A 114,186-nucleotide genomic window follows, 5' to 3' on the forward strand; every position below is an offset into this window, starting at 1 on the left:
ATCACATTCGCCTTGCGCGACGTCGTCGCCGACGCGGACCTGGCAGCCGCCCCGCAGCCCGGCATCGGTGCCGCAATCTGGTTGCACGCCAACGACGTACAAGAAATCCACGACGCCCTCGTCGCCGACGGCCACGTGATCGTCTCACCGCCGGTCGACGGCCCCTTCGGCCGCACCTTCAGCTTCGCCGACCCCGACGGCTACCACATCACCCTCCACGACCGCACCGAATAGCCCGACCGACCGACGCCAAGGGGCAGCAGGTCGCCGATCGACGTGCGCCCCCGGCAACGCCCTTTCAACGATTCGGAGGACATAGCTCATGCCCACGCTCATCTTCGGCGCGACCGGAGCCCTCGGCGGCCGCGTCCTGGACGCCCTGGTCGCGCGCGGTGTCGCCGAACGCGACGTCACTGCCGCCGGACGCAACACCGAGACGCTCGCGAACTACGGCGGCCGCGGTTTCGGCACCGCCCACGTCGACGTGTCCGACCCATCACAGGTGTCCAGGGCGGTGAAAGGGCATGATGCCGTCGTGCTCATATCCGGCACTGAGCCCGACCGGGTCGCACAACACACCAGGGTGATCGAGGCCGCGCAGAAGGCGGGGGTCGCAGAGTTTTACTACACCAGTGGGGTCCGCGCTGATGATCCCCGTTCCCGCCCAGTCGGGGCAGACCACGCGGCGACCGAGGACATTCTCCGTGGCGCGGGGTGCGCCACACGATCCCGCGCAACGGGTGGTACATCGAGAACTACGTGCCGCATTTGCGCGGCGCCGAGCACACCGGCACCTTCCCCGCCGCGGTCGGTGACGCGGTCGTGGCACCGGGATCGCGTCGCGACTTCGCCGAGGCCCTCGCGGTCGTCATCACCACCGAGGGACACAAACGAAGACCTACAGTTTCACTAGCGATTTCGACTACTCCTACAACGACATCGCCGCTGCGATGGGCGAGGTGCTGGGCCGCCCTGTGCAGTACACCCCGGTCACGCCGGATGCACTCCACACAATCCTGACCGGCACCGGGGTGGACTCCCCGAACGCAGACTTCTTGGTGGCACTCGACCGGTCAATCGCCACCGGCGTGCTGTCCAAGGTCTGAGACGACCTGCGCCAGCTGACTGGTCGCCCCTCCACCAGCCTGGTCGACGCACTACGCGCCACGGACTAGTCGACGCACTACGCGCCACGGACTAAAGGGCGACGACGAACCGCCTCGCACTGGTCGTGGGCGACGAGCGTGCAAGCAGCCAGGCAGCACGCCTGCTCGATGCCCGCATGCCGTTGTCGTCGATGGGAAGGCAGTCGAGATCGCGTCGATGATCGACGAACACCCGCGATTCTCTGTTGCGAGACGGCATTGTCCGCCGCCGGCCGTACTCCGATGATGTAGCGGATGGACAAGGGCGCGGAGTTGATGTCTCAAGCGCTGCAACGGTTTATGGGGCAAGGGTCGGGATGCGCCACATCCCGACGGGTACCTCGTGGAACAACGGCTACATTGAACGACCAGATTCGGGAGGAGTGCCTCAACCGCGACCACCAGTCTCGTTTCGTGATTGTGATGCAGTTCCACGGCATCCCGCCCGCAAGGCACTAGACCGCCCCAAAGTATCTGTACTGCAGTAGTTCTTGGAGATGCCGTCCTATGCGCCGCCCCAGGGTCTGAAGCCATCAGTGGATGCGTCGCACGCGTTAACCCCGTTCGCGGTAGCCAGGCCCCCACAGCGTCCAAATACTGCCGCTCTTGACGCACTCAGGCACCGTGCCATCGATGCCCGCCCGGCGCGCGATCTCGATGAGCTGGGCATCGGTGGGAACGTCGCGCCTGTCTCGCTGAGCTGTTGGGCATATAGAGCGCCGTGGAAGCGGCGGAACGCCGGCTTGCCGGAAGTGGCGTCCGCGTCGGCCACGCAGTGAGAACCCCCTTCCAGCCGCACTGAGAACCACGGCCACACCGCTCCGGCCCCCGCAGCGCCTCGCCGCTGCCTTGGTCTCCTGCAGGCCGCACCCGCTCACTCGGCGGCTTCGGCATTCTGCAAGGTCTAGCGTGGGCGCAATGGGTTTGTTCAGCCATGAGGAGTTCCGCGACCCGGACGAGGGCGTTGCTGGCGGCGCTAGTGGTGGGGCCGTTGAGAGGGCTCGCCGTGCTGTTGTTGACGAATTCGGATCAGATCATCCGGTGGTCGTTGGTCCGGGGTTACCGCCCGAGGATGGTTCTTGCGGTCAGTTCGCCGTGCAGTTTCACGTGTCGACGTCAATGCTGGTCGGGTTGAAACGTATTGCTGATATGCGCGGGGTCAGCGTGACGGAGGTGTGCCGGCAGGTTATCGGTGTGTTTGTCGCCCAGCAGGAAGGCGAATTGGGTGCGTTGCTCGCTGCCGAGGCCGAGGCGGCGGACTACCGGCCGAGTTTGGGTGAGGCATAGGCGCACCCTGCTTGGGGTGGGTCACTCGGACAGTGTCGTCGGCCGCCACTCAGATCGGCGTCGGTCCGAAACGCCCGGCAGGCAGCTTCCGCGGGAGTGGTCCATCCCCGGGCGCTGATCAGCGGCCGGCCACCAGTGCTACCGCTGGCTCGATGGGCGGAATCTCATTCAGATAGCCAATTGGACATCAGATGGACATTTCATTTGAGAACTGGAAATCAAACCTGAGAAGTTTACGGAGACCCTAGCGCGCCATGTCCACGAACCGCGACAGGTGCAGCTGATGCGCCACGGTGACCGTCTTCGTCGGTCCCGCACGGTGTTTCGCAATGATGAGGTCCGCCTCACCGCCGCGCGGATCGTCGCGCTCGAACGCGTCCGGGCGATGGAGAAGGATGACCATGTCCGCATCCTGCTCGATCGATCCCGACTCGCGAAGGTCAGACAGCATGGGCTTCTTGTCGGTGCGCTGTTCCGGACCACGGTTCAGCTGGCTCATCGCCACCACCGGGACCTCGAGTTCCTTGGCCAATAGCTTGATCTGCCTGGAGAACTCGGAGACTTCCTGCTGCCGGGACTCGACCTTCTTGCCGGAGGTCATCAGCTGTAGGTAGTCGACCACGATGAGGCGGAGGTCCGCCTTCTGGTGCAGCCGACGCGCCTTGGCGCGAATCTCCATCATCGTCAGATTGGGCGAGTCGTCGATGTAGAGCGGCGCCTCGCTGATCTCACTCATCCGCCGCGCGAGCCGCGTCCAGTCGTCGTCGCTCATGCGCCCGGATCGCATATCGGCGAGCTTGATCTTCGCCTCCGCCGACAGCAGGCGCATGACGATCTCGGACTTGCTCATTTCCAGGGAGAAGATGACGCTCGAGTGCCGGTGCTTGATGGAGCAGGATCGCAGAAAATCTAGACCCAACGTCGAGTTGTGCGTGGGAACCATCGACCGGCTGGCCAGGTACATGTGGGTCGAGTTGCCGACCTCCACACAACGCACCGGAACGCTCTCCACGCGACGGGCCTCGACGATGAATCTGGACCCGGAGCGCGCCAGGTTGACTGGGGCGCGACGCTCCTTGTGTAGCACCGACTTTCGGTGCAGCCCAAAGACGTCGTCCTCGGTGGCAAAGGTGAGGGTGTATGCCACCGACGATGCTTCGCTCCTCCCCCTCACCCTCTTGGTCGACGTCTGGCAGCGATACCCCAGGCTGACGACGAGCTCGGCGACATCCGCTGCAAGCCGGGGATCGGTCACCGAGAACTGCACGGACCCGCCGTGCGTGACCGTTCCGTCGGTGTCGAGCAGACCGGCCAACAGCGCACGGCGTTGCGTCTCCGCGGCGCGGAGATACTCGACGGGAATGTGCTTGTTGCCAAGCACTCCGAGCGTGCGCAGCCTGGCCTGCAGCGTGCCTACCGCGTTGCGGCACGACTGGCACATCCGCAGTCCGATCGACGAACCGCCACAGCGCTCACAACGTGGGGCCGGGACGGCGTCCGACATGAACCGTGCGCGTCCGCCGCAGCTGCGTCCGCACGTCCTGACCTGGCTGGTCTGCGGCAGGAACTCCTTGCCGCACACCACACATCTGCGGACGGGAGTGGCCGGCGCTTCGGGGAGGAGCAATTGGTATCGGTAGATGGCAGACGGAGACTTGCGGGCTACCAGCCCCTCCGACTCGATGCGCATGATGATCTCCGGATCAGCGCTCGTGATCTGTGCCGCGGCCGTCGTGCCATCACCGAGCCACGCACCCAACGTGTAAGGCGGAACGAGTAATTCGCGCTCCTCGCCTCGAATCGGCGACGTATTCGTGACCGAGTGGTTCAGTCGCTGGTCGACCGTCGGGCAGCGCACCGATTCCGCAATTTCGCGGGTAGTCCGCACAGCGGCGAACGTGCGTTGGTTCCTGTATCGGTTGTAGCCGACCGCTGCCGCCTGAGCCGACTTGCGGGATGCGCGGGTATCGGTCAACCACTGGTGTTCCTCGTCCGCCACGATCACCGTGCCGTCGGAGAACTCGACCTCGTAGCAGGGCCGTCCCGTCATCACCTCGGTCGCCGCCACCACGCGCGTCGGCTCGCCATCGGGTCCGATCAACTCGTCGCCGACCGTGACGTCACCCATGGTGGTCCAGCCGCTAGGCGTGGGCAGCGGCGTGTCCAACGCCAGCGCCTTGCCCACACCGGGACGAGCCGCCACCACGATCATCTGCCCGGCATGCAGACCGTTGGTCACCTCGTCGAGTTCTGTGAAACCGGTCGGCACGCCACGCGCCACGCCACCCTGGGAGGCGATCGCGTCGATCTCGTCCATCGTCGGCTGCAGCAGGTGCTCGAGGACCACGAAGTCCTCCGTCGTGCGCCGTTCGGTGACCTCGTAGATCTCGGCCTGGGCGCGGTCCACGACGTCGGCCACATCCGCACCGTCGGCGCCGGCGTAGCCGTACTGCACCACCCGCGTTCCGGCCTCCACGAGGCGCCGCAGGAGCGACTTCTCCGCCACGATGCCCGCGTAGTACCCGGCGTTGGCCGCAGTCGGCACGGTGGAGATCAGGGTGTGCAGATACGGCGCCCCGCCGATGCGCTTCAGCAGCCCGCGGCGGTCCAGCTCGGCCGAGACGGTGATGGCGTCGGCCGGCTCGCCGCGCCCGTACAGGTCGAGGATCGCGTCGTACACGCTCTGGTGCGCGGGGCGGTAGAAGTCACCCGGGCGCAGCCGCTCCAACACGTCGGCGATGGCGTCCTTCGACAACAGCATCCCGCCGAGCACCGACTGCTCGGCGGCCATGTCCTGCGGAGGCTGGCGGCCGTACTCCTCGGCTGGCGGTCCGTCCTGCTCGGGGCGACCTCCAGAGCCGCCCGGCCGGCCCAGATCATCGACGACAGCCACGAAGCGTCCACCTCCCCCTTCACGTCACATCGGCTTCGAACACGTATTCGACCTACTCCCCCGCGAGAGTAAACGCCGACACCGACGGCTCACCGTAGAGACGTTGCTGGAATGGGCGCAAACGGCAGCTGTGGACAGACCTGTGGACGCCGTGTGCATAGATGAGGTGGGCCATGTTGAGCCCTTGGGGACAACCTGTGCACAACCGACGAGTTTTAGGCCATCGCCGCAGCTGAGGGCCCTAGCAGCCATGTGCGCGCTTGTGGATTGGATTTGCCTCGGCGTGTCGTCCGTGGTTTCCGTCTCGGGCGTGTTGTGTTGCGCTTTCGGGCCCGAGAGGTTAACAGCCGGTTAGATTCGCCGGTTCGCAACCGGCCGATTAAGTTCGCCAGCGCGCACAGCAACGCCCGGGCGAAGATCGATCAACCCTTCACCCGGGCGTTTGATGCTGTTGCAGTTACTCGGCGACGACGTTCACGGAAACGCCGACGTTGACCTCGGGGTGCAGACGCACCGCGACGGCGTACGTTCCGGTGGCCTTGATGTGGGCCTTGGGCAGGTTGACGGTGCGCCGGTCGAGGTTCGGGCCGCCCGCCTTCTTGATGGCGCCGACGATGTCTCCGGTGGTCACGGAGCCGAACAGCTTGCCTGCACCGGCGGTGCGCACCGGCAACGAGACCGGGCCAAGCGCTTCGAGCTCGGCCTTGAGCTCCTGGGCGTGGTCCAGGTCGCGGACGGTCTTGGTCTCGCGGGCCCGGCGGATTTCCTCGGCCTGGCGCTCGGCGCCACGCGACGCCACGATCGCCATGCCGCGGGGCAGCAGGTAGTTACGGCCGTAGCCGTCCTTGACCTCGACGGCGTCGCCGGCCGAACCCAGGTGGTCGACCTCAGCGGTCAGAATCAGTTTCATGTCAGTTCTCTTCGTTCGGCTTAGCGCGACGTCGCGCTGAACGGCAGCAGGGCTACCTCGCGGGCGTTCTTGACTGCGATCGCAATGTCGCGCTGATGCTGCACGCAGTTACCGGTGACCCGACGGGCGCGGATCTTTCCGCGCTCGCTGATGTAGGTCCGCAGCAACGCGGTGTCCTTGTAATCGATGATCTGGTTCTTGCCCTTCTTCGAGCAGAACGAGCACTTCCGGGCCTTGACCGGCTTTTCGGGAGCCGGGCGCCTCTTCGTGGAGGAGGACTTCGCCATGTCTATCTCTTTCTCAGTACTTGGAAATCAGTTGATCAGAAGGGGGGTTCTTCGTCGGCGCCGTTGAACGAACCGGACGCGGGAGCACTGCCCCACGGGTCGTCTCTCGGGCCATCGTTGGAACCGCTGCTGGCCGCGGGGCGTGAACCGCCACCACCGCCTCCGCCGAAGCCACCTCCGCCACCGCCGCTGCGGCTGGCCTTGTTGACCTTGGCCGTCGCGTACCTCAGGGACGGACCGATCTCGTCGACCTCGAGCTCCACGACGGTGCGCTTCTCACCCTCACGAGTCTCGTACGAGCGCTGCTTGAGGCGACCGGTCACGATCACCCGCGAACCACGGGTGAGGCTCTCGGCCACGTTCTCGGCAGCCTCGCGCCAGATGCTGCACCGCATGAAGAGCGGGTCGCCGTCTTTCCATTCGTTGGTCTGACGGTCCATCATCCGAGGCGTGGACGCCACCGTGAAGTTGGCGACGGCGGCCCCGGACGGCGTGAACCGCAGCTCGGGATCGGCGGTCAGGTTTCCGACGATGGTGAGGTTGGTGTCACCAGCAGCCACGAGGTTCCTCCTGAGATTCGGTGATGATTCGCTTTGGAGCGCAGCCTACGGTCGCGCCCCGACGTGCACGGGCTTTGAGGCCTAGTGCTTGTCGGTCCGCATCACCTTGGTCCGCAGGACGGACTCGTTGAGGCTGAGCTGGCGATCCAGCTCGGACACCGTGGCCGGCTCGGCCTTGACGTCGATGACGGCGTAGATGCCCTCGGGGTGCTTGAGGATCTCGTACGCCATGCGGCGCCGGCCCCAGATGTCGATCTTCTCGACCGATCCACCGTCCTTGCGGATGACGTTGAGGAACGTCTCCAGCGACGGGGCTACGGTTCGCTCGTCGAGCGTGGGGTCGAGGATGACCATGATTTCGTATGGACGCATGTGGAACCCATCACCTCCTATGGTCGTGTGCGGCCACGGCTTGTCCGTGACAGGAGGGTCGCCTGCGTCGGCAACTCGTCGAGGTTACAGCAGGATGGCCTGAGCTGCGAAATCGTGCTTCGCTCAGCCGCCCTCGGCAGTGCGCTTGATCGCCGCGAGGGTCACGGGGATGCCCGCCTTGGCGGCCTTGGTGCGAATGTCCACCTGCTCGTCGGCCTTCTCGCCGAAGCGTCCACGGAAGCCTTCGATGCCCGCGGGCTGGAAGGCCCACGATTCGGTGAGGCGCGTTCCGCCGTCGGCCGGCTCCAGGGTGAATCCCCACCGCACCCAACCGTCGTTGACCACCCACGCGAACTCGCGGCCGGGGTCGGCGGCCACCACGCGGCTGCGGGTCTCCCAGGTGCGCTTGCCATCGTCGTTGCGCCCGGTGAAGTACGAGCCGACGGTCGGACCGCCGCCCTCGTCCCACCAGCAGGCGCGGCACTGCGGGCTCCACTCGCCGATCCGGGTGACGTCGGACACCATCGCGTACAGGGTGTCGGCGTCGGCGTTCACCACCACCGAATCGCTGAATTCGAGATCGCTCATGCCAGCGTCAACTCCTTCTCGGGTTCAACCGTCGGGGCGGGCGGCCTCGGCCGCAGCCGCGAGGGCAACCAGGTGGGCGGGGCGTCCGCCGCGTGTTCGAACAGACCGCCCGACGGGTCGTCGACGCCGTGGCGCCGGACCACGTCGAGCTCCGGACGGTATATCTGACGAATCACCAAGGCGCACAACGCGGTCACGGCGACATCGCGCAACAGCACGGTGGTGGTGAACCACTCCTGCGGCAGGCCCATCTTCGCCTCGCCGAACAGATACAGCATCCGCGGGACCCACACAAGTGCGTCAATCGTCATCCACGCCAACAGGATTCGGCGCTGCGGCAGAGCGAGCACCGCCAGCGGCACCAGCCACAGCGAGTATTGCGGACTCCACACCTTGTTGGTCAGCAGGAAGGCCGCCACGACCAAGAAGGCCAGCTGCGCCAACCGGGGACGACGCTGAGCCGTCAGCCCTACGTAGCCGATGCCGCACAGGCACGCGGCGAACAGCACCGCCGTCACCGCGTTGGTCACCGACGGCGGCTCCCAGAACCCCAGGTTCGGGTCGAAGCCGCGCCACCCCGTGAAGGACTTCACGACGTTGTAGATCGAATCCATGTCGTCACCGCGACGGGTGTTGAGCCGGAAGAACTCCGACCACCCGCGGGGGAACATCACCATGATCGGCAGGTTGACCAGCAGCCACGTCACCACGGCGACGCCCGCGGTCTTGCCCACCTCACGCATGCGCCCCGTGCGCAGCCCGAGGATCACCAACGGCACGATCAACAGCAGCGGATAGAGCTTCAGCGCCACGCCGATCCCGATCAGGGCGCCGGCGACGGCTGGTCGGCGGCGCGACCACGCCAACATCGCGCCCGCCGCGCACGCCGTCGCCAAGGCGTCGAAGTTGGTGAAGATCTGGAAGATCACCAGCGGTGACGCCGCGACCAGCGCCGCGTCCCAGATCCGGCGCCCCGCCAACTTCGTCGTCGCCCAGACCGTCGCCAGCCACGCCAGCGCCAGACCGAATGCCGAGATGTTGAAGAACATCACCACCTCGGCGACCACCGGGATCNACACCAGCTTCGTCAGCGCCGTGTAGGTCTTCGCCAACGCCATCGACACGTACTGGTACACCCCGGTCAGGACGGGATACTCCATGTACCGCACCGCGGGCGTGCCGTCGTACTGCGTCTGCTGCGCGCCGGTGGAATCCTTCTCCGTCCACGACGACTTGTACGGAAACTTGCCTTGGCTCAACAACTCTGCGGTGTACAGCGGCACGGTGTCGGAATAGCAGAGCTCGTAGTACGCCCGTTGGTTCTCCCAGATGGCCACCCGCTGATCGGCGGTGCCGGTGCGCGTCGACTGCAGGCAAGCCGCCTTCGTCGAGTAGCCGAACGCCAGGAACAGCAGCGCGATGATCAGCATGACCCGCAGCGGGGTCATGAAGCGGGCCCGGCCGATCAGCGCGTGCTTGCCAACCGGGCCGCCGATGGCGCCCGCCAGCGCCGCACCGACGGTGTCGGTGCGGCTGGGCAGGTCGCGGTCTTCGTCGCTGCGCAAGTCGTCCGCGAGCGGAGCTGGCGAGGTGACCGACCGGTCGGGGTCGCGGCCCGTCACGGCGGAGGCGGCGGCGCGGTGACCGTGGGGGTGGCGGCCGCGGGATCACCGGGAGGCGGCGGTGCCCCTGGTGGCGGCAACGGGATCGTCGTCGGCGGACCGAACGGGATCGTGATGCCGGGTCCCAGCTCGATCGTCGGCTGAATGACCGTCTCCGACGGTGGTGGCGGAGCTGGCGGCGGAGGCGGCGGCGCGGCGGGCACGCCGGCGTACCCACCGATCTCGGTCGGCTTCGGGAACGACTCGTTGTCGGTGCCCTCCAGGGCGCCGTCCATCGTGGCCTTCCAGATGTCCGACGGCAGGCCCGAACCGTAGACCGAGCCGCCGGACTTGTTCTCCAGTGGCTTGGTGCCCTCGGTGGTGCCCACCCAGACCGCCGTCGACAGGGACGGCGTGTAGCCGACCATCCAGGCGTCGCGGTTGGCGTCGGTGTCACCCAGCTGATTGGTACCGGTCTTGGCTGCCGAGGGCCGGCCACCGGCCAGGTTGTGGCCCCTGGAGTAGCCCGCGATCGGCTGCATCGCCGAGGTGACGTTGTCGGCGACCGCCTTGTCGATCTTCTGCTCGCCGGGGTCGTCCTGCGCGGCGGCGTCGAACAACACCTGACCGTCGGATCGGACGACCTTCTGGATGAAGTGCGGCCGGTGGTAGACCCCCGAGTTCGCGAGGGTGGCGTACGCGGACGCCATGTCGATCACGCGGGACTGGTACTGGCCAAGCACGACGCCGTTGTTCGGCGGTCCGCCCTTGCCGTCCTCGGACAGCGTGTGTTCGACACCGGGGAAGCTCTCGGCGACGCCCGCCGCGTGCGCCGCGTCGGCGACGTCCTGCGGGCCGTTCTTGAGCTTGAGCATCAGACGGTAGTAGCTGGTGTTGAGGGACATCTTCAGGGCCTGGGCGATGTTGCAAGTGCCGCAACCCTCGCCCTCGACGTTGCTGATCTTGATGCCGTTGACCTCGACCGGCGAGCTGTCCACCTGGTAGCCGAGCCCGATGCCCTGCTGCAGTGCGGCGACGAGCGCGAAGACCTTGAACGACGAGCCCGTCGGCAACCCGGCCTGGGCGAAGTCGAAACCGTTGGCGTCCGAACCGCCGTAGTACGCCTTCACCCCGCCGGTGCGCGGGTCGACCGACACGACGGCCGTACGCATGTCCGGGTCCTGACCGTCCATGTACTCGGCGACCGCGTCCTCGGCCGACTTCTGCGCCTTGGGGTCGATCGTGGTGGTGACCTGCAGGCCCTCGGTGTTCAACGTCTGCTCGTCGATGTTGAACAGATCCATCAGTTCCTTGGTGACCTGACGTTCGATCAAGCCGTTCGGACCGGTGGTCTGATTCTGGGCGCCCGCCTGCTCCGGCGAGACCGTCGGCGGGAACACCTGGGTGGCGCGCTCCTGGGGGGACAGCGCGCCGACGGTGACCATGCCGTCGAGCACCCAGTTCCACCGCTCGGCGGAGCCCTCCGGGTCGACGGCCGGGTCGAGTCCCGACGGCTGCTGGATCAGCGCCGCGAGCAGGGCGCCCTCGGCCACGTTCAGCTGCTCGACGGGCTTGCCGAAGTACGCCTGCGACGCCGCGCCGATGCCGTACGCGCCGCGGCCGAAGTAGATCATGTTGAGGTAGCTCTCGAGCACCTGGTCCTTGGACCACTCGCCCGACATCTTGGTCGAGATGACGAGCTCCTTGGCCTTGCGCACCACGCCACCGATCCCGGAGCGGGCGTCGCCGACGAGGGCGTTCTTGACGTACTGCTGGGTGATCGTCGACCCGCCCTGCAGGTCGCCGCCGAAGATGTTGTTCTTGAACGCCCGGAGGAACCCCGTGAAGGAGAAGCCGGGGTTGCTGTAGAAGTCCCGGTCCTCGGCCGCCATCACCGCGTTGCGCACCTGCACGGGAATCTGGTTGATGTCGACGTCGACCCGGTTGCCCTCCGGCGGCACGATCTTGGCGAGTTCGCTGCCGTCGCTGGCCAGGATCGTCGACACCTGATTGGTCCGGATGTCGCCTGGCTTGGGGATGTCGACGATCATGTACGCCATCGCGAAGGTGACGATCGGCAGCAGGATGCACACCGCCAACGCGACCAGCGACCCGCGGCGAACCCACTTCCAGTTGACGTTGAACTGGCGTCCACCGGGACCCTTGCCCCCGGGCGGTCCACCACCGCCGGGCGGACCTGGCGGTGGCTGCTTGGGCGGCGGAGTGCCGTCCAACGCGGCCTTCACCACGTCGATGGGGTCGCGATACTGCGCCGGCCGGGCGTCACGCACCGGCGGGATGATCATCGTCTGGCGGTCGTCGGGCCGCTGCGGACCGGGCTGGCGGTCGTCGGGCCGCTGCGGACCGCGGTGGTGGGGGAACGCCCGCGTCGGACCGTCCGACGGAGACGGTGCGGAGTGCCGGGGTGGTGCGACGCCACCGTCGGCCGAGGCTCCCTTGGGGGCGTCGTCGGCCGAGCGGTCTTGTCGCCCTTCGCTATTCACTGGCCGTGCGCGCGCCCGAGCGCGCCGTCCGGGTGCCGCGCGCCTTCGGAGGACGGGGCGCGCCCAACACGTACGACTTGACCAAATGATTCCAGCTGCAAGTTCTACATACCTCCACCACGTGCACCGCGAATTCGTCGAACTTGGCTGCCAGCATCACCAGCTCCTCGGTGGAGCGGGCGGATCCGGACACGGCCCCGAGATGATCGCCGAACACCCACGACACCAGCGTGAGCTGTTCCTTGCGACAAATCGGACACATCACCTGACTGGACTTGCCGTGGAACTTCGCGGCGCGCAGCAGATACGGATTGGCGTCACACACCTCGGAGACGCCGGTGCGGCCCGAGTACACCTCGGCCAGCAGGGACCGCCGCTTGAGCGCGTAGTCCACCACCTGTCGCTGCAATCGCACGGTGACCAGAGTACGTCGGCCCCCCTTTGGCGCAGCCTCGGCTCCGCCCCCTTGACCCCCGTTTCGTGATCTGGTCTGCGGCGATGGCGCGTGAACTTCTACGATCCGTCCATGGCGACGCGGCAGACGGCAGGGACACGAGCCAAGGACAGCGACCGCAACAACACCTGCCAGGTACTCGACAGCGCGCTCAGCGACGGCCAGTTGTCCATGGAGGAACACCGCACCCGAGTCGCGGCCGCCACCACCGCGACGACCCTCGGCGACCTGCAGCAACTCGTCGACGACCTGCAGAACGACAACGCACCGGTGCAGATGCCCGACCTGAAGCAGCCGTCGCCGGTGGCCAGCCGCGGTGGGGCCGGCTGGGGCATCCGCGTCGCCGTGGCGGGCGTCCTGGTGGTCCTCGGCATCGCAATCGGCTGGGGGCTCTACGGCAACACCCCCTCACCGCTGAGCTTCACCTCCGACCCCGGCGCCAAGTCCGACGGCATCCCGGCCAAGGTGTTGACTCCGCCACGGCAGTTGATGTCGCTCGGCGGTCTCAACGGGTTGTTCGAGCAGATGCGGCAGAAGTTCGGCGACACGAAGGGTTTCGACCTGACGATCTTCGACGACTACGCGTCGTTGGAGCGTCAGGATCCCGCCGAGCCGAGACGGGTGTTGCGCTACTCCTACCGCGGTGGCTGGGCCGACCCCTCCGAGACCAACGTGACCTCGGACGCCCGCGTCGTCGACCTCGGGGCCATCGACGTACCGACGATCGTCGGGCTGATCCGGGGCGCACCCGAGACCCTGGGCATCAACCCCAACGAGGTCAAGGACACGCACGTGTCGATCTCGCACGACGATGACTCCGACGCCGCGCCAGAAGCACTCTCCATCGAGATCTTCGTGTCGCCCAACTTCGGCAACAGCGGGTATTTCGAGGTCGACGGCGCCGGAAACATCAAGGCCGTGCGCCAACCGGCACGCTGAACTGGCGAACTTTCCAAAGTGTTGTGTATGTTCGGTTCACGTGCCGTCGTATATCGGCGCGATATAGTTCTACGACGTGTCGCCGCGTCGTAGCGGCCAGGCAAGGGAGGTGATTCGGTGTTGGAGCTCGCCATCCTGGGACTGCTCATCGAGTCGCCGATGCACGGCTACGAGCTGCGCAAGCGGCTGACCGGCCTACTCGGCGCCTTCCGGGCGTTCTCCTACGGGTCGCTGTACCCGGCCCTGCGCCGCATGCAGACCGACGGGCTCATCGACGAGGAGTCGGCACCCGTGGGCGCCGTCAAGGTACGTCGGGCCCGCCGGGTCTACGTCCTCACCGACGCCGGCAAGGCGCGCTTCACCGAGCTCGTCGCCGACACCGGACCGCAGAACTACACCGACGACGGATTCGGCGTTCACCTGGCCTTCTTCAACCGCACGCCGGCCGAGGCCAGGATGCGCATCCTGGAGGGCCGCCGCCGCCAGGTGGAGGAACGCCGCGAAGGCCTGCGTGAAGCCATCGCGCGCGCCAGTAATTCACTCGACCGCTACACCCGCCAGCTTCACCAACTCGGGCTCGAGTCCAGCGAGCGCGAAGTCAAGTGGCTCAACGACCTGATCGCGGCCGAACGCGTCGCCGCCCCGGGACGCCCCGAGACCACTCCCGAACAACAGCCCTAACCACACCCGCACCGCAGTCGTCGGTATTAGAAGGAGATCGCCATGTCCGAGTCGAATGAAATCCGGGTCGCCATCGTCGGCGTCGGCAACTGCGCCTCGTCGCTGGTGCAGGGCGTGCAGTACTACCTCGACGCCGACGAGAACTCGACCGTCCCCGGTCTGATGCACGTCAAGCTCGGCAAGTACCACGTCCGCGACGTGCAGTTCGTCGCCGCGTTCGACGTCGACGCCAAGAAGGTCGGCTTCGACCTCTCCGAGGCCATCTTCGCCTCCGAGAACAACACCATCAAGATCGCCGACGTGCCGCCCACCAACGTGACGGTGCAGCGCGGCCCGACGCTCGACGGCATCGGCAAGTACTACTCCGAGACCATCGAGGTGTCCGACACCGAAGCGGTCGACGTCGTCAAGGCCCTCAAGGACGCCCGCGTCGACGTGATGGTTTCCTACCTGCCGGTCGGATCCGAAGAGGCCGACAAGTTCTACGCCCAGTGCGCCATCGACGCCGGCGTGGCGTTCGTCAACGCGCTGCCCGTCTTCATCGCCAGTGACCCCGTGTGGGCCGAGAAGTTCCGCGCCGCAGGCGTTCCCATCGTCGGCGACGACATCAAGAGCCAGGTCGGCGCCACGATCACCCACCGCGTGATGGCCAAGCTGTTCGAGGACCGCGGCGTGCAGCTCGACCGCACCATGCAGCTCAACGTCGGCGGCAACATGGACTTCCTCAACATGCTCGAGCGGTCGCGTCTGGAGTCGAAGAAGATCTCCAAGACCCAGGCCGTGACGTCGAACCTGCAGCGCGAGTTCAACGCCAAGGACGTCCACATTGGCCCGTCCGACCACGTCGGCTGGCTCGACGACCGCAAGTGGGCCTACGTCCGCCTCGAGGGCCGCGCCTTCGGCGACGTGCCGCTGAACCTGGAGTACAAGCTCGAGGTGTGGGACTCGCCCAACTCCGCGGGCGTCATCATCGACGCGGTCCGCGCGGCGAAGATCGCCCTGGACCGTGGCATCGGCGGACCGGTCGAGGCCGCGTCGGCATACCTGATGAAGAGCCCGCCCAAGCAGCTGGCCGACGACATCGCCCGCGCGCAGCTGGAAGCGTTCATCGAGGGCTAGGTCCTTTCGCGCGATTTGTGTGCGTCGGGGAGCGGTGAGCGCTCCTGAACGCACACAAATCGCGTTGGTGGGGTTGGTTAGAAGCCGAAGCCGAGCTGGGCGGGCACGTCGGACGCGAACGCGGCGTCCAGCGTGGAAATGACGCGAGAGTCCTTGCCGCGCAACCGGTTCGCGGCAGCGAACGTCGAGGCGCGGTGCTCACCTAGATAGAGGCTGCCGAGCACCGACAGGCTCAGCCACGCGTCGGGTTCGGCGTCGCTCGGCACGCAGCGCGCCCGACCGTCGCGAATCTCCACGGCGAACCGGCCGCCGCCACCGAGGGCCCCGTCCGTGACGTCGAGCACCAGGCTGGCGTCGGTCGCGTAGGTCCTGGCCGCCAGCACCGTCGGCACGTCGAGGATCCGCAGCCACAGCCCGTCCTCGCGACCGGTGACCCGCACCCCGCGCGCGTCGGTCAGCAGGTACGGCAACAGCTCACCGGGCGGCGCCCCGATCGTCACGGTGTCCATCAGATCCATGCCGAGCAGCGTCCGCCACAACGCGACGTAGGCGTCGGCGGTGACGGCGGCCAGCTTGAGGATCGCGACCGACTTTCGCTCACTGTCGCCGTGGACGCGATAGAGGGCGAAGCCGTCGGCGTGCAACAGCACCATCAAGGGGCTGCCACCGCGTCGCGACACCTCATGGTCGACGAACACCTCGTCCCACATCCGTGGTGGCGTGACCAATCCGCCGGGCGTCCGCAGCCGCCAGCGTTCGTAGATCTCCTCGATGCGGTCCCGCTGCTCGGCCGGCCTGACGATTCGCACCCCGCCCGGATCCGGGACCTCGGCGAGGAAGCCGGCACCCCGACGGTCGACGCTCAGCGTCTCGACGACACTGGCCGGGCCGTAGCCGAACCGGCCGTAGATACCGCCCTCCGACGCCTCGAGCCCGGCCACTGGATATGACGACATCCGGCCGTGCAGCTCGCCGAACATCTCCCGCAGCACGCCCCGCCTGCGGTGCGTCGGCGCCACGCACACCCAGGAGACCCCGGCCATCGGCAGCACGGCACCCCCCGGCACGGTCAGCCGAAGATCGAGGTAGAAGGCCATCCCGACCACGTCATCGCCGTCGCAGGCGACCACGGCACCGTCGGACGGAATCAGCGTCCGCCACATGTCGGTGGCCTCGCGCGGCCGGAACGACCCGAACGAGCTGGCCGCCAGCAGTGCCATGGCCGGCCAGTCGGCGTCCTCGGCGGTACGGATGAGCACTCCAGTCGGTGACGGCATGAATCAGACGGTGGCACAACGGCACCGCAGTCGCACGCGTTTATCGCCCGGTTTAGTGTCGAGCGATGGCGGACATCACCGACGACGACCTGCTGGGCCTCGACGAATTCGCGCTGCTGCCGGAGAACGCCGAGCAGATCGGTGCCACCGGTCCCCTGCCCCCCGTCGAGCGGGTGGAGTCCGGCCCCGTCAGCGCGCTGAGGTGGGGTACGGCCGATCCCGAGGTCGTCTTCCTGCACGGCGGCGGGCAGAACGCGCACACCTGGGACACCGTCATCCTCGGCCTCGGCGTGCCTGCCCTGGCGGTCGACCTGCCCGGCCACGGCCGCTCCGCGTGGCGCGAGGACGGTGACTACGGACCCAAGCTCAACGCCGAGACCCTGGCGCCGGTGCTGCGCGAATGGGCGCCCGCGCCACGCCTGATCGTCGGCATGTCCCTCGGCGGGCTGACCGCGCTACGCCTGGCCGCGACCCAGCCCGCGCTGGTTCCAGAGCTGGTGCTCGTCGACGTCACCCCGTCCGCGCCCGAACGGCACGAGCAGATGACCAAGGCGCAGATGGGCACCGTCGCGCTGGTGCGTGGTGACCGCACCTTCCCCACCTTTACCGCGATGCTCGATGCAACCGTGGCGTTGGCACCCAACCGGGACCGAAAGTCGTTGCGGCGCGGCGTCTTCCACAACGCCAAGCGGCTCGACGACGGCACCTGGACGTGGCGCTACGACTCGTTCCGCAAGGGCGAGGGCTTCGAGGGTCTCTGGGACGACGTCCCGTCGATCACGATGCCGACCACCCTGGTGCGGGGCGCCAACTCGCACTTCGTCGACGACGAGGACGCCGAGGCGTTCGCCACCGCCGCCCCGGGCTTTCTGCGCACGCACGTCGTCGCGGACTCCGGACATTCCGTGCAAGGCGACCAGCCGGCGGCGCTGGTGCAGATCCTCCGCGGGGTCCTCGAACGCTGAAGCCACCTCGCGAGTGGCCAGTTACGACACGCTTCCGGCTCGGTGGCGTGTGACAAGTGGCCACTCGCGGGGTGATCGCGTAAGACTCCGTTCACCCAATGCTTCACAGCTGATCAACAGCAACCCGTAAGTTTCCGACGAACTGGCCACAGCCCGGCCGGTGGAATCGTCGGAAGGCCTCCCTTCGCATGTCGCTGGTCCCGTTGAACTTCTTCGTCCAACACGACGGCCGCTCGGCGCGCCAGCACGTGACCTGCCGGTACAAGTGCGGCGACGCGTGCTCACGACCCGTGCCCAACGACAGCACCAACGAGTACTTCGGCGACGTCGTCCAGCGGGTCTCGCGGCGAACTCTGCTGCGCACCACCGGCGTCACCGTGCTGGCCGTCGGTGCCGGCACGGCGCTGGCCGCGTGCAGCACCGACGCACCTCCGACGTCGAGTCCCGAGCCCGAACCCGTAACGCCCTCGGCGGGAATGAACTTCGCCTCGGTGGCGCCCAACAGCGAGGACGCCGTCGTCATCCCCGACGGCTACCGGCAAGCCGTGGTCATCAGCTGGGGCGACCCCGTCGTGCCCGGAGCCCCGGCGTTCGACGTGACCAAGCAGACCGCCGCCGCGCAACGCGGGCAGTTCGGGTTCAACAACGACTTCGCAGGCCTACTCCCGATCCCCGGCAGCGCCGATCGATTCCTGCTGGTGACCAACCACGAGTACACCACCGAGCAGTTCATGCACCCCGGGTACGACGCCGAGCGACCGCTGCCGACCCCACCGGACGCACCGTCCTGGGCACCTTCGCCAACTGTGCGGGCGGCGTGACCCCCTGGGGCACGGTGCTCTCGGGCGAGGAGAACTTCCACGGCTACTTCGGCGCTCCTGAGGGAGCGTCGGTCAGCCCGGTGCGTTCCGACCAGTTCAAACGCTACGGCGTCAAACCCGAAGCGACCGAACGCAAGTGGGAGACCTTCGATCCACGCTTCGACGTCATCGCGACGCCCAACGAGGTCAACCGCTTCGGCTACGTCGTCGAGGTCAACCCGTGGGACGTGGCGTCCCAGCCGGTCAAGCACACCGCGATGGGGCGCCTCAAGCACGAGGGCGCCACCGTCTACGTCACCGCCGACGGCACCGTCGTCTCCTACACCGGAGACGACGAACGCTTCGACTACATGTACAAGTTCGTCTCCAGCAAGAAGATCCAGCCGGGCACCTCGCCGGAGGCCATGGCGCACAACATGACCATCCTCGACGAGGGCACGCTGTACGTCGCGAAGCTCTCCAGCGACATCCCGGCCGATCAGATCGACGGCTCCGGCGCCCTGCCCGCGAAGGGTTCCTTCAGCGGCACCGGCACATGGCTGCCGCTGCTGCGCTCCGGTGCGAACGGCCAGGCCGAGTCGCTGGTCGGCGGGGTCAGCGCGCAAGAGGCGGCGGTGTTCACCCGCATGGCCGCCGACAAGGCGGGGGCCACCAAGATGGACCGGCCCGAGGACTTCGAGGCCAACCCCAAGACCGGCAAGGTGTACGTCGCCCTGACCAACAACGACGAACGCGGTACGCCCGGCGAGGCCGCGCCCGACGCCGCCAATCCCCGCAACGACAACAAGAGCGGGCAGATCCTCGAGATCACCGACGACCACGCCGGCACCACCTTCACTTGGGAGCTGCTGCTGGTGTGCGGCGACCCGGCCGCCGCCGACACCTACTTCGGCGGTTTCGACAAGAGCCGCGTCAGCCCCATCTCGTGCCCGGACAACCTGGCCTTCGACAGCCACGGCAACCTGTGGATCTCCACCGACGGCAACGCGCTCGACTCCAACGACGGCCTGTTCGCCGTCGCCCTCGACGGACCGAATCGCGGTGAGACCAAACAGTTCCTGACCGTTCCCCTCGGCGCCGAGACGTGCGGGCCCGTCGTCACCGACGAGCTGGTGACCGTCTGCGTGCAGCACCCCGGCGAGAGCGACGACAACAGCGTCGACGATCCCCTGTCCCGCTGGCCCGAGGGCGGCAACGGCACCGCCCGCCCGTCGGTGGTCGTCGTCTGGCGGGACGCCGGGAACATCGGCGTGTAGATCCCCCTGGGAGAACTCGCGCAAGAAGGGGTAAGCAGTGTTCATGAGCTTCCCCACCCGCATCGGTGTCCAACTCCAGCCCCAGCATTCCCCAAACTACGGCCATCTCCGCGACGCGGTCCGACGCTGCGAGGACATGGGCGTCGACGTCGCCTTCAACTGGGATCACTTCTACCCGCTCTACGGTGACCCCGACGGTGCCCACTACGAATGTTGGACGATGCTCGGCGCGTGGGCCGAGCAGACCTCGCGCATCGAGATCGGCGCGCTGGTGACCTGCAACTCCTACCGCAATCCCGAGCTGCTGGCCGACATGGCGCGCACCGTCGACCACATCAGCGACGGCCGGCTGATCCTCGGCATCGGCTCAGGCTGGAAGCAGAAGGACTACGACGAATACGGCTACGACTTCGGCACCGTGGGCAGTCGACTCGACGACCTCGCCGAGGCCATGCCGCGCATCACCTCACGGCTCGGCAAGCTCAATCCCGCACCGGTGCGTGACATTCCGATCCTCATCGGCGGTCAAGGCGAGAAGAAGACGCTGCGCCTGGTGGCGCAGTACGCACACCTGTGGCACGGCTTCACCACCACCGAGACCTATCCCGACAAGGCCGCCGTGCTCGACCGGCACTGCGCCGACGTCGGCCGCGACCCGTCGACCATCGAACGGTCGGCCGGCGTGGAGACCGGTAAGGGCGAAGACGCGCTGCTGGCCGACGCCGAGGCACTCGTCGGGTTGGGTGTGAGCCTGTTGACCATCGGCGTCAACGGCCCTGACTACGACCTCACTGCCGCCGAGGCGCTGTGCCGTTGGCGCGACAACCGCTGACCCGGACTACTTGACGTAGGGCGTCAGCAGGGTGCTCCACGCCCGGTCGAGTTTGCGATATTCGTCCTCGCAGAGGTCGGCACGCGCCGCGGGCAGCAGGCCCGCGGCCACGACGTCACCGGTGTCGTCCGGATCGGCGCCGTACGCCCAGCAGACCATGTTGAACATTCGGGCCCGGTCCGGTGAGTGCACGTCGGCCAGCTGGTCGTCGTCGATCTCACCGCCGGCGCCCGAACTCATCGCGCCGAACCAGCGGCCCGAATCCATGATGGCCTGCACGCTTTCGGGGTCGAAGCGGCCGTCGTCGTCGCGCTGCAGCAGCAGATACGCCGACGCCTGGTCGGCCGCATCCTCTTCGCGTCCGGTGGCGGGCAGCTCGTAGAGGTCGATCACCATGTGACCGGTCTCGTGATAGAACGACGCCAACGCCTCGTGGAACGCGCTGGCCTCGGGGTCCTCGTCACCGAGCTTGGTGAACAGGTCCAGGCTGTTGGCGACGTCCTCGTAACAGAGGGTCATCTCCTTGTCGGCCGGGCTCCAGAAGTCGTTCGGCTCGTCGCACTGCGAGCCCTTCAATGGAATGTCGTAGGGCAGCTTCAAGGAGCCGGTGATGTCCTCGGCCAGCTGCGGCAGCAGCTTGGTGTCCTCCATGAACCTGCGGCCGCGGACGGCGTCCGGCGTGGTGGCGTCCTCGTAGACCACGGTCATCTTGCCCGGCCAGTCCTCGTCGGACGGGTCGGCGTCGGGTACGCCGTTGCGGTTGACGTCGGTCTGGGTGGGCGTCGGCGCGGCGACCCCCGCCGTCTTGCCACTCGCCGGCGACGTCGCCGCCGGGTGCTGCTCCCCACAACCGCTCACCACGGCCACGAGCGCAGCGACGACCATCCCGGTACGAAAGCCGATCTCCACGTGTTGATCCCCCAAGTCACCACCGAACCCTCCGCCGGGCACCCGCACTTTAACGGGATTGGGTTGCGCACGCGTCAATTTCTGCGCTGGTGTCCGCCGAATGGAACTCGTCACGAGTACAAGGCGTGCCGCGGGCCGCTTCCCAAGTACCTTGCTAGAGGTGAACCACCACTCGGGCCACCGCCGACTCCGGGTTGCCGCGCTGCTCGCCATCGTGATGATGATGATCGGCCTGGCCCCGCCGGCTGCCGCAGACTCAGACCAGTGCGCACCACCGGGAGTCGAGAGCGCCAGCGCACTGCCGACCAACCTCGCGTCGGCGGCGAAGGGCCCCGAGACCGACAAGTACTCGACCCCCAGCGTCGAGCCACTCCCGGTGAACGTGAACGCCCTCGGTCTCGGAACCCCCGGCACGTTGACCGTCGGCACGCTGTCGGACGCACCCCCGAGCATCTGCATCGACTCGAAGGGCCAGTTCACCGGATTCGACAACGAACTGCTGCGCGCCGTCGCCGACAAGCTGGGGCTGAAGGTCAACTTCGTCGGCACCGACTTCTCCGGGCTGCTGGCCCAAGTGGCGGCGCGACGCTTCGACGTCGGCTCGTCGTCGATCACCACCACCGATGCGCGGCGTCAGACCGTCGGCTTCACCAACGGCTACGACTTCGGCTACTTCTCGTTGGTGGTGCCGCCGGGATCGCCGATCAAGGGCTTCTCGCAATTGGCTGCCGGACAACGCATCGGCGTGGTCCAGGGCACCGTGCAGGAGGCCTACGTCGTCGACACCCTCGGGCTGGATCCGGTGAAGTTCCCCGACTACAACACCGTGTACGCCAGCCTCAAGACCCGCCAGATCGACGCGTGGGTCGCGCCGTCCCAACAGGCGGTGGGCACGGTGCAGGCGGGAGACCCCGCCCAGATCGTCGAGAACACGTTCAGCCTCGACAACTTCGTCGCCTACGCGGTGGCCAAGGAGAACAAGCCGCTGATCGACGCCCTCAACGCCGGGCTGGACGCGGTGATCGCCGACGGCACGTGGTCGAAGTTGTACGCCGACTGGGTGCCCCGCGCCCTGCCCCCGGGGTGGAAACCCGGCTCCAAGGCGGCGCCCACGCCTCAGCTCCCCGACTTCAACGCCATCGCCGCCAAGCAGACGCCGGCCGCCGACAACTCCGGCGTCGCACCGAAATCGGTTGTGCAGCAGCTGAAGGACTCCTTCCTCGACTGGGAACTGTACAAACGGGCGATCCCCGACCTGTTCAAGACGGGCCTGCCCAACACGCTGATCCTGACGGTCAGCGCCAGCATCATCGGCCTGGTTCTCGGCATGGGGCTCGCCGTCGCCGGCATCTCCAAGACACGGTGGTTGAGATGGCCCGCGCGGATCTACACCGACGTGTTCCGCGGCCTGCCCGAAGTGGTGATCATCCTGATCATCGGCTTGGGCGTCGGCCCCATCGTGGGCGAGCTGACCGGCAACAACCCCTACCCGCTGGGCATCGCCGCCCTCGGGTTGATGGCCGCGGCCTACGTCGGCGAGATCCTCCGCTCGGGCATCCAGAGCGTGGAGGCCGGACAGCTGGAAGCCTCACGGGCGCTTGGCTTCAGCTACTCGTCGTCGATGCGGCTGGTCATCGTGCCCCAGGGCGTTCGACGGGTGCTGCCCGCCCTGGTAAACCAGTTCATCTCGCTGCTGAAGGCCTCGTCGCTGGTGTACTTCCTCGGCCTGATCGCCAGCCAGCGCGAGCTGTTCCAGGTGGGCCGCGATCTCAACGCCCAAACGGGCAACCTGTCCCCCCTGGTCGCGGCCGGCATCTTCTACCTCGCGTTGACGATTCCGTTGACCCACCTGGTCAACTACATCGACGCCCGGTTGCGACGCGGCAAGCTCGTCGCCGACTCCGAAGACCCGGCCAGTCCCGGCAACCCCGCCTCGACCCAGGAGATGGTGTGAGCGCCACCGTGAAGTTTGAACCAGTATCGCTGGAAGCCAAGGACATTCACCTGTCCTTCGGCGCCAACGCCGTCCTGCGCGGCGTCGACGTCGACGTGCCGGCCGGCACCACGACCGCGGTGATCGGGCCCTCGGGCTCGGGCAAGTCGACTCTCCTGCGCGCGTTGAACCGGCTGCACGAACCCGACCGCGGCGACATCTTGCTCGACGGCCGCTCGGTGCTCAAGGACAATCCCGACGAGCTGCGCCAGCGCATCGGCATGGTGTTCCAGCAGTTCAACCTGTTCCCCCACCGCACCGTGCTCGACAACGTGACCCTCGCGCCCCGACGTCTCAAGCGGCTCGACGCCGACGCCGCCCGCGAGCTCGGGCTGGCCCAGCTGGAGCGAGTCGGGTTGCGGCACAAGGCCGAAGTGCGACCCGCCACCCTCTCGGGTGGACAGCAGCAACGCGTCGCCATCGCCCGCGCCCTGGCCATGGCGCCCCAGGTGATGTTCTTCGACGAGGCGACGTCGGCGTTGGATCCCGAGTTGGTCAAGGGCGTCCTCGCGCTGATCGCCGAGCTCGGCGAGGACGGCATGACGATGGTCGTCGTCACCCACGAGATGGGGTTCGCCCGGTCCGCTGCCGACGCGGTGCTCTTCATGGATCACGGCAAGGTGGTCGAGACCGGCACGCCCGAGCAGATCTTCTCCGACGCCGCGACCGATCGACTGCGTCAATTCCTGTCACAGGTGCTGTAGCCCCTTCTACGGGGACCAATCGACGCATGTCGAGCTTCTGATGGGCGCGACAGGTTAGACTAGCGAATTATGGTAGAGACCGAACCGCAGGTCACTGAGCTGGCCGGAGAGCTGCAGCAGGTGCTCTCCAAGCTCTTCTCCGTCCTGCGCCGGGGCGACTCCAATCGAAACATGCCCGAGGGTGGTGCCGACCTCACCCTGGCGCAGCTGTCGATCCTGCTGACCCTGCTCGATCTGGGCCCGATCCGCATGACCGAGCTCGCGGCGCACGAGCGCGTACGCACGCCGACGACCACGGTTGCCATCCGCCGGCTGGAGAAGCTCGGGCTGGTCAAGCGCTCCCGCGACCCGTCCGATCTGCGGGCCGTCCTGGTCGACGTCACCCCGCGCGGTCTGGTTCAGCACCGCGAGGCGTTAGCGACGCGTCGCGCCCAGATCGCCGCCATGCTGACCCGGCTGAGCGTCGAGGAACGTGAGACCCTCACCAAAGCCCTTGCGCCCCTTGCTCGATTGGCGGAGCAGAGCGACTAGCCGGCCCTCGTCACCCGAGCCAGTCCAGAACCGCCGCTGCGGTCCACGACTGTTGCATGCTGCCCAGTGGCTCGCCGGTGAACGGCTCGTAGTACTCGGCGAACGTACCGTCGCTGGCCTGCCGCAGTCCCTCGCGCCGCAAGTTCGCCGAGCGCTCGGCCCAACCTCGACGGGCGAAGCACCAGGAGAACAACCACGTCAGGACCGGCCAGACCGGGCCACGCCAGTACTCGCGCGCTCGGAAGTCCCGCGACACCGGCGACGTCGACGGGATCAGGGCGTACTTCAGGTCCGGATGCCCGCAGAAGCGTGGTCCCTCGAACCGCTTCAGCAGGGCACGCTCGCGCTCGTGGGAGAGACCGCCGCACAGCAGCGGTGAGAACTGCGCCACCGTCTCGGTGGCGATCCACTTCTCCGACCGGAGGTCGTAATCCCTTGCCGCACCGGTCCGTTCGTCGGCCGAGTCGACGACGCCGCGGCGGAAGCGCTCGGCCCAGGCGTACAGGTCGCGCACGTCGGAGTGCGGGCGCTTGTAGTCCTCGCCGATCTCGGCGAGCACCGTGCACGCGACCGACAGGATCGCCGAGACGAAGACGTCCTCGACGGCGAAGCTCATCACCTTGGGCAACAGCAGGTCGTCGTAGTTGACCGACTTCATCTGCTCCACCAACCACATGTAGCGGTCGTACTCGAGGTCCGACGGTCGCTGCGTCGCGTCGGTCACGATCGCGTTGTCCTCACGCTTGTACGGCGGCATCGGACCGGGAGTCACGTTGGCGTACGCCGCATCCCACCGCGGCGAGTTGTCCATCCCCGACTCCCACCCGTGATACACCGTCACCCGGCCCCTGGCCTCCGGATCGCGGGCCTCGGCCAGCCACCGGTGCCACTGCACCAGATCGCTCCACCGGCGGTCGAGGAAGGCCTCCGCGACGGCGCGCGTGGAACGGCCGCGGGTCTTGGCGTTGTCGAGGATGCGCTGCACGGCGATCGCGTGCACCGGCGGCTGCGTGATGCCCGAGGTGAGCCGGCCCACGGGCGCGTTGGCCGACAGGGTCGACGTGGCCCACCGCGCCGGGCCCGGGAAGTAGCCGTCGACCCCGTTGGCGAACACGATGTGCGGGATCATGCCGTTCTTCCACTGCGCCGACAGCAACGTGTCCAGCTCGACGACGGCGCGCTCGACGCTCAGCGGGGCCAGGCCGATCGACACGAACGCCGCGTCCCAGCTCCACATGTGCGGGTACAGCAGCGGCGCGGCGGTGGTCATCACGCCGAGGTCATTGCCACGCAGCAGATAGGCGGCGCGGGCCGCGAGCTGGGTGGGCGCAAAGGTCGAGTCCGGTGGCATCGGGTCAATCATGCGACGCCGACGTCGCGAGCGCAGGTCGGTAGGGTTGCCGCCGTGGTTACCACTGACGGCTCAGACCAGCCCAAGACCAGGTCTGCCCTGATCACGGGCGCAGCGGGCGGGTTGGGCACGGCCATCGCCGACGCGTTGGCCCCCACCCACACGCTGCTCCTGGCGGGCCGCCCGTCCGACCGCCTCGACGCACTCGCCGCGCGGCTCGGCGCGCCGACCTGGCCACTGGACCTCGCCGACCCCGACTCCATAGAGTCCGCCGCCGAGGTCCTGACCGACCTCGACGTGCTGATCCACAACGCCGGGGTCGCCTACCCCGGCCGGGTGGCCGAATCCAGCGCCGAGGAGTGGCGGGCGACCTTCGAGGTCAACGTCGTCGGTGCCGTCGCGCTGACGCTCGCGCTGCTACCCGCTCTGCGCAGCGCGCGCGGGCAGGTGGTCTTCGTCAACTCGGGCGCCGGGATCAAGGCCTCGGCCGGGTTGGCGTCGTACTCGGCGAGCAAGTTCGCGCTGCGGTCGTTCGCGGATTCACTGCGGGCCGACGAGCCGGATCTTCGCGTCACCTCGGTGCACCCCGGCCGGATCGACACCGAGATGCAGCGCGACCTCATCGCCTACGAGGAACGGGACTACGTGCCCGAGCAGTTCCTCTCGCCCGCGACGGTGGCCGCGATGGTCGCCAACGCGGTCAACGCACCGGCCGACGCCCACGTCCACGAGATCGTGGTCCGCCCACGATGACCGGGCCGTTCGAGGTTCACGAGGCCTCCATCGCCGAGCTGCGCGCCGCCATGGACGACGGCCGGGTGACGGCGGTCGGGCTGCTCGACGCCTACCTGGCCCGCCTCGCGGCGTTCGACGGTGAGCTCAACGCCGTCGTCGTGCGCAACCCGCAGGCCCGCGCCGAGGCGCAGGCGTCCGACGCCAGGCGGCGCGACGGCCGCACCTACGGTCCGCTGGACGGCATCCCGTACACGGTCAAGGACAGCTACCAGGCCCACGGCTTGACCGTGGCGGCGGGCAGCCCGGCGTTCGCGGAGTTGGTCGCCCAGCGCGACTCGTTCGTCGTCGAGCGCCTGCGCGGAGCGGGCGCCGTACTCATCGGGCTGACCAACATGCCGCCGATGGCCAACGGCGGCATGCAGCGTGGGTTGTACGGGCGGGCCGAAAGCCCGTACAACGCCGACTATCTCACCGCCCCCTTCGCCTCCGGTTCGTCCAACGGCTCGGGCACCGCGACCGCGGCGTCGTTGTGCGCCTTCGGCATTGGCGAGGAGACCTGGTCCTCGGGACGCGGGCCGGCCTCGAACAACGCGCTGTGCGCCTACACCCCGTCGCGCGGCGTGATCTCGACCCGCGGTGGCTGGCCGCTGGTGCCGACCATGGACGTCGTGGTGCCCCACACCCGGTCGATGGCCGACCTGCTCGAGGTGCTCGACGTGCTCGTCGCCGAGGATCCCGACGCGCGCGGCGACTTCTGGCGCTTGCAGCCGTGGGTGACGCTGCCACGGGTCGACGAGGTGCGGCCGCCCTCCTACCGGTCGCTGCTCGGCGTCTCGAACGCGTTGGCGGGCAAGCGCTTCGGTGTACCGCGGACGTACGTCAACGCCGACCCGGACGCCGGCGTCGGCGCCACCGGCATCGGCGGGCCCACCGGTCGGCGCGTCGACGCCCGGCCGTCGGTGCTCGAACTGTTCGACGCGATCAGAGGCGACCTGCTGGCCGCCGGCGCCGACGTCGTCGACGTGGACTTCCCGGTCGTCACCAACTACGAGGGTGACCGGGCCGGCGCCCCCACCATCGCCACCCGCGGCTTCGTCGACCCCGAGTACCTGCGCCGCGAGATCGTCGACCTGTCGGCCTGGGCGTGGGACGACTTCCTGGCCGCCAACGGCGATCCAGCGCTCAACCGGCTCGCAGACGTGGACGGCAGCCGAATCTTCCCGGCCCCGCCGGGCGCCCTGCCCGACCGGTACGACGGCTTCGACGACGACATCGCCGAATATCCGGCCTTCCTACGCGACAACCCGGTTGCCTCGTTCCTCGGCATTCCGACCATCCCCGAGGGCGTGCACGCGTTGGAACGCACCCGCCGCGTCGACCTCGAGGAGTGGATGGACGGCCTGGGTCTGGACGCGGTGATCTTCCCCGCCGTCGCCGACGTCGGGCCCGCCGACATGGACGTCAACCCGGCGTCGGCCGACCTCGGCTGGCGCAATGGCGTCTGGGTGGCCAACGGCAACTTGGCAATTCGACATCTCGGCATCCCGACGGTGACCGTGCCGATGGGCACGATGGCCGACATTGGCATGCCGGTGGGCCTTACGCTCGCGGGCCGGGCCCATGACGACGTCGCGCTGCTCCGGTACGCCGCGGCGGTGGAGGCGACGGGCGCCCGCCGCACCCCGCCGCCGCGCACTCCCCCGATTTCGGCGTGATCGGTAGCGGTGAGCGCGACGGATCACGCCCAAATCGCCGCTAGATGACGACGTTGACCAGCTTGCCCGCCACCACGATGACCTTCTTCGGCGTGGCGCCTGCCATGAAGGCGACGACCTTCTCGTCGGCCAGTGCGGCCGTCTCCACGGCGTCGGCGGCGGCGTCCGCGGCCACCGTGATGCGCCCGCGGACCTTCCCGTTGACCTGCACCGGGTATTCGACGGTGTCCTCCACAAGGTAGGCCGGGTCGGCCTGCGGGAAGGGACCGTGAGCCAGCGACGAATCGTGCCCCAGTCGGCGCCATAGCTCCTCGGCCAGGTGCGGCGCCAGGGGCGCGACCATCAGCACCAGGGGTTCGACCGCGGCGCGGGCCGTGACGTCCTCCTTGGTGAGGTGGTTGGTGTACTCGATGAGCTTGGCCGCGGCGGTGTTGTTACGAAGGGCCGCATAGTCTTCGGCGACCCCGGCGATGGTCTTGTTCAGCAGGCGCAGCGTCGGCTCGGCCAGCTTCTCGTGGTCGGCGACGCGCTCGGCGCCGGTGGTCTCGTCGACCACTACCCGCCACACCCTCTGCAGGAACCGGTAGGCGCCGACGACGTCCTTGGTCGCCCAGGGGCGCGACGCCTCCAGCGGTCCCATCGACATCTCGTACACGCGCAGGGTGTCGGCCCCGTACTCCTCGCAGATCTCGTCGGGCGAGACAGAGTTCTTCAGGCTCTTGCCAATCTTGCCGAACTCGCGGTTGACCTCGATCTCACCGTCCGGGCCGGGCCACCAGAACGTGCCGTCGCGCTCCACCACCTCGGCGGCGGGCACGTAGGACCCACGCGAGTCGGTGTAGGCAAACGCCTGGATGTAGCCCTGGTTGACGAGCCGGCGGTAGGGCTCGCGGGAGCTGACGTGGCCGAGGTCGTAGAGCACCTTGTGCCAGAACCGGGAGTACAGCAGGTGCAGCACCGCGTGCTCCACGCCGCCCACGTAGAGGTCGACGCCACCGGGGTCCCTCGGGCCGTGCTCGGCCGGTCGCGGACCCATCCAGTAGGCCTCGTTCCCCTTGGCGCAGAACGTTTCCGAGTTGTGCGGGTCGGCGTAGCGAAGCTCGTACCACGAGCTGCCCGCCCACTGCGGCATGACGTTGGTGTCGCGGGTGTACGGCTGCAGCCCGTCACCGAGGTCCAGGTCGACGTGCACCCACTCGGTGGCCTTGCCCAGAGGTGGCGACGGTTCGCTGTCGGCGTCGTCCGGGTCGAATTGCACCGGCGCGTAGTTCGGGATGTCGGGCAGTTCGACCGGCAGGGCCGATTCCGGCAGCCCGTGGGCGCGACCGTCGGCGTCGTACACGACGGGAAACGGTTCGCCCCAATACCGTTGGCGGGCGAACAGCCAGTCCCTCAGCTTGTATTCGGTGCGGGCCAGACCGCGGCCGTCGGCCTCGAGGCGTGCCAGCACCGCCTCCTTGGCCGACGTGACGCTCAGCCCGTCGAGGTAGTCGGAGTTCACCAGCACGCCGTCACCGTTGTATGCGGCCTGGCTGACGTCACCGCCGTCGATGACCTCCTTCACCGGGAGGCCGAACGCGGTCGCGAACTCCCAGTCTCGCTGATCGTGGCCGGGCACCGCCATGATCGCTCCGGTACCGTAGCCGGCCAGCACGTAGTCGGCGATGAAGATCGGAACTCGTTGTCCGTCCACCGGATTGGTGGCGTAGGACCCGGTGAACACACCGGTCTTGGACTTGTTCTCCTGGCGCTCCAGGTCGGACTTCGCGGCCACGGTCGCCCGGTAGGAGGCCACCGCCTCGGCGGGTGACGGCGCCCCGAACGTCCAGCGGTCGTCGGTGCCCTCGGGCCAGGCGTCGGGTACGAGCGCGTCGACCAACGCATGCTCGGGCGCCAACACCATGTAGGTCGCCCCGAACAACGTGTCGGGTCGGGTGGTGAACACCTCGATGTCACCGGCGTCGGTCGCGAAGCGCACCTCCGCACCGGTGGACCGGCCAATCCAGTTGCGCTGCATGGCCTTGACCTTGTCCGGCCAGTCGAGGTCGTCGAGGTCGTCGAGCAGCCGGTCCGAATAGGCGGTGATGCGCATCATCCACTGGCGCAACCGCTTTCGGAACACTGGGAAGTTGCCGCGGTCGCTGCGCCCGTCGGAGGTGACCTCTTCGTTGGCCAGCACGGTGCCCAGCCCCGGGCACCAGTTCACCACCGAGTCGGCCCGGTAGACCAACCGGTGCGCGTCGACCAGATCGGCGCGGTCCGCGCTGGACATCGTCGACCACTCCCCGCCGTCGGGGGTACGGGCGCCCGATTCGAACTCGGCGATCAGTTCGCTGATCGGTCGGGCCTTGTTGGCCTCCGTGTCGAACCAGGAGTTGAAGATCTGCAGGAAGATCCACTGCGTCCACTTGTAGAAGTCGGTGTCGGTGGTGGAGAAGCTCCGTCGCGCGTCGTGACCGAGTCCGAGCCGACCCAGCTGACGTCGGAAGTTGACGATGTTGGCCTCGGTGCGGGTCCGCGGATGGGTTCCCGTCTGGACGGCGTACTGCTCGGCAGGCAACCCGAACGCGTCGAAACCCAACGCGTGCAACACGTTACGACCGGTCATCCGAAAGTATCGGGCGTAGACGTCGGTGGCGATGTAGCCCAGCGGGTGCCCGACGTGCAGGCCCTCCCCCGACGGGTACGGGAACATGTCCTGGACGAACATCTTGTCCGCGGGCACGGGCGACCCGTCGGCGGGCGCGAGGGACCCCACCGGGTTGGGGACGTGGAACGTACCCAGCCGAGCCCAGGTCTCCTGCCACGTACATTCGATGTTCCCGGCCAGCGTCGCGTCGTAGCGGTGCTGCGGGGTGCTCGAGGCGTCCAAGCCGCCTTCCCCTTCATTCACGTGAACAGGGTAGTCAACGGCGTGCTCGGAGCCCCAATCACCGGTCTTGGCCGCCGCGTCTAGGTATCGGTTCCGTTGCAGAGGGGTCTTCGCATGGTTGCAGGTCCGTCCCAGCCCTGGTGACCGACGTCGGGGCGTGGATACAGTCGGCGCCTGGCCGGGGCTCACCTGGTCGGGAAGCTCGTGTGATCCGGAAGGACCGACGTTAGATGTTCGAAAATGCCCGTCGTTGGGGACTTCTGGTAGGCGGCTTCGCCGCCGGCACGGCATGCGTCCTCGGGCTCGCCGGTCCCGTCGCCTCGGCCGAGCCCACCCTTCCACTGCCCGCGGTGCCCGCACCCGCGACCGTCACGCAGACCGTCACCGTCCAGGCCGGCGCTCCCGCCGCTGCCGTCGCCGGTTCCAACCAACTGATCGGCTCACCGGTCGCACCCGCAGCTCCCGTCGCCCCGGCCGTGCCTGCCGTCGTCCCCGCCACCTCGGGAACCCTCGCCGACTTCTTCAAGGAGAAGAACGTCGCGATGGAGCCGCAGAAGGCCACCGACTTCAAGGCGCTCACCATCGTGCTGCCGATGCCGACCGGTTGGAGCCAGGTGCCCGACCCCAACGTCCCCGACGCCTTCGCCGTGATCGCCGACCGCGTCGGCGGGGACGGGCTGTACACGTCCAACGCCGCGGTACAGGTCTACAAGTTGGTCGGCGACTTCGATCCGCGGGAGGCCATCAGCCACGGCCTCGTCGACACCCAGCAGCTCCCGGCCTTCCGTGCCACCAACGGCTCGCTCGCGGAGTTCGGCGGGATGCCGTCGGCCCTCATCGAGGGCACGTACCGGCAGAACAACCTGACGCTGAACACCTCGCGACGCCACGTCATCGCGACCTCGGGTCCCGACAAGTACCTGGTGTCGCTCTCGGTGACCACCAGCGCCCAGGTCTCGGTCGCGGCCGGATCGGCCACCGACGCCATCGTCAACGGCTACCGGGTCGGTTCGCCGGACACGCCACCGCCAGCTCCGGCCGCGCCAGTCGCCGCTCCCGCGGCCCCCGCGGCGCCGGCAGTGGTCCCCGCCGCCGCCCAACCGCTCGGGCTGCCGCGCTAGCGGTTGGCTCTCCGGCTGCCAGGCCTCGTATTGTGGGGCCCATGCTGATCGCCGCCGTGCTGTGCCTCTGCGCCGCCGTGGCGACCGCGGCCATGGGCCTATGGTCGGCGGCCCGGCCCTACGCCACCGACCAGGTCGCCCAAGTCCTGCGGGCCGTGGTGCCCACCCAGTTCGCCGCCGCCGTGATGCTGGGCGCCGGTGGCGTCGTCGCCCTGGCGGCCCCGCCCCACGCCGGCTTGCTGGCACTGGTGGTCTGCGTAATCGGTGCGGTGGGCACCGTCGCGGCGGGCTGCTACCAGAGCGCCAAGGCGGTGGCGCTGCGGGAGGCCCTGCAGAAGAGCGCCGCCGACGAGGCCAGCTGTGCGGGCGCCTGCGCGTCGTGCACCCTGTCGTGCCGCTGACCGGTCAGTTGCGGCTGACGTCGATCGGGTGCGTCGCCAGCAGCGACAACGGCATCGGCTGACGCCGCAGGACCCGCGACCACAGGTCGACCCTCGGCTCGACGAGCACGTCGGACGGCAAGGCCGACAGCACGATCCAGTCGTCGCGTTCGATCTCGCCTTCGAGTTGGCCGATCGTCCAGCCCGAGTAGCCGGCGTAGATCCGCACGCCTTCGACCGCGGGGGCGATGGTGTCGGGGTCGGCGTCGAGGTCGACCATCACGATGCGACCCTGCACGTGCCGCAGACCCGGGACGTCATTGGGTTGCAGGCCCGCGCGCAACGTCGCCAGACACAGCGCGGCGTCGCGCTTGACCGGGCCGCCGACGAACATCGTCTTCGGCTTGGCGGCCAGCTTGGTCCACTGCGGCAGCACGTTGAACACGGCCGTCTCGCTGGGCCGGTTGAGCACCACACCGAGCGTGCCGCCGTCGTTGTGCTCGACGACGTAGATCACGCTGCGACGGAACGTCGGCTCCATGAGATCGGTGTTCGCGATCAGCAGCGTTCCCGCACGGACCCGGTGCGTCGCCGGAGCGAAGTGGTCCTCCGGGTCCTCTGACTGCGCCACCCGACCATCATGTCACCAGCGTGCGCTCCCGGTGGCGATCGGGCGCGGCCATGCCGGGTTGTTTCGCGAATCTTTGTAGGGTGGTTTGGTCGCCACTCGGCACACCGAACATCCCACCGACATCGGACGGCAATTGACCACGCCCCACGACCGCTTCGCCCTGTGGCGGGCGGTGCGGAAGCTGCCCGAGTTCCGCAGGCTGCTGGAACTGCGGGCGGTCAGCTCGTTCGGCGACGGGCTGTTCCAGGGCGGCCTGGTGGGCGCGCTGCTGTTCGACCCCGAGCGGGCGGCCAATCCGTGGCAGATCGCGGGCTCCTTCGCGGCCCTGTTCCTGCCCTATTCGCTACTCGGCCCGTTCGCCGGCGCCCTGCTCGACCGGTGGGACCGCCGCAGCGTGCTGATCGGCGCGAACCTCGCGCGAGTGCTGTTCATCCTGGCGGTGGCATTCCTGCTGGCCTTCCACGCCGGCGCGCCGTGGATCCTGCTGGGCGCCCTGGTCGTCAACGGGTTCACCCGGTTCGTCACCTCCGGGCTGTCCGCCGCCCTGCCGCACGTGGTCCCGCGGGACCAGGTGCTCACCATGAACTCGATCGCCACCGCGGTCAGCGCGGCGACGTTGTTCTTCGGCGCGATCTTCATGTTGGTGCCGCGGTGGCTGTTCGGCGTGGGTGACGGCGGTTCCTCGGCCGCGCTGTTCATGGCCTCGGTGCCCGTCGCCCTGGCGTGGGTCCTGTCGGTGCGGTTCGCCCCCCACGTGCTCGGACCCGACGACTCGGCTCGCGCGGTGCACGGTTCGGTGGCCTACGCGGTGGCCACCGGGTGGGGTTACGGCCTGCGGACGGCGTTCACCGTGCCCAGCGTGGCGGGCACGCTGTCCGGGGTGGTCGCGCACCGGATGGTGTTCGGCGTCAACACGCTGCTGGTGTTGGTCACCGTGAGGCACACCGGCTCCGCGAACGTGGCGGGCCTCGGCGTCGCCGTGCTGTTCGCGGCCACCACCGGGCTGGGGTCGTTCCTCGCGAACTTCCTCACCCCCGTGGTCGTGCGCCGCTGGAGCAGGTACCGGACCGTCAACCTGGCGCTGCTGGCGGCGGCGGCGATCCAGCTCGCGGCGGTCGGCCTGGACCTGCCGGTCATGATGGCGTGCGGCTTCCTGCTCGGTGCGGCCGGTCAGGTGGTCAAGCTGTGCGCCGACTCGGCGATGCAACTCGACGTCGACGACGCCCTGCGCGGTCACGTCTTCACCGTGCAGGACGCGCTGTTCTGGGTCGCCTTCGTCGCCTCCATCACGCTCTCGGCCGCAGTGATCCCCGCCGACGGGCACTCCCCCGCCCTGGTGGTCGCCGGCACGGTGCTCTACCTGCTCGGGTTGACCGCGCACGCCGTGATCCGCAGAGGCCCGACCCCGTCCGGCTAGGCTGACGCCATGGCTGGGGCCGAGGGCGTGGTGGCGGACCTTCGAGCCGAGAGCGACGCGCTCGACGAGCTGGTCGCCGTCCTCGACGACGAGGGTTGGCACCTGGCCACCCCCGCGCCGGGATGGACCATCGCCCACCAGATTGCCCACCTGTGGTGGACCGACCGCGTGTCGCTGATCGCCGTCACCGACGAAGCGGCCTTCGCCGACGTCCTCGCCGACGCCGCGACCAATCCGACCGGTTTCGTCGACGCGGGTGCCGAGCAGCTGGCGACCACCCCGCCCGCCGAGATGCTCGCCGACTGGCGCCACACCCGGACCCGCCTGCACGACGAACTGGGCCGGGTGGTCGACGGCAGGAAGCTGCCGTGGTTCGGTCCGCCGATGAGTGCGGCGTCGATGGCCACGGCCCGGTTGATGGAGACCTGGGCGCACGGCCTCGACGTCGCCGACGCACTCGGCGTGACGCGGCCTCCGACCTCCCGGCTGCGGTCCATCGCCCACATCGGGGTGCGGACCAGGGACTTCGCCTTCTCCGTGCACCGCTTGCCCGTCCCGGCCGAGCCATTCCTGGTCGAACTGGCCGCACCCGACGGGTCGACGTGGTCGTGGGGCCCGGCCGACGCCGCGCAGCGCGTGACAGGGTCGGCCGAGGACTTCTGCCTGCTGGTGACGCAACGCCGCCCCCGCGGGGACCTCGACGTGGTCGCGACCGGCGAGGACGCGGCCACCTGGCTGACGATTGCGCAGGCGTTCGCGGGGCCGCCGGGGCCCGGGCGATGAACGAAGAGAAGAGCCCCATCCAACCCGGGCGAGGTTGAATCCCGCGAGTGGGAATCCGACGACGCGTCACCCACGTGTCCCGCCGCGAGATTCACACTCGGGCGACGGCTACAGCTGGCTGGCCGCGTCGGCGGCGCCGTCGGAGTCCGAATCGGTCAGCTTGACGTCCCACCGCCCGTCCGCGTCGACGTCGACGTACGCCTCGTCGCCAACCAGCACCCGATCGGCCAAACCGTCGCGGTCCGCGTCGACCACCCGGTCGTCGACCTGGCCGTCACCGTCGAAGTCCACCAGCGGGCCGCCCGTCAGCTCGACGCCGTCGAGCCCCAACCAGCGGATCTGCGCACCGGCGGCCCAGGTGCCGGTCCCGTCGTCGGTGAACGACGCCTCCGGCTGACCGTCGTCGTCGAGATCCAACAGCAGGTGGTCGGCGGTGCCGTCCCCGTCGGAATCGGTCAGCGCGTCGTCGAAGCGGCCGTCGCCGTCGAAGTCGAGGCCGATCGCGTCGAACACCCCGTCGTCGTCGGCGTCGACGTTCAGCTCGGCCGACCACATCGTCGCCGACCCGTCACCATCCCCCAGGCAGTAGTCCACAACCATTCAGACGCGGGCCTACCCCTGCGCGTTCCACCACTTCTGAAGTTCGTCGACCGCCTCGTCGTGCTCGAGCGGCCCGCGGTCGAGCCGCAGCTCCTTGAGGTACTGCCACGCCTTGCCCACCTGCGGCCCGGCCGGGATGTCGAGGATGCGCATGATTTCGTTGCCGTCGAGATCGGGCCGGACCCGCTGCAGGTCCTCCTTCGCCGCCAGCTCGGTGATGCGGTGCTCCAGGTCGTCGTAGCTGGCCCGCAGCCGCGCGGCGCGGCGCTTGTTGCGGGTGGTGCAATCGGCGCGCACCAGCTTGTGCAGCCGTTCGAGCAGGGGCCCGGCGTCGGTCACGTAGCGGCGCACCGCGGAGTCGGTCCACTTCCCGTCGCCGTATCCGTGGAATCGCAGGTGCAGGTACACCAGCTGCGACACGTCGTCGACCATCTGCTTGGAGTACTTCAGTGCCCGCATGCGCTTGCGGGTCATCTTCGCGCCGACCACCTCGTGGTGGTGGAAGCTGACGCCGCCGTCGCTCTCGTGCTTTCGGGTGGCCGGCTTGCCGACGTCGTGCAGCAGCGCCGCCCACCGCAGCACCAGGTCCCGCTCTCCGGCACCCTCCAAGTCGATGGCCTGCTGCAGCACCGTCAGCGAATGTTGGTAGACGTCCTTGTGCTGGTGGTGCTCGTCGATGGCCATCCGCATACCGCCCACCTCGGGCAGCACCACCTCGCCGAGCCCGGTCTGCACCATCAGGTCCACCCCGGCCACCGGGTCCGCGCCCAGCATCATCTTGTCCAGCTCGGCCGCCACCCGTTCGACGGTGATGCGTCCCAGCTCGTCGGCCATCCGCGTCATCGCCTCGCGCACCCGCGGCGCCACGCCAAACCCGAGTTGAGAGACGAAGCGCGCCGCCCGCAACATCCGCAACGGGTCGTCGCCGAAGGACACCTCCGGCGTGGACGGCGTGTCGAGCACTCGATCGCGAATGGCGGCCAATCCGCCTAGCGGGTCGTGGAATTCGCCAAGCCCGGCCGGGGTGATGCGCACCGCCATCGCGTTGACGGTGAAGTCGCGGCGCACCAGGTCGTCGTCGAGACTGTCACCGAACTGGACCTCCGGGTTGCGCGTCACCCGGTCGTAGGCGTCGGCGCGGAACGTGGTGATCTCGAGGCGCTCGGTGCCCTTGCCGACGCCCACGGTGCCGAACTCGATGCCGGTGTCCCACAGACCGTCGGCCCAGCGCTTCACCACCTGCTGGACGCGGTCGGGGCGGGCGTCGGTGGTGAAGTCGAGGTCGGTCAGCGGACGCTCCAGGAGCGCGTCCCGCACGCTGCCGCCGACGAGGTACAGCTCGTGGCCGGCGTCAGCGAACAACTGACCCAGCTCTCGGAGCACCGGTGTGTGCCGCTGCAGCGCCTTGGCCGCGGTCAACAATTCGTCGGTCGGGGAGGGATCGTTCGGCACGTTCGATGAGCCTAGTGGTCGTGACGGGCGCATAACGACCCGGCGACAAGCCGACCACGACGGCGAGTGATAGGGGACGGAAACCAAGTGGCAGCTACTATCGCTTGGGTGTCGGAGGGCGAACGAGCCAAACCACGACGGCGCCGAGGACGGCGCCGCGGCCGACGCTCTGCAAGCCCGTCGGAGACCGCCAATTCCGACCCCGCGAACCCGTCGTCCGCACCGCTGCCCGGCCCCGTCCCCGGCCACCAGGTCGACGCAGGAGCGAAGACTTCCCCGAGCAGATCCGGCCGACGCACCCCCGAGCGCCTGCGCACCGTGCACGAGACCTCGGCGGGCGGACTCGTCATCGACGGCATCGACGGTCCCGCCGACGGCCAGGTCGCCGCTCTCATCGGTCGGGTCGACCGGCGCGGACGCATGCTGTGGTCGTTGCCCAAGGGGCACATCGAGCAGGGCGAGACCGCAGAACAAACCGCCATCCGCGAGGTCGCCGAGGAGACCGGCATCCAGGGCAGCGTGCTGGCCGCACTGGGCAGCATCGACTACTGGTTCGTGACCGAGGGCAGGCGCGTCCACAAGACCGTGCACCATTACCTCATGCGATTCCTCGACGGCGAGCTCTCCGACGAGGACGTCGAAGTGACCGAAGTCGCGTGGGTGCCCCTGACGGACCTGCCGTCGAGACTGGCCTACGCCGACGAACGCAAACTCGCCGAGGTCGCCGGCCAGCTGATCGCCAAGCTGCAGGCCGACGGCCCCGGCTCCCTGCCCCCCTTGCCCCCCAGCTCGCCGCGCCGTCGCCCGCAGACGCACTCCCACACCCGACGTCGGCCCGACGACTCCCCGCAACCGCAACCCGGCCGGCGGGCGAACGGCTGCGGCCAAGGCCCATGACGCGCGCGGCGGCTTGGATCGCCGGGTCGCGCTTGCTGACCGTCGTCGCCCTGGTGACGTTGATCGTCGTACCCGCCGGGGTGCCACGTGCCGCAGCAGGCGAGCCCGGAGATCGGCCCTTCCTCCAGTTGCACATCGACACCATCACCCCGGACTCGGTGACCACCACCAGCGACCCGGTCGTCACCGTGACCGGCACCGTGACCAACGTCGGTGACCGACCCGTGCGCGACATCATGGTGCGCCTCGAACACGCGGCCGCCGTCACGTCGTCGGACGCCCTGCGCACCGACCTGACCGGAGGCGTCGACCAGTACCAGGCGGTAGCCGACTTCGTCACCGTCGCACCGGAACTCGCGCAGGGTCAGCACGTGCCGTTCACGCTCTCCTATCCGGTCCGCTCCGCCGAACTGCCCTCCCTGCAGATCGACCAGCCCGGCGTCTACCCCGCCCTGGTCAACGTGAACGGAACGCCGGATTACGGCGCACCCGCCCGCCTCGACGACGCCCGGTTCCTTCTGCCCGTGCTCGGTGTGCCCGCCGACCCGTCACAGCAGGACGAATCCCCGTCGGCCGTCGTCCCCCCGGACACCTCGCGACCGGTGCGCGTCACGATGCTGTGGCCACTGGCCGACAGGCCCCGGCTGGCCGCGGGCGTACCGGGTGGCAGCACGCCGGTCCGGCTGGTCGACGACGAGCTCGCGACGTCGCTGGCCGCGGGGGGTCGCCTCGACACCCTGCTGTCCGCCGCCGACTTCGCCACCAGCCCACCCGTCGACCCGGGCGGGCAGACCCGCAGCGCCCTGTGCCTCGCCGTGGACCCCGACCTATTGGTCACCGTCAACGCGATGACCCTGGGCTACGTCGTCAACGACGACCCGGTCGGCGGCGTCAACTCGCCGACGCATCCCGGCACCGGCCAGGAGGCGGCGATGAACTGGCTCGGCAGGCTGCGGGCGCTGGCCCAACGGTCGTGCGTGACCCCGACGGTGTACGCGCAAGCCGACCTCGACGCGCTGGCCCGCGTGGGCAACCCCGAACTGTCCACAATCGCCGTGAAGGGCGCCGGCGACATCGTCGACCAGATCCTCGGCGTGGTCTCGACCCGCGGGGCGACCCTCGTCGGCGACGGTCCGCTGACCGGAGCGGCCGTCCGCATGCTGTCCGCGCAGGGGCCGACCGTTGCCATCGCGGCCGGCGACGCCGCCCCGCGCCGATATGACGCGAACGTGGTGGCGGCGCCCGTCGACGCCGCCGTCGGCGCCGCTCTCGCCGGAGCGGGCACCATGCCGGTGACACCCTCCTACCTGGACCCCGCGCTCGGGGTGCCGCTGGCGCACGACTCCCCCGTCGCCCGCCGTGAGGACGCCATCGCCGCCGTGCTGTGGCGCGCGCTGCGACCGCAGAGCGAGCCCCGCACCGAGATCCTCGTCCCGCCGATGGCGTGGAACCTGCCCCCCGAGGAAGCGCAGTCGATCCTCACCACGCTCGCCTCGTCGATCCGGTCCGGGTTGGCCGTCCCGCGGTCGCTGGCCACCGTCGTCGCCGAGACCAACGTCCTGCCGCCATCCGACGCCGCACCGCTGCCGCCGGACGTCCTCGGCAATCCGCGGGCCCGCATCGACTCCGGCGTCACGGACGGCATCGCCACCACGGCGTTGCGGCTCGGCGGACTCACCGCCGCCCTGACCGTCGACCCACGGACCGGGCTGACCGGTCCGCAGTACACCGCACCGCTGCGCGAGGACCTGCTGCGCGCGCTCAGTCAGTCCGTGCCTCCGGATTCGCGCAACGGGCTCGCCTCCCAACGCGTCGGCGTGGTCGACGACACCGTCGGGGACCTGCTGCGTGCCGTCACCATCGTCAACCCCGGCGGCTCCTACACTCTTGCGACCGAACGCAGCCCGCTGCCCCTGGCCCTGCGCAACGACCTGCCCGTCCCGATCAGGGTCCGGCTCGAGGTCGACGCCCCGCCGGGGATGACGGTCGACGACATGGGGGAAATCGAATTGCCGCCGGGCTTCCTGCCGCTGCGCGTACCCATCGAGGTGCACTTCACCCAGCGCGTCGCCGTCGACGTCTCCCTGCAGACGGCCGACGGCCTGCCGCTGGGCGAACCGGTGCGACTCTCGGTGCATTCCAACGCCTACGGCAAGGTGCTGTTCTTCATCACCCTGTCCGCAGGGGCGATCCTGGTCCTGCTGGCCGGCCGACGCCTCTGGCACCGGTTCCGGGGGCAGCCCGACCGGGCCGACCTCGACCGCCCCAAGCGTCGCGACGGCGAGGGCAAGCCGGATCCGCTCGACGTGGCGTTGGCGCACGCCCCGGACGAAGACCACCGATGACTCCGACCAGGCCGCCGGGGCCCGCACCGCGACCACCGCAGGCGCCCCGGCGCATCCCCCAGGGACCGGCCCCGCGCCGACGCGCCGGCAGGCCCGAGCTGACCGACGCCGCCGTCGTCTCGCGGTCGTGGGGCATGGCACTGGCCACGCTGATCAGCCGCATCACCGGCTTCATCCGCATCCAGTTGCTGGCCCTGCTGTTGGGCGGGGCCATCCTGAGCGCCTTCTCGGTGTCCAACCAGCTGCCCAACTTGATTGCCGCGCTGGTGCTCGAGGCGACGTTCACCGCGATCTTCGTCCCGGTGCTGGCGCGCGCCGAGCGTGACGACCCCGACGGCGGCACGGCGTTCGTCCGGCGCCTCCTGACGCTGGCGACCACCTTGCTGTTGGTGGCCACGCTGGTCTCGGTGGTGGCCGCCCCGCTGCTGGTCCGGCTGATGCTCGGCGGCGACCCCAAGGTGGACCGCCCGCTGACCACCGCGTTGGCCTACCTGCTGCTGCCGCAGATCATCTTCTACGGTCTGTCTTCGGTGTTCATGGCAATCCTGAACACCCGCAACGTCTTCGGGCCGCCGGCGTGGGCGCCGGTGTTGAACAACGTGGTGGCGATCGGCACGCTGGGCGTGTTCGTCGTGGTGCCCGGCGAGCTGTCGTTCGACCCCGTCGCGATGGGCACCGCCAAGCTTCTGGTGTTGGGCATCGGCACCACCCTCGGCGTCGTCTCGCAGACCGCGGTGCTGTTCGTCGCGATCCGTCGGGAACGGGTCAGCCTGCGACCGCTGTGGGGTCTCGACGACCGGCTCAAGAAGTTCGGCGGCATGGCCGCCGCCATGGTCCTCTACGTGCTGATCAGTCAGGCCGGCCTGGTCGTGGGCAACCAGATTGCCAGCACCGCAGCGGCTTCCGGGCCCGCCGTCTACAACTACGCGTGGCTCGTCCTGCAACTCCCGTTCGGCATGATCGGCGTGACGGTGCTGACCGTCGTGATGCCGCGGCTGTCCCGCAACGCCGCCGCCGACAATCAGCCGGCCGTGCTGGCCGACATCAACTTCGCGACGCGCCTCACCATGCTGACGCTCATCCCCGTCGTCACCTTCATGACGGTGGCCGGTCCCGCCATCGGCAGCGCGTTGTTCGCCTACGGCAGGTTCACCGACGCCGACGCCGGCAGCATGGGCCATGCCATCGCGCTGTCGGCGTTCACCCTGCTCCCCTACGCGATGCTGCTGCTGCAGACGCGCGTCTTCTACGCCAGGGAACAGCCGTGGACCCCGATCGTGCTGATCGTCGTGATCACCGCGGTCAAGATCATCGCCTCGCTGGCGGCACCGCATCTCACCGACGACCCCGAGCTGGTCGCCGGCTACCTCGGGTTCGCGAACGGCCTGGGCTTCCTCGCGGGCGCCGTCGTCGGCCACGTCATGTTGCGGGCGAACCTCAAGCCGCCGGGCGGCAGGATGATCAGCCTCGACGTGGTACGGACCGTCCTGGTCACCCTGGCGGGGTCCCTGCTGGCCGGTCTGATCGGTCACCTCGTCGACCGCCTGTTCGGTCTCGGGTCGCTCACCGAGGACCACGGCGGCGGCGGCTCGATCGTGCGGCTGCTCATCCTCTCCGTGATCATGCTGCCGATCATCGTCACGGTGTTGCTGACGGCCAAGGTTCCCGACGCGCAGGCCGCGGCCAACGCGGTCCGACGGCGGTTCGGTCGGGGTACGTCCACGACTCCGGCGACACCGTCCACGAGGGTTCCCGTCCCACCGCGTCCGGGTACGCCCCTCCCGTACGCTAATCAGAGCAGTTCACCTCCGTTGCGGTCGCGTCAATATGGTCCGACGGGGAGGTGGGTCGGCGAACCTCCGGCAGGCGTTGTCGGAGACGGGCTTCGGAGAGGACCAGCGGTGAGCGACGATCCGGCGGGCAGTTCGCCGCCCGACGCAGGCGCGACCACCCGCATCCCCCGGCCGAGTGCCGACGACTTCCAACCGGACGTCCCGTCGGAGTCGCATCTGCCGCCCTCGGGCCGCCCGCCCGCCGATTACGGCGGCGACCCGACCAGAGAGCCGGTGTCGGCAGGCATGCCGAACGAGCCGGCCATCGAGGCCGCCACCGCCGACGACGACGTCCACCTCATCCCTGGCGCCACGATCGCCGGGGGGCGCTACCGCCTGCTGGTGTTCCACGGCGGCCCGCCGCATCTGCAGTTCTGGCACGCCATGGACACCGTCCTGGACCGCCAGGTGGCGTTGACGTTCGTCGACCCCGACGCCGTCCTGCCCGACGACGAGCTCTCGGAGATCCTGTCCCGCACGATGAAACTCGGTGCGATCAACGTTCCCGGCATCGCCCGCGTCCTCGACGTCACCAGGACCGGATCCGGCGGACTGGTCGTCTCGGAGTGGATTCGCGGTGGGTCGCTCGCCGAGGTCGCCGAGACCGCCCCGTCCGCGATCGGCGGGGCCCGCGCCGTCCAGTCCCTGGCCGCGGCCGCCGAGGCTGCGCACCGGGCCGGCGTCGCCCTGTCGATCGACCACCCCGGCCGGGTCCGGGTCAGCATCGACGGCGACGTGGCCCTGGCCTTCCCCGCCACGCTGCCGTCGGCGACGCCCGAGGACGACATCCGCGGCATCGGCGCCGCGCTGTACGCGCTGCTGGTCAACCGGTGGCCGCTGCCCGACGCCGGGACGCGCGGAGGCATGGAGCCCGCCGACCTCGACCCCGCAGGCGAGCCGGTCGAACCCACGACGGTGGACCGCGCCATCCCGTTCCAAATTTCCGCCGCGGCCGTGCGCGCCGTGCAGGAGAACGGCGGCATTCGCTCTGCACCGACGTTGCTCAACCTGTTGCAGCAGGCCACCGCTGTCGCCGACCGCACCGAGTTGATCGCGCCGATCGACGAACCGGAAGCCCCCGGCACCCGGTATCGCGAGAGCGTCTCCGACGATCCCGACGCCAAGGCCCGCCGCAAGAAGGGCGTGTTGATCGGCGCCGCCGTGGCGGGCTCGATCCTGGTGGTGGCCCTCATCGTGCTGGCGACCGTGTTGCGCGGCGTGTTCAGCGACGTCGGCGGTTCGTTGGACAAGGACGAACTCGGGCTCAACGCCCCGTCGAGCAGCACCACCAGCCAGCCGAGCTCCGGAACCGTGAAACCCGTTCGGGCGACGGTGTTCTCGCCCGGCGGCGAGGCCGACAATCCGGCCGATGCCGGCAATGCGATCGACGGCAGCACCACCACGGCATGGCAGACCGACACCTACAGCGACGCGGTGCCGTTCCCCAACTTCAAGAGCGGCGTCGGGCTGATCCTGCAGCTGCCGCAGCCCACCGCGATCGCGTCGGTGTCGATCGACCTGAACAGCACCGGCACGTCGATTCAGATCCGGTCCGCCCAGTCGGCCACGCCCGCGTCGCTCGACGAGACCACCGAGCTGACCCCGCCGACGCCGATGAAGGCCGGGTCCAACACCATCACCATCAACAATCCTCAGCCCGTGTCGAATGTGCTGGTGTGGATCACCACGCTCGGCACGGTGAACGGCAAGAGCGAGTCCGCGCTGTCGAACATCACGCTCAAATCCGCCTCCTGAGGAGTTGTCCCCAGGTCGAGCCGGCGGGAGCCGATCCCCGTTGTTGCAGTTGAGAGGGCTGACGTCCGCCCGCTGGTGCGTCCCGCCAGAAGAGGTGCGGGGACGGGCGTCCGGCGTTGATTAGTGTTCGCATGTGGGGAGATTCGGGGACATCACCGGCGGCGCGCGGACGGACGCGGAGTTGCTCGTCGCGCACGTCGGCGGCGACCGGTATGCCTTCGAGGAGCTCTTCCACCGCCACCACCGACAGCTCTACCGGTTGGCTCTCATCACCAGCCGCAACCACGAAGACGCCGCCGATGCGCTACAGGACGCCATGCTCAAGGCCCACCGGAAGGCACCGACGTTCCGCCACGATGCCTCGGTGAGCAGCTGGCTGTACCGCATCGTGGTCAACGCCTGTCTCGATCGCTTGCGCCGCAACAAGATTCATCCGGCCACCGCGCTCGACGACGACGTCTGTCACCTGGGCGATCCGACCTCCCGCGTCGACACGATGCTCGTCGTGGAACGAGCACTGCTGCGGCTGCCGCTCGAGCAGCGGGCCGTCGTCGTCGCGGTCGACATGCAGGGGTACTCGGTGGCCGAGACCGCCCGGCTGCTGGGCGTGCCGGAGGGCACCGTCAAGAGCCGCTGTTCACGGGCCAGAGCCAAGCTCGCCAAGACGCTGGAGTACTTCGAAGATCCCGCGCCCGTCGTCCGCCCGTAGCGGCTACCGCGATTGGCGAACCCTGGTGTCGGGTTGCGGAACCGCTACGAACTGCGGCCCGTTGACCGCCTGCGACAGGCAGCCGGGGATGTTGCGGCACGCGATGATCGCGCCCGCCCCCGGCGCCTGGCCCGGTGCGGTCGGAATCTGGTTCGGGATGCCACAGGTCTGGTGGTACGGGTCGTACGGGACGATGTTCATGTCGCAGGCCAGCGGGTCCGACGGCGGCGTGGTGGCCACGCCGACGGCGATCAGCCCCGATGCCGCCACCAGTCCGAAGACTCCGGTCGCCAGTAGTCGACGGAGATTGCCCATGTCGCCTCTTCATGCTGTCGTGCCGCCAGATCCTGGCCGCACTTCCCAGCATCCTCTTGTCCACAGAGTAGCGAAAGGACGCTCCCAGCCACCGACGTCGCAGGCCGGTGCGACACTGGTCCCGTGCACGGCGAAGCTGACGATCGCGGCGAGCGCCCCGTCACGGTCGACCTCCTCGCCGACCTGCAGGCCGGGTTGCTCGACGACTCGACGGCGGCGCGGCTGCGCCGGCGGGCGCGCACCGAACCCGACGTCAAGGCCACGCTCGCCGCGCTGGAACGCGCGCGACGGGACGTGTCCGCCCTCGGCGTCGACCCGGCCTCGGCGCCCGAGGTGCCAGCCCACGTGACGGCGTCGATCGACGCAGCGTTGCGCACGGCCTCCCGGTCCACCCGCAGGCGATGGCCTTGGCGTCGGCGCAAGTCACGCCCGGACTGACGCGTCCCGGAGTCGCGACTGGAACATGCGGGCTTACGCTGGTGTTATAGGCGTACGCAGAAAGGCGGAAATGACTTCCTCGAACACCGTTCACGACGTGATCATCATCGGCTCGGGCCCTGCTGGTTACACAGCGGCCGTCTACGCCGCGCGTGCGCAGCTGCATCCCCTGGTCTTCGAAGGCGTGCAGTTCGGCGGCGCCTTGATGACCACCACCGAGGTGGAGAACTACCCCGGCTTCCGCGAGGGCATCACCGGCCCGGCGTTGATGGAGGAGATGCGCGAGCAGGCGCTGCGGTTCGGCGCCGACCTGCGCATGGAGGACGTCGACGACGTCGACCTGGACGGCCCCGTGAAGACCGTCACCGTGGGCGACGAGACCTTCCAGGCGAAGTCGGTCATCCTCGCGATGGGTGCAGCGGCCCGCCAGCTGGGCGTACCCGGTGAGATGGAACGCATCGGCACCGGTGTCAGCACCTGCGCGACGTGTGACGGCTTCTTCTTCCGCGACCAGGACATCGCCGTGGTCGGCGGTGGTGACTCGGCGATGGAGGAGGCGATCTTCCTCACCAAGTTCGCCAACCACGTCACGCTGATCCACCGCCGCGACGAATTCCGCGCGTCGAAGATCATGCTCGACCGCGCCAAGGCCAACCCGAAGATCACGTTCATGACCAATACCGCGGTCACCCAGGTCGAGGGCGAGCCCAAGGTGACGGGTCTTCGCCTGGCCGACACCAAGACCGGCGAAGAGTCGAAGCTGGCCGTGACGGGCGTCTTCGTCGCGGTGGGCCACGATCCCCGCTCGGGTCTGGTCAGCGGCAAGGTCGACCTTGACGACGAGGGTTACGTCAAGGTCGAGGGACGCTCCACCAGCACCTCCGTCGACGGCGTGTTCGCCTGCGGCGACCTGGTCGACCACACCTACCGTCAGGCCATCACCGCCGCCGGCAGCGGCTGTTCGGCGGCGATCGACGTCGAGCGGTGGCTCACCGGCCACCAAATCGCCGACAACTGGTGACGTTCCACCCCTCCGCCCACCCCTCTTCGACAGGAGCACCACATGAGTGACAAGACCAGCGCAACCGTTGCCGTGACCGACGACTCGTTCTCCGACGACGTCCTCTCCAGCAGCACCCCGGTCCTGGTGGACTTCTGGGCGTCCTGGTGCGGCCCGTGCAAGATGATTGCACCGGTACTGGAGGAGATCGCCACCGAAAAGGCCGGCGCGCTGACCATCGCCAAGCTCGACGTCGACGCCAATCCCGGCACCGCGCGCGACTTCCAGGTGGTCTCGATCCCCACGTTGATCCTGTTCAAGGACGGCGAGCCGGTGAAGCGCATCGTGGGTAGCAAGGGCAAGGCGGCGCTGCTCCGCGAGCTGTCTGACGTGGTCTGATCGGGGTCCGGCGCACCCGGCCGGATTGGACACACCCGGCTTCCGACTGGCCTGGAGGTTTCAGCATTAGCGCTTCAGTCTGCGACAATTCTGGTCATGTCTAGTCTGCGCCGCGGCGATCGGGGAGCCCCGGTGGTCGAGATTCGGTCGGCGCTGGCGGCGTTGGGGCTGATCGACGGCCCAGATGACGACCTCGTGACGGGCAAACACGTCGCGTTCGACGTCTTCGACGAGGACCTCGACCACTCCGTCCGCGCCTTCCAGCAGCACCGTGGGCTGCTCGTCGACGGCGTCGTGGGCGAGGCCACCTATCGGGCGTTGAAGGAGGCGTCGTACCGCCTGGGCGCCAGGACACTGGCTCATCAGTTCGGTGCCCCGATGTACGGTGACGACGTCGCGACGCTGCAGGCCCGGTTGCAAGACCTCGGTTTCTACACCGACCTGGTCGACGGGCACTTCGGGCTGCAGACACACAACGGTCTGATGTCCTATCAACGGGAGTACGGTCTGTACCCCGACGGCATCTGTGGGCCAGAGACGTTGCGCTCCTTGTACTTTCTGGGTTCCCGGGTCACCGGCGGCTCGTTGCACGCGATTCGCGAGGAGGAGCTGGTCCGCCGCTCCGGCCCGCGGTTGTCCGGCAAGCGCATCATCATCGATCCGGGCCGTGGCGGCGACGACCACGGACCCATCATGAACGGCCCGGACGGACCGATCAGCGAAGCAGACATCCTGTGGGACTTGGCAAGTCGGCTCGAAGGCCGGATGGCGGCCATCGGCATGGAGACGTTCCTGTCCCGGCCGGTGGGTCGCAGCCTCTCCGATGCCGAGCGCGCCGCGACTGCCAACACGGTCGGTGCCGACCTGATGATCAGCCTGCGCTGCGCGTCGCTCCCCAACTCCCCCGCCAACGGCGTGGCGTCGTTCCACTTCGGCAACTCCCACGGGTCGGTGTCGACGATTGGGCGCAACCTTGCCGACTTCGTGCAGCGGGAACTGGTGGCGCGCACGGGTTTACGCGATTGCCGCACGCATGGGCGCACGTGGGACCTGCTTCGCCTGACCCGGATGCCCACCGTGCAGATCGACGTCGGCTACATCACCAATCCGCACGACCGCGAGCTGCTGGTGTCGTCGCAGGCCAGGGATTCCCTGTCCGAGGGCATCCTCGCCGCCGTCAAGCGTCTCTACCTACTCGGCAAGGACGACCGTCCGACGGGCACGTTCACCTTCGCCGAACTGCTGGCGCACGAACGGTCGGTCGAACAGTCCGCCGGCCGCGCCGCCCAAGCCTGAGGTTCTCTCACAGGCAGGGGCTGGCGCCAGCCCCCACCGGCTGCTGCATCTGGGCACTCACCAGCAGTCGTTCCAGCGCGGCCTCCACGTCGGCCTTCCAACCGAGACCTTGCTCGAGCTCGAGTCGCATCCGCGGGAAGTAAGGATGCGGGGCGACGATCTCGAAGCCGACGTCACCGAGGAAGTCCGCGTCGATGATGCACTGCTCGGCCGAGCAGTCGCCGAGTGACTGAATCGCCGAGCGTAGGTTTGGCGCCATCAGGTGCGGCTCGGTGAGTTCGGCCGCTGCGGCCGTCCGGCCGAACGCCTCCAAGGCTCGTACCCCTCGGCGCACCAAGTCTCCGACGACGGCGGCCATCAACGCGCGCGTGAGGCCGTCCCCCTCGTCGCCCGCTTCCACGCCGACCGTCGTCAGCAATACGGCGTCGGCACTGACGGGTCCGGTCGGGAAGAGCGCGGCGCGCGGCACGGCACGCGGTGGCGCGTAGAACGCAAATCCCAGACAGGGCTCGTCACCGCTTGAGGACGGCGCGACGAAGTCCGCTTGGTCCGGTCCGCACGCCACGGCCATCTGCCCGCACGACCCCCACTCCAGCATGACCATGGAGAGCCAGGCTTCCTTCTCGAACTCGGGGTCGGCGAGGTGATCCTCGACCGGCAGTGTCGTCGGGTCGACCTCCCAGAAGACACAGCGTCGCGCGTGCTTGGGCAATTGCTCGAACGCTTCGAGCCGCAGCGGCGTTATTCGTGCTGACACTAGACACCCCGCGTTTCAGATCGGCCAGCCGGACGTGACTGCCACTCCAGGATAGAAGGGCGCGGCGAGTGCGGCCCGGGGTAATTCCGAAACGGGACGTCCGGGACGGTTGCGAGACGAATCATGTTGCTGCGCAAGGAATTTGCTCCTTCAGGCCACGACGAGCCTCGTCTTGATTCGCCGCTTTGTCACAGTGACGTAATTACCGCTTGTGGTGGGTCACGGCTTCGCCGCGTTCATAAGGTCAACTATGCGTTGTAGATCGTCGACCGACCCGAACTCGACCACGATCTTGCCCTTGCGTTTGCCAAGGCTCACCGAGACCCGTGTGTCGAAGGCAGATGACAGCCTTTCCGCAACGTCTTGCAGTCCCGGCATCTGAATCGGCTTGCGGCGCTGGGGTGGGGTGGAGTCTGGCACCCCGTCCCGGTTGGCCAGGGTGACGGCCTCTTCGGTGGCGCGCACGGAGAGGCCCTCCGCGACGATGCGAGCGGCCAATTCCTCCTGCTTCTCCGCACCACTCTCCAGCGCCAGCAGTGCCCGAGCGTGGCCCGCCGACAGCACGCCCGCCGCGACCCTCCGCTGCACCGCGACCGGCAAGCGCATCAACCGAATCATGTTGGTGATCACCGGACGCGAGCGACCGATCCGCACGGCGAGTTCCTCGTGGGTGACGCCGAACTCCTCCAGCAGTTGTTGGTATGCCGCGGCCTCTTCCAACGGGTTCAACTGCGCGCGGTGGATGTTCTCCAGCAGCGCGTCGCGGAGCATGCTGTCGTCCGCGGTCTCCCGGACGATCGCGGGAATCGCGGTCATCCCCGCCTCCTGGGCAGCCCGCCACCGCCGCTCCCCCATGACCAACTGGTAGCGAGGACTCCCCTCCACCGGGGTCAGCGCCCGCACCACGATGGGCTGCATCAGACCGAATTCACGGATCGAGTGGACCAGCTCGGCGAGCGCCTCACCGTCGAAGACCTGCCGCGGCTGCTTGGGGTTCGGCTCGATGGACGCCGGATCGATCTCGCGATACACCGCTCCGACGTCACCCACCGGCTCGACCGACGGCGCGGTCGCAGTGGGCGCTCCCCCGTACATCACGTCAGCCGCCGCGGCGCCCATAGCCGGCCCCATGCTGCCCTTCTCGTCACTCGGGCCGGTCGGGATCAAGGATGCGAGGCCGCGACCGAGTCCGGTTCGCTTGGGTGGCGGGGTCATGCTCTTCTCCTCTTCGTACGGGCGATCACTGGCCAGCCTGGGGACTCGCCGAACCGTGCGCGCGTTCCGCGATCTCGCGGCTGGCGTCGAGGTAACTCATCGCGCCCCGCGAACCGGGATCGTATTCCAGGATGGTCATGCCGTATCCGGGAGCCTCGGACACCTTCACGCTGCGCGGGATGACGGTGCGGAGCACCTTTGCGCCGAAGTGCGCCCGGACGTCGTCGGCGACTTGGTCTGCCAGCTTCGTGCGGCCGTCGTACATCGTGAGGACAACGGTCGTGACGTCCAGCAGAGGATTCAAGTGCGCCTTCACCATCTCGATGTTGCGCAGCAGCTGACCCACGCCCTCCAGGGCGTAGTACTCGCACTGGATCGGAATTAGCACCTCCGGTGCGGCCACGAGCGCGTTGATCGTCAGCAGGCCCAGCGACGGAGGGCAGTCGATGAACACGTAGTCGAAGTCGTACTCCTGCAGCGTCGCGAGCGCGTTCCGCAGGCGGCCTTCACGCGCCACCATGCTGACGAGTTCGATCTCGGCGCCGGCGAGATCGATCGTCGCCGGCACGCAGTACAGCCGCTCGTTGTACGGGCTCTGCTGCAGCGCCGACTCGAGGGTGATCTCGCCGATCAGCACCTCATAGGACGACGGCGTGCCCGGGCGATGTTCGATGCCCAGCGCGGTACTGGCGTTGCCCTGCGGATCGAGGTCGATGACGAGTGTCTTCAAGCCCTGCAGCGCGAGCGCGGCGGCGACGTTGACAGCGGTGGTCGTCTTTCCGACGCCGCCCTTCTGGTTGGCGATGGTGAACACTCGCTGCCGTGGGGGGCGCCTCAGCTGCTGCCCCTTGGCGTTGTGCAGGATGCGCACTGCGCGCTCCGCCTCGGCGCCGATCGGGGTGTCGGCGGTAGTCGGTTCCTTCCACGCCTCCTCTGCCGGAGGTAGCCATGTTTCACGTGAAACATTGCGCGTGGGGGTCGCCGCCACCGCCTCGGGAACGTTTGCGTCGCGGGTCTGCCGTGGCTTCACTTGCTTCTCCTCGTCGGCCCGTCCGGCCGTGCTGTTCGTCGATCCTGGGCTCTTGCTGGCTTCCGCTGCGGGCCGCCGCTGCGGCCGCCCGTTCCCACTGGTCGACTCGCCTTCACCGCCACGACCACGGTTACGGGCGGAGTCAAGTAGGTCACGCCACATTCCATCACCCTTACGTCGACGGCACCCAACGAACTCATGGCCCGCCGGTGTTCGTTAATCTCGTCGGCGGCCCGTTCGCCCTTCATGGCCAGCATGCGCCCGTCCGTCCTCAGAAGCGGCAGACACCATCGCGTCAGCTTGTCGAGCGCCGCAACGGCGCGCGACGTGACGACGTCGATCTCCCCCGCCGCCTCTCGCACGGACCTCTCCTCCGCCCGTCCCCGGATGACGGTAACGGGAAGGCCAAGCAGTTCCACGGCCTCCGAGAGAAAGTCCGCGCGGCGCAACAGCGGCTCGACGAGAACCACTTCGGTGTCCGGCCGCGCCAGAGCAAGGGGAATCCCCGGCAGGCCGGCTCCGCTGCCGACGTCGGCGATCCGATCGCCGGCGCTCATGAGCTCCCCAATGGCAGCGCTATTCAGAATGTGGCGATCCCACAATCGGTCGACCTCGCCGGGTCCGATCAGACCGCGCTCGATACCGGCGCCCGCGAGGATGGCCGCGTATTCGACGGCGACGCTCAACCGCTCGCCAAAGACTGCAGCCGCCGCATCCGGCGCCGGCGGCGCTTCACCATGTTTCACGTGAAACATCCTCCGCTCCCGCCGCCACGGCATCGCGACCGAACTACATGGGTGTAACTCGGAGGGTCAGGCAGGAAGGACGACGACGCGACGCGACGGCTCCGCGCCTTCGCTCTCGCTCCGCACACCGTCGACCGCCGAGACTGCATCGTGAACGATCTTCCGCTCGAAGGGAGTCATCGGCGCCAGCTCCTCGCGCTCGCCACTTGCCAGCACACGCTTGGCGACCTTGTCCCCCAGCGCCGCCAACTCGTCACGGCGACCACGACGCCAGTGCGCCACGTCCAGCATGAGACGGCTGCGCTCACCGGTCTTCTGGTGCACCGCCAACCGCGTCAGCTCCTGGAGAGCGTCGAGCACCTCACCCTTGCGCCCCACCAGCTTGGCGAGATCGCCGCCGCCGTCGATGCTGACGATCGCGCGATCGCCTTCCACGTCGAGGTCGATGTCACCGTCGAAGTCGAGCAGGTCGAGAAGTTCCTCGAGGTAGTCGCCGGCGATCTCGCCTTCGTTGACCAAGCGGTCTTCCAGATTCTCCGACTTGGGCGCCTCGTCTGCGACGTCGGTGCGTTCGGTTGTATCAGCGTCGGTCATGTTCGTCCTTACCTCCGTGCGTAGACATCCATCAGCGGCCACGACGGGCCGGACTGATTCGGGTACTTGTCAGGGCCTGCGCTTCTTGGGCCGATTGTTGGTGCGCTTCGGCGCACGATTGGCCGCGTTGCCAGCCTTGGGAGCGACGGGCTTGCCGTTGGACGCGGCCGTCGAACCGGCCGGTCGCGTATTCGCGCCGTCCTCGACCAAGTCGATCTCGTCGGCGGTGGAGTCCGTGAGTTCGCGCTCGGCGGCGGCCTTCGCGGCGTTGTCGGCGGCGGCCGTCTGCGGACGCTTGCGCTTGACCTTCGGCTTGGAACCTGGTACGGGAGCATTCGACGCTCGTCGCGCCAGATCCTCTTCCTTCTTGAGCTCTTCTTCCTTCTCGATCTTGCCGAACACGTAGTGCTGCTGACCGTAGGTCCAGATGTTGTTGGCCACCCAGTAGAGGATCACTGCGAGCGGAAGGAACGGACCACCGACGACGACGCCGAGCGGGAACACGTACAGCGCGAGCTTGTTCATCATCGCGGTCTGCGGATTGGCGGCAGCCTCGATGCTCTGTCGGGCCACCGACGCACGGCTGTTGAAGTGGGTGGCGACGCCAGCCAAGATCATCAGCGGAACGCCGACCGCGATGACGGCCGCGCGGTTGAAGTCGTCGAAGGCGCCAAGCCCGACGGTCTGAATCATCGACGCACCCAACGGGGCGCCGAACAGGTTGGCGTCCAGGAAGTGCCCGACGTCGGTGGCACTGAAGATGTAGTTGCCCAGTTCGCGGTTCTGCTCGACCGACAGGCCCAGTCTGCCGAAGCCCGTCTGCGTCCGGTTGAACGAGTTCAGCACGTGGTACAGCCCGATGAACACCGGAATCTGGGCGAGCATCGGCAGACAGCCGAGGATCGGATTGAACCCGTGTTCCTTCTGCAGCTTCTGCATCTCCAGCGCCATCCGCTGGCGGTCCTTGCCGTACTTCTTCTGCAGCGCCTTGATCTGCGGCTGCAGTTCCTGCATCTGACGCGTGGTGCGGATCTGCCGAACGAACGGCTTGTAGAGGATCGCGCGCAGCGTGAAGACGAGGAACATCACGGCCAGCGCCCACGCGAAGAAGTTGTCCGGCCCCAGGATGAAGGCGAACGCCTTGTACCAGACCCACATGATCGCGGAGACCGGGTAGTAGATGACGTCGAGACTGAACCAATTAAACAAACGAATCGCTCCTCAGCGTCGTGGCATCGGATGCCACCTCACGTCGCTCCGGGATCGGATCCCATCCACCTGGGTGCCACGGGCCGCACTTGGCCAGCCGGACCAGAGACAACCAACTCCCCCGCATGAAGCCGTACTCGCGGAGGGCGTCGACGGCGTACTGACTGCACGTCGGGGTGAACCGGCACGAAGGCGGCCGGTAGGGGGAAATCATATTGCGGTAGAGCTCGACGACGGCGATCGCGGCGCGCGCGATTGGGGCGCGGCTCACCGTCGCCCTCCAGCCGAGCCGTTCAATCGGCGCAAGGCGGCTCGCAGCTGTTCTTCGAGCCGGACCGACTTCGCCCGACTGCTACTGGGTAGAGCGCGGATCACCACTTTGTCACCTGGACCCAACTCGTCGAGGACGCCGCGAGCCACGTGCCGCAACATCCGCGAGACCCGATGACGCTGAACCGCCGACCCAACGGACTTCGAGACGACCAGCCCGACCTTGGGAGTGTCGGCCAGCTCGTCGGACGCCTTCAGCGCGTGCACGACGATGTCGGGCTGCGCTGCTCGTACGCCACGACGGACCGTCATGCCAAAGTCAGTCGATCTCGTCATCCGGTACTGGGCCGGAAGCACCTGTCTACACCCTGCTACGGATTAGAGCAGGATCACGCAGTGAGTGAGCGACGGCCCTTGCTACGCCGGCCCGACACGATGGCGCGACCAGCGCGCGTGCGCATGCGCAACCGGAAACCATGCACCTTGGCACGGCGCCGGTTGTTCGGCTGAAACGTCCGCTTGCCCTTGGCCACGGCTATATCTCCTCTATGTGTGCGACAACTCGCCTCGCGCACATGCGAACATGTCCGTCTGGAAGCAGTCGCGGTACGTACGCTTCGTTGGTCCCGCTTGCTAGCTCCGGCGCGTTAACCCGACGATCCGAGTCGCAGCCGTATCGCCACGTTCGGGCGACTGTTCGAGGGTACTGACGAGATTTCCCTAGGTCAAACCTGCTTCTCCTGGTGCGACCGACACCCCGATTTCGTCACAGCGTTCACACCTGTCACCATTCAATACACTGCCCACCAGACGGTCCCCGCAATGTTGCAGAACTGTTGGCACCCGGCAATAAACCTGTTAGCTTCTGCCAAGGCCATCTCAGACCGAGACGGCGCTGGACGAAGAAGTTAGGACGGCCGCCCACCCGCGAGCCCATGGTGTACTCGAGCACCGTGACGAGCCCCGGCAACGCAGCCTCCGAGCAAGAAAGCAACGACACAACGACCGGTGTTGGTTATCCACAAACTGTGGATAACCATGTGGACACTCGGTCATTGTCTATTCGGCCAACCCTGTCTGGCCACGAGGGGGAACTTCTCCGTTGACAGCAGACCCCGACCCCCCGTTCGTCGCAATTTGGAACGACGTCGTGGCGGAACTCAACGGTGACGTGCCCTCCGACACCACGGCGGGTTTCACTTCGCCGAACCTGACTGCCCAGCAACGAGCCTGGCTCAAGCTGGTCAAACCCCTCGTCATCGCCGAAGGGTTTGCTCTGTTGTCGGTGCCGACTCCGTTCGTGCAGAACGAGATCGAACGTCACCTCCGCGAACCGATCATCGCCAGCCTGAGCCGGCATCTGGGCGGGCAGCGCATCGAGCTCGGCGTCCGGGTGGAAACCCCGGAACCCGATTCCGACCGCGACGACGAGATTCGCGCCGACGCCCTTCCCGACGCCGACGAAGTGGACGAGGACGAAGAAGCACTGGCCAGCGCCGAGGCCAGCTGGCCGGCCTACTTCACCAACCGGGCGCAGAACGCCTCGACCAACGACGTGAGTCTCAACCGTCGCTACACGTTCGACACGTTCGTCATAGGTTCGTCGAACCGCTTCGCCCATGCCGCCACCCTGGCGATCGCCGAAGCCCCGGCCCGCGCCTACAACCCCCTCTTCATCTGGGGTGAGTCCGGCCTCGGCAAGACCCATCTCCTTCATGCCGCCGGCAACTACGCGCAGCGCCTCTTTCCCGGCATGCGGGTGAAGTACGTCTCGACCGAAGAGTTCACCAACGACTTCATCAACTCCCTGCGCGACGACCGCAAGGCGTCGTTCAAGCGCAGCTACCGCGACATCGACGTGCTGCTGGTCGACGACATTCAGTTCATCGAGGGCAAGGAAGGAATCCAGGAGGAGTTCTTCCACACGTTCAACACCCTGCACAACGCGAACAAGCAGATCGTCATCTCCTCGGACCGCCCGCCCAAGCAGCTCGCGACCCTGGAAGACCGGTTGCGCACGCGGTTCGAATGGGGCCTGATCACCGACGTCCAGCCCCCGGAACTCGAGACCCGCATCGCCATCCTGCGCAAGAAGGCGCAGATGGACCGGCTCGACGTCCCGGACGACGTCTTGGAACTCATCGCCAGCAGCATCGAGCGCAACATCCGCGAGCTCGAGGGCGCGCTCATCCGCGTCACCGCCTTCGCCTCGCTCAACAAGGCGGCGATCGACAAGACGCTCGCCGAGATCGTGCTTCGCGACCTCATCTCCGACGCGAACTCGATGCAGATCAGCATCGCCACGATCATGGCCGCCACCGCGGAGTACTTCGAGATCACCATCGAGGAGCTTCGTGGGCCGGGCAAGACCCGGGCGCTGGCGCAGTCGCGTCAGATCGCGATGTACCTGTGCCGCGAGCTGACCGACCTGTCTCTTCCGAAGATCGGTCATTCGTTCGGCCGGGACCACACCACCGTCATGTACGCCGAGCGCAAGATCCGCGGCGAGATGGCACAAAAGCGCGAGATCTTCGACCACGTCAAGGAACTCACGACGCGCATCCGTCAGCGCTCCAAGCGCTGACCGGTACTCAGCGCCGCGTAATTCACTCCCGTCGACCGACTCTTCGTGCCGTCATGCGCCCACGTCGTCTCGTCGTGCGCTTATGTTTCGAGAATCTTCTGACCCAATTGCACCACGAGTCACATGAATTCCTCGTGGACTACTCGTGCACAGGCCGTGGACGAATACGGGGGCACCGCCCACGTCGTCCACACCTCGACGCGGGAGTCCACAGCACGCCGAATTTCACGAGTTGGTAGTCCACGAGTGGCCCACGAGCGCGCACCGCGTCCGACCTGCCAACCAAGCCGTCGATCCACAGCTTGCACAGCACCTATTACTGTTACTCATCTATCAATCAATGTTCTTCTCTAAAAGAAGCACCTGGGGAACGCACCCTGTGAAGCGTCCGAACGCGGCCCCTCCCGGGGCATTTGTCACTCCGATGGATTAGCTTTCAACTTGAGGCCGGAGGCTCTACGGTGGGTCTTCGACAACCGGAACGGTCGTCGAACCGCAGCGTGGTGAAATGTCCGTAAGACACCCGTAGATCCGCTGCTCGTGCAAGTGGTGGGTTTTACCGAAGGGGACGCTATGGACGCGGCGACGACGACAATTGGCACCGATCTGAAGTTCAGGCTGGTTCGTGAGGACTTCGCGGACGCCGTGGCCTGGGTGGCGCGCATACTTCCGACGCGACCCACCGTGCCGGTGCTCTCCGGTGTGCTGCTGACCGGCTCCGAGGACGGTTTGACCATCTCCGGCTACGACTACGAGGTGTCGGCCGAGGTGCGCGTTGCGGCCGAGATTGCTTCTCCGGGAAGCGTTCTGGTGTCTGGCCGGCTGTTGTCCGACATCACCAAGTCGCTGCCGGCCAAGCCGGTCGACGTCACCGTCGAGGGCACCAGGGTTTCGCTGAGTTGCGGTAGCGCACGGTTCTCGCTTCCCACGATGGCCGTCGAGGACTACCCGACGCTGCCGTCGCTGCCCGAGGACACCGGCGTGGTGCCGTCCGATCTGTTCGCCCAAGCCATCAGCCAGGTCGCCGTCGCGGCCGGACGCGACGACACGCTGCCGATGCTGACCGGCATTCGGGTGGAGATCTCCGGTGAGAAGGTCGTGCTGGCCGCCACGGACCGGTTCCGTCTCGCCGTGCGCGAGCTCACGTGGACGACGAACGCCGCCGACATCGAAGCCGCGGTTCTGGTGCCGGCGAAGACCCTCGCCGAGGCGGCCAGGGCCGGCAGCGACGGCGCCGACGTCCACCTGTCGCTCGGCGCGGGCGCCGCGGTCGGCAAGGAGGGCCTGCTGGGCATTCGCAGCAACGGCAAGCGCACCACCAGCCGACTGCTCGACGCCGAATTCCCCAAGTTCCGCCAGCTTCTGCCCGCCGAACACACCGCCGTCGCGACGGTCGGGGTCGCCGAGTTGACCGAGGCCATCAAGCGCGTCGCGCTGGTCGCCGACCGTGGAGCTCAGGTGCGGATGGAGTTCACCGAGGATTCGTTGCGGCTGTCCGCCGGCGGCGAGGACGCCGTGGGTCGGGCCGAGGAAGACCTGCCGGTGGAATTCTCTGGCGAGCCGTTGACCATTGCGTTCAACCCGACATACCTCACCGACGGACTCGGGTCGTTGCACACTCCGAAGGTGACGTTCGGCTTCACGACATCTAGTCGTCCCGCGGTGTTGCGGCCGGCGGGAGAAGATGATGATTCGTACGTCGGTGCGACCGGTCCTTTCCCGGCCGCCCAGACCGACTACGTGTATCTGTTGATGCCGGTACGTCTTCCAGGCTGACCGGCCCTAGCGCCACGAAAGAGGAGCACATGCAACTCGGCCTGGTCGGTCTCGGCAAAATGGGCTTCAACATGCGTGAACGCCTGCGCAAGGGCGATCACGAGGTGATCGGTTACGACCCGCGTCCCGAGGTCACCGACGTCCCCGATCTCGCCGGACTCGCAGCCGCGCTGACGGCGCCGCGGGTGGTGTGGGTGATGGTTCCCTCCGGTGACGTCACCAGCGGAACCATTTCCGGACTCGCGGACGTGCTCAGCCCCGGCGACTTGGTCATCGACGGCGGCAACTCGCGCTACACCGAAGACGGTCCGCACGCGGCATTGTTGGCGGAGAAGGGAATCGGCTTCATCGACGCCGGCGTCTCCGGCGGAATTTGGGGTCTCAGCGAGGGTTACGGTCTGATGGTCGGCGGCAGTGACGCCGACGTGGAGAAGGTCATGCCGATCTTCGACACGCTGCGCCCGCCGGGACCGCGCGAAGACGGCTTCGTGCACGCCGGACCCGTCGGCGCCGGCCACTTCGCCAAGATGGTGCACAACGGCGTCGAGTACGCCATGATGACCGCCTACGGCGAGGGTTACGAAATGCTCGCCGCCGAAGACCTGATCAAGAGTCCCCAGGCGGTGTACCAGGCCTGGTCCAACGGCACGGTGGTCAGGTCCTGGCTGCAGCAGCTGCTCGCGAAGGCGCTCAAGGAAGATCCGCATCTGGCCGAGATCCGGGGTTACACCGACGACTCGGGTGAGGGTCGTTGGACTGTCGAGGAGGCCATTCGGTTGCGTGTTCCGGTCCCGGCCATCGCTGCGTCTCTGTTCGCGAGATTCCTTTCGCGTCAGGATGATTCGCCGACCATGAAGGCCGTCGCGGCGTTGCGCAACCAGTTCGGCGGGCATGCGGTCCAGCGGATTCACGAGTCGGGCTGATTCCGGGTTCGACGATGAAGTGGTGCGAGGCGGCTAGGTGTACGTACGTCAACTGGGTTTGACCGACTTCCGGTCGTGGTCACGACTCGAGTTGCAGCTGGAGCCGGGTCGCACGGTGTTCGTGGGTCCCAACGGCTTCGGAAAGACGAACATCGTTGAGGCGCTGTGGTATTCGTCCACCTTGGGCTCGCATCGCGTCGGCGCCGACGCGCCGCTGATCCGGGCCGGCGCCGAGCGCGCCATCGTGTCGTCGATCATCGTCAACGAAGGACGGGAGCTGGCGGTCGACCTCGAGATCACCGCCGGCCGGGCGAACAAGGCACGGCTGAACCGCTCCCCCGTGCGCAGTGCCCGGGAGATTCTCGGGGCGATTCGCGCGGTGCTCTTCGCCCCGGAGGACTTGGCGTTGGTCCGTGGCGACCCAGGTGAACGCCGCCGGTACCTCGACGAGCTGGCCACCACCAGACGTCCGTCGGTGGCGGGTCTGCGGGCGGATTACGACAAGGTGCTCAAGCAGCGGACAGCGCTTCTGAAATCAGCTGCGGGAGCACGCTTTCGGGGTGACTCCAGTGCGCTCGAGACCCTCGACGTCTGGGACGGCCATCTTGCGGCGACCGGTGCGAAGCTCATCGCGGCGCGGGTGGCGTTGGTCGACCTCCTGGCCCCCGAGGTGGAGAAGGCCTATCAACTCCTCGCGCCCGCGTCGCGGCCGGCGTCGATCCGATACCGCAGTTCGGTGGAGGCCGTCGAGGCCGAGGCGGCCTCCGGGGCCGCCAGCGTCGAGGTGTTCGAGGTCGGGTTGCTGGACGAACTGGCGCGCAAGAGGTCCGCGGAGTTGGAGCGCGGGGTGTGCCTGGTGGGTCCTCATCGAGACGACCTGGAGCTGCGTCTGGGTGATCAGCCCGCCAAGGGTTTCGCCAGCCACGGTGAGTCGTGGTCGACCGCGCTGTCGTTGAGATTGGCGGCCTATGAACTCTTGCGCTCCGAGGGATCCGATCCGGTGCTGTTGCTCGACGACGTGTTCGCCGAACTCGACAACGCGCGCCGGCGGGCGCTCGTCGAAGTGGCGTCCTCTGCCGAGCAGGTCTTGGTGACCGCCGCGGTCGCCGAGGACATTCCCCAGGACTGGGATGCCCGCCGCGTCGTGGTCGGCATGAGGGACGACGACTCGGGTCGGCTGTCGGAGGTGGTCGAATGACCGACGACACGGACGACGAACCCCAGGGTCCGCCGCCGGAGCTCGCGCACATCCGGGGGATGGACCTGGTGCGGCGCACGCTCGAGGAAGCTCGGGGTGCGGCCCGCAGTCAAGGAAAGGACGTCGGTCACGGTCGCACGTCGGCCCCGAAGCGGATTCCGAATCGGGGTGGGCGCAAGCGGTGGTCGGGGCCCGGCCCGGACTCCCGGGATCCGCAGACCCTCGGAGCGTTGACCTCTCAGCTCGCCAAGAGCCGGGGGTGGACCCCCAAGGTCGCCGAGGGCTCGGTGTTCGGCCAGTGGGCGACCGTCGTCGGAGAGCAGATTGCCGAGCATGCCACCCCCACCACGTTGCGCGACGGCATCCTGACCGTCGAGGCCGAGTCGACGGCGTGGGCGACGCAGCTGCGGATGGTTCAGCCGCAACTGCTGGCCAAGATTGCGGCGGCCGTCGGCGACGGGGTCGTCACCAGCCTGAAGATCGTCGGTCCCGCCGCCCCGACGTGGCGCAAGGGCAAGTTCAACGTGCCGGGCCGAGGTCCGCGCGACACCTACGGCTGAGCTGTTTCGGCGCGCTACCTGAGAGCGCCGACAACGCGCGCAATCGGGCCTTCGGCCGTCGGGACGCGACGTTGGCCGAGAAATTCCGTGCACGGGTCTTTTAGGTACACAGAAACGCAGCCTCAGAGTCAGTGCTGACGGTAGGTAAAGGTAGACTGGACGCAGACTCGCGAGGAGCGCTTCGCTCTTCCGCTCGTGCACAATCCCAAGGAGACGCGCTCACTGTGGCTGCCCCGAAGAACAATGCCCCAACCGCCTACGGCGCGGAGTCGATCAAGGTTCTCGAGGGCCTGGAGGCGGTGCGCAAGCGTCCAGGCATGTACATCGGGTCCACCGGTGAGCGGGGCCTGCACCACCTGGTGTGGGAAGTCGTCGACAACGCGGTGGACGAGGCGATGGCCGGCTTCGCCACCAAGGTCGACGTCCGCATCCTCGAAGACGGTGGCGTCGAGGTCACCGACGACGGCCGCGGCATCCCGGTGGCGATGCACAGCACCGGCATCCCCACCGTCGACGTCGTCATGACGGTCCTCCATGCCGGCGGCAAGTTCGAAGAAGGCGCCTACCAGGTGTCCGGTGGTCTGCACGGCGTCGGTGTCTCGGTGGTGAACGCGCTGTCCACGCGGCTCGAGGCCGACATCCGCACGGATGGCTACGAGTGGTTCCAGACCTACGAGAACTCGGTGCCCGGCACGCTGCGGCAGGGCGAGAAGACCACCAAGAAGGGCACGACGATCCGCTTTTGGGCGGATCCCAACATCTTCGAGACCACCAACTACGACTTCGAGACGATCGCCCGTCGCCTGCAGGAGATGGCGTTCCTGAACAAGGGACTGACGATCGACCTGGTCGACGAGCGGGTCACCGCCGACGAGGTGGTCGACGAGGTGGTCAGCGACACCGCGGACGCCCCCAAGACGGCTGACGAGAAGGAAGCAGAGGCCAAGGCGCCGCACAAGGTCAAGCACCGTAGCTACCACTACCCCGGCGGTTTGGTCGACTTCGTCAAGCACATCAACCGGACGAAGACCCCCATCCAGCAGAGCATCATCGACTTCGAGGGCAAGGGCCCCGGCCACGAGGTCGAAATCGCAATGCAGTGGAACGCAGGCTATTCCGAGTCCGTGCACACCTTCGCCAACACCATCAACACCCACGAGGGCGGCACGCACGAAGAGGGCTTCCGCAGCGCGCTGACCACGGTCGTCAACAAGTGGGCCAGGGACAAGAAGCTTCTCAAGGAGAAGGACCCCAACCTCACCGGTGACGACATTCGTGAGGGTCTGGCCGCCGTCATCTCGGTCAAGGTCAGCGATCCGCAGTTCGAGGGTCAAACCAAGACCAAGCTCGGCAACACCGAGGTGAAGTCGTTCGTGCAGAAGATCTGCAACGAGCAGCTCAGCCACTGGTTCGAGTCCAACCCGGCCGAGGCGAAGACGGTGCTCAACAAGGCCGTTCAGTCCGCGCAGGCGCGCATGGCCGCGCGCAAGGCGCGAGAATTGGTGCGCCGCAAGAGTGCCACCGACATCGGCGGCCTGCCGGGCAAGCTCGCCGACTGCCGCTCCACCGACCCGCGGTTGTCGGAAGTGTATGTGGTGGAGGGCGATTCGGCCGGCGGCTCGGCCAAGAGTGGTCGCGACTCGATGTATCAGGCGATCCTTCCGTTGCGCGGCAAGATCATCAACGTCGAGAAGGCCCGCATCGACCGGGTGCTGAAGAACACCGAAGTCCAGGCCATCATCACCGCCCTGGGCACCGGCATCCACGACGAGTTCGACATCGCCAAGCTGCGCTATCACAAGATCGTGCTGATGGCCGACGCCGACGTCGACGGTCAGCACATCTCTACCCTGCTGCTCACCCTGTTGTTCCGATTCATGAAGCCGCTCATCGAGAACGGGCACGTCTTCCTCGCGCAGCCGCCGCTGTACAAGCTGAAGTGGCAGCGCAGCGAGCCCGAGTTCGCCTACTCCGACCGTGAGCGCGACGGACTCCTCGAAGCGGGTCGGGCGGCCGGCCGAAAGATCAACGCCGAGGACGGAATTCAGCGGTACAAGGGTCTCGGCGAGATGGACGCCAAGGAACTGTGGGAGACCACGATGGATCCGAGTGCCCGGGTGCTGCGTCGAATCACGTTGGACGACGCGGCCGCCGCCGACGAACTGTTCTCGATCCTGATGGGCGAGGACGTCGAGGCCCGGCGCAGCTTCATCACGCGCAATGCCAGAGACGTTCGCTTCCTTGACGTTTAACGCCGTTCTCCAAAGACGAAGGCTGACACACGATGACTGATACCACCCTGCCCCCGGGCGACGACGGCCCCACCACCGACCGCATCGAGCCGGTGGACATTCAGCAGGAGATGCAGCGCAGCTACATCGACTACGCGATGAGCGTCATCGTCGGTCGCGCTCTTCCCGAGGTGCGAGACGGCCTCAAGCCCGTGCACCGTCGCGTGCTGTACGCGATGTACGACTCGGGCTTCCGGCCGGACCGCGGGCATGCGAAATCCGCACGGTCGGTTGCCGAGACGATGGGCAACTACCATCCGCACGGCGACTCGTCGATCTACGACACCCTGGTCCGGATGGCCCAGCCGTGGTCGTTGCGCTATCCCCTCGTCGACGGGCAGGGCAACTTCGGTTCGCCGGGCAACGACCCGCCAGCCGCCATGCGGTACACGGAGGCGCGTCTCACGCCGCTGGCGATGGAGATGCTGCGTGAAATCGACGAGGAGACAGTCGATTTCATTCCGAACTACGACGGCCGGGTGCAAGAGCCCACCGTCCTGCCCAGCCGTTTCCCCAACCTGTTGGCCAACGGCTCGGGCGGCATCGCGGTCGGCATGGCCACCAACATGCCGCCACACAACCTGCGTGAGCTCGCCGAAGCCGTGTTCTGGTGCCTGGACAACTTCGAGGCCGACGAAGAGGCGACGCTCGCCGCGGTGACCGAACGCGTCAAGGGTCCGGACTTCCCCACCTACGGGCTGATCGTCGGCTCGCAGGGCATCCACGACGCGTACACGACCGGCCGCGGTTCCATACGCATGCGCGGCGTGGTCGAGGTGGAGGAGGATTCGCGGGGCCGCACCTTGCTGGTCATCACCGAGCTGCCGTATCAGGTCAACCACGACAACTTCATCACCTCGATCGCCGATCAGGTGCGCGACGGCAAGCTCGCCGGTATCTCCAACATCGAGGACCAGAGCAGCGACCGCGTGGGTCTGCGCATCGTCGTCGAGGTCAAGCGTGACGCCGTGGCGAAGGTGGTGCTGAACAACCTCTACAAGCACACCCAGCTGCAGACCAGCTTCGGCGCGAACATGCTGTCGATCGTCGACGGCGTGCCCCGCACCCTGCGGATCGACCAGCTGATCCGGCTGTACGTGGCCCATCAGCTCGAGGTCATCATCCGGCGCACCCGTTATCGCCTGCGCAAGGCCAACGAGCGCGCTCACATCTTGCGCGGCTTGGTCAAGGCGCTCGACGCCCTCGACGAGGTAATCGCCCTGATCCGGGCGTCGGCGAACGTCGACGTCGCGCGGGCCGGCCTGATCGAGCTGCTCGACGTCGACGAGATCCAGGCCCAGGCCATCCTCGACATGCAGTTGCGGCGTCTCGCCGCCCTGGAACGTCAACGCATCGTCGACGACCTGGCCAAGATCGAGGCGGAGATCGCCGACCTCGAGGACATCCTGGCCAAGCCGGAACGTCAGCGGGCGATCGTGCACGACGAGCTCGCGGAATTGACCGAGAAGTACGGCGACGACCGGCGCACGCGGATCATCCCGGCCGACGGCGACGTCGCCGACGAGGACCTCATCGCACGCGAAGAGGTGGTCGTCACGATCACCGAGACGGGCTACGCCAAGAGGACGAAGTCCGACCTCTATCGCAGCCAGAAGCGCGGCGGCAAGGGCGTGCAGGGTGCCGGCCTCAAGCAGGACGACATCGTGCGGCACTTCTTCGTCGGCTCCACCCACGACTGGATCCTGTTCTTCACCACGCAGGGGCGGGTGTATCGAGCCAAGGCGTACGAACTGCCGGAGGCGTCCCGGACGGCCCGCGGTCAGCACGTCGCGAACCTGCTGGCTTTCCAGCCGGAGGAGCGCATCGCGCAGGTCATCCAGATCAAGTCCTACGAGGACGCGCCGTACCTGGTACTTGCCACCAAGAACGGCCTGGTGAAGAAGTCCAAGTTGACCGACTTCGACTCGAACCGCTCCGGCGGCATCGTCGCGGTCAACCTCCGGGAAGGCGACGAACTCGTCGGTGCCGTGCTGTGCTCGGCCGAAGAGGATCTGCTGCTGGTGTCGGCGAAGGGTCAGTCGATCCGCTTCTCGGCGACCGACGAGGCGCTACGCCCGATGGGCCGTGCCACGTCCGGTGTGCAGGGCATGCGGTTCAACGAGGAAGACCAGCTGCTCTCGCTCAACGTCGTCCGCGACAACACGTATCTGCTGGTGGCGACGTCGGGCGGGTACGCCAAGCGCACGGCCATCGACGAATACACCCCGCAGGGTCGTGGCGGCAAGGGGATCCTGACGATCCAGTACGACCGCAGGCGTGGCACTCTGGTCGGAGCGTTGATCGTCGACGACGACACCGAGCTGTACGCCATCACCTCGGGTGGGGGCGTCATCCGGACCGTGGCACGTCAAGTGCGCAAGGCCGGGCGGCAAACCAAGGGCGTGCGCTTGATGAACCTCGGTGAGGGCGACACACTGATTGCCGTCGCCCGCAACGCGGACGAGGACGCCAGCGACGGCGAGACCGACACCGTGGCTGACGTCGACGTCGAGTCTGACGCCGGCGACACCGAGACTGACCCGAGCTAAGGAGCCGTAGGTGGGTTCACCGAACGAACCTGGACCACCGCGCACCGGCGATGGGACGGGAACAGCGAACGGCTCGAACGGCGGTCGCGACGCGGGTCAAGGCAACGGGGCCGCGTCCAGCGGCGACGTGCCGCCGTGGCAGCGCGGCGCCGCCACCCGGCCCCGGCAGCCCGAGGGACCGCGCGCAGGCGCGGCCGCCGGGCACTCGGCGGGCAACTCCCCCAATGCCGACGCTCGGCTCAACCGGTTCATCTCCGGTGGGCCGGTGTCGGGTCCTCCCTCACGTGACACGGCACCGCCACGGGAAGCCCCACCGGCGCGCGAGTCGGCTCCCCCACGGGACTCGGCTCCGACGCGTGACGTGACGCCGACCCGTGAGTTGACTCCGACACGGGAGCGGGAGGCCGACGCCGCCCCGCCCAGCCGGTCCGAGCGTGGTGAGTCGGCCCGTTCCGAGACCGCCTACGCCAGCGAGCTCCCCGACCTGTCCGGTGCCGCTCCCCGCGGACCGCGCAAGCCGGCGGCCGAGCGCACCTCGGGCGAACCGTCGTCCCGTCCGTCGGCCACCACACGGGCGTCGGCGGCCAGCCGGTCCCAGGGGCCGGTGCGGGCGAGCATGCAGATTCGACGCTTCGACCCCTGGAGCGTGTTGAAGGTCTCCCTGGTGCTCAGCGTCGCGTTGTTCTTCGTCTGGATGATCGCGATCGCGTTCCTGTACCTGGTGCTCGGTGGCATGGGCGTGTGGACGAAGCTGAACAGCAACGTCGGCGACCTGCTCACCAGTGCCAGCGGCAGTGGCGGCGAATTGGTTTCCAGCGGAACGATTTTCGGCGGCGCAGCCCTCATCGGTCTGGTCAACATCGTGCTGCTCACGGCGATGGCGACGTGCGGCGCGTTCATCTACAACCTGACCACCGACCTCGTCGGCGGCATCGAGGTGACCCTCGCCGACCGGGACTGACGACCGGCGGTTTGGGGCGACGGCAGTGGTTGCGGTAACCTCGTCCCTCGGCCGTCGTATGTGAATACGGGCCTGTAGCTCAGGTGGTTAGAGCGCTTCGCTGATAACGAAGAGGTCGGAGGTTCGAGTCCTCCCAGGCCCACGGTTTGCCTTACCGGAGGGGTGCGCTGTGAGAGCTTTCGTAGTGCTCACCCTTCTCGTCGCCGCGGTGGTGGTCGTCAGATCCCGCAATCGCGTCGAGGTGTGGCATGTGGCCGCCGATCAGCCGAGCTGATCACCAAGAGGGGCCTTAGCTCAGTTGGTAGAGCGCTGCCTTTGCAAGGCAGATGTCAGGAGTTCGAATCTCCTAGGCTCCACAAAGGGAACTCCGCCGCCTCCACGGGCCATGTCGGCCGCCGTCCCGTCAACAACTGATGACGACGCGCATCTACCGTGGAACCACCCCCGTGGCGCCTACACGAGACCAGCCGCTCGCGCAGCGAGGTAAACCGGGATCAGGATGACGACGGCTGCGACGAAGACAGACGCGCCGTATCGTCCATCAGAGAAGCCATAAGGCATACGTCAGCGCTCCGATCAGGACGACGACAGCACGCAGCGTCGCCTACAAGTGACCATCGGTCCAGCAGCCACGTCGAGACGCGTCACAGGCCGAGAATCACCTGGATGACAACCGGCGTGGACGGGTCGCTACGGTCCACGTGCGATCGTCGAAACTCCTTGGCACAGAACCCCTAACGCTCCAAGCCCTCGATGAGGGCGAAGCGAACGCGAGCCACGATGGCGTTGCTGGCCCGGCAGACTCCGGGTTGTTCCGAGCTGGCGTAGACGATCGGGCCCTCCTCCCCCAGCGTCCACCCGCCGGAGGGGTCGACCGTCATGAAGGGGCCACGACGGGCGTCGAAGAGGTAGACCGTCCACGGCGAGTCGAGGAGTCCTTGCTGGCGCGCCTGGACGGTGACGTCGACGACGCTGCGCGCGAGTGCGTCCCAGTTGGCCCGCTCGCGGATGAGGTTCGCCGCCGCGAAGGCCCGGTCGTCTCGCGACCCAGGCCGGGGACTCAGGGCCGCGGCGTCGCGTCGACGCTCGGGGGCAGGGGTGAGGGCTCGGGCTGGGTGGAGCGCCGAATGATCGAGAACGACACGGCCCCGACGGCGAGGACGGCCACGCCGATCCCGACCACGACGATCGGCTTGGGGCGACGACGGCCCCGGCGGGCTGCCTTGAGGGTGTCCGGAAGGCTGGTGACGGCCTCCTGGGCCGAGGCGAACTCGTTGGCGATGGCCTCCTGCGCGGCCGCGAGATCCTTCGTCAGCTGGCTCTTGAGCCGGTCGCGCCGGTACCGGTTGGCCGCCCACGCGACTGACGACCGCGTCGAGTTCAGCGCGACGCCGACCGCTCCCCTGGTCACGTCGACGGGACCCACCGTCGAGTACTTCAGTCCGCGGGCGATGCGTGCCGTCGGAGTCAATCGGGCGGCACTGATGGTGGAGCTCATGGCTCAGCCTCTCTGCGTGGGAACGTCGGCGACCACCCTATTGCGTGCCCCCTAGGAGGGGGCCGGAACTCGCAGGCGAAACCCGAAATGGCACACTGGCATCCCGTGACGAGTCCCATACAGACAGCAACCGCGACCCTGCACACCAACCGCGGTGACATCAAGATCGCGCTCTTCGGAAATCACGCCCCCAAGACCGTCGCGAACTTCGTCGGTTTGGCCCAGGGCACCAAGGATTACAGCACCGAGAACGCGTCGGGCGGCACCGAGGGTCCGTTCTACGACGGCGCGGTGTTCCACCGCGTCATTTCCGGTTTCATGCTCCAGGGCGGTGACCCCACGGGCACCGGACGCGGCGGCCCCGGTTACCAGTTCGCCGACGAATTCCACCCCGAGCTTGTCTTCGACAAGCCGTACCTGCTGGCCATGGCCAACGCCGGACCGGGCACCAACGGCTCGCAGTTCTTCATCACCGTGGGCAAGACGCCGCACCTGAACCGCAAGCACACCATCTTCGGCGAGGTCGTCGACCCCGAGTCGCAGGCCGTCGTCGACGCCATCGGCAACACGCCGACGGGTCCCGGCGACCGCCCGACCGAGCCGGTCGTCATCGACTCGATCACCATTTCCTGACCCAGTTCGAACCGATGCGCCCCGCGGGTGAATCCGCGGGGCGTCGTCGTGTGCGGGGCTACCGGCCTGCGTAGCCAGCGGCGGTCAACGCGTCGAGCACGTCGAGTGGGTCGGTCCCGAGATCCCACCGGGTGAACACCAGCAGCCGGTCGTCGGCGACCGTGTCGATCTCGAGCAGACGGACCTTGCGACCGATGCGACGGAACTCCGTAATGCGGATCTTCGCGACGTCGTGGCGGCCGACGACGTGGGTGCCAAACCAGCCGCGGACCGCGAGTCCCGCGTCGGTGATTGCCAGCTTTGGCCGAGCTCGCCACGACAGCCCGGCAAACGCCAGTAGTCCGGCCGCGGCAACGCTGGCGAGAACACGTCCCGGCACGTCTGTGACCAGCGTCACAGCCGCAAATGCCATCCCGAGGCCGAAAACGCCAGCGGCCACGATTCCCCCGGTCCTGGGGCTCCACTCAGTTTGCTGCATGGGGTGTGACCAGCCTGTATGTGTGCTTGATCATGTTATCCACAACTGCTATCCCCAATGGGGATGAATCACAACCGTGTGATTGCGTGACGGGCAGGTGGCCGCCAGGAGAACGCGAGTTGACGACGACGGATCGGTCCTGGTCGGGGTATCGCTCAACGCCAGCGCATCGTGAGCAACAGTCCCGTGATCATGAAGGCAAACGCGATGGCGTAGTTCCACTGCGCCAGATTCGCCATCCACGACAGGAAGCTGGGGGCGTCGACGGGGTTGGTCGCGGCGAGTTGGAACACCAACAACCACACCAGGCCGAGCAGCATCAGGCCGACGAACAACACCACGAACCAGACGCTCGACGGGCCAACCTTGACCTTGACCGGCGTCCGACTGACGGGGCTGATCGTGAAGTCGTTCTTCTTGCGAACCTTGGACTTGGGCATGGTTACCTTCGGGCGGTTGGCGCCACGCGAGCTAAGCGGTGCGACGATGGAGCGGATGCAACCCAGAGCGTAACGCAGCACGGCGCGAGGAGGAGAAACGATGGCTTGTGCGGGCCGATCCCCCTGGCGATTCGGCGTGCCGGTGGTCTGCCTGTGCGCCGGCCTGCTGCTGGCCACCACCCACACCGTGTCCGGCGGCAGCGAGATCCGCCGCAGTGACGCCCCTCGGCTGGTCGACCTCGTGCGCGACGCGCAGGCGTCGGTCGACGGATTGTCCGGGCAGCGCGAACGGCTCGTCGACGAGGTCGACAACCATCACGGCGGCAGCCCGTCGGCCTCGGCCGCGCTGACCGCGATCACCCAGCGCGCCGGCGCGCTGTCGGCCGCCGCCGGCTTGGAGGCCGAGCACGGTCCCGGCCTGGTGGTAACGCTGAACGACGCGCAGCGCGACGCGGAGGGCAGGTTCCCCGGCGACGCCTCGGCCGACGACCTCGTGGTGCACCAGCAGGACATCGAGGCGGTGCTGAACGCGATGTGGAGCGCCGGCGCGGAGGCCATCCAGATGCAGGATCAGCGGATCATCGCCACCTCCGCTCCCCTGTGCGTCGGCAACACGCTCCTGCTGAACGGGCGCACCTACAGCCCGCCGTACGTGGTCACCGCGATCGGTGACGCCTCCGCGATGCAGGCGGCGCTGGCCGCGTCACCGATGATCGAGCTCTACAAGCGGTACGTGCTGCGCTTCGGGCTCGGCTACGCCGAGGAACGCCAGTCGGACGCGAAGGTCGTCGCCCATCCCCCGGCGGTGCGCATGCGCTACGCGAAGCCGGCCGGTCCCCTCGGCTACTGAGCCCAGTAACCTGGGCTGATGCGCGTCCTCGTCGTCGACAACTACGACAGCTTCGTCTTCAACCTGGTCCAGTACCTCGGACAGTTGGGCGTGCACGCCGACGTGTGGCGCAACGACGACCCGCGACTCGCTTCCGACGCCGACGTCGCCAAGGCTGCCGAGGACTTCGACGGCATCCTGCTGAGCCCCGGACCGGGCACCCCGGAGCGGGCGGGAGCGTCGATTCCGCTCGTCCACGCCTCGGCGGCCGCGGCGACGCCACTGCTCGGGGTGTGCCTCGGGCATCAGGCCATCGGGGTCGCCTTCGGTGGCACCGTCGACCGCGCTCCGGAACTTCTGCACGGCAAGACCAGCAGCGTCAATCACGCGGATGTTGGTGTGCTGAAAGGACTTCCGGATCCGTTCACCGCGACGCGGTATCACTCGCTGACCATCCTGCCCGACACGATGCCCGACGAGCTCGAGGTGACGGCACGGACGTCGGGTGGCGTGGTGATGGGCGTGCAGCACGTGGAACTACCGATTCACGGCGTGCAGTTCCACCCCGAGTCGATCCTCACCGAGGGCGGGCACCGGATGCTCGCCAACTGGCTGGCGGCGTGCGGTCAACCGCTCGACGAGCCGCTGGTGAGCACGCTCGAGCGCGAGGTCGCCGATACGGTGCGGACGGCTACTGCGCGAAGCTGATCGTGATCGTGTCGCCGAACTTCAACGGCGTTCCCGCCGACGGGCTCATCGTGGCGACCGAATTGGTCGGGAAGCCGCTGTTCTGCGCATTGGGGAGCTTGTTCAGGTCACCGGTCCACCCCATCGACCGCAGCAGCGGTTCGGCGTCGACCCAGAACTGCCCCAGCAGGTTTGGCATCGTGAACTGGTTGCCGCGTGACACCTGCAACTGGATCGGCGTGTTCACCGGGACGTCGGGGGTGTTCGCCGGCGGCAAGGTGCCCATCACCTGACCCTTGGTGTTGGCGAGCCCGTCAACCTCGACGGGGATGGGCGGTGCGGTGAACTCGTTGGCGACGAGGATCTGAGTGGCCACGTCGACGGTTTGGCCTGCGACCGAGGGCACCGTCTTCTTGTTCGGCCCGCTGCCCACGACGATGGTGATGACGTTGGTGATCGCCGACGACGAGTTGGCCAGGGGGTTGGTCGCCAGCACCCGGTCCTTTTGTTCCGGGGTCGACGCCGACGCTGACTGGGTGATCTTCTCGAATCCCGCGCTCTTGAGTTTGGTGGCGCATTCGGAGTAGGTCAGGTTGGCGCAGTCCGGCACCTCGGCCTGCTGCGGGCCGGTCGAGACGTTGATGGTGATCTGGTCGTCACGGGCTGCGGCGGTGTTGGCCGCGGGGTCGGTGCTGATCACGTCGCCGACGGGGACCTCGGAATCCGGCTGCTGGCTGCGGACGGTCTTGAAGCCGAGGTTCTGCAGGGAGACGACGGCCTCGTCGTACTTCTGGCCGCGCAGGTCCGGGATCTGCACGTCGCGGGGGTTGCCGCCGACGAAGTTCAGCAGCACCGTCACGACGACGGTCAGCACCGCCAGCACCGCGACGATGGCGAACCACCGGCCGATGGCCGGGTTGCGCTCCTTTGGCACGTATCGCGGCTGATGGGCCGCCGGGATGTTCTCGGTCGGCTGCTGGTGGCGCCCGAGCGCGGGACCGGCCGACAGCAGGGAGGTGCGCTCGGCGTCGGTGAACACCTTCGGCGCCTCGGGGGCCTCGCCACTGTGCACGCGAATCAGGTCGGTGCGCATCTCCGCGGCGGTCTGATACCGGTTGTCGGGGTTCTTGGCCAGGGCCTTGAGCACGACGGCGTCCAGCTCCGGCGACAACGCCGGGTTGCGCTCCGACGGCGGGACCGGATCTTCGCGCACGTGCTGATAGGCCACTGCGACGGGGGAGTCACCCACGAAAGGTGGCTCGCCCGTGAGCAATTCGTAGAGCACGCAGCCCAGCGAGTACACGTCGGAGCGGGCGTCGACCGTCTCGCCACGGGCCTGCTCGGGCGACAGGTACTGGGCGGTGCCGATGACAGCGGCGGTCTGGGTGACGCTGACGCCGCCGTCGTGCAGCGCCCGGGCGATGCCGAAGTCCATCACCTTCACGGCGCCGGACTTGCTCATCATGATGTTGGCGGGCTTGACGTCGCGGTGGATGATGCCGTGCTGATGGCTGAAGTTCAGCGCCTGGCAGGCGTCGGCGATGATCTCGATGGCCCGGCGCGGTTCGATCGGTCCGTCGTTGTGGACGATGTCGCGCAGCGTGACGCCCTCGACGTACTCCATGACGATGTACGGCAGCGGCCCGGTGGCGGTCTCGGCCTCGCCGGTGTCGTACACCGCGACGATGGCCGGATGGTTCAGTGCGGCGGCGTTCTGTGCCTCGCGGCGGAAGCGGAGGTAGAAGCTCGGGTCCCTGGCCAGGTCGGCGCGCAGCACCTTCACCGCGACGTCGCGGTGCAGCCGGACGTCGCGGGCGAGGTGGACTTCGGACATGCCGCCGAAGCCGAGGATTTCTCCAAGTTCATAGCGGTCGGACAGGTGTTGAGGGGTGGTCATCGAGACATCTGTTCTGCGAGTGAAGGCCCGCTGAGGCCGGGCATGGCGCCCGGCGTGGGCGGAGGAACCGACACCACCGTGGTGCTGGTCTCCGTAGACGGGGCCGTCTTCTTGTCGTTGCGGTCCTGGACGTTCAAGACCATGAGGATCGCGATGATGATCGCGAGCGCACCCAGCACGCCGGCCGCCCACAGCAGCGCCCGCTGACCGGGGGAGAACGTGCGCTTCGGGGGAGGCGTCCGGTGGCTACCGGTCGGAGGCCGGGTGCGGACGTTGGCCGTCGGAGGCCGGCCGTAGTCCGGAACCGCGCGGGTCTGGGCGGTCGACGGGATGGCGGCGGGCGTGGCCCGGCCGATCGTGGGGGCGTGGTTGGGCCGCGGGGGCCTGCGCCCGGCGCGAACCGCCGCGACCGCGTCGGCGAACGTGCCGCCGGTGCGGTACCGCTGGCCAGGCTCCTTGAGCAGGCTGATCTCGATCAGCTCGCGGACGTTCGGGGGGATGTCCGCGGGCAGCGGCGCCGGCTGCTCCTTGATGTGCTTCATCGCGACGGTCAGCGCGCCCTCGCCGATGAACGGCCGCCGCCCGGCGACGGATTCGTAGCCGACGACGCCCAATGAGTAGACGTCGCTGGCGGGGGTGGCGTCGCGGCCCAGCGCCTGCTCGGGGGCGATGTACTGCGCGGTGCCCATCACCATGCCGGTCTGCGTCACCGGCGCGGCGTCGACGGCCTTGGCGATGCCGAAGTCGGTGAGCTTCACCTGGCCCGTCGGGGTGATCAGGATGTTGCCGGGCTTGACGTCGCGGTGGACCAGTCCGGCGGTGTGCGCGACCTGCAGCGCCCGTCCGGTCTGCTCCAGCATGTCCAGGGAGTGGCGCAGCGACAGTCGCCCGGTGCGCTTGAGCACCGAGTTCAACGGTTCGCCGGTCACCATTTCCATGACGAGATAGGCCGTGCGGCCGGCGTCGTCGAGTTCGGTCTCGCCGTAGTCGTAGACGCTGGCGATGCCGGGGTGGTTCAGCATGGCCACGATCCGGGCCTCGGCGCGGAACCGCTCGACGAACTCGGGGTCGGTCGAGAATTCGGCCTTGAGCACCTTGATCGCAACCTGGCGTCCCAGCCGGGTGTCCAGGGCTTCCCACACCTGGCCCATGCCGCCCGTCGCGATGAGTCGCTGAAGACGGTAGCGGTCGGACAGCGTCACTCCGACGCGCGCGGTCATGATCCCTCCCGCAGGGCCGCGGCAATGGTTGCCCGGCCGATCGGCGCAGCGAGGGCGCCACCGGTCGCGGACAATCGGTCCCCGCCATTCTCCACTAGCACCGCGATTGCGACCTTCGGCGCCTTGGCCGGGGCGAACGCGATGTACCACGCGTGGGGCGGCGTGTTCCGCGGATCCGAGCCGTGCTCGGCCGTCCCGGTCTTGGAGGCGATCTGGACGCCTGCGATGGACCCCGTCTGCTGGGTGTCCTGTTCGGCGCCGATCATCAGGTCAGTAAGTGTAGTGGCGACCTGCGGGGACACCGCGCGCCGAAGTTCCTGCGGGCTGGTCGAGCTGAGGCTGCCGAGGTCGGGTCCCTTGAGGTCCTCCACCAGATACGGCTGCATGGTCACCCCGCCGTTGGCGACGGTCGCGGCGATCATCGCGTTCTGCAGGGGCGTGAGGGCGACGTCCTTCTGCCCGATGCTGGACATGCCCAGCGCGGCGTCGTCACCGATGGGGCCGACGGTCGACGCGGCCACCTGAAGCGGGATGGGCGGGGGAGCCGTGTCCAACCCGAACGCCTGGGCGGTGCGGCGCAGCGCGTCGGCGCCGGTGCGGATTCCGAGGTCGACGAAGGCGGTGTTGCACGACTTCGCGAACGCGATGCGCAGAGTGGTGGTCGGGTCGTTGCCGCACGTCGAACCGCCGTAGTTCTCCAGCGTTGCAGTGCTGTCGGGCAACGGGATTCGAGCCGCCGCGGTGACCTGGGTGTCCGGGTTGGCGCCGTTGGCGAGCGCCGCCGCGGTGGTGACGACCTTGAACGTCGAACCAGGGGGGTAGGTCTCGGAGATGGCACGGTTGACCAGCGGCGAGTCGGGGTCGTCCCGCAGCTGCTGCCAGGTCTGGGACTGAACGTTGCCGTCATGAGACGCCAACAGGTTTGGGTCGTACGACGGTGACGAGACCATCCCGAGGATCTTTCCGGTGGACGGCTCCAATGCCACGACCGAACCCTTGCATGGGCCGCCGTTGCACCCCTTTTGCATGGCATCCCAGGCGGCTTGCTGTACCTGCGGATTGATGGTGGTGGCGACGTTCCCGCCGCGGGGGTCGCGGCCGGTGAAGAAGTCGGCGAGCCGACGGCCGAACAGGCGCTCGTCGGATCCGTTGAGCACGGTGTCCTCGGCGCGCTCGAGCCCGGTGCTGGAGTACAGCAGCGAGTAGAAGCCGGTCACCGGGGCGTAGGCCTGCGGGTTCGGGTACACCCGCAGGAAGCGGAAGTGTCCGTCGGTCGAGGTCGAGTAGGCAAGCAGCTGGCCGCCCGCCGAGATCTGCCCGCGCTGACGGGAGTACTCGTCGAGGAGCACCCGCTGGTTGCGCGGGTCCGAGCGTAATCCGTCGGCCCGAAACACCTGCGTCAGTGTGGCGTTAGCCAGCAGCAGCACGATCAGGCCCATGATTGCGATCGACACGCGTCGCAGTGAGGTGTTCATACGCGCCCGATCACCTCCGTGCGCGCCGCGGCGATCGGCGTGGCGTTCGGCGCCTTGCCGTCCAACGGGCGGCGAGCCGAGTGGGAGATGCAGATCAGGATGGCCAAGAGCACGTAGTTGGCGATGAGCGAGGATCCGCCGTACGACAACCACGGGGTGGTGAGCCCGGTCAGGGGAATCAGCTTGGTGACGCCGCCGACGACGATGAACAACTGGATCGCCAGGGTGGAGGCCAACCCGGCGGCGAGCAGCTTGCCAAAGCTGTCCCGCACGGCGACCGCCGTGCGCAGGCCGCGGATGACCAGGATCGTGTAGAGCATCAGGACGCCGGCGAAGCCGACGAGGCCGAGCTCTTCGCCGATGGCGGCGATGATGAAGTCGGTCGACGCGGCGGGCACGGTGCCGGGCTGGCCGTTGCCGAGACCGGTGCCGAAGATGCCGCCGGTGGCAAAGCTGAACAGTGACTGCACCATTTGGTAGCCGGCGCCGTCCGGATCGGCGAAGGGATCCAGCCAGGTCTCGACGCGCACCCGGACGTGGGCGAACGCGTGGTAGGCGACGACGCTGCCGGCCGCAAAGAGCAAGAGCCCCAACAGAACCCAGCTGATCCGGTCGGTGGCGATGTAGACGATCACCAGAAACGACGCGTACAGCAGCAGCGACGTGCCGAGGTCCTTCTCGAAGACCATGACGCCGATCGACGCGATCCAGGCGGCGAGCAGCGGCGCCAGGTCGCGCGGCCGGGGCAGGTTCATCCCCAGGATGTGCTTGCCGGCGCTGGTGAACAGGCTGCGCTTGGACACCAGGACGGACGCGAAGAAGATCAGCAGCAGGATCTTGGAGATTTCGGCGGGCTGAATCGAGAAGCCCTGGAACCGAATCCAGATCTTGGCGCCGTTCTCCTCCGACATCGAACTGGGCAGGATGGCGGGGATGACGAGCAGGACCAGACCGACCAGTCCGCACACGTAGCCGTACCGGGCGAGCATGCGATGGTCGGTCAGGAATGCCACGACGAGGCAGAACGCGATCACCCCGACCAAGGTCCACAGCATCTGCTGGTTGGCGCTCGGACCACGGGCACCGCCGGCTGCCCCCTCGGCGAGGTCCAGACGGTGAATCATCACCAGTCCCAACCCATTTAGCAGGGCCACCACCGGAAGGAGCAGGGGATCGGCATAGGGCGCAAACCTGCGGACGGCGACGTGGGCGGCGGCGAACAGGGCGAGGTATCCGAGGGTGTACTGGGCCAGATCCCAGTTGAGGCCCTGCTCCTGGTTGGCTTCGACGATGAGCAGCGCGACGGTGGTGATCAGCGCCGCGAACCCGAGTAGCAGTAGTTCGGAGTTGCGCCGGTTGGGCAACGGTGGCACGACGGTCACCGGGGCCTGCGGCTGCGTGCTCATGACGCGGTCCGGCAGTCGGTGCCCGGCTTCTGTGGCGGAGGCGGAAGGGCGGTGCCGGTGGGCGTGGGTGTGGTTGCGGGTGGCGGTGCCGTCACCGTGGGGGTGGTCTCGAGCGCGGGACTGCCTGCGGCGGTGCTCGGCGGCGGGGCGGTCGACGTCGTCGTCGTCGGTGACGCGGACGTACTGGGCGGGGGAGGGGTCGGGCTGGGCGGCGGGGTGGACGTCGTCGTGCGAGCCGACGCGGGCACGCAGACCGGCAGGACCGACGACTGGGCCAGCTCGCGGAGCTGGCGGATCGCCTCGTCGAGGGTGCCCCCGGGCAGCCCGGCGGTCACCTGGGCGCGCTCGGACTCGCGAAGGTCGGCGACCTGGAGGGGCTTGCACCCGCCACGGGCGTCGTCGACGCCGATGTTGGTGATCGAGTTGCGCGAGTCCAGGCACGCGATCTGGAAGGTCTCCTGCAGCGACATCCCGGCGACGCTGCCCTGCACCCCACGCATGATGTAGACCGAGCCGTCGCGCTCGGCGACGTAGTAGTTGTTCTGAATCACCGTGCGGCCCACCGCAAGTCCGGCAAGGACCAGCACCAGCAGCAGCAGCGCGACGAAGATCATGGTGCGGCGCGAGCGTGGCTTCTTCGCGGGGGCGGCGGGTTCGACGGCGGGACGGTTGGCCGCCGCCGCGACGCGCTTGGGGTTGAAGGCCGACGCCCGTCCGGCCGCGGTGTTGGGGGGTGCGCTCTGGTCGTCTTGACCGGAGACCGCACCGGCGAGAATCGGTTGGGTCTGGCCGTATTCGTAGTCGACGACGTCCGCGACCACCACGGTCACGTTGTCCGGACCGCCGCCGCGCAGAGCCATCTCGATGAGCCGGTCGGCACTCTCGGTGACGTCGGGGATCTGCAGGGCGTCGAGGATCGTGTCGTGGCTGACGGGGTCGGACAGGCCGTCGGAGCACAGCAGGTAGCGGTCGCCGGCGTGGGCTTCGCGCACCGTAAGCGTGGGCTCGACCTCGTGGCCGGTCAGCGCCCGCATGATCAGCGACCGTTGTGGGTGGCTGTGCGCCTCCTCGGCGGTGATGCGACCCTCGTCGACCAGGGTCTGGACGAAGGTGTCGTCCTTGGTGATCTGGGTCAGCTCGCCGTCTCGAAGCAGGTATCCCCGCGAGTCGCCGACGTGCACCAGGCCAAGTCTGTTTCCCGCGAACAGGATTGCGGTGAGGGTGGTGCCCATGCCCTCGAGGTCGGGGTCGGACTCGACGTGCGCGGCGATGGCCGAGTTGCCTTCGTGGACTGCGGAGTTGAGCTGGCTGAGCAGGTCCCCGCCGGGCTCGTCGTCGTCGAGGTGGGCCAGCGCGGCGATCACCAGCTGGGAGGCGACCTCACCGGCGGCGTGCCCGCCCATGCCGTCGGCGAGTGCCAGCAGGCGCGCACCGGCGTACACCGAGTCTTCGTTGTTGGCGCGCACCAGGCCGCGGTCGCTGCGGGCGGCGTACCGGAGGACGAGACTCATGGGCGCAACTCGATCACGGTCTTGCCGATCCGCACCGGCGTGCCCATCGGAACCCTTACCGCCGTCGTCACCTTCGCCCTGTCAAGGTATGTACCGTTGGTCGATCCTAGGTCCTCGACGTACCATTCGGACCCTCGTGGCGACAGCCGCGCATGCCGTGTCGACGAATAGTCGTCGGTCAGCACCAGCGTGGAGTCGTCGGCGCGACCGATGAGGACGGGCTGGGCACCCAACTGAATGCGCGTGCCCGCCAACGCGCCTTCGGTGACCACCAGCTGGCGGGGGGTGTTGCGGCGCTGACCGCGGCTGGGCAGCAACGTGCCGCGCAGCGCGAGCCCCCGCTTGACCATCACCGCACCGGTGGGCGCGTAGATGTCGGTACGCAGAATCCGCAGCACGGACCAGATGAACAGCCACAGCAGCAACAGGAAACCGACGCGCGTCAGCTGCAGCACTATCCCCTGCATCTGACGTCCTCTCCGTCACCGTCCCGATGTCGCCGCCTCGGCGTCACCGCACCGGGCTCAGCCGTCGTCGGCAACGTCACGATACTTGGGCCGGTGACGGGTTCGAGGCACGAGTATGGCCCAGCCCTACAGCCGTCGCCAGCCTGAGCGCTCAGTGAACGCGGACGATGATCTCGGAATGACCCAGACGGATGGTGTCACCGTCGGCCAACTGCCACTCCTGAACGGGAGCGTTGTTGACCGTGGTGCCGTTGGTGGAGTTCAGGTCGGAGAGCAGTGCGATCTGGCCGTCCCAGCGGATTTCCAGGTGGCGCCGCGAGACGCCGGTGTCCGGAAGGCGGAACTGAGCGTCCTGGCCGCGTCCGATGACGTTGGCGCCCTCACGAAGCTGATAGGTGCGACCGCTGCCGTCGTCGAGCTGAAGCGTCACCGTGGCACCGGCTGAGCCGTACCCGCCACCCGCGCCGTACCCGGCCACCGGTGCGGCGGCAGGCGGCTGCCCGTAGTCGTAGCCGGCCTGGCCGTACCCACCGTCGGCGGGCTGGCCGTAGCCGGGGTCGGCGTAGCCCTGGGGTGAGCCCTGGTCGCCGTAGCGGCCATAGTCGGCCTGGGTGCCGTAGCCGCCCGGTTCCGGTCGCCCGTAGCCCTGGGCGCCGTAGCCCTGGTCGGGGTAACCGCCCTGGTCCGGGTAGCCACCCTGGTCGCCGTACCCACCCTGATCCGGGTAGCCGCCCTGATCGGGGTAGGACGGACGCGGCGGCTCGGCCGGACGGCCGTAGTCCTCACCGCGAGGCGGGGCCGGGGGACGGCCGTAGTCGTAGCCGCCGGCGTCGCCGTACCCGCCCGGAGCACCGGCTGGGGGGCCGTATCCGGGAGGCGGCTGACGGTACCCCTGGTCGGGGTACCCGGCGGGCGGGCTGGCGGGTGGGCCGTACCCGGCGGGCGACCTCTGGTCATAGGTCGGCGGCGGGTAGCCCTGGTCCGGGTAACCACCGCGGTCGTAGCCACCCTGCTCCGGGTAGCCGCCTGCGGGCTGACCCGCTGCGGGGGGAGGCGGGTAGCCGCCCTCGGGGGCCGGCGGATACGGGGCGCGGGGTTCCTCGCCCTGACGGTTGTACTCGTAGTAATCGTCGCCAGGCTGCGCTGGTCCCTGGCCGCCGCCGCGGTAACTCGGGTTGTCGGTCATGGGTGGAACTCCTGGTTCTGCGGTGAGAGCACGGGCAGGGTCTGGGGGTGCAGAGGCGCTTCCGCCGCTGGTCGAGTCTGGGTTGACCGTTCCACGGGTGCGAAACTGGCCGGTGTGCAACTGCGGTGACGCCTCGAATCCAACGACCACATCACCATACGTTTGCCACCCTTGGTCACGGATGTATCCCTCCAGGTATCGGGCGAATGTCGTCGGTGTGAGGTCGGGGTCGGCGCGGACCTTGTGAAAGTCGGATGCACTGAGGGTAATGACGTAGTCGTTTGGGGCCAAAATTCGGCGGCCGCCGACTTCGCGCGCACCGGCGTCGGCTTCGCGCTGGAGGATGGCCTCGACCTCCTGCGGAACGATGCTCCCGCCGAAGACGCGCGCGAAGGTGTCACCGACGGTTGCCTCGAGCTTGCGCTCGAAGCGGTCGACGAGTCCCATGTCACCGCCTGCCTCGCTGTTCGTCGTGGTGGCCGCGTTCGACGCAGTACGGAACCTGCGTGTCGCGGGTGTCGATTCCTCTTGGCATGGTATCGGCCATCGGCGTCAGAACGTCACCGACCGGCACCGGTTATCAGATCGAGGCTGGTCAGAGACGTCCACGACGGCATACATGGGCCAAGCTGCGCGGTTGGGAGAGCGGCCCGAGAGCGTGATAGTCTCACCCGGTTGTTGGGGCGAGTGGCGGAATGGCAGACGCGCTGGCTTCAGGTGCCAGTGTCCTTCGGGACGTGGGGGTTCAAGTCCCCCTTCGCCCACAATGAGCGGTTCCACGAACTGCGACGCCAAAGGTCACGATCTCGAAAGAGGTCGTGACCTTTGTGTTTTGGGGTCACATCTGGGCCACGGTTGCGACGTCAAGCGCCGTGGGGATCTTGTCGCAAAGGATCCCGTATTCGTGGAAGCGGACCACTCGCATGCAAGGTAGGTGGGGCCAGGTTGATGGAGCTGTGTGAAGGCTGTTCCGGACACGAGGGTGCCAGGAACATGATCGTCCGGCGACGATGTCTCGTAAGTAGAAACGAGGTCGATCAGTCCTCTCAGTTGGTGGGGAGAAATCGACCCCGGCGCTACGCTCAGGTGCGTGCTGTCGGCAGCCGATCCCGTCACCTGGCGACCTCAGCGCATCGCTATTGCTGGCGTGACGGGATCTGGCAAGTCGACGTTGGCCAAGCGACTTTCGAGCCGGTTGAGTCTCACTTATGTTGAAATCGACGGCCTGTTCCACGGCCCCAACTGGGAACCGCGACCCGACTTCGTCCGTGACGTGGAGGCAGTCATCTCCGGAGATTCGTGGGTGGTCGAGTGGCAGTACTCAGCGGTCCGCGCGAAGATCCTCGAACGCGCCGACACGCTGATTTGGCTCGACCTTTCGACGCCACTGACCCTGTACCAGCTGACTCGCCGCACAGTTCGCCGGCGGCTGCGGAGAGTGGAGCTCTGGAACGGCAACTATGAAGGGCCACTGCTTAGCTTCTTCACTGACTCTGACCACATCGTGCGCTGGGGAATCCGCACCCGGAACAAGCTCCGAGGCCGAATCCCAGCCGTTGCGGCGTCGAATCCGAATGTGCGTGTGGTGAGACTTGCTTCCCGGCGCGATATCGAACTGTGGATGAGTCACGTTGCCGCCAAGCCCGAACAGAATTCATAGGCTTACTCGGGTAGGACCGGAGATGCTGATCCGGTGGGTTCGAGATGTTGGGTGTCAGCGAGTGCAGCCACCTGCCGATTGTGAAAGTAGCCATCCTGGCGCAGGGTGATGATGCGGCCGGGGATCGATCGAAAGTTCGCGTAGCAACCCCCGCCAAACGTCTGTATGAGCGCAAGGGCTTTCACGGCGTCGGCCAGGGCAACGGACCGCTGGGATTGGCGCTGATCAAAGATCTCCGATGACGACGGAGGAGTACTGGCGGTGCACGGCCGGGTTAGTGTGACCGTCCCAGCCACGTGGATCGAACGGACGTGAGTGGGCGTCGATGGTGGTGACGACCAGCCCGACCTCGTGGGGATTGGCCGCGGAGAGCAGTGCGCCGTCGGGGTCGACGATTCGGCTGCTGCCCAACGCGGCGCGTCCGTGCTGTCGTCCGGCAATATCGGCGATGACCACAGACACCGTGTTGTCGACCGCCCGTGCTATGGGAAGAGTTTCACTTCTGGTGCGTAACCGGTTGTCCAGCGGTGCGTTTCGAAGATGGCCGCTGTTGGTGGGAACGAAAATGACCGTCGCTCCCTTGCTGGCAAGGATCCGCGCCGGCTCGACGTACCAGAGATCGTTGCAGATCATGACGCCCACGACGGTGCCACGGAAGGCGATGACCGGCAGTTCCGTGCCGGCGCGGATGACGGTCCGGTAGCCCGGATAGACCTTGCGGTAGACGGCCTGCACGGCTCCATCAGCGAGGAAGGCTGCCGAGTTGTACAGCTGGCCGTCGTCGGCGCGTTCGGTGAAGCCAACGACGCTGGCGACCGGCGAGGACGTCAACGGCGTGAGCAGTCGGCGAAGTTCTTTCACACTGACTGCGACATCGTGGGGACTTTGACCGTCCGCCTCGTGGGCCAGTCCGCCCAGAATTGCCTCTGGGCAACACATGAGGTCAACGCCAAGGCGCTCGCACTGGGTGAGTTGCTCCCTGATCAGCTCCACGGCGTCCATTGAGCCGAACGGCAGATACGGGCCCTGGTACGCCGCGACCTTCACCCGTTGCAGTGTTCCACCCGATGGGGCGGGGCTGGGTCCGATGGCGGCGTCAGCGTCGGCGCACGCAGTGGGCATTTGTTCAATTTCTATAATTCGTCCGTGCGTCTCGTTTGGTAGAGAATCGAGGTCGATCAGTTCCTGTCTCGATTCTTCGCGGCGCTGGGGACATGGGCCGTCGGTAGCGTGGTCGGTTGTGTCTGAACGCCGACCGTTTCCCGAGCCGCAGGTATACGACCACGGGCTGCTCGACGTCGGTGAGGGCAACCTCGTGTACTGGGAGGCCAGGGGCAAACCTCGTGGTCGGCCGGTCCTGGTCGTGCACGGTGGACCTGGATCCGGCAGACCACGGCGCGGCCACAAGGGGTTCGACCCGGAGGCATTTCAGGTCGTGCTGTTCGACCAACGTGGCTGCGGGAGCAGCACGCCTCACGCCAGTGACCCGGCAACGGTCATGGCGCACAACACCACCGAGCACCTGCTCGCCGACATCGAAGCATTACGCGAGCACCTGGGCGTCGACCGATGGCTGCTCTACGGCGGCTCCTGGGCGTCGACGCTGATCCTGGCCTACGCCCAACGCCACCCCGACCGGGTCCTCGGCATCATCCTCATTGGGGTCACCATGACCCGGCCCCGAGAGATCGACTGGCTCTACGGTGGGGTGCGTCTTCTGTTCCCGGCCGAATGGGAACGCTTCCGCGCTGGGGTACCCGAGCCTCACCGCGACGGGAACCTCGTCGAGGCCTACCGACAGCTGATGGAGAACCCCGACATCGCCGTGCGGCAACAGGCTGCCCACGATTGGTGCACGTGGGAAGACGCCGTCATTTCCCACGAAACCTTGGGCAGCCCGGGTCAGTACGGTGCCAAGCCCGACGCCGCGAAACTGGCGTTCGTGCGGATCTGCACGCACTACTTCGCCCACCACGCGTGGCTCCAGGACGGTCAGTTGCTGCGGGACGTGCACCGCCTGAGGGGAATCCCCGCAGTGTTGATCCACGGGCGACTGGACCTGTCCGGTCCGCTGCTCACCGCATGGGAACTGGCTCAAGCCTGGCCGGACGCCGAGTTGCGAATCATTGAGGACACCGGCCACACCGGCAGCCCCGCCATGGGCGCCGCGGTCATCGACGCCATCGCCAGGTTCCACCCGACGCGTTCTCACTACTAGCCGGGTGTGGTCGAGCACCGCAAGCCTTTCGACGATGCCGCTGATGAGAACTCGGCGACGCCGCGTTCGTTTCATGACTTGACGGGGGGCGCTGGTAGCCCGTGCTCGAGCAGATCGAAGATCGCATGCAAGGCTGTACGCGGATCGGGTTCGTCACCGACGAATTGAGGGATCTCCAGCACGTAACGGGCGGCGGCGCGCGCCGTCACATCGCTTGGCGGAAGCGCCAATTCGGCCGCAATGGCTTCAGCGAGAGGCGCCTCGCAACGGATCCAGAGCTTTCGCGAGTACTCCCTCAAGGCGGGCGTTCCCATGATCAGTTCAGTGCGCCGTCGGAACAGCTTGGACGGATGCTGCTCGAATGGTCCCCGCCCAGCCATGAAGTCCCGCAGCGCAGCGATCACCGAGACGCCCTCCGGTCGGTCGTGGACGGCGCCGAGCAGGCTCTCTCGTCGCTCCACACCGTCGTCGAACATCACCGCCGGCTTCCCGTCGGGAACGTGCTTGAACAGGGTGGGCACCGAGACGTCGACCTCGTCGGCAATGTCCTTGACCGCCACGGCGTCATAACCTCGGGCCAAGAACAACCGCTCGGCGGCCTCGGAGAGAGCACGACGCGTCTGGGCGTTCTTTCGCTCACGACGCCCGAGCGGCTCGGTGGTCATCGCCTCACCATACCGCTCCATGCAACTTGCTCATTAACATTAGTGGATATATAACGTTAGTGGATTAAGGTATCGAAGGGACACACATGGTTGACACATCCGCTGAAGAAACAGCCGTTCTCGTCGTCGGTGGCAGCCTGGTGGGGCTGACAGCGGCGGTCTTCCTTGCATCGCAGGGGGTTTCGACGGTCCTCGTCGAGCGGCACTCAGGCAGCGCTCTGCATCCGCGCGCCATTGGCTACACCACCCGGACGATGGAGCTGTTTCGCAGCGTGGGGATCGAGCTACCACCAAGCACGCAGGGTGGCCCCCCACGGCGCGCTCGAGTCGAGAGTCTCACGGGTTCTTGGTTCGAGGAATACCCCTGGTCGCCAACAGAATTCAGCGCCTCGAACGCAAGCGACCACTCACCGGCCCACGCCAGTGCGATCGCCCAGGACGCCTTGGAGCCCATCCTGCGGCATCGCGCCGTAGAACTCGGCGCAGACCTCCGGCTGGGTACTGAACTCGTGTCCTTCCAAGACGACGAAGGTGGAGTCACCGTCACGCTGCGCAGGCGGGCCGACGGCAGCGAATATCACGTCAAGGCCGATTATCTGATTGCAGCAGATGGGGCCAAAAGCTCTGTCCGGGACGCGTTGCGCATCGGCCGCACCGGCCGGGGACAGTTGTCGGTGCGGCGCAGCATCCTGTTTAGCGCGCCGGAACTCGAACAGCATCTGCGTCACGGCATCGTGCAATTCGAGATCGAGCAAGACGGATTCGACGCCTTTCTGACGACCTACTCCGACGGTCGCTGGGTGCTGATGCTCAACGATGACCGCGACCGCAGCGAAGACGAACAATGCGACGCGATCCGCCGCGCCACCGGAATGGACGACCTGGTGATCGACCTGATCACCACGGGGCGCTGGGAGTTGTCGGCGCTCATCGCCGATCACTTCAGTTGCGGGCGGGTGTTTCTCGTCGGCGACGCCGCACATCAGCTCCCTCCCAACCGCGGCGGATACGGTGCGAACACCGGGATAGGTGATGCGCACAATCTGGCCTGGAAAATCGCTGCGGTTCTCGAAGGCCGCAGCGAGGCGCGTCTCCTGGACACCTATGACGCAGAGCGACGGCCCGTCGCGTGGCTGCGTCACAACCAGATCTTCGCCCACGACGACTACAAGGCGTACGGCGACGCGTCTGCGCCAGCAGAAGAGATCATCGACGACGTCGCGATGGAACTCGGCCAGCTCTACCGTTCTGCGGCACTCCCCGATGTCGGCCCGGAGCTGCCCGCAGCCCGGACACCAGACGAGTGGACCGGGCAACCCGGCACGCGGGCGCCGCACGTGTGGATCGACCGGCACCGCTCGACGCTCGACGCATTCGGGTCCCGCTGGACATTGGTGACCGGTTCCGAGACGTGGCGCAGCGCCACCGACGACGTCACACGCAATCTCGGCATCCAGGTTGAGATCCTTTGTGTGGCAACTGAATCGGAGGTGTCTCGGACTGTGGCCGCCGCGTACGGGCTAGGCGCCGGCGGCGCGGCCCTGGTCCGACCCGACGGCTACGTCGCCTGGCGTGCCGTGACGGCGCCGACCAGTCGCACAGCAGCGCTCACGGCCGCGTTGACGGCCGCCGCGATGGCCGTTCCCCGACCGTCCGCTTGGGACGACCACGCTGCCATCGTCGACCTCACCGCCCGCTACGCCGACGCCATCAACCGTGGCTGGAAGGACAAGACCGTTCAACCCGAGCTGATCCCACAGATCTTCACCACCGACGGCACGTTCCTTCACCCGGGTACGCCGCCGACAAAGGGGGCAGCCGCGATCGCGGCCGCCCTGCCAGAAGCCACGGCGCACGTGCCCTTCGCGATGCACGCATTCCTCAACCCCGTGCTCGTCATCGACGGTGACACCGCTGCCGGCGAGTGGTTGATGTGGCTCGCCGCCAGCGGCGACGACGACCCCCGCGCCGCGTACCTCGGCGCCGACATCGGCTACGCACGTACCGCCGAGGGGTGGCGCATCCAATCGATCTCCATCACACCGGGAATTCGCCTACCGGCATGAGCTAGCCGCGACCGCGAATCCTCACGCCCACGGTGAGGATCGACATGCGCGTAATGCGACCTTGCGTGGCGCGCACGGAGGCCGCCGCCGCCGAGAAGACCCAGCTGGGACGTGATCGGCGCGCGACTCTAGGGTCGTCGGCGTGGAGAACACGCAATCCCTGAACCGTCTCGACCGCTTCTTCGAGATCACCGCGCGGCAGTCGACCGTCGGCACCGAGATCCGCGGCGGCTTGGTCACCTTCATCGCGATGGCCTACATCATCGTGTTGAACCCGATCATCCTGTCCAGCTCGGCGGACGTGGCAGGCAACCGACTGGACTTCGCGCAGGTGTCGGCCACCACGTCGCTGGCGGCGGGCGTCATGACGATCCTGTTCGGCGTCATCGCGCGGCTGCCCTTCGCATTCGCAGCGGGCCTCGGCATCAACTCGTTCCTCGCGACGACGGTGGTCGGCTCGGTCACCTGGCCCGAGGCCATGGGTCTGGTCGTGATCAACGGCGTCATCATCGTGATCCTGGCGGCGACCGGACTGCGCAGGCTGGTCTTCGACGCCGTGCCGATGGAACTCAAGCTCGCGATCACGGCGGGCATCGGGTTGTTCATCCTGTTCATCGGTCTGGTCGACGCGGGCTTCGTCGGAGCCACCGGCGTGCCGTCCCCACCGGTCGGGCTGGGCAGCCGTGGCGCCGGATCGATCAGCACCGTGCCCGTCCTGGTGTTCGTTTTCACCCTGCTGCTGACCGGCGTGCTGGTGGTCCGGAAGGTCCGCGGCGGCATCCTGATCGGCCTCGTCACGGGTACGCTGCTCGCCGTCGTCATCGAGGCCATCTGGCACTTGGGCTCGGCGGTCGACAAGCCCGGCGGGTGGAGCCTGTCGGTGCCGACGCTGTCGGGGTCGCCGTTCGCGTTACCAGACCTGTCGCTGGTCGGCGCGTTCACGCTGAACAGCTTCGGCCGCATCGGCGTGCTGGCGGCCGTGATGCTGGTGTTCACGTTGGTGTTCGCGAACTTCTTCGACGCCATGGGCACGCTCACCGGGCTGTCGCGCGAGGCCGGGCTGTCCGACGAGAAGGGCAACTTCCCCCGGCTGAAGGCGTCGCTGATCGTCGAGGGCGCCGGTGCGGCCGTCGGCGGCGCGACGTCGGCGTCGTCGAACACCGTCTTCATCGAGTCCGGCGCGGGCGTCGAGGAGGGCGCGCGCACCGGCCTGGCCAACGTGGTCACCGGCGTGCTGTTCCTGGCCGCGATGTTCATTTCGCCGCTCGCGTCGATCGTGCCGACGGAGGTGGCCGCCGCGGCGCTGGTCGTCGTCGGCGTGATGATGGTGTCGCAGCTGCGTCACATCGACGTCTCCGAGTTCTCGGTCGCCATGCCGGTAGTGCTCACCGTCGCCGCGATGCCGTTCACCTACTCGATCGCCAACGGCATCGGGATCGGATTCATCGCGTGGGTGGTGACGCGGTCCGCGACCGGCAAGGTCCGCGAGATCAGCCCGCTGCTGTGGATCGTGACGGCCGGGTTCGTCGTCTACTTCGCCCGCGGCTGGCTCGAGACGCTGATCGGGCTCTGAGACGTTCGCGGTTCCCCGCTGACCGCCTCGACGACGCCACCGGTCGAGCGCGCGGTCAGCGCGCAGCGAATCCTGTTGGCCAGCCGGCAGATCGTGTCTCACTCGTGCGAGCTGTGCGTCGCACTGCTCTGGGGCACGGAGCTCTTCGGCATCGGCTCAGTATCGAGCGCACTGCCCTTCGTCGTCCGGTGTCGTCACAGGCCTGAAGGGCCGACACCACGAGTCGACCGGACATGCCCCTGGGATGCGTCGGTTCCTCGACGGTCGAGTTAGCATCCGCCCATGGCGATCGACGTGTCGTTGCGTTCGGCGACCGACGACCAGGTGCGGACGGCTACCCGGTGGTCTGGCGGACTGTGGCTGGCGGCAACAGTGGGGATGCTCTGTCTGGAGCGCGCTATGCACGCGACGGGCGGTCCGGGGATCATCGCGTTCGAGTTGGCCGGCAGCGAGCGCCGCGTGACCTACATCCTCGACAGCTGGGGCCCAAAGGGTGTCGCGGCTGCACGTGCGTCACTGCGGCTCGACTTCGGTTACATGTGCACCTACGGCGTGTTCGCGGCGCTGCTCGCAGAAGGTGCCGAACGTCGGCTCGCACGCCGTCGGTCGAAGGTCCGACTAGCCCGGTGGGCGCAGGTTGCGTGCTTGGCGGCGGTGGCCGCCGATGCACGCGAAGGCGTGGCGCTGTTGAACATCCTGCACGGCCGGGACCGGCAGGCGCACGCAACCCGGGCCCGCCGGGCGGCGCTGACGAAGTTCGGACTGCTGTCTGCCGTCCTTCTGTATTGGGCGATCTCGCATGCCCCCGAACGGCACTCGGGGTCCTGACCGATGGGCTCTGACATCTCCATCGCGGCCGTCGGCGACGCGACCGTCCTGCGTCGGCCAGGAAAGGAGTCGGTCCAGATCCTCTGGCCCGAGAACGCGCCGGACGCACAGATGACGATCACCCGCGTCACGATGCAGCCGGGCGCCGTGTCGCCACCTCACGTCCACCAGCACTCCGAACAGGTCTGGATCGTCGAGAAGGGCTCGGCGACAATGCTGTTCGCCGACGGATCCACCACGGCGATCGGGGCTGGCCAGGTCGTGAGGACGCCCGCGGGTGTGTCGCATGGAGTCGAGAACAGCAGCTCCGCGGAGTTCTGCTATCTGAGCGTCACCAGTCCACCGGAGGACTTCACCAGGCACTACGACCAGCCCGTGCCGCCGCCGTCGACGATCACACCAGCATGCCGGTGAGCCCAAGCTCGTCCAGCGCGGTGCCAATCGTCGCCCGTAGCCATTCCTTGGTGTTGGGTGCGCCGGGTTGGTATCCCACGACGGTCATGCTGACCTTCCCGGCGAGCCGGCCACTTACGACGGTGAGAACCCCGCGGCGCTCCTCGAGCACACGGCGGGTGACGTGTTGGTCGACCCCGCGCATGATCACCACGTCAGCCGGCGTTCCGTCGAGGCGGGTCACGTCATCGGGGAGGTCGCCGACGTTCGAGCACGACACGGGCTCAGACGTGAACCCGAACGCCAGATCGGCGGTGCGCCTCACGGCGGCCTTGGGGATGAAGGGCGTCAGTGGCAAGAGGGCAAGAGCCTCGTCGGGTCTTTCGCGCACCACCTTCAGCGCTTCTCGAATTGCCGTGCGCGTGTCACCCAGATCGGTCGTGACGTTCGCGGGGTCGATGCGCAGGTAGGCCAATTTCACCGCGTTGGCCCGGGTGTCGTCCAACGTGCGGTCGTTGATGGGAACGATGAGTCCGACCGTTCCGTCGTCGGCCAGTCCGCGTCCCTGGTGCACGGCCAGCCTGGCGCACAGCGCTGCGAGCAGCGCATGGCTGTTGCCACCAAGGGCGGCCGCCCGTGCGTCCCACTGCTCGATCGGAATGATCACCGCGACGGCAGGAGCGGTCACTGCGGCATCTGCCTGAGCGCCCTCGAACACCCTCGGCGCGGTCGTGCCCGCCGCCGACGAATTCTTCCGATGGCGCCAGAGGAAGCGAGCGGCGGCGGCCACGGTGCGCACGAGTTCGGGAACGTCGTGCACGGTCTGGCGCAGATCTGCGGCGACCGCCCGGAACCAGGTCCGCGCGCGCGGCGGGGGATAGCCCAGGTTGCGGCGGGTCCCCAGCACGGCCTCGTAGACGGTCAGCAGGGCCCCGCCACCGTCGGCCACGCAGTGTGACCCCACCAAACTCACGGCTGTCGCGCCGTCGGTCATCGGCAGCACGCTCATGTGCCAGGACGGTCCGAACTGGGGATCAATCGGCAGCTGTGCGCATTCGTCGATCCAGTCGCTGAGCTCGGTTCGGGAACGCGATTGCGGTGCGATGCGCAAGGGTGCGGCCGGGCCCACCGAGGTGATCCAGCGGTGACGGCCGAAGGGTATGACGGACGGCTCGATGAGCCGGCCCGCCATGCCGTACCCCATGTCCCGGTGAAAGCGCCGCACCCCGTCTAGGCCAATCTCGTGTTCGTACACCCAGACGATTTGCGTCACCGCGGAATGACCGGTTGCGCGCAGCCCCAGGAACAAGGCTTGGTCGACGAAGTCGAGCAGATTGTCGGGCTTGGCGCCCGCCTGCGTCCGGGTGTTGAACATGCGACGCCACCTCCCGACAGCCAGGCCGACGCGGCGGAGCGTTGCCAGACGTCCGTTTGCGCGTCGATTTACCTTACGGAACGTAACGGCGTCACCTGTGTGGTTTCTTGACGTCAACCGGTCAAAACACCGGACGTTCTCGGGTCGAACGTCGACGACCGTGGCGCGAGAGGCACCTGGCGGCCGAGGATGGTTCGCCGGCGTCCGAGCCGTGGTTCACTATTTGCCACCGTCAAATCGCTTGTCCTGTCGGGTAATTCGGCGACGAGCCCGGTGGCGGCGGGCAGACGTGATCATCGGCCGTCGAGATGTGAGACGAGCCGTACGGTCGAGGGGATCACTTCGGTCGTCCGTCGACCGTGGAGTCGAAGAGGACGTCCCCGCCGTTCTGCACGCGGGTAACCGTCACCGTTTCGCCATAAGTCTGGCCCCGATCAACAAGGGCCGCGGCCTTCCGCCGTCGGTGGACTTACGATCGCCGCATGGGCGCGATTACCGAGGGAGAGCACGCGTGACCGGCCCCGATGACGACACCGTGATCGCCGTCTACCAGCGTTACGGCTCTGTGTGGGCCAAGCTTCGCGACGAACACCTGGTGGAGCGTTCTTGGCTCGACCGGTTTTGCGATGTCCTTCCCGTCGGGGGGACGGTGCTGGACATCGGCTGCGGTTCCGGCATACCCATTGCCCGCGAGCTGATCCGGCGCGGCGTGAACGTGACGGGGTTCGACGGCTCCTCGACGATGCTCGCGCTGTTCGAGCGCAATGTGCCAGCCACGCCCGTGCATCTCGGGGACATGCGTGAGCTGAGCCTCGGTCGGCGGTTCGACGGTCTGCTCGCGTGGGACAGCTTGTTTCACCTCTCGCCGAGTGATCAGCGTGCGATGTTCCCGCGCTTCGCCGCCCATGCCGCTCCGGGTGCGGCGCTGATGTTCACCAGTGGGAATTCCGAAGGAGCCGCGATCGGCCACTTGGACGGCGTTCCGCTGTACCACGGCAGCCTCGACCCCGACGGATATCTGGAGTCGTTGGATGCCAACGGCTTCGACGTCGTCGACCACGTCAGCAAGGACCCGTCGTGCGGCTCGCGAACCGTCTGGCTGGCGCGGCGGCGCGGCTGATTGGCCGGTCGCCGATGGCCGGCTCGGGTCAGCTGCGAGACCGCTCCAGCTCGATGACGGGAATCACCCGTGACGTGCGCCGCTGGTAGTCGCCAAACTGGGGTTGCACCGCGACCTGCTTGGCGTAGACGTCGTCGCGCTCTTGGCCCTGCAGCACGCGCGCAGTCACCGGGAACGTCTCCGTGCCCCACTCCGCGACCGTCTCGGGATGGGCAACCAGGTTGTGGTACCAGTCGGGATTGGTGTCGGAGCCGCCCTTGCTCGCGATGACGTAGATCCGGTCGTCGTCGAGGAACGGCACCAGGGGAGCGATCCTCTCCTTGCCGGACTTGGCGCCGACGTGGTGCACGAGCACGACCGGAATGCCTTCGAACTGGCCGCCCGGACGACCCCCGGTCGCGCGGAAGTCCGCGATGACTTGCCGATTCATCTCGGCCAGCTCCTCGGCAGTGATGCCGATGTCTTCGGACATGCCCAGCGTCCCTTCGGTAATATGTGGAGACAGTCTCCGGTAATTATTACGGAGACATTCTCCGTTTGTCGAGGGGGTGGACGATGACACGACCGCTGCGCGCGGACGCGCAACGCAATCGGCGACGCGTGCTCGACGCCGCGCGCATCGCCTTCGGTCGCGACGGGGTGACCGCCTCCCTGGATGACATCGCCCGTGCCGCGGGCGTGGGTCCGGGCACCCTCTACCGACACTTCCCCACTCGAGATCGGTTGGTGCGCGCGGTGATCGACCATGGTCTGAACGGCATTCACGACATGGGGGTGGCGCTGTTGACGGAGCCCGACCCGGCCCATGCGCTGGAGGCGTGGCTCAACGCCTACGTCGAGCAGGGCAGCATGTTCAAGGGGCTGGCCGAGACCTTGGTCAACCCGGTCGCCGAGTCAGACGAGTTGGATTCCTGCCGCCAGGCGCGGGAGGCCGGCACCGCGTTGATCGCTCGGGCCGTGCGAGAGGGCGCCTTCCGTCCGGATGTCCGCGCCGAGGACGTGCTGGACATGGTGGCCGCCGTGACGTGGGTGGGTGAACAACCCAATCGCCAAGCGGGACAACGTGAACGGCTTCTCAGCCTCTTGGTCGCCGGAATGCGTGCAACCCCTGTGAGTCACGGATCCTGATCCGTGTCGAGGCCGGAGTCCAGGAGCGTTCGATATGGTGGAGCCGTGGTCACGGCTCGCGACGCCGGTCAAGCGGCCCACATCCGTTGGTTGGGAGCCGCTCAACTGATCGCCGTCGTGCGGGCCGAGCCGGGCATCACCCGCGCTACGGCGGCCCAACGTCTGGGCATCGGAAGTGGCGGGGCCGCCGAGTTGATGGCCCGCATGCGCAGCGCCGGACTGCTGAGCGAATCTCCGGCACCGGTGCAGGGCCGAGGTCGGCCGACGACGGTGCTGGGTCCCCACGAAGAGGGCCCGTTGGTGCTCGCCGTCGATGTGCGATCCGGTGACTGGAGATTGGCGTTGGCAGGCGTCGACGGCCAACCCGTGGTGGTCGACGAGGCCACCGGCGGCGACCAAGACCGCGTCCGAGCTCAGCTGACCGAGGCCATCGGTGCGGCGTACCGTCGAAATTCCACGCGGATCAGAGCAATAGCGGTCGCCGCGCCTGGCCCGGTCAGCAGTTCCCATGTGGGTCAGGTGCCCTCGCGTGGATGGCGCGACGTCGACATGTCGGGATTGGCCGCCCGAATTCCGGACGACGCCGGCGTTCGGCTCATCATCGGCAACGACGCGACCCTGGCCGGGTTGGCGGAGTCGCGCACCGGGGTGGCCCATTCGGCCGCCACGGCCCTGCACCTGATCGTCGCGCACGGTCTCGGAGGCACGCTGGTGGTCGACGGGGAGCCAGTTGGGGGCGCGCACGGCGCGGCAGGGGAGTACGGACACATCCCGTTCGCCGACGCGGCCCTGGTGTGCCCCTGCGGTGCGTTCGGGTGTTGGGATCTCACCGTCGACGGGCGAGCGCTGGCTCGGCACCGGGGAGAGGCACCGCCGGAGGACCCGGTCGGCTACGTGCGGAGTCTCGTGGCACGCGACGATCGAGACGAGCTGACCCGCAATGCCTTTGAGAAGGTGGCGACGTCGTTGGGTCGGGGGATCGGTGGCTTGGTGAACCTCCACGATCCCGACGTCGTCACGATCGGCGGCGTGGCCCCCCTGCTGCGGGCGGCCGCACCCGACGCGTTCGACGCTGCCTACCGGGACGGGTTGATGGCCTTCCGCAAGGAATCGCCGCCGCCGGTGCTCGACGGCATGCATGGCGACGACGGTCCACTCGTCGGCGCCGTCACGCTGGCGCTGGACACCGTCACCGGTGCCGAGGCGCTCGCGGAGTGGGCGGAACGGCAACGCCCGTAACGCCCTTGAATATGCTCGCCTGGCGAGTATATTGTGGGAACGTGACGTCTGTCGACCCTGGATTGAGCGTCCGATCCAACATCGGCGGTCTCCTCGCGCTGGCAGCCGCGTCGTGCCTCGCCGTCACCACCGAGATGTTGCCCGTCGGGCTGCTACCAGCCATTGGTTCGACCTTCGACGTCGACACCTCCACGACCGGCCTGCTGGTCAGCCTCTACGCCGTCATGGTCGCCACCCTTGCCGTCCCCCTGACGGTGGTCACCGCTCGGTTGCCACGCAAACCACTGCTGCTGACGACCTTGCTGCTCTACGTGGTCAGCAACGCAGTGGTCGCCGTGGCACCGAACTTCGCCGCAGTCGCGGCTGGCCGCACCGTCGGCGGCCTGACTCACGCGTTGTTCTTCTCGCTGTGCATCGGATACGCCCCGCGGCTGGTCGAACGTGCTCGGGTCGGCCGCGCGCTAGCCATCGCCACCGCCGGCGTGTCGGTGGGTTTCGTTCTGGGCGTACCCCTTTCGACGTCGCTCGGTACCGCGTTCGGGTGGCGGGTGTCGTTTGGCGTGCTCGCGGTCCTGGCGGCCGCGACCTTGGCGTTCGTCGCCTGGCTCCTGCCCGCCGTGCCGCAAGACGGCCCCGCCCTCGAGGCAAGGGCCGCGGGGAGCAGGCGGCAACTGGTAGCCGTCGTCGCGTCCAACGCGCTGACCTTCGTCGGTCAGTTCACGCTCTACACCTACATCAGTGCCGCGTTGTTGGCTGCCGGTGCGACGCCCGCACTCGTCGGCCCCGTTCTATTGCTCTGCGGCGCAAGCGGTCTGGTGGGCCTGACCTTCTCGGCCCGCACGCTCGACCGCAGCCCGCGGCGCACCGTCTTCGTGGTGCTCGCGGTGGTGATCGTCGCGATCGCCGCGGCCGGTGTGGCGGACGAAGCACTGCTGCCCTTGGTGATCGCCGCACTCGTCTGGAACGGCGCCTTCGGCGGGGTGCCACCCATCTACCAGGCGTGTGCCGTTCGAACCGGTGCCACCTCGCCCGAGCTGGCCGGGGCCTGGGTGAACGCATCGGCGAATGTGGGCATCGGCGCGGGCGCGGCCATTGGTGCCGGCCTCCTCCCGGTGATCGGCGTGGGCGGCCTTCCGCTGGTGAGCGCGGCGTTCGTCGCGCTCGGGCTCGTGGTGGCGATGGCGGCTCGACGGTCGTTCCCGGCGAGCGGATCGCCGATCGGCGAATGCTCGGGCTGATCGCCGGCCTTAGTGCCCGAGGTGCGGCGCTGATTGCCGTCCCGAGCCACAGCGGACACGTGATCGGCGTGCGTCCAACGCTCGGCTGCAGCCGAATCGTGGATCCCGATGGCGGGGTCTTGGCCCAGGCGCGGCCCGACGAGACCGCGTGATTGGTCGCCGACGTCCAGCCCCGACGCCGTGCACACGATCCGCGCGGCTAGGACGGCTGCCTCAACCCCGAAATGAGCGACGAGTACGCCGCGCTCCTGGGGCGACCTTGACGTATGCCGTGGACCTCGCGCGGCGCTAGCTTTGGCCACATGCCGACCGAGATCACCGTCAGTGGTTCCTTCTCCGCGTTTCAGCCTCCCGAGCGTGGCACCGTGCACGCATCCATCGGCTATGAGGGCCCCGAGATGCGGGCGGTGTACGACCGGGTTGCGCGGGACCTCGAGACCGTCAAGGAGTCGGTCAGCCACCTCGAGGGCGACGGCCAAGGCGCGGTGACGTGGTGGTCTGCCCAACAGCTTCGGACGTGGTCGACTCGCCCCTGGAACAAGGACGGCAAGCGGCTTCCACTCGTTCATCACGCGTCTGTCAGCGTCGAAGTGAAGTTCCGTGATTTCGCCGCGCTGTCGCAGTGGGTAGGGGAACACGTCAGCAATACCGACGGATTCAATCTCTCCCGAGTGGACTGGGCGCTGACGGACAAACGCCGAGATGAACTCGTCGAGGAAGTGCGCACCAAGGCCGTTCGGGACGCGGCGACCCGCGCCCAGCTCTATGCCGACGCCCTCGGCCTCGGAGCGGTGAGCCCCGTCGCCATTGCCGACGCTGGAATGCTCGGCACCCACGCGCTCAACGAAGAGGGTGGGGGATACCTTCGGGCCGCACGGGCCTCGGCCGGGAGCGGTCCGGACGTCGAACTCGTCCCGGAGGACGTCCGGATTTCGGCGACGGTCGACGGGCGGTTCGTGGCAGGCGCCTCCTAGTCCGGATACTCGGTCAGTGCCGCTGGGCAATGCATGGTGCACCATCGATGGTCATGTCGCAGTTTCTCTGGGATCAGCACGCCTGTCTGCCGTTGCAGGTGAGTGCCGCGGTCGACCCCCTGACCCGCTTCCAGCGCCAGGGCGGCGCCTTCGTCTCCGTCAACGCCGGGTATTCGCCGCACTCGTTCGACGACACCGTCGCGTTGCTCGAGCACTTTCGCGCGGCCGTGGACGCGCATCCGGATCTGGAACTGGCCGCCCACGTCGACGACGTCGAACGCATCACCGCCGACGACCGGATCGCCGTGGCGTTCGACCTGGAGGACTCCGGTCCCGTCGGCGACGACCTCGACAACCTCGCCACACTGGCCGGCCTCGGCGTTCGCACGTTGCTACCCACCTACAACCACGCCAACCGGGCCGGCAGCGGATGCCTGGACGCCGTGGACACGGGTCTGACGGCGTGGGGCGCGGAGATCGTCGCCGAGATGAACGCGGTCGGCATCGTGCCCGACGGGTCACACTGCAGTACCCGGACGGGGCTGGACCTGTGCGAGGTCTCCAACGGCCCTGTGGTGTACAGCCATTCGTGCATAAAGGCGGTCTGGGACCACCCGCGCAACATCACCGACGACCAGGCCCGCGCCTGCGCCGCGACGGGCGGCGTCGTCGGCATCACCGGTGTCGGCATCTTCCTGGGGCCCAACACCCCGACACTCGACGCGATGACGCGCCACCTCGAGTACGCCGTGGACCTGGTCGGGGTCGACCACGTCGGCATCAGCAGCGACTTCTCCTTCGACCACGCCGACTTCAACGACGAGCTCCTTCGCAACCCCCATCTATTCGACGACAGTTACACCGCGTGGGGGCCCATCCAGTGGATGCCGCCGGAGACCGTGTTGGCCCTGGGTCATCATCTCGGCGGACGGGGCTGGAGCGACGGTGCCATTCACGCCGTCCTCGGCGGCAACTTCCACCGGGTGGCCAAGCATGCGTGGGCCAACGCCACGTAGGGCGTTACCAACGCATCGCCGTCGTGACGAGGTCGACCACCGCGTCGAGGTCGTGCTCCGCCCCGATCCTCTCTTCGGCGCAACCGGAGAGCGCGTCGTCGTCGCGCCACCACTGCCGAAGCTCGCGCTCCCCGAAGTCCCGGCAGCCGCGCGCCGCGTGCCGTCGTAGCGTTTCGTCGAACGGCAGGTCGAATCGGAAGAACCGCGTGGTTCCCACGTGGTCGGCCGCGAGCGAGGCCAACGTCGACCCGTAGACGTCGCCGAGCAGGATGCCCTCGACGACGACGTGCATGCCGCGGTCGAGGGGCGAAGCGAGCCACCAGGTCGATCAGCTCGACGGCGGGATTGGCCGGTTGATCGGGGACGCGCAGCACGTCTCGTCGCAGGACGTCTTGGCTGACCACCGCCAGTCGGCGCACCTGGCGATCCTGCAGTCGACGGGCAACGGTCGACTTGCCCGAGCCGCTGTTTCCCCGCAGAACCACCAGCCCGGTGCTCGTCGAGCCCACGCCAACCACTCGACCATCAAACCAGCACGTGGGCCCACGGTTGACGCCCCGCACGGACCCAGGCAAGTTAACGGCCATGTTCCGCCTGCGCTCGCTCGCCACCGCCGATGGGCGGGTGCTCGGCAAGCAAACGGTGCGACTTCTGCGAATCTACTTGGGCGCGACCACGTTTCTCTACGCATACGGGGTGACGTTCACGCTCTTTCCGGTGCGCACCGACATCGCCTACGGGAACCCGATCGGCGGGATCGTCGCCATCGTCCTCGGGCTGTCGGCGCTGGCCTACCTCGCGGTCAGGCCCGACCGCCCGATGCCGGCCACCGTGGCCGCGATGGCCGCCACCCCCATCGTGATGGCCTTCCACGTCACCCTGACCGCCGAATACGTTTGCCTGATCGCCCCGATGTACCTGGCGATGTACCTCCGGGCGTTCCACCCGCCCCGTCAGGCTCTCCTCCTGATCGCCGCGCTCACCGCGGCGTGTGCGGTCGCCGTCGTGGTCGCTCCCGCGCCTCATGTCGGCGTCATCACCGTCCTGATCTTCGTGGTCGCCATCGTGGGCGCCGCAGAGTCCTTCGGCCTGCTCGTGCGGGCGATGTTCACGGCGGCGTGCACCGACCCGCTGACCGGGCTGCTCAACCGGGCCGGGTGGGAGATCGGCACCGCCGACGTGCTCGCTCGCGCCCGGACCGCGTCGTCCCCCGTCACCGTTGTCGCCATCGACATCGACGGGCTCAAGGCACTGAACGACTCCTACGGACATCAGGCGGGGGATCGCCGCATCGTCGAATACGCCCACAGCTGGCGCCGCTCCGCGCCGCGGCGGGCGGTGCTGGCTCGCATGGGTGGTGACGAATTCGCGGCGTGCCTCGCCGGTGATGGACCCGACGTCGTCGAGGAGTTCCTGCACGCCATCCGGCGAGACACGCCGGGGGTCAGTGTCGGCGTGGCCACCGACGTCTCGTCCCGTCCCGACGTCGTCGAACTGTACGCACGGGCCGACGCCGCGCTGTACGAGAGCCGGGGGATGTCCCTGCGCGACGATTCCCAACCGGCTTGCGACTGATGCGCCGTCAATCGAGCACAATCCAGGTATGCCGAACACCACGGAGGCGCTGCGCCGCCGGATGCTGATCGGCTACCTCGGCATTCTCGTCACGCTCTACGCCGCGGCGGTGGTGTCGTCGCCCGACTACGCCTCCAGCCGGGGCGAGGTGGGGGCGGTTGCGCTCTGCGTGGTGGGCCTGGCACTTGCCGTCCCCGGCTCGCTGCGAGGGTGGCGCTACGTCTGCGCCGCCGCGTGCGTGGGTGCGGCACCGATGGTGGCGTCGTTGTTTCACGAGCAACCGGTGGCACAGGTCTGGGCCGTGGTCCCGCTGATGTTCGTCACCATCTATCTGCGTACCTGGCACCCACTTCCGGCCGCGCGGGCACTGGCCGTTCTCGTCGCGGCGTGCGCGTCGGCGACGCTGGAGATCGCGCCGGCCGAGGTCCCTGGATTGTGGCTGGTGGTGTACGCGGTCTGCATCATCGGCGCCCCGGAGGTCTTCGGACTGCTCAACGCCTCCCTGGTCGACGCCGCCCTGCGCGACCCCCTGACGTCGGTCTGGAACCGCGCCGGGGTGGACCGGCAGGCCGGGGTGCTCATCGTTCGTGCGCAACGACGGGCAGAACCGATCGCCGTCATCGTGCTCGACGTCGACCACTTCAAGTCGATCAACGACCGCTACGGACACGCCGTCGGTGATCGCGTCCTCGGCGACCTCGCCAGCCGCTGGACCAGCCAGCTCCCCAGCTCGGCCGTGATCGGACGAATGGGCGGCGACGAATTCGTGGTCGTCGTCGGCGGCTACGACGAGGATCGCGCACGGGCGCTCGCCGACGCCCTCGGTAACGAGCATGAGGTCGGCGTCACCACCGGAGTCGCCGTCGGCCGGTCCTTCGACGACGCCACCTTGGCCGACCTCATCTCCGCTGCCGACGAGGACCTGTATCGCCGCAAGCGCAGTCGCGACGCCACCACCGCCCCCATTCTGGAAGCGGAGACGGGCCAGGGAGGGCGCGATGGCGATCGTGGGTGACCGCGCCGTGGTTTGCGGCGCAAGCATGGCCGGCCTGTTGACCGCCCGGGTGCTGTCCGACTTCTACGGGTCCGTCACGCTCGTGGAGCGTGACGCGCTGCCCGCAGCCATTGCGCAACGGCGCGGGGTGCCGCAGGGGCGCCACCTGCATCAGCTGCTTCGGCCCGGCGCGACGGTGCTGGAGGAGTTCTTCCCCGGTGTCTTCGACGAGCTCCTCACCGCCGGCGCCAACGTCATAGACGATCCGTCTCTCGGCTACGTCGGCGTGGGCCACCACGTGCTGACCCAGAACGGGCCGTTCGCCAATCCCGGCGAGCTGCTGGCCTATTCGGTAAGCCGGCCACTTCTGGAAGCCCTTGTGCGACAGCGCGTCCGAGCGCTGCCGAACGTCACGATCACGCAGGAATGCGACGTCGTCGAGCCGGTGCTGGGGCCGTCGAACCGCGTCACCGCCGTTAGGGTGGCGGATCGACGGGACGGGCACGAGCGCGAGTTGCCCGCGGACCTGGTCGTCGACGCCACGGGTCGCTCAGCTCCCCCCCGGCGTTCCTTCGCGCCCACGGTTACGACGTCCCGAGCGAACAGCGCTACGCGGTCGACCTGACCTACGCGAGCCAATGGTTGCGGATACCCGACGACGCCCTCGACGAGATCGTCGTCGCCGTTGCACCGACACTCGAAAGGACAACGGGTGCAGGACTGTTGACCTATGAGGACGGCGCCACGGTGCTCACCTTGATCGGCGTCGCCGGGACGCGTTTGCCGGCCGAACTTCCCGGTCTGCTGCGGTCGGCCGCCGAGTTCCTTCCGGCCCGCATCATGGACGCGCTACTTGCTGCTGAGCCGCTGGGTGAGGTGGTGGTGCAGCACTACCCCGCCAGCGTGTGGCGCCGCTACGACAAACTTCGCCGTCTTCCGCGTGGGCTGGTGGTCCTTGGCGACGCCGTGTGCAGCCTCAACCCGGTGTACGGCCAGGGCGTGTCGTCGGCCGCGCTACAGGCCAAGGCGTTGCGCCGAAGCCTCGCCGAAGCGGACGGGGACGATATGAGCCGCTGCTACTTCAGCGACGCCGCCAAGAAGCTCGCGCCGCTGTGGCAAGCCAATCGGCTCAACGACTTTGCGGTGGCGCCCACGAACGGCTGGCGAACCGTCCCGCAGCGGCTGCTCAACTGGTATACGGACAAGTTGGCGGCTGCCGCGGCAGACGACATCGTGTTGGCCGAGGCGTTCATGCGGATGGTCAACCTCATCGACCCACCCGCCAAATTTCTGACGCCCTCGATGACGCGTCGCGTGGTCCGCGGGAACCGCCGACGCGGCTAATCCAGATCGACTCGGCGGCGATGCACGCCCACGTCGAATCGCTTTGGTCCCCAAGGTGTCTCGAGCGCGAAGTGAATCGTCTTGGGCTTGCCCGTCAACGTCGTCGCCACGACGGTGCCCACCGCGCCCGCGGGCACGTCCGGCACGTTGATGCCGCCGATGTCGCTTCGGGCGGTCACCTGGTCACCTGTCTTGTAACGCCGCACGATCCCTTCCTCCCCTCATTGCCGACTCCATGGTCGACCCGGGGCGACACCGATCGCAACTGGTTTTAGCGGTGCCCGTCCCACCAGTCGAGGACGCGGATGCCGAACAGAGTCAACCACTTTGACGGCTCACCTGCGGCGACGTCGACGGGGAACCACTGGCGGCCGGGTAGCGTCGGGCCCTGAATCCACGTGCCGTCCGGTTGGCGGGCGGCGCGGATCATGGCGATCGCGTCGGCCATCCGGGGGTCCGGTGCGCTGCCGTCGAACAGGGATCGCCGACGGAAGTAGTCGACGGAGTTGAGGACGCTGTAGCGCCACCGCGTCGGATGCGTGAAGACGTCGACCCACGGGCCCACGGCTTGCCCGTCCGACAGTCGGCGGAACAGACCGCGGGTCAACAGGTACTCCTCCCCGGAGTGCCTCGCCGCTCGAGTCGCGTCGGTCCCGCCCATGGCGACGTCGTAGTCCAGTAAGCCCTTGAGCGCGTTGATCGTCGAGTGAAACGAGGACCGCGTCGAACCGTCGACCCACTCGCAGTTCCAGCCACCGTCGGGCAGCCGGTGCTCGACTAACCAGTCGACGACGCCGGTGACGTCGGCGCCGAGCCACACACCGTTGGACACCGTCCACGAGTTGATGCAGCAGTCGACCTCGCCGCCCCAGTACGGCAGGTCGTCGTACTCCCAGCGGCTGTTGGCGGCCAGCAAGTCGGCCGTCCCGCGGAGCGCCTCCGCGTCGAGGCCCCACTCCCGCAACGAGTTCAGCGTCCAGGTGGTCGCCGTCCACGGCTGCCCGGCGCCCTCGGCTGCCTCCGGGCCCTCGAAGTCGAAGTCGCCGGGGAAGAAGGCCCCACCGGCCCATTGGCCGTCGGGATCCTGCAGTGCGAGCAGCCGCGCGGCGAAGCCCTCGGTCGCGACGCGGGCGCGGGTGTCCTGCCACACCTCGGGAGGCTCCCGGGCGACGTCACGTTCGACCTGCCAGCGCAGGGCGGGGTCGGAGTCGAGTAGCCAAGCCGTCAGGGGCGCCGCCGCCATTGCCCGAGTGTAGGTGGCACCATCGACGAGATGACGGAACCACCGAACGGATTGCCGAGGTACCGCCTGCTGACCGGACCGGACGACGAAGCGTTCTGCCGCCGCGTCAGCGAAGCGCTGGACCTGGGTTACGAGCTGTACGGGGACCCGGCCATCAGCCTCGACGGCGGCCGGGCCGTCGTGGCCCAAGCGGTCGTCTGGCAGCGCGTGGTGCGCTACGTCTGACGGTCAGTCGTCGCCGGCGGCGACGAGCGACTGCAGCTTCACCGACGGGTTGTCGCGCTGGAAACCCTCGAGCCGCCACTTGGTGGAGAACAGCACCAGGATGACGCCGTCGGTCCGCGTGAAGACCTCGACCGACGGTTGCCGCTGCAGGAAGTCGACGTCACCGGGGTCGGCGGCACGTGCCACGGTGTACGGCAGCGACTCCAGCGAGATCGGCGCGCTGAGCTCGGTCGCCATCCGATGGGTCGCCACCTCGAATTGCATCGGACCCACGGCGGCGAACACGGGAGCCTGATCGCCGCGGCGGTCCGACCGGAGCACCTGGACGACGCCCTCCTGCTCGAGCTGTTCGATCCCCTTGCGGAACTGCTTGTGCTTGCTGGGATCGGTGCCCCGGGCGACGGCGAAGAACTCGGGGGAGAAGCTGGGGATCGGCGGGTACTGCACCGGGACGTCGCGGTAGAGCGTGTCGCCGGGGCGCAGTACGTTGGCGTTGGCCAGGCCGATGACGTCACCCGGCCACGCCGTGTCCAACGTCGTGCGCTGCTGGCCGAACACCGACTGCGCGTACTTGGTGACGAACGGCTTGCCGGTGGTGGCGTGGGTCAGCACCTCACCGCGTTCGAACGTGCCCGAACAGACCCGCGCATAGGCGATGCGGTCGCGATGGGCGGAGTCCATGCCGGCCTGGACCTTGAACACGAATGCGCTGAAGGGCGCCTCGGCGGGACGGCGGTGGCCGTCGACGTCGAGCTGGCCGTGCGGCGGCGGGGCGAGCTGGACGAGCACGTCCAACAGCTGGTTGACGCCGAAGTTCAACGCCGCCGAGGTGAACAGCAGCGGGGTGGTCTCGCAGCCGAGGAACGTGTCCCGGTCGTATTCCGACCCGTCGGCGGCCAGCAGCTCGGACTCCTCCACGGCGTTGTCCCAGTCGACGCCGGCCGCGTCGTGGGCATCGGCCGGGGCGATGTGCTCCTCCGGTGCGGCCTTGGCGCCACCCGCGGTGCGGGTGTACCTGATGAAGTTGCCGGTGCGTCGGTCGAGCACGCCCTTGAAGTCACCGGCGATCCCCACCGGCCACGTGAGCGGGGTGGGCCGCAGACCGATCCTGGCCTGGATTTCGTCGAGCAGCTCCAGGGCGTCGCGCCCGGGCCGGTCCCACTTGTTGATGACGGTGATGATCGGGATGCGCCGCAGCCGGCAGACCTCGAAGAGTTTGAGTGTCTGAGGCTCGAGGCCCTTCGCCGCGTCGATGAGCATCACCGCGCAGTCCACGGCGGTCAGGACGCGGTAGGTGTCCTCGGAGAAGTCGGCGTGGCCGGGGGTGTCGAGCAGGTTGATGACGCAGTCCTGCCCACTCGGAGCACGGTAGGGAAATTGCAGGGCCGTGGAGGTGATGGAGATGCCACGGGCCTTCTCCATGTCCATCCAGTCCGACACGGTCGCGCGGCGGCCGGACTTGCCGTGAATCGCGCCGGCTTCGCTGATCCGGTTCGCGTGCAGCACCAGGGCCTCGGTCAACGTCGACTTGCCGGCGTCGGGGTGACTGATCACGGCGAAGGTCCGTCGACGCTGCGCTTCGGCGGTGATGCGGTCCGCGGCACGCCCTTCGGCGGCCGTCAACGTGCCGGGGGCCTGAGTCTGATTGTCGGTCATTGCACTACCAATGGTATTGGCTCGGCGCCGAATCAATAAATCGATCGCGGGCCGGGCTGGCGCGGACCTGCACGTCAGACGGGGTGCGCCCTGCTCGGATGGCTATCGCAGCACCCGCGGGGAGTCGAAGTCGGCGTTGTCGACGAGGACGTCGGCACGTCGCCGAGGATCGCACGCCGCGAAGTAGAGCCGCTGCCCCTCGACGTAGCGGCGGGTTCGCGGATCGGCCAGGTCGGGGCTCGTGCCGTCGCGTGCGGCCATCCGTCGCGCCGTCTCGGTGAAGGGCACGTCGAGGAAGATCGACAGGTGCCAGGCGTCGGCGAGTTCGGCGCGCTGAAGGAAGATGCCGTCGACGACGAGCACCGAGCTTGGCGCGGCGACCGCGGTGTCCACGGCCAGCGCGGTGTCACTGGCGACATCGTGCGCGGCGGCCCGATAGCGTCGAGACCCATTGTGGGCGAACGCATTCAGCACGTCGGCCGTGAAGCGGTCGTAGTCGTAGGAATCCAGCCAAAACCCCTCCGGAGAATCACGCCCCCGCCGATACCTCGTCGCCCGCGGGTGGTGAAAACCGTCGACGGACACCCGCACCACCGGCCGGCCAGCCTCCCGCAGGGTTGCCGCGAGGCCGTCGGCGAACCGGGTCTTGCCCGCGCCGTCGGGGCCGTCGACGGCCACCCGCACGCAGTCGTCGCCGGGCAGGCTGGGCACGCGGGCGGCCACTGACTGCAACACGGCTTCCCTTGCCATCACGTTGCGAATCGTCAGTTCACGCAGGGGGTCTCGCCGCCGCTGATGGGCAGTCCCTGATCGGGTGCGGGATCGTCGGAGCTGCCGACGTCGATGCCCAGCGCTTCGCCACCCGACGGTGCGGTGGCCAGGCTGGCGACGTCGGTCGGCAGTGAGTAGCCATCGCCGAGCACCACCCGAATGCGTCCGGGGGGCAGGTCGGAGGCCGGCTTCGGCGGGACGGCGATGTCGAGGACGGTCGCGACCGCCTGCGCGGCGGAGTCGCCTCCGGTGCCGTATTCGACGGCAGTCGCCGGTGCGTCACCGTGGGCGCCGAGGCTCAGATCACCTTCGTGATAACCCTTGTGGGTCAGGATGTTCGACGTCTCGGTGGCCAGGCCACGGACGCCGCTGGCGTTGACCACGTCCACGATGACGTCGCCCGGCGCCACCACCGGGGCCGGCACGGCCGACGGGTCGTCGAACGTCGTCGTGACCAGTGCGCGGATGGCGGCGGGGTCGACGATGTTGACGTCCTGGCCGTAGACCGTGTCGTACCGCACCACCGGCAGGGTTTGGTAGTGCACCTGCTCGCCCGAGAGCTCGCCGATGCGGCGGAACAGGCTCTGGTCCCATCCGCTGGACAACACGAGGTCCTTGCGGGCGACGCCCATGAGCGAGTTGAGCTTGCCCATGTCGCTGAACGACCCGGAATCCTGCAGCTGGTGGATGACGGAGATCAGGAAGGCCTGCTGGCGGTGCGTGCGGTCCAGGTCCCCGTTGTCGAGGCCGTGCCGCTGTCTGACGAAGGCGAGTGCCTGCCGCGCGTCCAGCGTCTGGCGCCCGGCGGGGAAGTCGGCACCGGAGTAGTCGTCGTGCACGGCGTGGTTGAGGCAGACCTCGACGCCACCGAGGCTCGCCGCCACGTCGTAGAACCCGGCGAGGTTCACCTCGGCGAAGTAGTCGATCGGCACACCGGTGAGGGCGCGCACGACGGCCAGCGTCGCCTTGCGACCAGCCTCTCGCCCCTCCTTCTCCAGGGTTGCCTGATCGGTCTCGCCGTCGTCGACGAGCTTCTGCGCCTCGTCGGCCTTGGTCAGCCCGTAGGCCTCCTTGATCTTGATGTGGTCGTAGCCCGGCACGATGCCCTTGACGCTGACGTAGTCGTCGCGCGGGATGGAGAACGCCTGAACGCTGCCGTCCTCCGCGAGGTGGACCAGGATCAGCGTGTTGGTGTTGTACCCGCCGGACGTCGAGTCGCCGGCGTGCAACTGGTCCAGCACGTCCTGGGGCAGGTCGTCGCCGTTCTGGTCCTTGCGCGAGTCCAGGCCGATCAGCAGGATGTTGACCGCCGAGCCGGTGGAGTGCGGTGCGTCGGCCCCGAGCGCTTGGGACACCGTGATGCCGCTCAGCATGCCGTGCAGCGTCCACCAGCCGAAGCCGGTCGTCGCCAGCACCGCGGCGGTCACCATCGCCAGCCCGCCGCGAACGAGCCGCCCCGCCGTGATTCGGGACTGTCGGGCAGACGGCATCAGGTGACGCGCACGCTCACCCATCACCGCCGCCTTCGATCGATCGCCACCCCCCACCATGCGGGAGGAAGCTCGTGACGCGGCTGTGAAGGTGGTGGAAGTCACCCCCGGCGCATGGCGCGCCTTGCCGACCGTTCGGGTCAGGATACGTGGACCGGGCTGGCCGTCGCCAGTCGACGAGACGGCCGTGAACGTCAGCGCAGGGTGAGCCAGAGCAAACTGCCGGTGCCGGCGACGACGCAGTAGATCGCGAACGGCGTCAGCGTCCGCGTGTGGAAGTACGTGGTCAGGAATCTGACGGCGAGGTAGGCGCTGACGAATGACGCAACGCTGCCGGCCAGAACCTGGCCACCGATCCCAGAACCCAACGGGCCGAACAGGTCTGGGAGCTTCAGCACACCCGCCGCCAGAATGACCGGCGTCGCCAGCAGGAACGAGAATCGCGCGGCCTCGTCGTGGGTGAGTCCCCGAAGCAGCCCTGCCGTCATCGTGACGCCCGACCGGCTGATGCCGGGCAGCAGGGCCAGTGTCTGGGCGGCCCCGATGAGCGCACCTTGGGGCAGCGAGGTTCGAGCGAGTCGCTCGTCGACGCCGGTCGCGACGTCACCGGCCGTCATGGGGTTGGCACCTGCCACCACGATGCCGTCGTCACGCCGTCGGCGAAGCCGCTCGCCGGCGTAGAGGAGGGCGCCGTTGAGGACGAGGAAGGCGGCCGCGGGAATGGGCTTGCCCAACGTGGTGCGGAACGTGTGCTCCAGCGCGAGGCCACACACCCCGACGGGAATGGTGCCGGCGATCATCAACCAGGCCAGCCGTTCGCCGGTGGTCTCGATTCTGCGGTGCCGCAGCGACGTCCAGAAACCGGTGACGATCTGCACCCAGTCACGCCAGAAGAACAAGAGCAGCGCCGCCGCGGTCGCCACGTGGAGACCGACGATGAACGCGAGGTACGGCGACTCCGGTAACGAGACGTTCAGATCGGCGGCCCACCGACCCCCGATCAGGGCGGGCACCAAGACCGAGTGTCCGAGGCTGGAGACGGGAAACAACTCCGTCACTCCCTGGAACAGACCGACGACGATCGCTTCGAGATAGCTCAGACTGCTCACCGGGAGATGATGCAGCGCCGCCCTGGGAGTGTGCTGCGGGTCCGACTCAGAACGGGATCGCCGCGGCCACCACCGACCGAAGGATCACCACGGCGACGAACACCACGGTGAACGCCAGGTCGATCGACACCGACCCCACGCGGACCGGCCTCAGCACGCGCCGTACCGGTCCGAGTACGGGCTCGGTGATCCCGTGAGTCACCCTGCGCGCCTGATACATACCGCTACTGCCGCCGGTGTCCGGGGACAGCATCCCGGCCCAGTCGACGACCATTCTCGCGATCAGCACGATCTCGAAGAGCAACAGGGCGAAACTCAGCAGGCTGGCGATCATCGCACTCTCCTTTTCCCAGCCCCCATTGTCTGCCCGATGCGTGAGAGCCGGCTGACGTCAGGCTGAGACGAGACCGAGAAACACCGCGCTCACACCTTGATCTCGCCCATCTCCGACCAACCGGTCGCGTCGATCGAGTGGCTGATGATCAGGGGCGTCGACGCCAGGATGTCGGGTGCCTTGGCGACGAAAGTCTTGAAGTGCTCGCTGTTGACGTGCTCGCCGCCGGCGTCACCGTCGCGGAACCCCTCCACCAACACGTATTCGGACGGGTTCTCGAGGCTGCGAGACCACTCGAAGAACATGTTGCCCGGCTCGGCCCGGGTGGCGTTGGTGAAGTCGGCCACCAGGCTCGGGAAGTCCTCGACGTGCTCGGGCTTCGGGGTCCACTTGACCACGATGAAGATCACGGTTGTTCACTACTCCTTACGGGATGAGGATGGCGCGGCCGCGGACGTTGCCGTTGTCGAGATCGCTGATGGCGGTCTGGTAGTCGTCGAGGGCGTACTTCTGCGTGTGGAGGTTGACCGATCCGCGGGCGGCGAGCGCCATCAGGTCGCACAGGTCGTTGTACGAGCCGACCAGGTTGCCGATGAAGTTGATCTCGCTGGAGACGATGTCGATGGTGGGCACGTCGATGTTCTCGCCATATCCCACGACGTAGTAATCACCGGCTCCGCGCAGCATGGCGACGCCCTCCTTGGTGGCCCCACCCTCACCGACGAAGTCGACGATCGCCTCGGCGCCCTTGCCGCCGGTGAGGTCGAGCACCTGCTCCACCTGCGTGCCGTCGGCGACGACACCGCGGTCCGCGCCGATTGCCTCGGCGAGCTTGAGCGCCTCGGGATTGCGGTCGACGACGATGAGCTCCGCCGGGGTGAGCGCCTTGAGCACCTGAATTCCGATGTGCCCCAACCCGCCAGCGCCGATGATCACGCACTTGTCGCGCGGGGTGAGGCGCCTGGCCGCCTTGGCTGCCGCGTGGTAGGCGGTCAGGCCGGCGTCGGCGAGGGCGGCGACGTCGGACGGTTCCAACGCGTCGTCGATCTTCACCACGCTGCGGGCCGAGGTCTTGAGGTAGTCCGCGTAGCCACCGTTGGTGTCGATGCCGGGGAACGCGTTGGCCTCGCAGTGCACGTCGTCTCCGGACCGGCACGCCCGGCAGAACCCGCAGGTGATCAGCGGGTGCACGATCACCTTGTCGCCCTCGGCGACGTTGGTGACGGCCGATCCGACGGCGTGCACCCAGCCCGCGTTCTCGTGGCCGATCGTGTAGGGCAGCTGCACCTGCGACTTCTCTGCCCACTGCCCCTCGAGGATGTGCAGATCGGTGCGGCAGACGCCGGCTCCGCCAATCCTGACCACCACGTCGAACGGTCCGGACGGCGTGGGAATCGGCACCTCCGCCATCTCGAGGTTTTGGTGGTAACCGACGACTTGAACGGCTCTCATCGTGCTCACGAGCTGATGGTCCTTCCTGCGAGGGTGAGTTCTTGGGTGGTCTCGGGATAGCGCGTCCGGAGCAGTCCCCGGCAGAAGTGCGCGTTCCCGTCGATCGAGATCCGGGTGGACCTGGCCCGGCGGAGCATCAGCGGAACGGTGTCGGGTGGGTACCCGTTGCCGTCGTGGTCGACCATCACCAGATCGTCTGGTGCACAGGACAACCCGATACTCGCGCGACGGCGGCGCAGCGACGCGGTCGCGTCGTCGTCGGGCAGGTCCCGAAGCCGGACGGTGCCGGCGTCGGCGACCGGGCGCTGCGGATCGGCCTTCAGCCACGCGGTAAGGCACCGCTCCGTCGCGGCGGTGTGGGCCTTGCGTTGGAACGTCAGCCGCAGCTCGTCGAGATCCCCGTCCGCCTCGTGCTTGAACGTGCCGCGGTAGCCGGCGTCGACGGCCAAACCGGCGTTGATGATCTCGGAGTCGTGGTGGTCGTCCAGCTCGACGGTGACGTCGCGGGTCCAATCCAGTGCCACCAGAACGTCCTTCGCGTCAGACGCCATCAGGTAGGCGAAGTTCGGCGCGCAGAACGACGTGGGCAGCCGCAGGTGCACCTCGAGATCGCCGTCGGGCGACACGTCGACGGTGTGGACGAACCCGAGGTCGGTGATCGGCTCGTCGAGCTCGGGGTCGATGACGACGTCCAGCGCCCGAAGAATCGCCTGACGCAACAGGTCCCGATCCACCTCAGGCCTCCACCAGATCGTCGGCGCCGCGCGGCCCGACGGCCGTCTCGTCGGCGTCGGCCAGTTGCAGCTCCGCGGGTACCGGGATGTCGTACATCTTCGCGGCGTTGAGGCCCAAGATCTTTCGCTTCTGATCGGTGGTGATCGGCGCGTACTCCGACAGCTCGGCGGGGATCTGGAAGTCCACGAATGCCTCGACCAGCCAGCGCGGCGTCCAGATCGCGTAATCCGAGGAGAACTGGATGCGGTCTTCGCCAATCCAGTAGAGCAGTTCACCCATGATCTGCCCGAAGTACTTCGGCCGGGTGTGGATGAACGGCATGGCGACCGCCAGCCCCGCGTGCACGTTGGGCTCTTGGGTGGCGATCCAGCAGAAGTCCTCCAGCCGCGGCAGCCCGCAGTGCTCGACGATGAAGTTCAGATCGGTGAAGTCCGAGGCGACGTGGTCCACGTCGGCCACGTCGAACGCATCGCGGTCCAACGGGCGGATGGTGGGGCCCTTGTGCACGTGGATGTTGCGGATCCCGAGTTCGCGGCACGCCTCGAAGTACCTGTAGGCCCACGGGTCGTCCAGGCGCCAGCCGCGCGAGTCGCCGTGCCACTCGGCGGTGTAGAGCTTCACGCCCTTGAGGTTGAAGCGCCGCGCGTCGTCGCGCAGCTGGTCCAGTCCGGCCTCCCCGTTGCGGGGGTCGAAGTTGTGGTTGTAGGTCAGCTTGTCGGGGTGGGCCTTGGCCAGCTCAGACGCCTCGTCGGTCTGCCCGAACCCCTTGTAGTAGAACTCGCCGAGCTGGGCGGGCTGGAAGATCGCGTGGTCGACGTATCCGTCCTCGAAGAGGTCCTTCATCAGCCGCTGACCGCCCTGGTAGAGGTAGTCCTCGTAGCTCCACACCTCGGACTCGGGCGAGAGATTGCGGTGATAGTCGTAGAAGCAGTCGATGAACTGCTTGCCGTGGACGTTGCGCTGGTTCTCCGGTCGGGCGTCCCACAGGGCAACGTGGGCGTCGACGATGAAGTAGCTGTTGCCGTCCTTGCGATACACGAGGTCTCCCTTGGGTCATGGCGGTGTGAGGGCTGTCACACCGAATGATCGGAGCCTAAGTTCGGTTCTCCGGCCTGCCGAGACAATCGGCGTCTCAATCTGAGACTGCCGACGCGGGCTCGGGTGGGGAGGCCGCGCCCGGCTGCTTGTAACCTGGATCACAGCGTGACTGACGGCTTACCGGATCGAGTGAAGCTGCACCAACTGCAGCACCGCGAGGCACCCGAGGTGCCCCGGCGACTGTTGGCGTCCTGGCAGCGCAGCGAGGGATACGGGGTGCCGGCGGACAGCGTCGAACCCGTCTTCACCGGCACCGACAACCTGGAGTCGCTCTTCGCCGAGTGTGGCAACGAGGTGCTCCTCGACCTGCATCGGACCCTCGACGGTGAACCGGTCAGCATGATGCTGACCGACCCGGACGGGGTGGTGCTCAGCCGGATGAGCGGTGACCACAGCCTGCTTCGCGCGCTGGACGACGTGCACCTCGCGCCCGGCTTCGCCTACGCCGAGCGCGACGTCGGCACCAACGGACTGGGCCTCGCGCTGGCCGACCGGGCGCCGACGCTGGTGCGTGCCGACCAGCACTACGCGATGAGCCTCTGCACGTTCACCTGCGCGGCGGTCCCGGTCCTCGACGCCTCCACCGGCCGGTTGGAGGGGTGCGTCAACCTGACCACCTGGTCGCAGTCCTCGAGCGAGCTCCTGCTGGCGCTGGCACGGTCGGCGGCGAGCAACACCGCGGCGCTGATGCTCGCCCGGTCCAACGGTCGCCGCCCGCGCCAGACACCGCGGGGTCAGGTGTTCCGCGTCGAGGTGCCGCGGCTGGAACCGGGCTCGGGCAGCCTGCACGACCTGTCGGAGTCGTGGAACGCCGCGGTGTCGATCGCCGAGCGGGCCATGGCCGCAGGCAACGTCGTCGCCGCCATCGGTGAACCCGGGGCGGGTCGGGCGACCCTGCTCGCCCAGGCGGCCCGGCACACCTACCCGCGGGACCGGATCCTGTCGGCCAGCGCACCGGCGTCCGCGGACCTGCAGACCTGGCTCGGCCTGTGGACTCCGGAGCTGGGGAAGGAGCACACCGCCGTCGTCGTGCGCGACGTCGACCTGCTGCCGACGTGGGTGGCCGATCAGCTCCGGGACCTGGTGGTGCGATCCAGTCGCGACGCGACGGTGCCGTTCGCCGTCACGGCGGAACGCTTCGAGGACATCCCGTCCGGGCTGGCCGGCCTGGTCGACACCGTCGTCGAGGTCCCGCCGCTACGCGACCGGCCCGAGGACGTGCTTCCGCTCGCCGCTCAGATCGCCAAGCGTGCGCGTGGCCGCGACGTCGTGTTCAGCCCCGCGGCGTCGCGTGCGCTGCAGAGCCACGGGTGGCCGGGCAACGTCGACCAGCTGGCCCGCGTCGTCGCGCACGCCGCGAACCGCCACGACGTCGTCGACGTGGGCAGCCTGCCTCCGGAGGTTCTCGCCGGCCCGTCGCGGCACCTGTCCCGCATCGAGGCCTTCGAACGTGGGGAGATCATCCGGGTGCTCTCGGCCGGAGACGCTCCGACCATGGCCGAGGCCGCCCGCGCGCTCGGGATGAGTCGAGCCACGTTGTACCGCAAGATAAGTCAGTACGGCATCCGCGTGCCACGCGAGACGTAGGCGTCGGCTGTCCCGACGC

General features: G+C 67.9%; 110 protein-coding genes, 3 tRNA genes and 1 pseudogene (2 of these 114 only partly in view). 60 read left to right on the plus strand and 54 right to left on the minus strand.

The features are described 5' to 3' along the window. The 4 genes from H7J06_RS13610 to H7J06_RS13620 form a co-directional block, all read left to right on the plus strand. A protein-coding gene (locus tag H7J06_RS13610; RefSeq protein ID WP_264039424.1) for a VOC family protein crosses the window boundary here: on the plus strand, window positions 1-234 show its 3' portion. 138 nt of this gene lie to the left of the window's left edge; only the last 234 of its 372 coding nucleotides appear in the window; its start codon lies beyond the left edge, outside the window; the stop codon is at window positions 232-234. A gap of 88 nt (window positions 235-322) precedes the next feature. Continuing rightward, the gene (locus H7J06_RS32630) at window positions 323-913 is read left to right on the plus strand and encodes an SDR family oxidoreductase (protein ID WP_372515301.1); all 591 of its coding nucleotides are present in this window, start codon (window positions 323-325) and stop codon (window positions 911-913) included. 46 nt (window positions 914-959) lie between these two features. After that, window positions 960-1,106 (plus strand): hypothetical protein, encoded by a 147-nt coding sequence (locus H7J06_RS13615; protein ID WP_264039426.1) that lies wholly within the window; start codon window positions 960-962, stop codon window positions 1,104-1,106. Between the two features lie 957 nt (window positions 1,107-2,063). Further along, window positions 2,064-2,432: a hypothetical protein gene (locus tag H7J06_RS13620; RefSeq protein ID WP_264039427.1), complete on the plus strand. Its 369-nt coding sequence runs from the start codon at window positions 2,064-2,066 to the stop codon at window positions 2,430-2,432. A gap of 244 nt (window positions 2,433-2,676) precedes the next feature. On the opposite strand, the gene dnaB is transcribed toward H7J06_RS13620, so the two are convergent. The 9 genes from dnaB to H7J06_RS13665 form a co-directional block, all read right to left on the minus strand. After that, window positions 2,677-5,325 (minus strand): replicative DNA helicase, encoded by a 2,649-nt coding sequence (dnaB, locus tag H7J06_RS13625; RefSeq protein ID WP_308205782.1) that lies wholly within the window; start codon window positions 5,323-5,325, stop codon window positions 2,677-2,679. A gap of 457 nt (window positions 5,326-5,782) precedes the next feature. Then, the gene (gene rplI / locus H7J06_RS13630; protein WP_149479673.1) at window positions 5,783-6,235 is read right to left on the minus strand and encodes a 50S ribosomal protein L9; all 453 of its coding nucleotides are present in this window, start codon (window positions 6,233-6,235) and stop codon (window positions 5,783-5,785) included. Between the two features lie 20 nt (window positions 6,236-6,255). Further along, a complete protein-coding gene (gene rpsR, locus H7J06_RS13635; protein ID WP_056551394.1) occupies window positions 6,256-6,522 on the minus strand; it encodes a 30S ribosomal protein S18 in 267 nt (88 codons plus the stop codon). A gap of 35 nt (window positions 6,523-6,557) precedes the next feature. Beyond that, window positions 6,558-7,082 carry a single-stranded DNA-binding protein gene (locus tag H7J06_RS13640; protein ID WP_264039428.1) on the minus strand — a complete coding sequence of 175 codons (525 nt, stop codon included), beginning with the start codon at window positions 7,080-7,082 and terminating at the stop codon, window positions 6,558-6,560. An 81-nt stretch (window positions 7,083-7,163) separates the two neighbouring features. Next, complete coding sequence (rpsF, locus tag H7J06_RS13645; RefSeq protein ID WP_149479676.1) at window positions 7,164-7,454, minus strand: 30S ribosomal protein S6; 291 nt, start codon at window positions 7,452-7,454, stop codon at window positions 7,164-7,166. 123 nt (window positions 7,455-7,577) lie between these two features. After that, window positions 7,578-8,042: an SRPBCC family protein gene (locus H7J06_RS13650; protein WP_264039429.1), complete on the minus strand. Its 465-nt coding sequence runs from the start codon at window positions 8,040-8,042 to the stop codon at window positions 7,578-7,580. Then, window positions 8,039-9,664: a glycosyltransferase family 87 protein gene (locus H7J06_RS13655; RefSeq protein WP_264039430.1), complete on the minus strand. Its 1,626-nt coding sequence runs from the start codon at window positions 9,662-9,664 to the stop codon at window positions 8,039-8,041. The genes H7J06_RS13650 and H7J06_RS13655 overlap by 4 nt, the downstream gene beginning before the upstream one ends. Next, window positions 9,661-11,949: a transglycosylase domain-containing protein gene (locus H7J06_RS13660; RefSeq protein ID WP_264039749.1), complete on the minus strand. Its 2,289-nt coding sequence runs from the start codon at window positions 11,947-11,949 to the stop codon at window positions 9,661-9,663. Before H7J06_RS13660 ends, H7J06_RS13655 begins: the two co-directional genes overlap by 4 nt. A 190-nt stretch (window positions 11,950-12,139) precedes the next feature. Then, on the minus strand, window positions 12,140-12,562 hold the full coding sequence (locus tag H7J06_RS13665) for a DUF5318 family protein (protein ID WP_079922399.1): 423 nt from the start codon (window positions 12,560-12,562) through the stop codon (window positions 12,140-12,142). Between the two features lie 111 nt (window positions 12,563-12,673). Here H7J06_RS13665 and H7J06_RS13670 point away from each other — a divergent pair, with 111 nt between their 5' ends. The 3 genes from H7J06_RS13670 (at window position 12,674) to H7J06_RS13680 (ending at window position 15,340) form a co-directional block, all read left to right on the plus strand. Continuing rightward, entirely contained in the window at window positions 12,674-13,540 is an 867-nt protein-coding gene (locus tag H7J06_RS13670; protein ID WP_264039432.1) for a DUF1707 SHOCT-like domain-containing protein, read from the plus strand. Between the two features lie 117 nt (window positions 13,541-13,657). After that, complete coding sequence (locus H7J06_RS13675; RefSeq protein WP_264039433.1) at window positions 13,658-14,221, plus strand: PadR family transcriptional regulator; 564 nt, start codon at window positions 13,658-13,660, stop codon at window positions 14,219-14,221. Between the two features lie 42 nt (window positions 14,222-14,263). After that, window positions 14,264-15,340: an inositol-3-phosphate synthase gene (locus H7J06_RS13680; RefSeq protein ID WP_264039434.1), complete on the plus strand. Its 1,077-nt coding sequence runs from the start codon at window positions 14,264-14,266 to the stop codon at window positions 15,338-15,340. 77 nt (window positions 15,341-15,417) lie between these two features. Here H7J06_RS13680 and H7J06_RS13685 read toward each other — a convergent pair whose 3' ends face one another. Beyond that, complete coding sequence (locus H7J06_RS13685) at window positions 15,418-16,617, minus strand: enhanced intracellular survival protein Eis (protein WP_264039435.1); 1,200 nt, start codon at window positions 16,615-16,617, stop codon at window positions 15,418-15,420. Between the two features lie 65 nt (window positions 16,618-16,682). Here H7J06_RS13685 and H7J06_RS13690 point away from each other — a divergent pair, with 65 nt between their 5' ends. From H7J06_RS13690 to H7J06_RS13705, 3 genes and pseudogenes are all read left to right on the plus strand, one after another. Beyond that, window positions 16,683-17,582, plus strand: a complete 900-nt coding sequence (locus H7J06_RS13690; RefSeq protein WP_264039436.1) for an Rv0045c family esterase — start codon at window positions 16,683-16,685, stop codon at window positions 17,580-17,582. Between the two features lie 188 nt (window positions 17,583-17,770). Beyond that, window positions 17,771-19,659 (plus strand): annotated as a pseudogene (locus H7J06_RS13700) (PhoX family protein). A 43-nt stretch (window positions 19,660-19,702) separates the two neighbouring features. Next, window positions 19,703-20,491: an LLM class F420-dependent oxidoreductase gene (locus H7J06_RS13705; protein WP_264039437.1), complete on the plus strand. Its 789-nt coding sequence runs from the start codon at window positions 19,703-19,705 to the stop codon at window positions 20,489-20,491. 6 nt (window positions 20,492-20,497) lie between these two features. Here H7J06_RS13705 and H7J06_RS13710 read toward each other — a convergent pair whose 3' ends face one another. Further along, the gene (locus H7J06_RS13710; protein WP_264039438.1) at window positions 20,498-21,400 is read right to left on the minus strand and encodes a DUF4344 domain-containing metallopeptidase; all 903 of its coding nucleotides are present in this window, start codon (window positions 21,398-21,400) and stop codon (window positions 20,498-20,500) included. A 217-nt stretch (window positions 21,401-21,617) separates the two neighbouring features. On the opposite strand from H7J06_RS13710, the gene H7J06_RS13715 reads away from it, so the two are divergent. The 3 genes from H7J06_RS13715 to H7J06_RS13725 all read left to right on the plus strand — a co-directional run bounded on the left by H7J06_RS13715 (window position 21,618) and on the right by H7J06_RS13725 (window position 24,628). Beyond that, window positions 21,618-23,354 (plus strand): ABC transporter substrate-binding protein/permease, encoded by a 1,737-nt coding sequence (locus H7J06_RS13715; protein WP_264039751.1) that lies wholly within the window; start codon window positions 21,618-21,620, stop codon window positions 23,352-23,354. Window positions 23,355-23,362: 8 nt separating this feature from the next. Then, the gene (locus H7J06_RS13720) at window positions 23,363-24,097 is read left to right on the plus strand and encodes an amino acid ABC transporter ATP-binding protein (protein WP_308205784.1); all 735 of its coding nucleotides are present in this window, start codon (window positions 23,363-23,365) and stop codon (window positions 24,095-24,097) included. A gap of 69 nt (window positions 24,098-24,166) precedes the next feature. Beyond that, window positions 24,167-24,628, plus strand: coding sequence for a MarR family winged helix-turn-helix transcriptional regulator (locus tag H7J06_RS13725; RefSeq protein ID WP_264039439.1), 462 nt, complete (start codon window positions 24,167-24,169; stop codon window positions 24,626-24,628). Between the two features lie 10 nt (window positions 24,629-24,638). On the opposite strand, the gene ggh is transcribed toward H7J06_RS13725, so the two are convergent. Beyond that, a complete protein-coding gene (gene ggh / locus H7J06_RS13730) occupies window positions 24,639-25,979 on the minus strand; it encodes a glucosylglycerate hydrolase (protein ID WP_264039440.1) in 1,341 nt (446 codons plus the stop codon). A 54-nt stretch (window positions 25,980-26,033) separates the two neighbouring features. Here ggh and H7J06_RS13735 point away from each other — a divergent pair, with 54 nt between their 5' ends. Continuing rightward, entirely contained in the window at window positions 26,034-26,732 is a 699-nt protein-coding gene (locus H7J06_RS13735) for an SDR family oxidoreductase (RefSeq protein WP_264039442.1), read from the plus strand. Next, entirely contained in the window at window positions 26,729-28,429 is a 1,701-nt protein-coding gene (locus tag H7J06_RS13740; RefSeq protein ID WP_264039443.1) for an amidase, read from the plus strand. The genes H7J06_RS13735 and H7J06_RS13740 overlap by 4 nt, the downstream gene beginning before the upstream one ends. 40 nt (window positions 28,430-28,469) lie before the next feature. On the opposite strand, the gene leuS is transcribed toward H7J06_RS13740, so the two are convergent. Continuing rightward, window positions 28,470-31,322 carry a leucine--tRNA ligase gene (leuS, locus tag H7J06_RS13745; RefSeq protein WP_264039444.1) on the minus strand — a complete coding sequence of 951 codons (2,853 nt, stop codon included), beginning with the start codon at window positions 31,320-31,322 and terminating at the stop codon, window positions 28,470-28,472. 209 nt (window positions 31,323-31,531) lie between these two features. Between leuS and H7J06_RS13750 the strand changes: the two genes are divergently transcribed. After that, on the plus strand, window positions 31,532-32,422 hold the full coding sequence (locus H7J06_RS13750) for an LpqN/LpqT family lipoprotein (RefSeq protein WP_264039445.1): 891 nt from the start codon (window positions 31,532-31,534) through the stop codon (window positions 32,420-32,422). Between the two features lie 41 nt (window positions 32,423-32,463). Continuing rightward, window positions 32,464-32,823: a hypothetical protein gene (locus tag H7J06_RS13755; RefSeq protein WP_264039446.1), complete on the plus strand. Its 360-nt coding sequence runs from the start codon at window positions 32,464-32,466 to the stop codon at window positions 32,821-32,823. Window positions 32,824-32,827: 4 nt separating this feature from the next. Here H7J06_RS13755 and H7J06_RS13760 read toward each other — a convergent pair whose 3' ends face one another. Continuing rightward, window positions 32,828-33,433, minus strand: coding sequence for a YqgE/AlgH family protein (locus H7J06_RS13760; protein ID WP_264039447.1), 606 nt, complete (start codon window positions 33,431-33,433; stop codon window positions 32,828-32,830). A gap of 133 nt (window positions 33,434-33,566) precedes the next feature. Here H7J06_RS13760 and H7J06_RS13765 point away from each other — a divergent pair, with 133 nt between their 5' ends. Next, on the plus strand, window positions 33,567-34,850 hold the full coding sequence (locus H7J06_RS13765) for an MFS transporter (RefSeq protein ID WP_264039448.1): 1,284 nt from the start codon (window positions 33,567-33,569) through the stop codon (window positions 34,848-34,850). Between the two features lie 9 nt (window positions 34,851-34,859). Continuing rightward, a complete protein-coding gene (locus H7J06_RS13770) occupies window positions 34,860-35,633 on the plus strand; it encodes a TIGR03084 family metal-binding protein (protein ID WP_264039449.1) in 774 nt (257 codons plus the stop codon). A gap of 108 nt (window positions 35,634-35,741) precedes the next feature. Here H7J06_RS13770 and H7J06_RS13775 read toward each other — a convergent pair whose 3' ends face one another. Both H7J06_RS13775 and H7J06_RS13780 read right to left on the minus strand, forming a co-directional pair. Next, window positions 35,742-36,227, minus strand: coding sequence for a pullulanase (locus tag H7J06_RS13775; RefSeq protein ID WP_264039753.1), 486 nt, complete (start codon window positions 36,225-36,227; stop codon window positions 35,742-35,744). An 18-nt stretch (window positions 36,228-36,245) separates the two neighbouring features. Continuing rightward, entirely contained in the window at window positions 36,246-37,685 is a 1,440-nt protein-coding gene (locus tag H7J06_RS13780; protein WP_372515302.1) for a CCA tRNA nucleotidyltransferase, read from the minus strand. 108 nt (window positions 37,686-37,793) lie between these two features. On the opposite strand from H7J06_RS13780, the gene H7J06_RS13785 reads away from it, so the two are divergent. From H7J06_RS13785 to sigM, 4 genes are all read left to right on the plus strand, one after another. Further along, a complete protein-coding gene (locus tag H7J06_RS13785; protein ID WP_264039452.1) occupies window positions 37,794-38,582 on the plus strand; it encodes an NUDIX hydrolase in 789 nt (262 codons plus the stop codon). Then, window positions 38,579-40,927, plus strand: a complete 2,349-nt coding sequence (locus H7J06_RS13790; RefSeq protein WP_264039453.1) for a DUF6049 family protein — start codon at window positions 38,579-38,581, stop codon at window positions 40,925-40,927. Before H7J06_RS13785 ends, H7J06_RS13790 begins: the two co-directional genes overlap by 4 nt. Next, on the plus strand, window positions 40,924-44,514 hold the full coding sequence (gene murJ / locus H7J06_RS13795; protein WP_264039454.1) for a murein biosynthesis integral membrane protein MurJ: 3,591 nt from the start codon (window positions 40,924-40,926) through the stop codon (window positions 44,512-44,514). The genes H7J06_RS13790 and murJ overlap by 4 nt, the downstream gene beginning before the upstream one ends. Window positions 44,515-44,647: 133 nt before the next feature. Continuing rightward, on the plus strand, window positions 44,648-45,223 hold the full coding sequence (gene sigM / locus H7J06_RS13800; RefSeq protein WP_264039455.1) for an RNA polymerase sigma factor SigM: 576 nt from the start codon (window positions 44,648-44,650) through the stop codon (window positions 45,221-45,223). Window positions 45,224-45,226: 3 nt separating this feature from the next. Here the strand turns inward: sigM and H7J06_RS13805 are convergent, their stop codons facing one another. Continuing rightward, window positions 45,227-45,538, minus strand: a complete 312-nt coding sequence (locus H7J06_RS13805; RefSeq protein ID WP_264039456.1) for a hypothetical protein — start codon at window positions 45,536-45,538, stop codon at window positions 45,227-45,229. A 123-nt stretch (window positions 45,539-45,661) separates the two neighbouring features. On the opposite strand from H7J06_RS13805, the gene H7J06_RS13810 reads away from it, so the two are divergent. From H7J06_RS13810 to H7J06_RS13825, 4 genes are all read left to right on the plus strand, one after another. Next, window positions 45,662-45,976: an RsmA family anti-sigma factor gene (locus H7J06_RS13810; protein WP_264039457.1), complete on the plus strand. Its 315-nt coding sequence runs from the start codon at window positions 45,662-45,664 to the stop codon at window positions 45,974-45,976. Window positions 45,977-46,046: 70 nt separating this feature from the next. Then, on the plus strand, window positions 46,047-46,997 hold the full coding sequence (gene trxB / locus H7J06_RS13815; protein ID WP_264039459.1) for a thioredoxin-disulfide reductase: 951 nt from the start codon (window positions 46,047-46,049) through the stop codon (window positions 46,995-46,997). Window positions 46,998-47,039: 42 nt separating this feature from the next. Further along, on the plus strand, window positions 47,040-47,375 hold the full coding sequence (gene trxA / locus H7J06_RS13820; protein WP_264039460.1) for a thioredoxin: 336 nt from the start codon (window positions 47,040-47,042) through the stop codon (window positions 47,373-47,375). A 96-nt stretch (window positions 47,376-47,471) separates the two neighbouring features. After that, complete coding sequence (locus H7J06_RS13825) at window positions 47,472-48,671, plus strand: N-acetylmuramoyl-L-alanine amidase (protein WP_264039461.1); 1,200 nt, start codon at window positions 47,472-47,474, stop codon at window positions 48,669-48,671. Between the two features lie 7 nt (window positions 48,672-48,678). On the opposite strand, the gene H7J06_RS13830 is transcribed toward H7J06_RS13825, so the two are convergent. The 9 genes from H7J06_RS13830 to rpmH all read right to left on the minus strand — a co-directional run bounded on the left by H7J06_RS13830 (window position 48,679) and on the right by rpmH (window position 55,025). Next, window positions 48,679-49,428: an acetyltransferase gene (locus H7J06_RS13830; RefSeq protein ID WP_264039462.1), complete on the minus strand. Its 750-nt coding sequence runs from the start codon at window positions 49,426-49,428 to the stop codon at window positions 48,679-48,681. A 219-nt stretch (window positions 49,429-49,647) separates the two neighbouring features. Further along, complete coding sequence (locus H7J06_RS13835; protein ID WP_264039463.1) at window positions 49,648-50,643, minus strand: ParB/RepB/Spo0J family partition protein; 996 nt, start codon at window positions 50,641-50,643, stop codon at window positions 49,648-49,650. 25 nt (window positions 50,644-50,668) lie between these two features. Further along, window positions 50,669-51,673: a ParA family protein gene (locus tag H7J06_RS13840; RefSeq protein WP_264039464.1), complete on the minus strand. Its 1,005-nt coding sequence runs from the start codon at window positions 51,671-51,673 to the stop codon at window positions 50,669-50,671. Next, entirely contained in the window at window positions 51,670-52,419 is a 750-nt protein-coding gene (gene rsmG / locus H7J06_RS13845; protein WP_264039754.1) for a 16S rRNA (guanine(527)-N(7))-methyltransferase RsmG, read from the minus strand. Before rsmG ends, H7J06_RS13840 begins: the two co-directional genes overlap by 4 nt. 66 nt (window positions 52,420-52,485) lie before the next feature. Beyond that, window positions 52,486-53,013 carry a Jag family protein gene (locus H7J06_RS13850; RefSeq protein ID WP_264039466.1) on the minus strand — a complete coding sequence of 176 codons (528 nt, stop codon included), beginning with the start codon at window positions 53,011-53,013 and terminating at the stop codon, window positions 52,486-52,488. 69 nt (window positions 53,014-53,082) lie between these two features. Continuing rightward, the gene (gene yidC, locus H7J06_RS13855) at window positions 53,083-54,222 is read right to left on the minus strand and encodes a membrane protein insertase YidC (RefSeq protein WP_264039467.1); all 1,140 of its coding nucleotides are present in this window, start codon (window positions 54,220-54,222) and stop codon (window positions 53,083-53,085) included. Further along, window positions 54,215-54,493 (minus strand): membrane protein insertion efficiency factor YidD, encoded by a 279-nt coding sequence (yidD, locus tag H7J06_RS13860; protein ID WP_443678420.1) that lies wholly within the window; start codon window positions 54,491-54,493, stop codon window positions 54,215-54,217. Before yidD ends, yidC begins: the two co-directional genes overlap by 8 nt. After that, on the minus strand, window positions 54,490-54,849 hold the full coding sequence (rnpA, locus tag H7J06_RS13865; protein WP_264039468.1) for a ribonuclease P protein component: 360 nt from the start codon (window positions 54,847-54,849) through the stop codon (window positions 54,490-54,492). Before rnpA ends, yidD begins: the two co-directional genes overlap by 4 nt. A gap of 32 nt (window positions 54,850-54,881) precedes the next feature. After that, window positions 54,882-55,025 carry a 50S ribosomal protein L34 gene (gene rpmH / locus H7J06_RS13870; RefSeq protein WP_149479713.1) on the minus strand — a complete coding sequence of 48 codons (144 nt, stop codon included), beginning with the start codon at window positions 55,023-55,025 and terminating at the stop codon, window positions 54,882-54,884. Between the two features lie 569 nt (window positions 55,026-55,594). On the opposite strand from rpmH, the gene dnaA reads away from it, so the two are divergent. From dnaA to H7J06_RS13920, 10 genes are all read left to right on the plus strand, one after another. Next, the gene (gene dnaA / locus H7J06_RS13875) at window positions 55,595-57,076 is read left to right on the plus strand and encodes a chromosomal replication initiator protein DnaA (protein ID WP_264039469.1); all 1,482 of its coding nucleotides are present in this window, start codon (window positions 55,595-55,597) and stop codon (window positions 57,074-57,076) included. A 573-nt stretch (window positions 57,077-57,649) separates the two neighbouring features. Beyond that, entirely contained in the window at window positions 57,650-58,852 is a 1,203-nt protein-coding gene (gene dnaN, locus H7J06_RS13880; RefSeq protein ID WP_264039470.1) for a DNA polymerase III subunit beta, read from the plus strand. A 29-nt stretch (window positions 58,853-58,881) separates the two neighbouring features. Beyond that, complete coding sequence (gnd, locus tag H7J06_RS13885) at window positions 58,882-59,775, plus strand: phosphogluconate dehydrogenase (NAD(+)-dependent, decarboxylating) (protein WP_264039471.1); 894 nt, start codon at window positions 58,882-58,884, stop codon at window positions 59,773-59,775. A 37-nt stretch (window positions 59,776-59,812) separates the two neighbouring features. After that, window positions 59,813-60,973, plus strand: coding sequence for a DNA replication/repair protein RecF (recF, locus tag H7J06_RS13890; RefSeq protein ID WP_264039472.1), 1,161 nt, complete (start codon window positions 59,813-59,815; stop codon window positions 60,971-60,973). Beyond that, entirely contained in the window at window positions 60,970-61,533 is a 564-nt protein-coding gene (locus H7J06_RS13895; RefSeq protein WP_264039474.1) for a DUF721 family protein, read from the plus strand. Before recF ends, H7J06_RS13895 begins: the two co-directional genes overlap by 4 nt. Before the next feature lie 224 nt (window positions 61,534-61,757). Beyond that, the gene (gene gyrB / locus H7J06_RS13900; RefSeq protein WP_264039475.1) at window positions 61,758-63,785 is read left to right on the plus strand and encodes a DNA topoisomerase (ATP-hydrolyzing) subunit B; all 2,028 of its coding nucleotides are present in this window, start codon (window positions 61,758-61,760) and stop codon (window positions 63,783-63,785) included. Between the two features lie 32 nt (window positions 63,786-63,817). Next, window positions 63,818-66,373: a DNA gyrase subunit A gene (gene gyrA / locus H7J06_RS13905; protein WP_264039476.1), complete on the plus strand. Its 2,556-nt coding sequence runs from the start codon at window positions 63,818-63,820 to the stop codon at window positions 66,371-66,373. Between the two features lie 10 nt (window positions 66,374-66,383). Then, the gene (locus tag H7J06_RS13910; RefSeq protein WP_264039477.1) at window positions 66,384-67,334 is read left to right on the plus strand and encodes a DUF3566 domain-containing protein; all 951 of its coding nucleotides are present in this window, start codon (window positions 66,384-66,386) and stop codon (window positions 67,332-67,334) included. Between the two features lie 68 nt (window positions 67,335-67,402). Continuing rightward, window positions 67,403-67,476, plus strand: a tRNA-Ile gene (locus H7J06_RS13915). Between the two features lie 141 nt (window positions 67,477-67,617). Next, window positions 67,618-67,690 (plus strand) — tRNA-Ala (locus H7J06_RS13920). A 378-nt stretch (window positions 67,691-68,068) separates the two neighbouring features. Here the strand turns inward: H7J06_RS13920 and H7J06_RS13925 are convergent. Together H7J06_RS13925 and cwsA are read right to left on the minus strand one after the other, a co-directional pair. After that, entirely contained in the window at window positions 68,069-68,215 is a 147-nt protein-coding gene (locus tag H7J06_RS13925; protein WP_264039478.1) for a hypothetical protein, read from the minus strand. Window positions 68,216-68,394: 179 nt separating this feature from the next. Next, a complete protein-coding gene (gene cwsA, locus H7J06_RS13930) occupies window positions 68,395-68,832 on the minus strand; it encodes a cell wall synthesis protein CwsA (protein ID WP_264039479.1) in 438 nt (145 codons plus the stop codon). A gap of 87 nt (window positions 68,833-68,919) precedes the next feature. On the opposite strand from cwsA, the gene H7J06_RS13935 reads away from it, so the two are divergent. Continuing rightward, window positions 68,920-69,465 carry a peptidylprolyl isomerase gene (locus H7J06_RS13935; protein WP_264039480.1) on the plus strand — a complete coding sequence of 182 codons (546 nt, stop codon included), beginning with the start codon at window positions 68,920-68,922 and terminating at the stop codon, window positions 69,463-69,465. A 58-nt stretch (window positions 69,466-69,523) separates the two neighbouring features. On the opposite strand, the gene H7J06_RS13940 is transcribed toward H7J06_RS13935, so the two are convergent. Then, on the minus strand, window positions 69,524-69,943 hold the full coding sequence (locus H7J06_RS13940) for a PH domain-containing protein (RefSeq protein ID WP_264039482.1): 420 nt from the start codon (window positions 69,941-69,943) through the stop codon (window positions 69,524-69,526). A gap of 155 nt (window positions 69,944-70,098) precedes the next feature. Continuing rightward, on the minus strand, window positions 70,099-70,383 hold the full coding sequence (gene crgA / locus H7J06_RS13945) for a cell division protein CrgA (protein ID WP_264039483.1): 285 nt from the start codon (window positions 70,381-70,383) through the stop codon (window positions 70,099-70,101). Between the two features lie 100 nt (window positions 70,384-70,483). On the opposite strand from crgA, the gene H7J06_RS13950 reads away from it, so the two are divergent. Next, window positions 70,484-71,233 (plus strand): DUF881 domain-containing protein, encoded by a 750-nt coding sequence (locus H7J06_RS13950; RefSeq protein ID WP_264039484.1) that lies wholly within the window; start codon window positions 70,484-70,486, stop codon window positions 71,231-71,233. An 18-nt stretch (window positions 71,234-71,251) separates the two neighbouring features. Then, complete coding sequence (locus tag H7J06_RS13955; RefSeq protein WP_264039485.1) at window positions 71,252-71,920, plus strand: aminodeoxychorismate/anthranilate synthase component II; 669 nt, start codon at window positions 71,252-71,254, stop codon at window positions 71,918-71,920. Here H7J06_RS13955 and pknB read toward each other — a convergent pair. From pknB to H7J06_RS13990, 7 genes are all read right to left on the minus strand, one after another. After that, window positions 71,904-73,796: a Stk1 family PASTA domain-containing Ser/Thr kinase gene (pknB, locus tag H7J06_RS13960; RefSeq protein WP_264039486.1), complete on the minus strand. Its 1,893-nt coding sequence runs from the start codon at window positions 73,794-73,796 to the stop codon at window positions 71,904-71,906. The genes H7J06_RS13955 and pknB overlap by 17 nt on opposite strands. Continuing rightward, a complete protein-coding gene (locus H7J06_RS13965) occupies window positions 73,793-75,016 on the minus strand; it encodes a protein kinase domain-containing protein (protein WP_264039487.1) in 1,224 nt (407 codons plus the stop codon). The genes pknB and H7J06_RS13965 overlap by 4 nt, the downstream gene beginning before the upstream one ends. Then, a complete protein-coding gene (gene pbpA / locus H7J06_RS13970; protein WP_264039489.1) occupies window positions 75,013-76,491 on the minus strand; it encodes a D,D-transpeptidase PbpA in 1,479 nt (492 codons plus the stop codon). Before pbpA ends, H7J06_RS13965 begins: the two co-directional genes overlap by 4 nt. Further along, window positions 76,488-77,897: a peptidoglycan glycosyltransferase RodA gene (locus H7J06_RS13975; protein ID WP_264039490.1), complete on the minus strand. Its 1,410-nt coding sequence runs from the start codon at window positions 77,895-77,897 to the stop codon at window positions 76,488-76,490. Before H7J06_RS13975 ends, pbpA begins: the two co-directional genes overlap by 4 nt. Further along, the gene (locus H7J06_RS13980; RefSeq protein ID WP_264039491.1) at window positions 77,894-79,408 is read right to left on the minus strand and encodes a PP2C family protein-serine/threonine phosphatase; all 1,515 of its coding nucleotides are present in this window, start codon (window positions 79,406-79,408) and stop codon (window positions 77,894-77,896) included. The genes H7J06_RS13975 and H7J06_RS13980 overlap by 4 nt, the downstream gene beginning before the upstream one ends. Next, entirely contained in the window at window positions 79,405-79,875 is a 471-nt protein-coding gene (locus H7J06_RS13985) for an FHA domain-containing protein FhaB/FipA (RefSeq protein ID WP_056551509.1), read from the minus strand. The genes H7J06_RS13980 and H7J06_RS13985 overlap by 4 nt, the downstream gene beginning before the upstream one ends. Window positions 79,876-80,026: 151 nt before the next feature. Next, window positions 80,027-81,508: an FHA domain-containing protein gene (locus H7J06_RS13990; RefSeq protein WP_264039492.1), complete on the minus strand. Its 1,482-nt coding sequence runs from the start codon at window positions 81,506-81,508 to the stop codon at window positions 80,027-80,029. A 234-nt stretch (window positions 81,509-81,742) separates the two neighbouring features. On the opposite strand from H7J06_RS13990, the gene H7J06_RS13995 reads away from it, so the two are divergent. The 3 genes from H7J06_RS13995 to H7J06_RS14005 all read left to right on the plus strand — a co-directional run bounded on the left by H7J06_RS13995 (window position 81,743) and on the right by H7J06_RS14005 (window position 82,963). After that, a tRNA-Leu gene (locus H7J06_RS13995) sits at window positions 81,743-81,825 on the plus strand. 326 nt (window positions 81,826-82,151) lie between these two features. Continuing rightward, the gene (locus H7J06_RS14000) at window positions 82,152-82,721 is read left to right on the plus strand and encodes a P-loop NTPase family protein (RefSeq protein WP_264039493.1); all 570 of its coding nucleotides are present in this window, start codon (window positions 82,152-82,154) and stop codon (window positions 82,719-82,721) included. A 44-nt stretch (window positions 82,722-82,765) separates the two neighbouring features. Next, entirely contained in the window at window positions 82,766-82,963 is a 198-nt protein-coding gene (locus tag H7J06_RS14005) for a hypothetical protein (RefSeq protein ID WP_264039494.1), read from the plus strand. Here the strand turns inward: H7J06_RS14005 and H7J06_RS14010 are convergent. Beyond that, complete coding sequence (locus H7J06_RS14010) at window positions 82,947-83,768, minus strand: carbon-nitrogen hydrolase family protein (protein ID WP_264039496.1); 822 nt, start codon at window positions 83,766-83,768, stop codon at window positions 82,947-82,949. The two genes, H7J06_RS14005 and H7J06_RS14010, sit on opposite strands and share 17 nt — an antisense overlap. Before the next feature lie 193 nt (window positions 83,769-83,961). On the opposite strand from H7J06_RS14010, the gene pip reads away from it, so the two are divergent. Beyond that, window positions 83,962-84,939, plus strand: coding sequence for a prolyl aminopeptidase (pip, locus tag H7J06_RS14015; protein WP_264039497.1), 978 nt, complete (start codon window positions 83,962-83,964; stop codon window positions 84,937-84,939). 71 nt (window positions 84,940-85,010) lie between these two features. Here the strand turns inward: pip and H7J06_RS14020 are convergent, their stop codons facing one another. Beyond that, on the minus strand, window positions 85,011-85,604 hold the full coding sequence (locus H7J06_RS14020; protein ID WP_264039498.1) for a TetR/AcrR family transcriptional regulator: 594 nt from the start codon (window positions 85,602-85,604) through the stop codon (window positions 85,011-85,013). Between the two features lie 86 nt (window positions 85,605-85,690). Here H7J06_RS14020 and H7J06_RS14025 point away from each other — a divergent pair, with 86 nt between their 5' ends. The 4 genes from H7J06_RS14025 (at window position 85,691) to H7J06_RS14040 (ending at window position 90,485) form a co-directional block, all read left to right on the plus strand. Next, on the plus strand, window positions 85,691-87,670 hold the full coding sequence (locus H7J06_RS14025; protein WP_264039499.1) for an FAD-dependent monooxygenase: 1,980 nt from the start codon (window positions 85,691-85,693) through the stop codon (window positions 87,668-87,670). A 160-nt stretch (window positions 87,671-87,830) separates the two neighbouring features. Then, complete coding sequence (locus tag H7J06_RS14030) at window positions 87,831-89,243, plus strand: NCS2 family permease (protein ID WP_264039756.1); 1,413 nt, start codon at window positions 87,831-87,833, stop codon at window positions 89,241-89,243. A gap of 282 nt (window positions 89,244-89,525) precedes the next feature. Then, window positions 89,526-90,071: a VOC family protein gene (locus tag H7J06_RS14035; protein ID WP_264039500.1), complete on the plus strand. Its 546-nt coding sequence runs from the start codon at window positions 89,526-89,528 to the stop codon at window positions 90,069-90,071. 3 nt (window positions 90,072-90,074) lie between these two features. After that, window positions 90,075-90,485, plus strand: a complete 411-nt coding sequence (locus H7J06_RS14040) for a cupin domain-containing protein (RefSeq protein ID WP_264039501.1) — start codon at window positions 90,075-90,077, stop codon at window positions 90,483-90,485. Here the strand turns inward: H7J06_RS14040 and H7J06_RS14045 are convergent. Next, a complete protein-coding gene (locus H7J06_RS14045) occupies window positions 90,466-91,839 on the minus strand; it encodes a hypothetical protein (protein ID WP_264039502.1) in 1,374 nt (457 codons plus the stop codon). The two genes, H7J06_RS14040 and H7J06_RS14045, sit on opposite strands and share 20 nt — an antisense overlap. A 511-nt stretch (window positions 91,840-92,350) precedes the next feature. Between H7J06_RS14045 and H7J06_RS32375 the strand changes: the two genes are divergently transcribed. Beyond that, window positions 92,351-92,959: a class I SAM-dependent methyltransferase gene (locus H7J06_RS32375; RefSeq protein ID WP_264039504.1), complete on the plus strand. Its 609-nt coding sequence runs from the start codon at window positions 92,351-92,353 to the stop codon at window positions 92,957-92,959. Window positions 92,960-92,987: 28 nt separating this feature from the next. Here the strand turns inward: H7J06_RS32375 and H7J06_RS14055 are convergent, their stop codons facing one another. Beyond that, complete coding sequence (locus tag H7J06_RS14055) at window positions 92,988-93,431, minus strand: nitroreductase family deazaflavin-dependent oxidoreductase (RefSeq protein WP_264039505.1); 444 nt, start codon at window positions 93,429-93,431, stop codon at window positions 92,988-92,990. An 83-nt stretch (window positions 93,432-93,514) separates the two neighbouring features. Here H7J06_RS14055 and H7J06_RS14060 point away from each other — a divergent pair, with 83 nt between their 5' ends. The 5 genes from H7J06_RS14060 (at window position 93,515) to H7J06_RS14080 (ending at window position 98,554) form a co-directional block, all read left to right on the plus strand. Next, the gene (locus H7J06_RS14060) at window positions 93,515-94,087 is read left to right on the plus strand and encodes a TetR/AcrR family transcriptional regulator (RefSeq protein WP_264039506.1); all 573 of its coding nucleotides are present in this window, start codon (window positions 93,515-93,517) and stop codon (window positions 94,085-94,087) included. 45 nt (window positions 94,088-94,132) lie between these two features. Continuing rightward, window positions 94,133-95,326 carry an ROK family transcriptional regulator gene (locus tag H7J06_RS14065; protein ID WP_264039507.1) on the plus strand — a complete coding sequence of 398 codons (1,194 nt, stop codon included), beginning with the start codon at window positions 94,133-94,135 and terminating at the stop codon, window positions 95,324-95,326. 41 nt (window positions 95,327-95,367) lie between these two features. Next, entirely contained in the window at window positions 95,368-96,564 is a 1,197-nt protein-coding gene (locus tag H7J06_RS14070) for an MFS transporter (protein WP_264039508.1), read from the plus strand. 302 nt (window positions 96,565-96,866) lie between these two features. Then, window positions 96,867-97,538, plus strand: a complete 672-nt coding sequence (locus tag H7J06_RS14075; protein WP_264039509.1) for an SIMPL domain-containing protein — start codon at window positions 96,867-96,869, stop codon at window positions 97,536-97,538. 53 nt (window positions 97,539-97,591) lie between these two features. Next, window positions 97,592-98,554: a dipeptidase gene (locus H7J06_RS14080; protein ID WP_264039510.1), complete on the plus strand. Its 963-nt coding sequence runs from the start codon at window positions 97,592-97,594 to the stop codon at window positions 98,552-98,554. A 4-nt stretch (window positions 98,555-98,558) separates the two neighbouring features. Here the strand turns inward: H7J06_RS14080 and H7J06_RS14085 are convergent, their stop codons facing one another. Beyond that, window positions 98,559-98,846, minus strand: a complete 288-nt coding sequence (locus H7J06_RS14085; RefSeq protein WP_264039511.1) for a P-loop NTPase family protein — start codon at window positions 98,844-98,846, stop codon at window positions 98,559-98,561. 302 nt (window positions 98,847-99,148) lie between these two features. On the opposite strand from H7J06_RS14085, the gene H7J06_RS14090 reads away from it, so the two are divergent. The 4 genes from H7J06_RS14090 to H7J06_RS14105 are packed head-to-tail and all read left to right on the plus strand — an operon-like array spanning window position 99,149 to window position 102,467. Then, window positions 99,149-100,129: a GGDEF domain-containing protein gene (locus tag H7J06_RS14090; RefSeq protein WP_372515311.1), complete on the plus strand. Its 981-nt coding sequence runs from the start codon at window positions 99,149-99,151 to the stop codon at window positions 100,127-100,129. 28 nt (window positions 100,130-100,157) lie between these two features. Further along, window positions 100,158-101,144, plus strand: a complete 987-nt coding sequence (locus H7J06_RS14095; protein WP_264039514.1) for a GGDEF domain-containing protein — start codon at window positions 100,158-100,160, stop codon at window positions 101,142-101,144. Further along, a complete protein-coding gene (locus H7J06_RS14100) occupies window positions 101,128-101,748 on the plus strand; it encodes an FAD-dependent oxidoreductase (RefSeq protein ID WP_264039515.1) in 621 nt (206 codons plus the stop codon). Before H7J06_RS14095 ends, H7J06_RS14100 begins: the two co-directional genes overlap by 17 nt. 17 nt (window positions 101,749-101,765) lie before the next feature. After that, on the plus strand, window positions 101,766-102,467 hold the full coding sequence (locus H7J06_RS14105; RefSeq protein ID WP_264039516.1) for a hypothetical protein: 702 nt from the start codon (window positions 101,766-101,768) through the stop codon (window positions 102,465-102,467). Here H7J06_RS14105 and H7J06_RS14110 read toward each other — a convergent pair. Beyond that, complete coding sequence (locus H7J06_RS14110) at window positions 102,464-102,646, minus strand: hypothetical protein (RefSeq protein ID WP_264039517.1); 183 nt, start codon at window positions 102,644-102,646, stop codon at window positions 102,464-102,466. The two genes, H7J06_RS14105 and H7J06_RS14110, sit on opposite strands and share 4 nt — an antisense overlap. A 92-nt stretch (window positions 102,647-102,738) precedes the next feature. Then, window positions 102,739-103,710, minus strand: a complete 972-nt coding sequence (locus H7J06_RS14115) for a squalene cyclase (protein ID WP_264039518.1) — start codon at window positions 103,708-103,710, stop codon at window positions 102,739-102,741. Between the two features lie 30 nt (window positions 103,711-103,740). Between H7J06_RS14115 and H7J06_RS14120 the strand changes: the two genes are divergently transcribed. After that, entirely contained in the window at window positions 103,741-103,935 is a 195-nt protein-coding gene (locus tag H7J06_RS14120; RefSeq protein ID WP_264039519.1) for a DUF1737 domain-containing protein, read from the plus strand. Between the two features lie 3 nt (window positions 103,936-103,938). On the opposite strand, the gene H7J06_RS14125 is transcribed toward H7J06_RS14120, so the two are convergent. From H7J06_RS14125 to H7J06_RS14165, 9 genes are all read right to left on the minus strand, one after another. Next, entirely contained in the window at window positions 103,939-105,591 is a 1,653-nt protein-coding gene (locus H7J06_RS14125; RefSeq protein WP_264039520.1) for a peptide chain release factor 3, read from the minus strand. Window positions 105,592-105,693: 102 nt separating this feature from the next. Then, complete coding sequence (locus tag H7J06_RS14130; protein ID WP_264039522.1) at window positions 105,694-106,326, minus strand: nucleoside/nucleotide kinase family protein; 633 nt, start codon at window positions 106,324-106,326, stop codon at window positions 105,694-105,696. Window positions 106,327-106,355: 29 nt separating this feature from the next. After that, on the minus strand, window positions 106,356-107,876 hold the full coding sequence (locus H7J06_RS14135; RefSeq protein WP_264039523.1) for an LCP family protein: 1,521 nt from the start codon (window positions 107,874-107,876) through the stop codon (window positions 106,356-106,358). A 170-nt stretch (window positions 107,877-108,046) separates the two neighbouring features. Beyond that, the gene (locus H7J06_RS14140; RefSeq protein WP_264039524.1) at window positions 108,047-108,961 is read right to left on the minus strand and encodes an undecaprenyl-diphosphate phosphatase; all 915 of its coding nucleotides are present in this window, start codon (window positions 108,959-108,961) and stop codon (window positions 108,047-108,049) included. A gap of 46 nt (window positions 108,962-109,007) precedes the next feature. After that, window positions 109,008-109,295 carry a YggT family protein gene (locus tag H7J06_RS14145; protein WP_264039525.1) on the minus strand — a complete coding sequence of 96 codons (288 nt, stop codon included), beginning with the start codon at window positions 109,293-109,295 and terminating at the stop codon, window positions 109,008-109,010. A gap of 89 nt (window positions 109,296-109,384) precedes the next feature. Then, window positions 109,385-109,705 carry a putative quinol monooxygenase gene (locus H7J06_RS14150; RefSeq protein WP_264039526.1) on the minus strand — a complete coding sequence of 107 codons (321 nt, stop codon included), beginning with the start codon at window positions 109,703-109,705 and terminating at the stop codon, window positions 109,385-109,387. Window positions 109,706-109,721: 16 nt separating this feature from the next. Beyond that, window positions 109,722-110,747 (minus strand): NAD(P)-dependent alcohol dehydrogenase, encoded by a 1,026-nt coding sequence (locus H7J06_RS14155; protein ID WP_264039758.1) that lies wholly within the window; start codon window positions 110,745-110,747, stop codon window positions 109,722-109,724. 5 nt (window positions 110,748-110,752) lie between these two features. Beyond that, the gene (locus tag H7J06_RS14160; protein WP_264039527.1) at window positions 110,753-111,481 is read right to left on the minus strand and encodes an iron-sulfur cluster assembly protein; all 729 of its coding nucleotides are present in this window, start codon (window positions 111,479-111,481) and stop codon (window positions 110,753-110,755) included. Between the two features lies 1 nt (window position 111,482). Continuing rightward, on the minus strand, window positions 111,483-112,520 hold the full coding sequence (locus H7J06_RS14165) for an amidohydrolase family protein (RefSeq protein WP_264039528.1): 1,038 nt from the start codon (window positions 112,518-112,520) through the stop codon (window positions 111,483-111,485). Between the two features lie 165 nt (window positions 112,521-112,685). Here H7J06_RS14165 and H7J06_RS14170 point away from each other — a divergent pair, with 165 nt between their 5' ends. After that, window positions 112,686-114,167, plus strand: coding sequence for an AAA-type ATPase lid domain-containing protein (locus H7J06_RS14170; RefSeq protein WP_264039529.1), 1,482 nt, complete (start codon window positions 112,686-112,688; stop codon window positions 114,165-114,167). An 18-nt stretch (window positions 114,168-114,185) separates the two neighbouring features. On the opposite strand, the gene H7J06_RS14175 is transcribed toward H7J06_RS14170, so the two are convergent. Beyond that, a protein-coding gene (locus H7J06_RS14175; RefSeq protein ID WP_264039531.1) for a cation diffusion facilitator family transporter crosses the window boundary here: on the minus strand, window position 114,186 shows a 1-nt sliver of it. The gene runs 947 nt beyond the window's last position; a 1-nt sliver of its 948-nt coding sequence is all that appears in the window; the start codon falls outside the window, past its right edge; its stop codon straddles the right edge of the window (only 1 of its three bases is visible, at window position 114,186).

The sequence above is a fragment of the Mycolicibacterium hodleri genome, from assembly GCF_025822245.1.
GTDB lineage: Bacteria > Actinomycetota > Actinomycetes > Mycobacteriales > Mycobacteriaceae > Mycobacterium > Mycobacterium hodleri.

Excerpts from the sequence above, each read along its gene's own strand:
- H7J06_RS32630 (WP_372515301.1), top strand. The coding sequence starts at position 323 with ATGCCCACGCTCATCTTCGGCGCGACCGGAGCCCTCGGCGGCCGCGTC.
- H7J06_RS13620 (WP_264039427.1), top strand. The coding sequence starts at position 2,064 with ATGGGTTTGTTCAGCCATGAGGAGTTCCGCGACCCGGACGAGGGCGTT.
- rplI (WP_149479673.1), bottom strand. The coding sequence starts at position 6,235 with ATGAAACTGATTCTGACCGCTGAGGTCGACCACCTGGGTTCGGCCGGC.
- rpsR (WP_056551394.1), bottom strand. The coding sequence starts at position 6,522 with ATGGCGAAGTCCTCCTCCACGAAGAGGCGCCCGGCTCCCGAAAAGCCG.
- rpsF (WP_149479676.1), bottom strand. The coding sequence starts at position 7,454 with ATGCGTCCATACGAAATCATGGTCATCCTCGACCCCACGCTCGACGAG.
- H7J06_RS13650 (WP_264039429.1), bottom strand. The coding sequence starts at position 8,042 with ATGAGCGATCTCGAATTCAGCGATTCGGTGGTGGTGAACGCCGACGCC.
- H7J06_RS13660 (WP_264039749.1), bottom strand. The coding sequence starts at position 11,949 with ATGATCATCCCGCCGGTGCGTGACGCCCGGCCGGCGCAGTATCGCGAC.
- H7J06_RS13670 (WP_264039432.1), top strand. The coding sequence starts at position 12,674 with ATGGCGACGCGGCAGACGGCAGGGACACGAGCCAAGGACAGCGACCGC.
- H7J06_RS13680 (WP_264039434.1), top strand. The coding sequence starts at position 14,264 with ATGTCCGAGTCGAATGAAATCCGGGTCGCCATCGTCGGCGTCGGCAAC.
- H7J06_RS13685 (WP_264039435.1), bottom strand. The coding sequence starts at position 16,617 with ATGCCGTCACCGACTGGAGTGCTCATCCGTACCGCCGAGGACGCCGAC.
- H7J06_RS13690 (WP_264039436.1), top strand. The coding sequence starts at position 16,683 with ATGGCGGACATCACCGACGACGACCTGCTGGGCCTCGACGAATTCGCG.
- H7J06_RS13705 (WP_264039437.1), top strand. The coding sequence starts at position 19,703 with ATGAGCTTCCCCACCCGCATCGGTGTCCAACTCCAGCCCCAGCATTCC.
- H7J06_RS13715 (WP_264039751.1), top strand. The coding sequence starts at position 21,618 with ATGATGATGATCGGCCTGGCCCCGCCGGCTGCCGCAGACTCAGACCAG.
- H7J06_RS13725 (WP_264039439.1), top strand. The coding sequence starts at position 24,167 with ATGGTAGAGACCGAACCGCAGGTCACTGAGCTGGCCGGAGAGCTGCAG.
- ggh (WP_264039440.1), bottom strand. The coding sequence starts at position 25,979 with ATGCCACCGGACTCGACCTTTGCGCCCACCCAGCTCGCGGCCCGCGCC.
- H7J06_RS13740 (WP_264039443.1), top strand. The coding sequence starts at position 26,729 with ATGACCGGGCCGTTCGAGGTTCACGAGGCCTCCATCGCCGAGCTGCGC.
- H7J06_RS13750 (WP_264039445.1), top strand. The coding sequence starts at position 31,532 with ATGTTCGAAAATGCCCGTCGTTGGGGACTTCTGGTAGGCGGCTTCGCC.
- H7J06_RS13755 (WP_264039446.1), top strand. The coding sequence starts at position 32,464 with ATGCTGATCGCCGCCGTGCTGTGCCTCTGCGCCGCCGTGGCGACCGCG.
- H7J06_RS13770 (WP_264039449.1), top strand. The coding sequence starts at position 34,860 with ATGGCTGGGGCCGAGGGCGTGGTGGCGGACCTTCGAGCCGAGAGCGAC.
- H7J06_RS13790 (WP_264039453.1), top strand. The coding sequence starts at position 38,579 with ATGACGCGCGCGGCGGCTTGGATCGCCGGGTCGCGCTTGCTGACCGTC.
- murJ (WP_264039454.1), top strand. The coding sequence starts at position 40,924 with ATGACTCCGACCAGGCCGCCGGGGCCCGCACCGCGACCACCGCAGGCG.
- H7J06_RS13805 (WP_264039456.1), bottom strand. The coding sequence starts at position 45,538 with ATGGGCAATCTCCGTCGACTACTGGCGACCGGAGTCTTCGGACTGGTG.
- trxB (WP_264039459.1), top strand. The coding sequence starts at position 46,047 with ATGACTTCCTCGAACACCGTTCACGACGTGATCATCATCGGCTCGGGC.
- trxA (WP_264039460.1), top strand. The coding sequence starts at position 47,040 with ATGAGTGACAAGACCAGCGCAACCGTTGCCGTGACCGACGACTCGTTC.
- H7J06_RS13825 (WP_264039461.1), top strand. The coding sequence starts at position 47,472 with ATGTCTAGTCTGCGCCGCGGCGATCGGGGAGCCCCGGTGGTCGAGATT.
- H7J06_RS13835 (WP_264039463.1), bottom strand. The coding sequence starts at position 50,643 with ATGACCCCGCCACCCAAGCGAACCGGACTCGGTCGCGGCCTCGCATCC.
- H7J06_RS13850 (WP_264039466.1), bottom strand. The coding sequence starts at position 53,013 with ATGACCGACGCTGATACAACCGAACGCACCGACGTCGCAGACGAGGCG.
- dnaN (WP_264039470.1), top strand. The coding sequence starts at position 57,650 with ATGGACGCGGCGACGACGACAATTGGCACCGATCTGAAGTTCAGGCTG.
- gnd (WP_264039471.1), top strand. The coding sequence starts at position 58,882 with ATGCAACTCGGCCTGGTCGGTCTCGGCAAAATGGGCTTCAACATGCGT.
- H7J06_RS13895 (WP_264039474.1), top strand. The coding sequence starts at position 60,970 with ATGACCGACGACACGGACGACGAACCCCAGGGTCCGCCGCCGGAGCTC.
- gyrA (WP_264039476.1), top strand. The coding sequence starts at position 63,818 with ATGACTGATACCACCCTGCCCCCGGGCGACGACGGCCCCACCACCGAC.
- H7J06_RS13925 (WP_264039478.1), bottom strand. The coding sequence starts at position 68,215 with ATGACGGTCGACCCCTCCGGCGGGTGGACGCTGGGGGAGGAGGGCCCG.
- cwsA (WP_264039479.1), bottom strand. The coding sequence starts at position 68,832 with ATGAGCTCCACCATCAGTGCCGCCCGATTGACTCCGACGGCACGCATC.
- H7J06_RS13935 (WP_264039480.1), top strand. The coding sequence starts at position 68,920 with ATGGCACACTGGCATCCCGTGACGAGTCCCATACAGACAGCAACCGCG.
- H7J06_RS13940 (WP_264039482.1), bottom strand. The coding sequence starts at position 69,943 with ATGCAGCAAACTGAGTGGAGCCCCAGGACCGGGGGAATCGTGGCCGCT.
- crgA (WP_264039483.1), bottom strand. The coding sequence starts at position 70,383 with ATGCCCAAGTCCAAGGTTCGCAAGAAGAACGACTTCACGATCAGCCCC.
- H7J06_RS13950 (WP_264039484.1), top strand. The coding sequence starts at position 70,484 with ATGGCTTGTGCGGGCCGATCCCCCTGGCGATTCGGCGTGCCGGTGGTC.
- H7J06_RS13955 (WP_264039485.1), top strand. The coding sequence starts at position 71,252 with ATGCGCGTCCTCGTCGTCGACAACTACGACAGCTTCGTCTTCAACCTG.
- pknB (WP_264039486.1), bottom strand. The coding sequence starts at position 73,796 with ATGACCACCCCTCAACACCTGTCCGACCGCTATGAACTTGGAGAAATC.
- H7J06_RS13965 (WP_264039487.1), bottom strand. The coding sequence starts at position 75,016 with ATGACCGCGCGCGTCGGAGTGACGCTGTCCGACCGCTACCGTCTTCAG.
- pbpA (WP_264039489.1), bottom strand. The coding sequence starts at position 76,491 with ATGAACACCTCACTGCGACGCGTGTCGATCGCAATCATGGGCCTGATC.
- H7J06_RS13975 (WP_264039490.1), bottom strand. The coding sequence starts at position 77,897 with ATGAGCACGCAGCCGCAGGCCCCGGTGACCGTCGTGCCACCGTTGCCC.
- H7J06_RS13980 (WP_264039491.1), bottom strand. The coding sequence starts at position 79,408 with ATGAGTCTCGTCCTCCGGTACGCCGCCCGCAGCGACCGCGGCCTGGTG.
- H7J06_RS13985 (WP_056551509.1), bottom strand. The coding sequence starts at position 79,875 with ATGCAGGGGATAGTGCTGCAGCTGACGCGCGTCGGTTTCCTGTTGCTG.
- H7J06_RS13990 (WP_264039492.1), bottom strand. The coding sequence starts at position 81,508 with ATGGGACTCGTCGACCGCTTCGAGCGCAAGCTCGAGGCAACCGTCGGT.
- H7J06_RS14005 (WP_264039494.1), top strand. The coding sequence starts at position 82,766 with ATGTTGGGTGTCAGCGAGTGCAGCCACCTGCCGATTGTGAAAGTAGCC.
- H7J06_RS14020 (WP_264039498.1), bottom strand. The coding sequence starts at position 85,604 with ATGACCACCGAGCCGCTCGGGCGTCGTGAGCGAAAGAACGCCCAGACG.
- H7J06_RS14025 (WP_264039499.1), top strand. The coding sequence starts at position 85,691 with ATGGTTGACACATCCGCTGAAGAAACAGCCGTTCTCGTCGTCGGTGGC.
- H7J06_RS14035 (WP_264039500.1), top strand. The coding sequence starts at position 89,526 with ATGGCGATCGACGTGTCGTTGCGTTCGGCGACCGACGACCAGGTGCGG.
- H7J06_RS14040 (WP_264039501.1), top strand. The coding sequence starts at position 90,075 with ATGGGCTCTGACATCTCCATCGCGGCCGTCGGCGACGCGACCGTCCTG.
- H7J06_RS14045 (WP_264039502.1), bottom strand. The coding sequence starts at position 91,839 with ATGTTCAACACCCGGACGCAGGCGGGCGCCAAGCCCGACAATCTGCTC.
- H7J06_RS14055 (WP_264039505.1), bottom strand. The coding sequence starts at position 93,431 with ATGTCCGAAGACATCGGCATCACTGCCGAGGAGCTGGCCGAGATGAAT.
- H7J06_RS14060 (WP_264039506.1), top strand. The coding sequence starts at position 93,515 with ATGACACGACCGCTGCGCGCGGACGCGCAACGCAATCGGCGACGCGTG.
- H7J06_RS14075 (WP_264039509.1), top strand. The coding sequence starts at position 96,867 with ATGCCGACCGAGATCACCGTCAGTGGTTCCTTCTCCGCGTTTCAGCCT.
- H7J06_RS14080 (WP_264039510.1), top strand. The coding sequence starts at position 97,592 with ATGTCGCAGTTTCTCTGGGATCAGCACGCCTGTCTGCCGTTGCAGGTG.
- H7J06_RS14085 (WP_264039511.1), bottom strand. The coding sequence starts at position 98,846 with ATGCACGTCGTCGTCGAGGGCATCCTGCTCGGCGACGTCTACGGGTCG.
- H7J06_RS14095 (WP_264039514.1), top strand. The coding sequence starts at position 100,158 with ATGCCGAACACCACGGAGGCGCTGCGCCGCCGGATGCTGATCGGCTAC.
- H7J06_RS14100 (WP_264039515.1), top strand. The coding sequence starts at position 101,128 with ATGGCGATCGTGGGTGACCGCGCCGTGGTTTGCGGCGCAAGCATGGCC.
- H7J06_RS14115 (WP_264039518.1), bottom strand. The coding sequence starts at position 103,710 with ATGGCGGCGGCGCCCCTGACGGCTTGGCTACTCGACTCCGACCCCGCC.
- H7J06_RS14120 (WP_264039519.1), top strand. The coding sequence starts at position 103,741 with ATGACGGAACCACCGAACGGATTGCCGAGGTACCGCCTGCTGACCGGA.
- H7J06_RS14125 (WP_264039520.1), bottom strand. The coding sequence starts at position 105,591 with ATGACCGACAATCAGACTCAGGCCCCCGGCACGTTGACGGCCGCCGAA.
- H7J06_RS14135 (WP_264039523.1), bottom strand. The coding sequence starts at position 107,876 with ATGGGTGAGCGTGCGCGTCACCTGATGCCGTCTGCCCGACAGTCCCGA.
- H7J06_RS14145 (WP_264039525.1), bottom strand. The coding sequence starts at position 109,295 with ATGATCGCCAGCCTGCTGAGTTTCGCCCTGTTGCTCTTCGAGATCGTG.
- H7J06_RS14155 (WP_264039758.1), bottom strand. The coding sequence starts at position 110,747 with ATGAGAGCCGTTCAAGTCGTCGGTTACCACCAAAACCTCGAGATGGCG.